Source organism: Blautia sp. 1033sp1_1033st1_G9_1033SCRN_220408, from assembly GCF_040929965.1.
GTDB classification, from domain to species: Bacteria; Bacillota; Clostridia; order Lachnospirales; family Lachnospiraceae; genus Blautia_A; species Blautia_A ammoniilytica.
This window is the reverse complement of the sequence record NZ_JBFKZO010000016.1, coordinates 1-87,235: the sequence shown is the minus strand read 5'-3', so window position 1 is coordinate 87,235 and position 87,235 is coordinate 1. Positions and strand designations below refer to the sequence as shown.

Genomic DNA, 87,235 nt, shown 5'->3' with positions numbered 1-87,235 from the left:
GTGTTCTTTTTGCTTTTATGCAATTCATCTCCCACCTGTAGAGGAAGGAGAATTCTTGCTATATATTATGTTAAAATATGATTTAACACCTTTCACCGGCTTTTTAACTGTTACTTTACATGTAAGTTTTTTCTTTCCGTATTTGGCGGTGATGACAGCTGTTCCCTTCTTTCTCGCCTTTACAACTCCGGTCTTGGAAACCGTTGCCACACTCTTTTTACTGCTTGTCCAGGTGATTTTCCTTTTGATTCCCTTTGCCTTTAACTTATAACTTTTACCTACATTCAAGGTAATGCTTTTCCTGTTCAGCGCTGCTGCCTTGGCTGAAACCGGCATGGCCAGCATACTCACCAGCATGCCAAGAAGCAGTACTATTGACATTTTTTTGAATCTCTTCATTTCTCTTTCCCCCATAATGATATACTATATTTTTTGCCTGAATCAGGCATTCATTTCTATTATAAATATTAACATTTTCAAACACAATTACCCTGCTGCATAGTATCGTAATTCGTCTTGCAGGAGGTGCCTCATGAACCAGCGGCCTGATTTTGCTGCACATCTTTGCACTCCTGCCGGAAACTATTCATCTGCATATTATTGAAAAGCTGCCTTAGCTGTATCTACAGGATGCTCCGCTTTATTGTCAATGTCTGTATCATTTCCTGAGAATATGCTTCCTGCAAAATCAAGCACTTCTGTTCCCGGCAGATTGTTGATACAGACAGCCGTTCCGTTATCAGTAAACGTATTATTTAAATAGTTTGGAGCAGAACCATAAGAAGTGCTGCTGTTAAATTTCAATGCTGTTATATTATTTGTAAAAGTACAATCCATTGCATTGACCCATGCCCCATTTTGTGCAAACGCTGCAGTATCCCATCCGTCAAAGCTGCACTGGGAAAGAAGTACCAGACAATACGCATTCAGACCGGTTCCTGAATTTCCAGCAAAATGTACGCCGGATATATCAGCATAATTTCCATTCATTCCTCTCATACTTACGGTTCCGGTAAAGGTAGTGGTGATGTCCTCTTCTGTGCTTCCATAAATCCCCCATACATGATCTCCGAAAACAATATCTCCATCATAGGTCACTGCCGGAAGATGAAGATATACTGTGGTATCTGATGGCACCTCTTCCTCAATGGAAGCCAACAGCGCCTTTAATTGATCGGTTGTTTCCATCGGGGTATCCTCGAAATAATAAGTAACTGCTTTCTGCTTTTCCAATGTAAGCTTTGTACGTAGGGAAATCGTATCTCCGTTTTCCATAGTCAGCATCCATTCAATGTCATTGGTGCCGCTGTCCGCATGAAAAAGGATATCCGATACATATGCTGCATCTGGAAAGCTTTCATTATGAGTTGGTTCCACAAACTCCATCTTCTGAGAATTTTCATAAGGCTTTGTATTTACCTGGCAGGACTTAACCTTTTGTGTAAATTCTTCCCATGCCAGCTTCCCGGTTTTCTGATCAAGAACATACAGCTGACAAGGCAGGGCACTGTCCATCCCCTCAGACAGTGTATCGGTACGCTCTCCCTGTGCATGTCCTGTCACACCATCTTCCTGGGAAAAAGTCAGCAGAACCTTATATGACTTATCTTTATCCTGATAAACGATCTGCGCGCCGCCTTCGTATTTTTGGGGCTTGTGATGCATTAAAAAAACAGTCCCCACAACTGCACTCAGAATCAGAATGGTCAGAATGATCAACGCTTTCTTCTTCCATCGTCTGGGTGGTTTTATCTCCTTTTTTTCTGCCTGAACTGCTGTACAATGCGGACAAAAGGATGCTTCATCTGGTATCAGCTGTCCGCATTTTATACACTTTTTACTCATTGATTTTCCCTCTTGTTATTTATAAAATCTCCATCAGATGAAGAATACTTTTGTATCTTTTTTCCGGACTGACCATTGTACATTTTTGTACGATCCTTCCCATTCTGCCACCAGCAAGCTTTCGTGATGGATGCTCTCCGGTAAGCATAATATTAAGCAAAATGCCCAGCGCATAAATATCTGCACGCCCATCAGATTGTGACAGACCATACTGTTCAGGTGCTGCATATCCGGTAGTGCCAAGGATCTGTGTGTCTTCCCGGTTATTGTTTTTATAGATCCTGGAAGCATCAAAATCAATGAGAACTGCTTCTTTTCCACGTATGATAATGTTCTCTGGTTTTACATCCCTGTGTACTACACCCATAGAATGGAGCACCCACAAAGCCGAACATAATTGCCTGGTGATCTGTCTTGCCTCTCTGCTTGTAAGAAGGCCTCCTTCCAGAAGTTCCCCCAGATTATCTCCCTGTACATACTCCTCCAAAAGAGCTGTCCTGCCCTCCTTCTCACCAACTTCCATAATCTGCGGCAAATTGGGACAGTATATGGCAAGAAGCCTTCGATATACCTCACTATTTCCTGAAAAATGCTTAAAAACATACAGAGTGCCACTGCTTTTGTGACGCACAAGAGAAACTTCCCGTTGTTCACTTTTTTTAAAAAATCTGATAGTATCATATTCATAATGGACTGCTTCCAGAAGATTGTCATAAAGATTCATTGTTTCCATCCCTGTCACTATGCCATGTGCATATATTTCTGTTACTATTCCATGTGCATATTGTTTTTTTTATCAATTTATTGTACATTTAAAGTTATATGTATTGTTAAAAGAATTGTAACTTATAATAAAATTATTGTAAAGGTACGGACAATGAAAAAAAGAACCACAGATCATTTGCAGCAAGAGCTTATGGATTCACCAGATCTGGCACGTTTTCTGACTAAGAATGAGAATTTATTTGTGAATAAAAGTATCGCTGAATTATTAAACCAGCTGTTTGAAAAGAAAAATATTTCAAAGGCTGCACTTGCCAAACAATCAGGAATGAGTGAGATTTATTTGCACCAGATTTTTGCAGGCCGCAGAAATCCCTCCAGGAACCGTCTTTTATGCCTGTGTTACGGTCTGGGTGCAAGCATAGAGGAAGCCCAGGAGCTGTTGAAGCTGTGCGGCATGGCTCAGCTTTATCCAAAACTGAAACGGGATGCGATCATTTATTATGGGCTGCAACATGGTCTTGGGCTTTTTGAGATCAATGATAAATTGTTTGATGAAAATGAGGAAACCTTGTTCTGATTTCATATCCTGAAATCACAGGGATGCAGGAATGAAAAGCGCAGAAGAGCGTGGCTCTTATTTGCAGTTCATTAAGATATTTTTTACATCAGGTACCTGAAGCTTTACATAAGCTCTTGAGACGATTCCGCTGGTCCTTACTGCTTCCGCTGCCATCTCATCAAATTTTTCTTCTAATACTCCTGCTTCTGAAAGAGTGGAAGGCATTGCAAGGGACCGATTGAACTGTCTGACCTTTTCAATCCCAAGCCTGGCTGCTTTTCTGTCATCAGCTTCCCCTACTCCGAATACTTCTCTTGCAAATCTTGCAAATCGAGGTGCTGTCTTATCAGACAAAACATATTCCATCCACACAAGTGTCAGTATGGCAAGCCCGACTCCATGTGTGATGTCATAATAAGCACTAAGCACATGCTCAATGGGATGAACGCTCCAGGCTCCACCTTTTCCTACAGTAAGCAGATGATTTAACCCGATTGTTGATGCCCACATCAGATTAGATCTGGCCTCATAATTTTCCGGCTCATCCATTGCTTTGCGTGCATATTTCACCACGGTTTTCATTACTGCCTCGCTGAGCACATCTGTAATATAGGCCTCATCATTTGGCTGGAAATACTGCTCCATTACGTAGGAAAGAATAATGACTGCTCCGGAATTCATTTCAGAACCGGTAGCACATATTGTAAGAACCACTGCAACAGGCAGCGCTCCTGCCACAAGACTTCTGTCCTTAACCAGATCCCAGGGCTGGCCATCATAACAGGCTGATGCTGCGATATGTTTAGATGTATCGATGGTACTTCCACCTCCCACAGCCAATATGACCTGTATCCCCTTTTCTTTGCAGATCGCAGTTCCCTTTTCCACAGAGGTAAGCTTTGGATTAGGTTCTATCCCGGGCAGTTCTGACACTTCAAAATCCTTAAGAAGCTCCCGGATCTTGTCATAAAGGCCACTCCTTTTAATGCTCCCGCCACCAATATACAAGCAAAACCTTCTTTCCGTATTTTGCCAGTTCTTCAGGCAGACACTGTATCTGATCCTTACCAAATCTGATATCTGTTGGGATATGAAATGTGAAATTATTCATTCTGATCTCCTTCTTTATCCTGCATCTATTTCTTCAAAATCACAAAACAGTTAAATCTTTGCCTTATACCGGTCATAATGTAAGGCCTGGATATCCACATCTGTTTTTCCTGTGACAATAAGCTTTGCAAGCTGTTCTCCCACTGCCGGTGCAATACCAAAACCATGGCCGTTAAAAGCACAAGCCACGTACAATCCTGGGATTTCATCCACTGTTCCAAGGGATGGGGCGCCATCTGAGGAAGCATCCATCCAGCCTGCCCAGGTCCTTACGATCTTGGCATTGGCAAGATCCGGAAATTACTTCATGATTCCACGGCAGATACAAGGTGCTGTTTTGGATGAATTTACCGGTGTTCCGTTATCCTTATTATACCTCTCCAGGCCGGAAGAACCGCCAAATACAAAGGAGACATGCTTTGTCTGATGTCCATAAAAGTCTGCCTCTGCAGTACCCCCACAGCTTCTCTTGGGACCATTCATGGATGTGATTTAATCAATTCCGTACTCTTCACAAAGCTTTTGACGGAACACAGGATCATCAAGCGCCCGCTTCAAATCTTCAATACGATTATCCTTTAGCAGGGATCTTGTAAGCTTCTGCTCGCGCTGTATCCCGGCAGACACTCCCTCTGCTCTTCCTTCTGCTCTTCCTTTTTCCTCTATGCCAAGAATCCCTTTACAAACATTCACCTTTTCTCCTTGGTAAGTCATATGGTTGAACACATCCGCAAAGACCTTTGTGTCTTCCATGTACTCTTTTGTGATGACTGAACCATGTCCCCTAATCAATTCCGTACTCTTCACAAAGCTTTTGGCGAAACGCAGGATCATCAAGTGCCCGTTTCAAATCATCAAGCCGATTATCTCTTAACAGGGATCTTGTAAGCTTCTGCTCGCGCTGTATCCCGGCAGACACTCCCTCTGCTCTTCCTTCTGCTCTTCCTTCTTCTCTTCCAGCTGCTCTTCCCTTTTCCTCTATGCCAAGTATCCCTTTACAAACATTCACCTTTTCTCCCCTGGCTTCCTTTTCTATCTTCATTCCCGTCATCTCCTCCATCACTCGAACAGCTTTTCTGTCCACAGTTGCAAATGCAGCGTTCGCTTTCACAAGCCTTTCCAGTTTTTCTGCATCTTCAGAATACTTAATGAACTGCATCACTTCCCGAAAATTAGAGGTAAAGTGCTCCAGCTCCTCTTCGCTCATTTCCCCTGGTGCAATTAGATTGATTCGATAATCCGGAACCAATGACAAAATCTTTTCATCCTGCACTACCAGCATCTCATGGAGAGACCTTGGTGCCTCCCAGTTATCTGCTCCAAAATACACCACAACGGTTATGATTGGAAGCAATCTGTCTTCCTTGTAAAAGCCTGAAAGGAACTCTGCCGGATCCGGTTTCTTCTCCTTTGGATTCTTCTTCCGCAATGCCTCTCTGTGGGAAGACTCCGCTTTCTGTACCTGTGTCGCATATTCCAGAGAATCATAAACCATGTTTTTCACTGGCATTGCGTAATGAACATTTGACTGGTTTTCCACTCCCAGGAGCAGATACACCGCATTTTCATCCTCCATCGCACACAGAATCTTGAACACATCCCGGTATTTCTGATAAGGCACCTCCGCCCCGTCAGCTCCATAAGGGATCACCACACTGGCCGTATCCAGTTCCTTTAAATTCTTAGGGTCAATGACCTTTTCTCCTTGGTAAATCATATGGTTGAACACATCCGCAAAGACCACTGTGTCTTCCATGTACTCTTTTGTGATGATATCCTTTCTTCCCATGGATTCACCACCTTCTATGATTTGTTTTTCAGAAGAGCTTATGTAAATCAAAATCTCTTATGATATATATAGGATAACATACTGTTTCCTGTTCCGAAAGAAAAATATACGGAAAATGTATGAAATCCATTTCATAAGTTTTTAATAGTATTTTTAGAAAATCCCCCATTGACAGATCAGAAATCTAGGAATGCGTACCTTTTATCTATTTCCATTTAATTGAATACATTCCTGAAACAGATGGTTTCTTCCTCACAACCTTCAGATAATAGGTCCCTGGCTCCAGGCTGTGCTCATATTTATCCCCCATCCAGTCCGTATATGTAGTATCATAACTCCACATATAGGAATCTTTTGTACGAATTCCCGGTCCTATCAGATATATCCACATTGCTCCTGTACCATACGAAGTAAAACTCAGCTTGATCTTCTTTCTCTTTGTCAGCTTCAGCTTATACCAATGCGTTTTTTTCTCATTCTGATAGAAAAAGCAAGAAACGCTTTTCCCAGCTTTTACAGGCTTCGCTCTATTTTTTGAAGTTGCAGGCTTCCGGGAACAATATTTGTAATCCAGATGAAGTTTGTATCCATCAAATCCAATATATCTGAGATAATAAGTTCCAGGCTTTACCAGAAAATAAGAATAATCCCAATAACCATGCTTATCCTCTTTTTCACTTTCACTGTAATCTTTGATATTCATGATCACTTTCTTGTCACTATTACAAAGTGCAAAGTCCCCATGCATTTTATCAGCCCAATATGATCCTGCGAAATAGTAAGAGTCTCCATAAATCTCAATCAGTGCTGTTTTGGACACTGAAAATTTATGATATACCACATAATCCTCTATATTAGAATAATCAGCCATATCTTCCCCATTGAAGAAATACTTTCCTTCTGCAATTTTCTGCATATCAACAGTTTTGTTAAATGCATATGCATGGGCTGTAAATGGCATAAAAACAAGCATTGCAAACAGTACCAGCAATGAACATCCTATTTTTTTGAAATATATTTTCATAACCCCTCACTCCATTCTGATTCCTTAAAACCGGTAAGGACAATATCACCATACACGATCACCGGAAGCACTGCGTTCGCAGCCAACAACTTCAGCTGTGCATCTTCAAACATCTCCTTTTACGGAAATTCCAATATATTAACACAGTTTTTTGCTCATACGTTCGCACTTATATTTTCCATATCTGTTTTTAGCTTATTCAACTTTTGCTCTGAATCTTCAAGAGAATCTCCTCGAACTCCGAAATAGAATTTAATTTTAGGCTCTGTTCCTGAAGGTCGTACACAACACCATGCCTGATTCTCCAACTCATAGTACATTACATTTGATTTTGGAAGATTTAACACCTGTTCTTTTCCATCCGCCAAATCTTTTCTCTTTCCTTCCAAATAATCTCTGACTGCTAGAACTTTAAAATCTCCCATTTTCTTTGGTGGCTCTTTTCGGAATCCTTCCATAATTTTACCTATCTTTTCCGCACCATCAATTCCCTTCAATGTAATTGTAGCAAGCCCTTCTCTGTAATATCCATATTTCTCATACATATCCACCATCGCATCCCACAGTGTTTTTCCCTGAGTTCTGTAATAAGCAGCAACTTCGCACAGCATCATGACAGCCACACAAGCATCCTTATCTCGTGCATAGGTTCCCGCCAGACATCCATAACTTTCTTCCAGGCCAAAAACGTAATTATAAGAACCGGTTTCCTCGAAAATACGAATCTGCTCACCAATATACTTGAATCCAGTAAGCACTTCTATAAGTGCAACATGGTATTCCTCTGCAATTGCCTTTGCCATATCTGTAGTAACAATCGTTTCTACTAACGCAGCCTTTTCCGGTAATGTTCCCATTCTTGTACGTTCTCTTAAAATATACTCAGCGATTAACATTCCGGACATATTTCCGGTAAAGCTTACATATCGTCCTGTTTTTGCGTCTTTTGCATAAACACCCAACCGATCCGCATCAGGGTCTGTAGCAAGAATAATATCTGCATCCTTTTCTTCTGCCAGAGCAAGTGCAAGTGTCCAGGCTTTCTCATCCTCTGGATTAGGATAAGCAACTGTTGGGAATGTTCCATCCGGATACTTCTGCTCTTCAACCACATAAACATGTTTGAATCCCAGTTCCTTCAATACCCGGCGTACAGGGACATTGCCAGTACCGTGAAGAGGGGTATAAACAATTTTCATATCCCCTGCGCTTTCTCTGATCATCTCCGGATGAACACTTTGTTTTTTTAATTCTTCCAAATAGAAATCATCAAAATCCGTGCCTATTACATGAAAGAATCCCTTAACCCTGGCATCATCCTCTTCCATAGTTTTTACCATGGAAAACTCTGTCACCTTTCCAATTTCTTTCATAATGTTTTTATCATGAGGCGGTGTGATCTGCGCGCCATCCTCCCAATACACCTTATATCCATTATATTCCCGTGGATTATGGCTTGCTGTGATCACAATCCCTGCAATACATCCCAATTTGCGTACTGCAAAAGAAAGTTCAGGTGTTGGCCTCAGACTTTCAAACAAATATGTATTTATTCCATTTGCATTTAAACATTTTGCTGCTTCTCTGGCAAATTCCGGAGACATGAGCCTTGAGTCATGAGCAATGGCAACCCCTTTCTCCTGTCCGTTTTGCTGAATAATATAATTCGCAAATCCCTGAGTTGCCAGACGAACAGTATATATATTCATTCGATTTGTTCCTGCACCAATAACGCCACGAAGTCCACCTGTTCCAAACTCCAACTGACGATAAAATCGATCCTGAATTTCATTTTCCTGATCTGCTATTTTCTTTAATTCATTTCTGGTACTCTCATCAAAATAACTGTCTGTACACCATTTTTTATAAAGTTCTTTGTAATCCATTTTTATTTACCTCTTTCACTCACTATCTCCAGCATGTACGAACATACAACCTACAAACTGGTCACAATACATTCACAGGCTCCCTGAATTTCTATTTTTCTTTTTCCGGCATGAATAAAAAAACTGTCCCCAGGCTTAAAATATAAGGTTTCTGATTCTGTTCCTATTTTCCCTTTGCCTTTCAGTACCACAATGGATAAAAAAGATGCTTCATTGCCTTGAATTTCGGCCTGCTCATCAGTCATATATAAAACACTTGTAAAATATTTACATTCACACAGTTTTTTCTGTTTGTAACCATTCTGCGAAGTCTCTGAAAAATGCATATTTTCTAAATCTATTTTTTCGGTTTTCGCTACATGGATTGCTTTATCTAAATGTAATTCTCGTAAATTCCCATATTTATCTCTTCGTCCATAATCATATAAACGATAGGTGCAATTAGAATTCTGCTGAATTTCACAAATCAATACCCCTGCTCCAATAGCATGAATCGTTCCGGATTTTACAAAAAAGGTATCTCCCGGTTTCACCATCACTTTGTTTAGCACTTCCGTAATGGTATTATTCAAAGCTCTTTGCCGTAATTCCTCTTGAGATACATCTCTCTTAAGCCCAAAATAAATAAAGGAATCCGGTTCACAATCCAGAATATACCACATCTCATTCTTACCATATTCATTTTCATTAAGAAGTGCAAAATCATCATCCGGATGTACCTGAACAGATAACTGATTTTTCGCATCAATAAACTTAATCAGCAATGGAAATTTTTCAAACGCATGACACTTCCATCCCAATGCTTCTTCTCCAATCAGATGAAGATATTCCTGAAAAAGCATTCCTTTATGTATGCCTGATGCCACCCGGCTCTGTCCGGCCTCATGAGCCGATAATTCCCAGCTTTCTGCAATGATCTGATAATCACATTCCTTGCCATATACATCTCGAAGTTTGGTTCCACCCCACAGATAATCTTTAAATGCAGGTTCCAAACGTATAATATTCTCACCACTATCCCGTGGAATCACAGCTTCTCCAGCCTTCTCCGTATCTTCTTCAATTACCTGGCTGCCAAAGGACACCTCCATCACAATCAGAGTCTCCGCAGAATGATTTGATAAAGTGTGATACTCTCCAGCCGGAATCAAAATGCTGCTGTAAAGAGGAAGAACCCTGGTACAATCTTTTAACTGGACAGTAGCCTCTCCCTGTACAACAGACCATTGTTCACTCCGATACAAATGTCTGTGTGTCGTCAGCGTCTTTCCAGGATAAACATATACTTTTTTTACTTTATAATTTAAAGTATAATTAAGTATTTCATATTTTCCCCAGGGTCTATAAACCGTCCTGTTCTTTTCAAAATAGCTTTTATATTCCGGATATTTTCTCATGATAGGTTTAATCATAGATGTACTGCCCGGACCTGCTATATAACACGCATCCTCTGTATTAATGACCATTATATCTTTAATATTATTCGCAACCACTAACTGACGGTCTGTCTGATTAATGATTCTTACATTTTCACAATTTTCGCAGATTGTGTTTTGTGGCTTTTCATCCCTTACATATGCAGACAAAACATCCAGGTTTCCTATATCCCACCAGTGAAAAGATGCCTTCACTACACTGACACAGTCAGATTTTTCAAAAACAGCTTTTTCCAATGAACTTTGTTCTATCGCTTTCATCAACTCCAAAGACAGAGTACTGATATTTCTGTCCATTTTAAAGGACTGTCTTATTTTTTCACATTCCGTATATACATTCGGCGCAGTTTTCTTTAATTCATTTAAAAAGTCTCCAGCACAAAATAGAAAATTCCCGCTATTCCACAGATATTCACCACTTTTGTAATATGCCTGTGCAAGCTTTGCATCTGGTTTCTCTTTAAATTCCAGTACATCATCTTGATGATTCCTGATATAGCCATATCCGGTATAGGGAAACAGAACTTCCATGCCAAATGTAACCAGTTTCCCATCCCTAGCAAGGGCACAGCCCTGCATAACTGCCTCTTTGTAATTGCTTCCCTGAATAACCTGATCTGCAGATACCACATAAACCAATTCTGAAGGATTCAGTTTCATACATACAAGAGCTGTAACAGGACAGGTTTTTCTTCCCTCTTCTTCTAAGATACACCTGTATTTCAATCCCTGAAACTCCTTCATCTGACCTTCAACAATAAAATAGTAATCTGTTGTGGTAGCAATCAAAAATTCATCACAAAAGGGAATATTCCTGGCAATCGTTTCTTGGAACAAAGAATGATTATTCTTTATTCTGATAAATTGTTTCGGATATTCCTCTCTGGATAACGGCCAGAGACTGTTCCCTTTTCCACCCGCTAATACTAGGCATTTCATTTGTTTTACTCCTCACTCCTTAACCGGTTTCTCCAATAATCCACAGTTTCTTCCAATGTACAACTTAACGGAATTTTCCTCTTCCATCCGGTACAATCAACCAGTTTTGTAACATCAGCTTCTATGATAGGTACATCCACTGGTCTCATTTTCGCAGGATCCTGTTTCACTGCAATTTTTTCGGATGAAAGTTTCAATATTGCATCCAGAATATTTTCTATAGAAACAGCTTTTCCGCTTCCTACGTTATATGTCTCGCCCTTTTTCCCATGTTTGATCAACAGGCTATATGCTTTAACAACATCACGTACATCTGTAAAATCTCTTTTTGCACTCAGATTTCCCACGTAGATTACGGGTTCTGATTTTCCTGCTTCAATTTCTGCCACTTGTTTACAAAAATCAGCTACAACAAACATCGGACTCTGGTTCGGCCCAATATGATTAAATGCCCTTACAGACATGATGTCCATATTATATGCCTGGGAGTATATTTTCCCGATTAAATTCTGGCATACCTTAGTTGCTGCATAAATGTTTCCCGGACGTACCTTATTATCTTCATCAATTGGGATCTCATCAGGCAAAACATGCCCATATTCCTCACCTGATCCGATCAGAAGAATCCTTGGCTGATAATCAAGCATTCTTACTGCATCCAGCACATTTACGCTTCCCTTTATATTCACATCAATTGTTAGTTCTGGATTCTTCCAGGACACAAAAACAGAGCTTTGTGCTGCTAAATGGAAGATATAATCTGGTCTGTAATCTTTTAATAAAGCATATATAGCCTGTTTTTCCAGTATATTCAAGTCAAACACCTCTACTCCCGGAATCTGGCACACTTCCTGTGGCATTTTTGTAACCGCAGTCTCATATCCATCTATGTCTACAAGCTGTCTTGCCAGATAATTCCCGACAAAACCTGCTCCCCCTATAATCAATGCTCTTTTCATTCTTTTCTCCACATTCGATCTGTCATAAGACAAAATACGGGCGCATAACGGACGAACACTGTTTTCACAGGTTCATCCATATAATCGCCCGGATTATTATTTATAATGCATTTACTTTTATCTCTTTTTCTACAAGTTCCAGGTCATTCTTAACCATACGCTCTACAAGTTCTGAAAAAGAAATTTCTCTTGTCCAGCCTAATTTTATCTCAGCCTTTTCCGGATTTCCCAAAAGTACATCTACTTCTGCCGGGCGGAAAAAGTTCTTATTTACTTTAACAACAACTTTACCATTTGATTTATTCTTACCTACCTCGTCAATTCCCTTTCCCTGCCATTCGATCTCGATTCCTACATGTCTGAACGCAGTCTCAACAAATTCACGCACAGTTCTTGTCTCGTTCGTTGCAATCACATAATCATCTGGTGCGTCCTGCTGAAGCATTAGCCACATTGCATTTACATAATCTTTGGAATGTCCCCAATCTCGTTTAGAGTCCATGTTTCCCAGTTCTACGTATTCCTGAACTCCTAATTTTATTCTGGCAACTGCATCTGTAATTTTTCTTGTCACAAATTCTTTTCCACGCCGTTCGCTTTCATGATTGAACAGAATACCGCTGCAAGCAAACATATTGTAGCTTTCCCTGTAGTTCTTGGTAATCCAGTGTCCATATAATTTTGCTACTCCATAAGGGCTACGTGGATAAAATGGTGTTTTTTCTGTTTGAGGCATTTCTTGTACAAGTCCGAACATTTCAGATGTAGAGGCCTGGTAAAAATGCGCTTCTGGCTTAACAATACGAATGGCTTCCAGCATATTTGTAACACCCAAAGCATCAATATTTGCAGTTGCAAGTGGCTGTTCCCAACTGGTTGCCACAAAAGACTGTGCGGCAAGATTGTAGACTTCATCTGCCTGTGAAATCCTCATAGCAGTGATCAGTGAAATAGGATCTGTCATGTCCGCATAAATAAAATGGATTTTTTCTTTGATATGCTCCACATTTCCATAATCCACTACGCTTTTTCGACGCATAATCCCATAAACTTCATATCCTTTTTCTAACAGCAGTTCTGCCAGATATGAACCATCCTGTCCTGTAATTCCGGTTATCAGTGCTTTCTTCATGTTTTTTCTCCTTCTGTGATCCTTATAAGTATTCACCTCTGTTGCATATTTTCAAATTTTCAAGTACCTTTTTCACATTTCCTACATTTTTCTTTGTGCATATTAATGTAGCATCATGTGTATCCACAATAACGGTATCCTTCATACCTACCACTGCGATCAGCTTTTTTTCTCCCTGTATAATGCAGTCCTGTGTATCAATCGTAATAATATTTCCGTCAACCACATTTCCTGCCTCATTTTTTCTCTTGATCCTTCCCACCGCCAACCAAGAGCCAACATCATCCCAGCCAAATGTTCCCGGAAGAATATAAATATTTTCCGCCTTTTCCATGATGCCATAATCAATGGAAATAGACTGCATTTCTTTATATGCCTTTTCAAGGATCCTCTCTTCATCTACAGTTCCCACGGATTTTTCAATTTTCAGAAGAGAATTGTACATTTCTGGAAGGTATTTTTGAAGATTATCCAATATAACTGATGCTTTCCATGTAAACATGCCACTGTTCCACAGATACTCCTCTGTAGCTAAATACTCCTCTGCTACCTTCAATGTTGGCTTTTCCACAAAACGATCTACCTGATAAGCTCTTCCCTGCAAACTTGCAGGATTGAATTTAATATATCCATAACCTGTTTCCGGATAATCAGGTGTAATCCCGATTGTAACCAGATTTGCACCGCTTTCCGCTAACTCAAATGCATCTTTTAAGGTTGCACGAAACATATCTGTAAATTTTATCAAATGGTCAGATGGCAGAACAGTCATAACCGCATCTCCATATTTCTGTCGGATGTATACAGCTCCAAGTCCAATACACGGTGCAGTACTCCGACCTGCCGGTTCACACAGAATATTTTGTACCGGGAGCTCCGGCAGCTGTTCTTTAACCAGTTCTTTATAATCTGTATTCGTTACAATAAAAATGTCATCAATATCAATCAAAGGCAAAATACGCTCTACCGTCAATTGAATCATTGTTTTTCCGTCATCTGTCAATGATAAAAACTGTTTGGGTAAACTTTTTCTGCTCTTCGGCCAAAAGCGTTCCCCTCGCCCTCCAGCCATAATCAATGCTGTTTTTTTCATGATCCGATATCCTTCCCTCTGAAATTAATCTATAACCAAATAGTCCTCAATAATCCGAATGGTTATTTTTTTATCACATGTTTTAACCGGATTCCTGTCAAATACACAAGTGTCTTAATGTAGCTGATAATAAATTTCATTAGCTGTCTTTTAGACTCTCCATACAATCTCTTGCTAAAGCTAATCGGCGTTTCTCCAATTTTAAGCTTTTTATTATTGAGTCTCAATTTCAACAGCACTTCCTGTAAAACATCATAGTTATTGCACTTTAAAGTTACTTTTTTCAATTGTTTTGTATCGTACATCCTATAGTCTGTAGAAATATCCTTAGCTTTAATCCCCAGGAATATCCTGAATGTTGTATTCAATATTTTTGACATTACCTGAGATGATTGGCTATCATTGGTAACGCCACCTTTAACGTAACGTGAACCAATAACCACATCACATTTATTCTGCACAAACATCTTATATATATCTACAATATATCTGGGAGGATGAGAACCATCACTGTCCATGATCAGAAATTTATCCTTGGAAGCATATTTGATACCTGTTCGGAATGCTCCACCAAAATACGGTTCTTCCTGATTAACGTACCTCACTCCGTACTGTTTACAGACTTTCGGTGTATCATCCAGTACCTTCTCTGTATCAATTACCAGAATTTCATAATCTTCCTTACATCTTTCCACATATTTCTTAATCTCGGGAAGCAGCACTTTTAAATTTTCAGCTTCCTTATATGCCAGTAAAACAACACTAATTCCCATTTTCTCTCCCTCATATACAAGCATTATTTTTAAATGCCCAGAATTTATTTAAAATAAAATTCAACGGAACGTTGATCAATAAATTAATGATCGGTGCAACCACTTTTGAAATTCCCAGATACTGTACCCATAAAATTGATAAAATCGTATTCAAAAATATACCAGTGAATGCATAAGAAGCATATGTTTTCAACAACATTCTTACCCACGACACATCTTTATCGTCTACTTCAAAAACAAACTTCTTATTCCAGTAGAAAGACCAAAGTACACTCAAAAGAAATCCAATAAACTGTGCAATCAGATAGTCATTATGCTTAAATATTCCTGCATTTTGAAATATCAACAACGAAGCAATGTATATCCCATATGACACCACGGAATTACTGACTCCCACAAGTCCAAATTTAACAAACTGCAGAAAATTCTCCCAGGTTTCTTTTTCCATTTTTATATGTAAAATCTTAACAAAAATAAAATGCAATATCTTTTCTATAAAGTTCCAAAATGAACCTAATACTTTTTCCATTTTATCTACCTGCTTGTCTTCTTTCGTAACTTAACCCACATAGAAATATAATACCAGAAAAAACATTGTTATACAATATGTAAGTGCCGTCCTTAGATATACCAATCCTCTTCCCATATACACATCCTTATAATCGTCAGCCTGTTTCATCTTTAATATATCTCTTGTCATATTAAAGAGATAACATATAATCACAGCACCAAAAGCAGACAACAGTACCTGCTGCAGATTATTAACATGTGCAATCATTTCCTTTACAGTAACGCCCTCATACTCATGGCCGGTCAATGCAGGAAGTATTCCATAATTGATCATATAATTGTCTGCATTCTTATCAAATGTATTAAATCCAACTCCCAGATATAAAAGGCTTATCCCCAACTCACAATATATTGTACTTTGTCTTTTTGTACTGATTCCAAGCCCTAATACACTGAATGGAACCATAATTGCAAGCCACTGGGGATGCCACCCTACCAAAAGCATCAGACTTCCATAACAGATCACCGGTATCAATATCACATACTTCCAAATATCCTGTTCATTCATTTTTTTATCAAAACACCATACGCAAAGAGCCACCATAATAAGAACTAAAAATGCATACATTCCCATTCCGCCATTGACTCCTGCATAAAACAGTCTCTTAGTAAATCCATAAAACGTTTCCAGCTGCTCTTTTGTGTAAGAATACCCAAAATCTCTTCCAAACAAAACACCATATATACCTGAACAAGCAATTCCTACCACCAGATATTTTATAATGTGCCAGAATCGTTTTTCCACCAGTAAGATCATAGGTATGAACATTAGTATAGGAAAACTTTTCAGCATGATGGCTACAGACATTAATACAGAAAACCACATATACTCATGTTTCAGGTATTTTCTCACAGCCCATAAAACAATAACAATGTAGAATATGTCCAGCTGGACAAACCCGACTGTAGCAAAAAGCAGAATTGGGGACGCTATATATAAATATGCCGTTCTTTTGGCCTGCGATCGGTCAAGCCCCATATCACCTGCTATTTTATACACAAGATATGCAGAATAAACCACCAGACAAATCACAAAAAAGTCAAAATATAAAACACTGAATACATCTGAAATTTCAATTCCAAAAAGACTTCTTACCAGAAAAAGTGGGAGCATACATATGGCCAATACTATATATAATCCTATATTATAATTTGCACCATTGACAATTGTTGTTTTTCCAAAATATCCCCCATCCAGCGCTTTATTTAAAACGTATGAATAAAATTCTCCTGGTTTTCCGCTCCGAATCAGATGCAGAAGATCCTCAGAGTGTTTAATGGTAATCTCCATATCTCCATACTGGGAAAAAACAAGCCATGAAGCTACGATTGCAAAAACCACAAATAAAACATCCAGTTTCTCTATACTTCTATATTCTTTCTGAAGCACACATTGGTAAAACATTAAACTCACCAGCGCGGCTATAATCAAAATGAACACCAAAAACAGACTTTTCCCGGCAGCACCATCATTTACAAAGCCCACCTGTGAAAAACACAATTTCTCTTCATCAAGTGTGCCATTAATAAATAACCAGCCACCATTCGAATCCGGTGTTTTATAAATGGCAATCCTACTTCTCTCTCCCGTCAACATACAATCTAATGTAAATGAATATTCATGTTCATTGTTCAAATTTATAATCTGAGGAAAAACAAATTCTTCATATTCATTGTCTATAAAATATTTCAAATCCTTTTCAACAGACCCAAGTTCCCTGTTTTCCGTATCATCCCTAAGAATCACTTTTACAGTTCCTTGATTAATCTGACCATAAGTACCAAATTTTATTTTTATCTTTTTCAATCTTGAAAGCTTATTCGGAAGAACCTGAGTGATCTCCATTTCAGATCCGGTTACTTCCATGGACTGCATATCCATCGAATCTGTTGATTTTTCCTCACTGCAGAGCAAATCCATTTTATCTACAACACAGGGCAGAATTTTATATACGCATATTGCAGCCAAAATTCCTAGTATTAAATAGAAAAATACATTATTTTTTAATTTTTTCATGTTCTCTCCATCACAATAAAACAGCAGCTATAAAGTCATTGCCGTTTTTTGCAAAAACAAAATTCATTTCCCTTTGTTTACATACGGACTTAATAAAAATTCACGCAATGACTCTTAGCTGCCTTTTGTTAATTTCAGTTTTTCATAGCTTCCATCAGATATGCCAGTTTTACCCGTTCCTCTTCTTTCACATAATCCTTTGATTTTTTCTTAACCAGAGGATCCCCCAGCAGAACAAATGATGTTGGTTTCTCATAGGGAATGGAATAATTATTCAGATACTGATTTATATAAAGGCTTTCTTTTATAAACGGCGCATAACTAAATCCAGCATCATGGAGCAGTTTAGTAAATTGAGATTCACAATTACCCACCACATCTATATAATTCTCATAGACAGGCATGCCTTCCCAGAACTCCCAGAACGCTTCACTGTTGACCACATTTTTCTTGTATACAGTGAAATAACTCTGTAAATGTTCCGGTATACATTCTTTATGAATGTATGTACCATCAGACAGATATGGAAATAGTGTAATTCCCCAGAAATCCACATTTTCGGATTCCATTGTTTCAAAAACATAATTCATGTCATATAGTGGAGCATAACAACTATTATTGAAAAGAACAAGTTCATCATACTCGCCAACTTTTTCTTTTCCTAATGCACACAACACATACTTCCATGCGCCAAAATCCATCCCTATATTGTCTCGTTTCATTATATCAGACGCATAGGGTTTTGCCTTGTCCAGTTCCTGTTGTGTCAGATCACAGTTTGTAACAAATACAATATCCTGCAGTATTCCTTTGTACGCTTTCAGGGTTTCTAAATCCTCGCTACTGATGATGTTTGTCTTATCATAGTGGACAAAAATTCCCAAGCGTTTCTTCCCTGGCATGTTTTTTACATGACGGAAATTATTATAGACTTTTTTGTAAGTAAAGCCTTTCTTTTCTGCAACATAAACCCATGACCTTTCGATCTGGTGAGCAATCGTAGCATTTACCTGTCCACTTTCCTGTGGAAAATCGCTTTGTCTAATACCAGCCGTAAACATTGGTAAAATAGCTTCTACCCTTGCCCAGAACATATTTCCAACTGGAAATACCGGATCCTGGGGAAGGCTTTCTGTTTCACAACCTATTCTCGTCAACAGGGCTTGAACACCTTCAAGATTTCCTCCCCATTCTGCCTGTAATTCAAGAACAGGGAATGTTTCCGGCATAATGATTCCAACCTTGGAATTCTTTTCAAAAACATTAAACAATGTCTGTAAATACTCAGATCCACCAAACAAATGCCTGAAAATGTATTTTCTCCACTCATTACCATATTCACCTGTCTTAGTTTTCTTGGAGTGAATATGACACACATAATCATATTTCTGAATAACAGGAGTCATCTGAACTATGAAAGGAGCTACATCCCGTCCTCGGTTTTCCAACACCATAACCTGGAATTTCTCACATTTGCATCTATCTCTAAGCGCTTTTTCGATAACTGCCTTTTTTTCTTCTGTGTCAGTTGATACATAACAATCAAATGCTCCTGGAATATAATTCATATTCTGAATCGTTTCTTCCAGAGTCTCCAGATAAAACATATGTGCATGCACAGCAATCTTTTTATCTAAAACCTGCACTTCTGCCTTCTCAGATTTCTCATCCAGGATACACAGATCATCATAGAATGGCAACTGATATAAAGCCTTGGAAACAGTATTAATGTTGGAATACCCATATTTTTCATCCGGCTCCAGGTATGTTCCCTCACCCCATTCATTCCATGCATTGACAAAGATGAATCTCTCCTCTTCATCAAAATCTTTTCTCGCTTTCTTAGCAATAGCTAATACCCATTTGTATAAGCTGCGAAGCGAAAATGCATAGTACGTAAACCACTCATTCTTTCGTCTTGCTGCATTATCCCAAGCTAGCATACAGCTGTGATGAATCGGAACAGAAACTTTCTTGTCTTCTTCTAATTTCTTCACCTGGTAATCTACCAGTCTCTGATAATTGAAAATAAAGGCTGCCTTTCCTTTCAGATCCAGATCTCGTACAGCAATGGAATCCAGCCACATATTATGTGGTGGGAATTCCACTTCTGCATCAATACAATCTGTAATATTAAGCAGATCCGCATTATTATTTGCAGTCTGACAGGTCCAGATCAAAATCTCTCCAATTCCTGCCTTTCTGGCACATTCTCGCCATTTTGCAAAACTCTTGTGACAATCTGGGATCTGTCCCGGATTATAAACCATGACCAACGGTTTTCCATTGATCCTGATATATCTGGAGTCATCAATATATTTCTTCATATCCAGAATAAACTGCTCGTCATCCTTATCACTATATTCCTGTGCAATCAGGATGTTCTTATTTTTCCCATCCCAGGCTCTGGTCCAATTCTCATTTGCCCAGCATAAGCAAAACGGAAGATCAATCTCCGGATGCTTCAACAGCATGTCTACCGGTTTTTCCATTAAACGCTTACCAGAAAACCAATAATAATAAAAACAGAAACCGTAAATTCCATGCTCTTTCGCCAGCTGTGCCTGTTTTGCCAATACAGAAACATTTTCCAGGCTATAATATCCAATATCCTTATGTGGCACCCTGGGTTGATAATGTCCCACAAACCTAGAATCGCCTCTTTTTACATTCGTCCATTCTGTAAAGCCTTTTCCCCACCACTCATCATTTTCAGGAAATGTATGATACTGTGGAAGATAAAAAGCCAGCATTTTTACATCAGGCTGTCCTTTGAAAACTTTATTTTCCTCATATACAGAATCATATGCACTGTATCCATCCTTATTATTGTTGGATCGGCTCTCAGTCATCAATCCTGCATCATTTGAATTTCTGGTTCTATCAATAAATCTGGCACAGGCATGACATACTTCTCTTGGCCCTTTAGTAAACAATATCTTAATAGCTTCCAGGGCACATTGAGTAAAGTATGTCTTCTGCATTAGACTATAACACACATTTCCCATATAACGAAATGGTGCTGTCAGTTTCCAACTGATAGAACTACGAATCTTTTCCAGTTCATTCTCTTTTGCAGCTGCCACCTCTCTTAATGTGGCATTCAGATTATTTAGTGAATCAATCTGATCATTTAATTTTTGTATTTCTTCCTCATAATTCTGCAGTTCATTCCGCATTTTGTTCTCCTAACTATTTCAAACCTCTCATTAACAACTATTTATATTCCCTTATTTTTTGCAACAATTGCCCATGTATTAAATTTCAGGAAGTAAAACGGATGATTGTTTTCAAATTCTTTATAGTACGTACCATATTTCAGTATTTCGTCTGGTTCATACCATTTATGCCCATTATAAATGGTTGTATCAAATCCCAATTCATTGAAAACCTCAGCCATATCTGCACTTCCCCATTTATTTCTCATTGGAAGTCCGTTCCAGTTTGTATCATGCTTTGTTTTCTTATCAAGCTCTGTCTTTTCTCCATCATAAACCTGTAAGGTTAATAAAAGCACCCCTTCTGAGGATAAGTGTTCTTTTAATTTTCCGATGATCTCTCTGGTATTTTCTGTACAGATAAACAGATCCTCCAGACAGATCAGATCCAGATCATCTGGCATGTCCTCATACAATTCTTCAGACTCTAAAGCCTTACACTTATCACTATAGTCTCCATCCATTTGATAGTAATTTTCAAATTGTGTAAAAAAGGCTGTTACTGGCCCCCAGTTAGCCGAAGTATAAATTTTCTTTTTTTCAAATAATTCTTTATGATCAGACAAAGAAGCATTTTCCAGTCCAAACACTTCTTTCAAATATAGCTTCATCATATCAGCAGTTCTGATAGACGCACCACAGCAGGAGCATACTGCTTCCGTTTTGTATGTCATTCCAGGCTCATCCCGGAACTGTGCATCACTTCCACAAATGCTGCATTTCTCTTCTGCAACGATCTGATACTTTTTATACTGGGCATTATCTCCTTTATTTTGAATGTTCCTGTATGCATTACAAACATCAAATGTGTTTCCCAGCATCAGCTGTTTGCCTTTTTCAATCCATAAAGCTCTGTTGCACAGACTTTCAATCTGGTCAATACTATGGGATACCAGCAAAACAGTTGTTCCACCTTCCATCAATTCCCGTATCCTTGCCTCACATTTCTGCTGAAACAAAAAATCTCCAACTGCCAGAATCTCATCTGCAATAAGAATATCCGGTTTTACTGCAGTAGCAATTGCGAATGCAATTCTCGCAGTCATACCTGAAGAATAATTCTTTAACGGCATATCAAGAAATGCCCATAATTCTGCAAAATCCACAATAGATTTGAACTGCTGATCAATAAATTCTTTGCTATATCCAAGCAGTGCACCATTCAGATAAATGTTTTCCCGACCAGTTAGTTCTCCGTCAAAGCCGGCACCTAACTCGATCAATGGAGCCATTTTTCCCTGTGTCGAAATCTTTCCGCTTGTAGGCTCCAAAACACCAGCGATCATTTTAAGTAATGTAGACTTTCCGCTACCATTAGTTCCAACAATGCCGAATACCTCACCTTTTTTCACTTCAAAAGATACAGAATCAACTGCCACAAAATCTTTATAAAAAAGCTGATGAGACAATGCTTTTGCAATATAATCTCTCAAACTGTCAACTTTCTCTGCAGACATATTAAAATGCATAGATACATTTTCAACTTTTATTGCACATTCTTCATTCATAAAATATCCTCATCATTAAATATATAAAATAAATCTCTTTTGTCTTTTATGGAAATAAGTAATTCCGATTCCCAGCATAACCACTCCAATTCCGGCACAGCAGGCCATCTGAGCAACAGATGGCGTTTCTCCATACAGCAGAATCGTACGCAGTGTGTTCATATAATGGAATAACGGATTTAATAACATAATTCTCTGGAATAACGGTGAAAGTGAATCTATGGAATAAAAAATAGGTGTCAGATATCCCAATAAAGTAAGAAGTATTCCGTACAGATACTGTGTATCACGCATAAACACCTGCACTGCTGCCAGCATCAATCCAACACCCAATACAAAGCAAAAATATGTCAACAATAGTGCCGGAAGATATACCACATTAATAGTCAGTGGAATCCGATAATACGCCATTACAAGTACAACCGGTATAAAGCTCAGAATAAAGTTCAGGAAAGAAAACATCGTCTTGCTCAATGGAAATATATACTTAGGCACATATATCTTTTTGATCATCTGTCCAGCACCGGTAATCGTGGTAATAGATATCTGTGTTGCTTCACTAAAAAAATTAAACATAATCTGTCCTAAAATCAGGTAGACAGAGAAATTCTCGATATTAAACCTGAATATAAAAGAAAAGACAGCTGATAATACGATCATAGAAAGCAAGGGATTCAGTATTACCCACACAACACCAAGGTAGCTTCTTCTGTATTTTACTGCAAAATCTCTTCCCACCAGCTGTTTTAAAAGGAAACTATACTGATCAAAAATATGCACACATTCCCCTACACCAGTCTTATCTCCTTTGTTGTCCTTTTTTTCTTCAAAAAGGCACAGTGCAATAAACAATATAAGAATGACAACCATAACAATTGCAAATTGAATTTTAAAATATCCATTTCGCGTTTCAATCGGATTAAAATACAACGTATTTTCTACAGAACTGCCATTCACCTGTAATTCGCAGTCTTCCTGCAAGTCTCCCATCCACAAAGTCGCAGTCTGTCCGTCTGTATTATCCACTTCTTGGATTTCAATACTTAACTTCTCACCTCGTTTAACAGATACTTTTTCTGAAAATTCCACAGTATAATCTTCATTATCCTTAAGCTTTGACACGTCTGTATCTGCCTTAGCCAGTTCATTCCCTTTTTCATCTTTGAGAACTACCGTAATATTTCCATCTTTTAAAGTGTCACCATACGTTGCAAACCTAAGGACGACACCACTCATATAATCCCCATGAACAACAAAAGACTGACGAATCGTTACCCCTTCAGACAAATTCGGCGTAATCTGTGTGGTACTTACTTTTGCATAATTCTCTGCATAATCTATGATCCGTAAATTCTTGCTACCAATCGCAAAATAAATAACGCCTAACACAATTATTGCAGCCAGACCATAATATAAAATTTTTCTCCAGATGCTATTTTGTTTCATATATACTCCCTATATTACTTGCTATTTTTTTGAACACCATTTGCAATTACACGCAAAGGTTTTGTTACCTTCCAGGAAAGCGAATTCTGTAAATCGTCTTTTTGTTTTTGCAGACTTGTATTTATATTTTTCAGATCCTCACAATAATTCTGCAGATCAACTGTGGATTTTTGTAGATCATCTACATTCTTGTGCAATGCTACATTCTGAACAGCCAACATACTGTTTCTATTCTTCAATTCATTATTACTATTCTGTAATTTCGCATTCAGACCACATAATGCTTCTATTTCCTGTTTATTTTCTTCCGACCTCAGTTCATACTGGGCAACCAGTTCTTGCAGATCTTCAATATACTTTTGTCGATGTTCCAGTTCACCCATTAATTGATCATGTACTTTTATTTTTTCTTCATCTGTAAGACTGACAAATACTGTTTTCTTATAATTCTTATAATATTTTTTCAAGTCAAAATCATATTTTTCATGAAGAAGTTTCTCTCCCCAGGGCTTATTTAAAATATTTTCGATTCTCTGAAAACCGCAAAATACATTTCCTGCATTTTTTGATTCCTTAAAAAACAATAGTGCTTTTTCACATTCCAATTCCTCTGATGTGGATGATTCCTGATTCTTAAATTGCTCCCCGAAGCATCTGATAAAATCATCATCTGAAATACTATCAAGGAAATGATTCTTTATCAATAAATGAACATTTCCAAACGCATTCTGTGACTCTCTTCCTATCCCACTAACTTTAACTTCACTTATTTCCCAACGATAGCGAATCAGCGTTTCTTCCATAATGTATATCGGAAACTTTAAACTAATGCGCATCCATAGTTCCAGATCTTCAGCTGTAACATATGGCAAACCATAATAGCATCCAATAGCATCCCACATACTTTTACGAATCACTACTGACGGATGGCAAAGGCAATTCCCTGTGTAAAAGAAATACCTAACCCACTCTTCCTGTGTCTTATTTTCCACATTTTGATATAAATTATAAATATCCTTTTCTTTTTCTTCAATATGAGCACCATTTCCATCAATCAACGATATCTTGGTAAAACAAGCTGCAACCTCCTGATGCTCGTTCATGTATGTAATCTGCTTCTCCAGCTTATCTTTTTCCCATATATCGTCTGCGTCAATCCTTGCAATATATTCTCCAGATGCATACTTAAGTCCCTGATTCAGAGCATAACTGATATGCTTTCCCCTTTTTAAATATATTTTCTTTATACGATTATCTGTATATCTTTCAATTGATGTCTTTGAATAATCTGAGGAGCCGTCATCTACAATAATCAATTCAATATTGGCATATGTCTGACCTAAGACACTGTCAATGGCTTCTTCCAGATGCTTTTCTCCATTATAATTCGGTAATAAAACGCTGACTAATCCGGCATGCATATATAATATAACCTCCTGTGTACAATTTTCATTCAGCTAATCTCTCTCTTTTATAGCTAAATCACTAACTATATGAAGCTTTTACTTTACATTCGGCCATTCCAATTCTCGCAAACACCTATAACTCTTCTTATTTTTATATACCGCTAAAATATCCACATTATTCTAGCACATACCCATATAAAAAACAAGTACAGGGTCAAAACTCAAATATTGACCAATGCAAGGAGATCTTGACAAAAAAACCGATGGTGTGCAAATTAACCATAACCTGCCCCATCGGTTCACAAATTTGTTATTATTCATTATATCCATCTTTATATTTCACAGACTTTTATCCCTTGGCTATCTTATTCAGCTTTAAAATTGACAAAGGGAAGATTATACACCGGAAGATTTGATGCATTAGTTAAATTTGCCACTATTGGTCTCATATAACTCAATAACAGCGCAGGCGCATTAGAGTTCAATAATTTCTCTACAGTATCGTCATCTAAATCCTCCCATTTAAAATCAGAAGCCACTCTAACATGCATCTGAAATGGTGCATCGTCCGCTTTTTTATTTGTTTCAAGCTCCAATTCCACATTTGCCCGATTTTCCTTTCCTATTCTTCTGACATGAACATGAAAGGAATTTTGCATAACAAATTCCGTGTCATCCGGTATAAAATTAGGATTCCTCTTAAACGCAGCTTCTTTTAGGTACGGATTGATAAACTGAAATTTGCTTTTTTTCATTTCTCACCTCTGCTTATAATCTTTTTATGCTGCTTCCAAACTGTTTATACTCATATCTGATTCATTTACAACGTCATAATTACGCTTCATTTCTTCCTCAAAAGCTCGTTTCCAGAGATACATTTCCGCTTTTTCTTTATCACATCTGATATATGTGCCTTCTTTTGGAAGATCCAGACGATCAATGTCCTTCATTTGTACGCTTTCACTTTTTTCATTTCCGCATATGTCCATAATAATCTTCCAGCCCTTTTTTCTGCTAAGAAAAACTGATGCAATGTCCATTTTCTCTTCAATCAATAAATGAAGTAAGGCTATATTACACGGAACAATAACCCAAGATTGTTCATACCGAATGTCTATGCACAAGCAAAGATATATATTTGCATACTCATCACGGCATAAAAACAAAACCGGTTCCTGTTCAAATTCATAAAATACATATTCTAAATACAGATTTCCTATTTCCGTCACATTTTCAAAGTAACTTTTCTTCATCTTTTTTCTCTACCTCTATAAAATAAAATTGAGGTGCTCCACCTTTATATACCCACCAGTCAACGTGTGTATTATCTCTTTCTTCTCTTTCAGATGTAAGCTGGCTCGGCCCACAGCTCCCTTCCGTCACACCTTTTGCAATGAATGCACGGGGATGATGACGCATAAACACATCCAACGCATATTGTGCTTCCGAATATTGCATATTACAAGAAGTCGAATACGTACCTGGTGCTTTTAAATTTAATCTTTTCTTTGGAGGAATAAGGCCTCTTTGAATTTCCTCATATGTACTGATAAAACTCTCTCTGTCAAGTATTCCATTCTTTATCACTCTGTATACGTCTTTATTGTCCTCCCTGGCATCTTCAGGCAATATTTCAGTCTCGAAATTTTCAGGAAAGCAATCCGGAAATTCTTTCATTTTTCATCTCTTTTCAATTAACACCTAACATCTCAACTCTTCCCAAAGTATTTATTCTTATAGCTTATTGGTTTCATTTTACAGCTCGGCTTATTGAATATCAACTATTTTCCTGTAATTTATAAAGATTTAACTTTTCCCGTCTGTCTTTTACAACTATTCGGCAGCAAATATCCTGTGAGACATTTTGCCTCGTAACTGTGATGGTACTAAACAGTTACATTTTTTCTCTTTCATCCTGTCCTATATTATGCTATAAATGTGTTAGACTATTTTCTTTTCATATATGATGATGTTGCTGATTGATTACATGTCTGTTTAATTACATCTTCTATACTTTAGAAAATTTGTGCCGCCGCCTGGCGGCGGAATGGAGATTTTTATGAATATTGTATACATTGCCACAGATTCTTATGTTTCCATGCTTGGGATCTCCCTGTTCTCTTTGCTTGAAAACAATAAAAGTATGGAGCAACTAAGTATATATATCTTGTCCACAGATCTTAGCCAGACTAATCAAAACGTTTTGCGACAAGTGACAAATCCGTACCACCGTCAGCTGCATTTTGTGCAGATTGGTGATTATCAGAGTGCTTTTTCTGCTGATACAGACACTTCCGGCTTTCACCCCATTGTATTAGCCAGGCTGCTTCTCACCAGATACCTTCCACAGGAAGTGCATACTGTTCTTTATCTGGACTGTGATACTATTATCCATGGGTCTCTTGATGCTATGGAGCCCGCAGATTTTTGCAGGACTGATTATGCCTTTGCAGCAGTACCGGAAGTGTATATGCCTTCTGCTCAGAAGTCCTTTATTGGACTTGCAGAAAAAGATATTTATTATAACTGCGGAGTTCTTCTTATAAATATGGACTACTGGCGCAGACAGGAGCTCTGCCAGAATTTTGTAGACTACTATACACGAATGAACGGAAAGCTGATGTATAATGATCAGGATATTCTGAATCACTGCTGCCAGGGGCATATCCTCACCTTAAGCCAAACCTATAATTTTGCCCCGGTATTATATTATTTTCCATATTATTTTATCCGTAAATATCAGCCTGCATATAAAGTTTCCAGTCGTACAACATATAAAGAAATCATCCGACATCCTTCCATTATTCATTACCTAGGTGAAGAACGCCCCTGGGTACACGGCAATTTCAGTCCATATCGGAAGGTATATGATTCCTATAAAGCGCAGACGCCATGGAAAAACACTCCTATGATCTATGGAAAAGAAAAGGTATTGTTCTGTTATCATATTCTAAACCTGATTACTGCGATATTCCCCTGGTTCCGCAGGCTTTTCACAAAATGTATAGGAATCCGTTATTATCAGTTCACAAAAAAAGATTGAGTATAAGGAGTTGTTATGAACGATCCAAAGGTACACATTTTATTATCCACATATAATGGTTCCAATTATATTCTGGAACAACTGCACAGTATTTTTCAGCAAACCTACCAGAATTTCACTCTTTTTATCCGTGATGATGGATCCTCCGATAATACCCTGGCATTGATTGACCAATATAAAGAGCAGCATCCGGAATATGCCTCCAAAATCAATATACTGCCCAACCTTTCCAACTCAAACCTGGGCTATATGGAAAGCTTCTGGACTCTTCTTCAGAAGTGTGGCAATGCTGATATCTATTCCTTCTGTGACCAGGATGATGTCTGGCTTCCTGATAAGCTTATGCAGGGTGTCAAATTTCTTACTGCACATGATAACAGCCTGCCTCTCCTTTATTTTTCCAGCTTTTATCTTTGTAATGAAGATCTTTCTCAAAGATCACCTGCACCTCAGGTTTCCCTTCCTATCGGTTTTAAAGATGTACTTTTTTATACACCCGCTTTTGGGTTTTCTATTATGATCAATGAGTGCCTGAGAAATACTGCCCTGAAGATTTCTGACCGCAGGAATCTTCCTCATGATGGATGGATGCAGAAGTTGGCCGCGGCTTTCGGCAAAATCCTATATGACCCCACCCCAACTGCCTATTATCGCCGTCACGGTCTGGCTGTGACTACTGAAAATCAAAGCACAAGATCTTTGATCAGAAACTGGATTTCTCATGATATCCTGGGAAGTTCCATGTCTGAAACCCATTATGTTATCTCCCGTTTTTATCAGGAATATGCTTCTTCTGTATCAGAAGAGAATCAAAAAATCCTGAAATTATTCGGGACAGACCAAAAAGGACTTATCATCTGGTGGAAGCGTCTTACTTATAGACCTCATCTTCGTCCAACAGCTGGCGGTCGACTTGCCCTGAAGATCTGTTTTTTCCTGAACAGATACTAAAATATTAAGAAACATTGAGCGAACAAAAACCTTCAAATCACTGTGTGAATCATTTATCACTTTCAGTAATTTGAAGGTTTTCTTGATTTCCTTTATTCTGAATGTTTTTCCCGTACTAGGACAAGTTACTTTTCATAACTCTTATATCCAATCTTATAGAACCGCATCAAAAGCTTCACCACCGGTGCAGGCCAGAACTTCCCGAACATCTCCAGTTCTTCCCTGGTCTTCTCCTGATTCTTCAAACAGGCCTTTGTAGTGGCGCCATCGTGTATCCTGTAGTAGAACAATTCTTTAGGAATATAGGTAAATCTTCCCTTTTTCCTGGCGATCTGGACAAACACATCCCAGTCCAGTGCGTAATGATAGCCAGACTGGAAAATACTTTTCCCAAGTATGGCCTTATGATAGCATACAGACGGACAGCAGATCCCGTTTCCCAGTGACTGCACTCCCAGCTTGACCCAGCACTTATCTGCCAGACCCGAAATCCGTAGGGGCAGCTTCATGATCTGCTTGATCAGAAGACTTACATCCCACCGAACCTGCTGGTGCTGGTTAATAATGCGGTAATCCGTCATGGCGATCAGCGTATCCGGATGCTTCCCCAGATACTGATCCATATATTTCAGATAATCCCGATGATAAATATCATCCTGATGGGTAATGGTCACGTATTCTGTCTCAGCCTGGTCATAGGCATAATTCCAGTCATCCTGAAGGCTGCTGGTGCCTTCTCTCACGTAATATGGCAGGTGATATTTCTCTGCCAGATCACGGATGTAGTCACTGGGTGTGGATGTACATACGATCACCCTAGACTTTACCGACTGCTGTACTACAGACCGGATGCTTTTCTCAAGATATGGGGATTGCCCATATGCACATACTGCAAATGTATGACTGATCATAAGCCTCTAACCTGCCTTTTGTCTTGATTTCTCCACCTATTTGCATTTTGTCTTCACAAAAGCAACAATGTCATCATTTTTATCCATCACATTACTATCTGCTTCTAATTCTTCAATAGATTTCCAAGCATATTTCTTACCGTCCAGTTCAAAAATATCACCTTTCATGCATTCTGGTACATCATTCAATGCAAGACTGTACAGTATATGTTTATATTGCTTATACACTTGATCACTTTCAGAATATTTACAATGGAGAGCACTGGTAACGTATGATGTTGTAACTTGCATTTTAACCAAATCACTTGCATGCTTATCTATATTTTCCTTGTTTGGATCTTCTGTTCGGTAATATGGAAATAACCAGCATTTCCATCTCTCATCATAAACCTGCAAATACTTACCCGTCGGATTTGTAATAGCCAATAGAGAAAATTCATGATATTTTTCTGACAAATGTTCTGTAACCAACTGCGTTATTTTCAATAGGTCACTTTCAGACAAATCACCGATTTTCTTTTCCATTCGCCATTCATCCATTTGAATGATCCTGTCAATTCTTGCCCATGATTCTCTTGTCAATCCAGCTTCTTGCCAATCATCAATTCTAATACTGTACGGATTTTTCTTAGCTTTACTCGTAACCATCATGGCAAGAACAGCAATGGTATTTTTATCAATGACAATCGCTGGCCTGCGTTTTGATACTTTTATCTCCTGAAATGGGAACTGAGTCCACCATACTTCACCTAAATTATATTTTCCCATCTTTTTTCTCTCCTTGTTTATAAATCTCATCCCACTGATCTTCTTGCATCCACTCATCATCTAACGCTATATCATCTGCCTTCTCAGCACTTGCATATAGTCTGTCTCTATTTAATTCAATAAAACGCTTGAAATCATTTATCTCTTTTACCATTTTCATGAATGCTCCTTTCCTATCAATGTGACAATTGATAAATTTCCATTTTCTTATCAAAACAAGGCATATAAAATAGTTCTTGGCAGGCCATCTCACAGCGATTCGATTCCATATAATTATTTCTGCTTTTCTTTCTCAGGATGGCTTTCCTGATTCTCCCTCTATCTCTCCCTCACGTTCTTCCAGCTCGCGGGTGATCTCCTCATCGTCGTTCAGGCGGCGGTTTGCGGCCTTGGAGCGAAGCGCCACTTCAGCGGACAGGATAGAGATCTTCTCCTCCAGCTGGGACACGATAAGTGATAGGGTAAAGATCTTTTCTACCAGAAGGAAAATGATGATCACAAATACCAGGTTAGAGGGTGACATAAATCCAAGATGCTTGCTCAATTCAAAGCAGATTTCCGGAAAAATAGCAAGGATAAGCAATATCGCTGCAAAAAATATCCAGAAAATGGCATCTTCCATTTTGACCTTGAACTTCCGGATCTGCCGCAGGATCCAGATCACTGTAATCAATGCTGCCACTACCAGCAGCGCCCTTAATGTAATGGTCATGGTCTACTCTCCTTTCACCTTTTCCGTACCCACTGGAACAGCAGGATCGAGAAAAGCATTTTCATCATATACCACACGGAATTTTTGAAATTCAGGTAGCTGACTCCTGCAATACGTTCAGACATGTGTACCTGCACCTCACGGATATCAACTCCACAGTTCAACAGGTATGCCAGTGTATCCGGCTCCGGGCTGTAATGCATGTTGTAACCGAAATGCTTGATCATCTTCTTATTGAACAGGCGCATGCCGGAGGTCACATCCCCGATATACTTGCCGCCTGTGGTCAGCCAGATGGCTGTTGTAATGATCTGGCTGCCGATCATACGTGAGTTGATGGGCTTACGCTCTGTCTTGAATCTGGAACCGATCACGATATCACAGCCGGTCCGCTCCATCTCATCGATCATATCTGCAATATATGCCGGATCATGCTGTCCATCTCCATCCAGCTGCAGTACATAATCATAGCCGTAATAATTGGCATAGCGCATGCCGCTTTTCACAGCTCCGGAAAGCCCGGTATTAACCGGAAGATCCATGAAATTATAGCCTCTTCGGGCACAGATCTTACGTGTATCGTCGGTGGATCCGTCATTGATCACCACATAATCATACTGGGGATAATTCCGGATCAGATTGTCCACCACTGTTTCTATACATCCTGCCTCATTGTAGGCAGGAATGATAATGAGTATTTTCATAATTCTCCTTGCTGCTTAGCTGTCTTCGTATGTCTGTATTTTTCTTCGATCTTAAGAAGCTCCCTGGCTCTCGCCTCAAAGGAATACTGCTCCCGGATCAGCGGCCACTGCTTTGCCACCTTCTCTTTGATCTCATCATAATGTGTCTCCAGCTGCATGATGCAATCATCAAACTCTTCTTTATTATTATAGTAAAGAACTGCGTCCGGAAAGATCTCCTTCAGTTCTTCACAATAATCTGAGATCACAGGCAGTCCGCAGGCCAGCGCATCAAAAATACGGTTATTTACAAACTGGTAATCCAACATATCCTTCCAATGGTCATTCAAGGTAGCCTTTGCACTGCGGTACAGATCCGGGATCTGACTGTTCTCAATGGATGTATCCTGAACCATGCCCTTATTCTGTCCCAGCATAGCCTTCCAACCGCTGCCCCAGATCTTAAGGGGAAGCTGATTCTGGGCAGACCAGATCACGCATCGTCTGGCAACGCCTCTGGAATTGCCTATAAAAATATAGTCTCCCTTAGCCTGTACTGCGCTCTGGTCATCTCCGGACTCCTCCGCCGGATAAAACAGCTCTGTATCTGTACACTGAAGAAGCGGCAGTACCGGCACTTTTACCTTTTCCTGCAAACATTTGGCATAGTAATTAGAGCTTACACATACTACGTCATATAATTCATATTCCTCCGGAGTGATCATCTCCGGATGGCTGATATTCCACATAATGTACAAACATCTGGCATTCCTTCTGTCAGGTCTGTAGAAATGACAGCCTCTAAGCACCAGCACCACATCTGCGTCTTCCTCGCAGCCCCAGTCCTCCCTGGTGTCTACCACTGTATACACGCCAAGTCTGTCCAGATAACGCTTCAGAGTCACTGCATATGCGTAATCTCCCCAGCGTACCTTTACCGGTCCTTCCGGCGCCGGGCACTTGATCACCCACAACGGCCTGCCTGCAGCTTCTGTGCGAAGCTGGGCATTACGCACCGGCCAGTCATCCCTGCGTCTGAACTCTTGCTCAATAAAAGCCTTCAGCTCTTCGATCGCTTTTGTCTGGGCAAGAGATGCTTTCTGAAGATCTCCGATCACCTTGCTCTGACGTTTATTTTCTTTTTCCATATCGCCAAGCTTCTTATCCAGGTAAGTCCTCGGCACCGGAACAATCCTTCTCAGCTTGTTCTTAATGGAAGCCCAAATCCCCATAATGCTACTCCTTTAACACTTTATAGGTCACATTATACCCAATCCGGCTCTTTAGTGCAATGCTTTTCACCTTTCAGGCCTGTGTCACCATATCAGCAGCAAAAAGTGCGGCTCCAAGTGCACCGCAAAGCTGTGCCTGTTCGCTGATCACAAGCTTTGTGCCCAGCCGTTCTTCCAGGGTTTTTACAAGGCCCTGATTCCTGGAAACACCGCCAGTCATCATATATTTTTCTTCTCCGCCTACCCGCTTTACAAGGGCTGCTGTCTTGGCAGCCACTGCCTTATTAAGGCCATGGACTATATCATCTGTTTCTTTATTCTGGGCGATCAGGGAAACCACCTCTGATTCGGCAAAAACCGTACACATACTGGAAATAGTAATGTCTTCTTTATATTGGATGCCGCAATTTCCAAGCTGATCCAGGCTCATCTCCATAGTTCTGGCCATCATCTCAAGAAAACGGCCGGTTCCGGCAGCGCATTTATCATTCATAACAAAATTCACTACATTCCCCTGCTCGTCCAGTCGGATCACCTTGCTGTCCTGTCCTCCGATATCCACCACAGTACGCACAGAAGTATCCAGGTAATGGGCTCCTCTTGCATGGCAGGTGATCTCTGTAATACTTTTATCTCCATCCTGGATGGCTGTCCGCCCATATCCGGTAGTAACCAGGGCATCAATATCTTCTCTTGTAAGCCCAGCATCCTTCAGGGCCTCCTCCAGGGCACGTTCTGCACCAATGGCAGCCCCTGCGCCGGTAGGCAGGATGATCCCGGCTACGATTTGTCTGTTTTTATCCAGGATCACCACATCTGTACTGGTGGATCCGCTGTCAATGCCTGCAAAATAACCTTTTCCCATTTTCCGTTCCTGTCCTTTCCGTTCATCCTGCACCAGGCTTTCTGCAAATGCCTCCAGTCTGGTAAGAAGCTGTCCGCTGCTCTGTATAGTATAATCCGACTCGATCTTCAACAAAGGCACTGCTGCATGCTGCTTAAGTTCTGCATATTCAAAGCTGTAAAAATCACAGAATTTTACTGTATGGTATATGATTCCTTTCAGACCCGGATCCTGGTACAGCTGTTTCCGGCCTGTATGATCCATCATACGCATACATGGCATCTGACCCAGAAGTTCTCCTGCATACCAGTCCATCAGCTTATCAAAATCCTTCTCTTTGGGAGGCTTTGCCTCTCCTACAGAACGATTATTTACACAGGAATCGTTCTCTACCGGATATGGCATGGATTTCTGTACCATTTCATATAGTTCCTTGCCCATTCTGGCACCCATAACGCTTAAATGGGCTCCTTTTTCTTTCACCGGCGGTACAAATGCCTTTGCAAATGCTTCCCTGCAAAACATCTGCAGATAATCCTGTCCTTTATATTCTGCATATGCCTTTGCCAGGCCTTTCAGCTGAAGAGCAGTCCTCTCCCGGCTGCAGCAGCCTTCCCCATGCAGCATGTCTACCATATAAAGGAAATCCAGCTTTCCCATGTCTTCCAGCACATCATAAACACTGCGGATGGTATCACAGCAGTTCACAAGAACCAGCTCCTTCACCTGTCCTTCCATAACAGCTTCCAGCACAGCTTTCCCAAAGCCGCAGATATTAGGATGGACCATCTGCTCTGCAAGTTCAAAATTCCCCGGCATTCCATTCAGATTTTCGCAGCTGGCTCCCATTGCAGCCAGCAGTTCTATTGGTGTATATTTGCACACATAATATATTTTGTTATTATTCATCATGTCCTCACTTATTATGCCTGAAGCATTTCCAGAAAAGCACCAAGTCTGGTTGCTGTCTGGCCTTCCCCTCCATGGCTTCTGTCACAACCGTCACCATCCAGGATCAATAACGGGATTCCCTGCTCCTCAAACTTCTTTTTTGCGATCCTGGACGCTCCCAGCGTGTGCTTGCAGCCCCAGTGTCCAAACCACACAGCACCATCTGCCCCTGCTCTTTTCGCATTTTTAATCCCATTTTCGATCCTGCGGGAAGCACTTCCGTTCAATGCATGGTAAACCATCCTTGCAGCCATTGCTTCATAAGGCTTCTGGGGATCAAAATCGTATTCATCAAGATCAAAGGTATGTGCCAGCTCGCAGCCTACGATCTGGGCTTTTTCCTGAAACATCAGCTCTTTTTTTACTGCATCAGACCAAAAAGGAATGGTATGCATCCAGTAGATCTTCTTTCCTTTTGCAGGGCCTGCCTGTAAAACATCCTTTAGCAGCCGAGCGGTATATCCCTCTTCCTCTTTTGTTCCAAGAAGAATGTTGTTGGTCATGCCTTCATACAGGGGCGTCACCAGATCCGTAGGAATACACCTGTCTTTTCTAAGAGACTGAAACCTGGAAATATTCTCCAGAGTGCGTCTGCTTATGCAAAGCCGCTCCTTCAGGCTGTCTTCATTAATGGGATGGCCTGTACACTTTTCTAGGAAAGCGGCCAGTTCCTCCAATTGTTCTGCCACATACTTTACATTGTCATGGCTCTGCCCAAAGGGCACATCAATGGCAAAGACCGGAACCTGATACAGATCTGCCAGATAACGGAAGGTAAGAAGGTTTGCATCACATACCAGATTGGTATAAACGATACACTTCGGCCTGGGAAGGATCCCCCGGTCTGCTGCCCCGATAAAGGTTTTATGGTAGCTGCAAAGGGTCTCGGAAATCCCCTGATCCTCTGCCTGCTGAAGGCAGGCACGCTCTGCTGCAGAGGCTGTAAGGTAGCAGGAAAAAGCTTCCACATTGTATGGGCTAAGTCCCACCTCATGAAGCAGCTCACAGGGTGTGAAAATGCTGACGACAGAACATTTTTCCGGTCTTTTTAAGGGTGCCAGCATGGTGTTCATCATCAGGTGGGCCAGATATCTGTGCGCAGGGATCAGCCTTTTATCCGGTGCAAAACGAAATTTCAGATTCTGGGCAGACCAGCCGGTTTTCAAAAGCCATCTGGCCTTTGCAGGATCCTCATTTCCAAATTTCTCTATATATTTTCCGTATGTCTCAATAATCTGCATCTTAATCTAGTCTCCAATAATCAATCTTGTCGCCAAAAAGAGGACTATTTTGGCAAATAGTCCTCCTTCGGCATTTATTCTTCTATTAATTTATAAACTCTCACAATCTCGCCAACGCTCCAGGCCTGTGCGTAACAGCCTCTGGATGCCACCGGCTTCTCCCCGTCATAAATCTCTGCCAGATGAAACAGGCAGCCTTCTGTAAGCCATCCTTCCAAAAGAGTCAGATCCTGCCGGATCTCCTCTTTTGCCGTCTCCTGGTCTTCTGCACAGGCAAGCACAGCCCTGTAATACGCTCCTAATGGGAAGGTCCACACCGTTCCCTGATGGTAGGCTCTGTCCCGCTCCGGCTGACTGCCGCCATATACCGGATGAAATGCCGGATCTGCCGGATCCAGGGTACGAAGACCAACCGGCGTATACAGTCTTTCCCGTACAGCCGCAAGCAGTCGTCTGCCTTGCTCTTTGGAAAGCATAGTATAAGGCATGGATAAGGCAAATACCTGATTGCAGCGGAACTGTTCTTCCTCTGCTGTGCCATTTACCACATCCTTCAGCCAGCCCTTGTCTTCCATCCAGAAGTTCTCCAGAAAGCTTTTCTTTACTGTGCTGGCCAGCTTCTGATAATCCCTGGCCTCCTGACCTACAAGCGATGACAACTCCTCCAGGATCTTCAGTGCATTATACCAGTATGCATTGATCTCCACCGCCTTACCATGGCGCGGCGTAGGAAGCTCATCATTAATCCGCACATCCATCCAGGTCAGCTGCTCTTTGCCCGCACCGGCCATAACCAGGCAGTCCCAGTCCATATGGATATGATAATCTGTGCCTCTGCAATACCAGTATACGATATCTGCCATCACAGGATAGGCTTCTTTAAGAAATTCCTCATCATTGGTGGCTTTATAATATTCATACACACCATTGATAAATAAAAGCGGTGCATCTACCGTATTATAAAAGGGATCTTTATCGCCTTCAGGAAATAGGTTGGGCATCAGCCCCTTCCTGCAATACATCATAAAGGTTTTCAGGATGCTTTTGCACTCCTCATACAGTCCAAGTGCCAGTGTGCACCCGGAAAGTGCGATCATGGTATCTCTTCCCCAGTCCTCAAAATATGGGAAACCTGCCAGGATCGTCTTGCCGTCTGTGGACTCTCTGTGTGCCAGGTACTGAAAAGCACTTGCTGCAAGCGTCTGTCCTGCAGTGCTTTTCAGGCCACTGTGCCGAATCAGTGCCTGTCTGTCCTCCTTAGCGTGCCGGATCCATCCGGAAATAGTATTTGCGTCGCATTCATCCACTCTCCGGTCCAGACTGTAGATCAGATAAAACTCCCTGGAATAATCGTCCATCTTAAAACAGATCTCATGATTCTGCAGGGCTGTCCCTACCGAATCACGACCATCTCTGGCATCCTGATCATAGTACAGATCCTGAGAAAATGCAATTTCTTTTTTTACAAGGGTACCATTATGCTTCTGATGAAGCACCAGGCCATTCCCTGCAATATAATTCTCTTCTACTGTAAATACCTGGTCTTTTGCAGGATTTTTACCTTTTGGAACAAAGGCCAGAAGCGGAGACACATGAAGGATCACTTCTTTTGCTATTTTCTGGGAAAGCTGATACCTGAGGGCAATGGTATTCTCCCCCTGAAGCATAAACAGCTCCTTTTTTACAGATACGTCTCCCACCTGATAATGCCAGGTAGGAAACATCTCCATCTCAAAGGCTTCCAGATAACGAAAGCCCTCCTGATTCTTTGTCCGGTTTACATATTCCTGGGAGAAAAGCCCGGTATTTTTCCCCTGGATCTCCAGATATTCCTCTACATTGGAGATCAGACGTGCCCGCTTATTAGGCGCCTTCTCTGCTGCCATAAACAGTGCATGGTCATTCCTTGCTGTATCTCCGATCACAGTCAGGGAAGAATAACCACCCAGTCCATTAGTCAAAAGAAAACATCGTTCCTGGCCTCTTCTGAAATCCTGCCAGTGAAACCTGCACAGACTTACTTTCATAGCTTACCTCATCAGATCAGCCTTTAACAGCTCCTGAAAGTCCATCCGAATAATACCTTTGCATGAATACAAACAGGATCGCGATCGGAATGGAGATGCATACTGCACCTGCTGCAAAGCTAGTGTACCATTTATCAATATACTCTTTCTCAAGCATCTTCCACAAACCAACGGATACTGTATAGTATTTGGCATTTGCACGGCAGATTACCTTTGCAAAGATGAAATCCAGCCATGGATTCAGGAAAGAAGTAAGAACCGTATATACAATAATCGGTTTACTTAATGGTATGGTTACTTTTGTAAATACCTGGAATCTGGTAGCGCCATCAAGGTATGCCGCCTCATCCAGTGCCTTGGGAATGGTATCAAAGAATCCCTTGGCGATCAGAAATTCTATACCTGCGCCACCACTGTATACCAGGATCAGTGCCACACGGATCATGGCGCCGTCTGTCAGGTTCAGAACCTTCAGAATATAATATACGGCAACCATGGACATGAATGCAGGGAACAATTTCAGGATCATTGCCACATTCATATATGGTTTACGCATTTTGAAACGAAGTCTTGAAGTACAGTATGCCATGGAAAGTACAAAGAAAGTGGAAATCAGGCATACGAAGCAGGCAATAATAAATGTGTTTTTAAACATCTGTGGGAAATCAAGGTTCTGTGTATCCGTAAACAGCCGCGCATAGTTGTGAAGGGTATATCCTTTCGGGAAAAATGTGGTAACATAGGATCCCTTCTGAGAGCTGAAGCTAAGCAGTACGATCCACAGGATCGGGATAACCCAGATCACCGCCAGGACAGCCAGCAATACATGTACGATCGTATCGGAAATAGTCCCTTTTCTCCGCATAGATCCTGTCTTTTTTTCGTTCATTATTGGAATCCCTCCTCATTCTTGTAAGAACCGCTGTTTCTGTATGTAACAAGTGATACGATAGCCAGAATCACGAATGTAAGGATACCTACAACTGCGCCTACATTGAAATACTGCTGATCAACGGTCAGCTTGTACAGCCATGTTACCAGAAGATCGGTCTTACCTGCTGTATAGCCTACCGGAACCGGTTCGCCCTTGGTCAGAAGGAAGATCACGTTAAAGTTGTTGATGTTTCCGGTAAAGGTTGTAATAAGGTATGGGGTTGTAACAAACAGCATGTATGGAAGGGTGATCTTAAAGAAGATGGTAACGGAATTGGCTCCATCCACTTTTGCAGCCTCATACAGGTCATTTGGAATATTCTGAAGGATACCAGTTACCTGCATCATGGTAAATGGAATACCGATCCACAGGTTGACAATAATAACCGTCACTCTTGCCCATGTAGGATCAGACAGAAACGGCAGCGGGCTGTTGATGATCCCTGCATTCTGCAGCATAACATTGATCAGGCCGCTCTCTCTTAACATACTTCTCATAAGAAGTAAGGATACGAACTGGGGAACTGCTGCGGAAAGCATGAAGCAGAATCTCCAGAAGCCTTTGATCCTTGTAGTTCTTCTGTTGATAATGATTGCCAGCAGCATTCCAAGGATATAGTTCAAGAATGTTGCGAACACTGCCCATACCAGAGTCCATCCAAGCACTGACCAGAAGGTCTTGCCAATGGTGTTCCCCATGCCAAGCACGGTAGCAAAATTCTTCAGCCCTACCCAGTTAAACAGGGTCAGATGGTCTCCTACCTTACTGTAGCTGGTAAAAGCCATACAAATCATAAATACAAGAGGCAGGATAGTAAATACAAGAATGCCGGTAATCGGCGGTGTAAGAAGTGTCCAGTGCAGCTTCTGATCAAACAGTTTTTTGAAATCCTCACGGAAGCTGTTCACATGTTTGCCTTCTTTTGTGCGGCACTCTGCCTCATAGGCGCTCTTCATATTTGCCCGCCAGGTCACGATGAACAGACCGGTCAAAAACACGGTAGCAACGCCATAAAGGAGAAACAGGAGCGTCATGTCTCCTGCTGTGTATTCGTAGATACCTTTTGCTTCATTCCACACCTCTTCCTGTGCATTTCCGCCCAGTGTAATGAAGTGTTCCAGATTTGTGATACCGCTTGTCACCATGAACCAGATATATGCTGCTTCCATGGCAAGGAACAGCAGTCCCTTAATCACCTGCTTATGAGCAATGTTCCCGAATCCCATAATGATCATGGAAAGTTTTGTGGCTGCATTTCCTTTGGTAATGGCCTTACTCACCTTGTAAGGTTCATCAAATTGTTTTGCTTTCTTTTTCCAGATTGCCATACTTTTCCCTCTTCTTTTTTCATCACTAAGGGCATTGCCTCAATATCTATGTGGCAATGCCCTCAGGTCATTTCAGTTTAAAAGTTTAATTATTCAACTGCGGAGGTGTTCATGCTTGTGTTGAAATTCTCTGTCATTTCAGCAGCATTGTCATGAGTAACTTCTCCGTTTACAAGGGATTTACCAAAGTTCTCTGCCGGTGTCCAGTAGTTATTCATAGCTGTTACGAATGGCTGAATAATAGATGTTGTATTGAATGTATCATTCTGTGCTGTTACAAGAGCGTCGCTGCTGATTGCTTCGTCTGCAAGGAGCTCTGTGTTGCAAGGAATCACACTTCTCATCTCATAGTGAGCTTTCTGTGCATCTGCGCTTCCAAGGTAGCTTGCAAGAGCTACAGCAACCTGTGGGTATTCGCAGTTCGGGTTTACACCGATTGCTTTGGATCCTGCAAAGGATTTCAGCTGTTTCTCTTCTCCGTTGATAGTAACGGTTGGAAGAGCTGTTACGCCAAAGTTGTCGCCAAGTGCTTCTTTTACTGCTGCTGCATCCCAGGATCCTGAGAAGACTGCATTGATAGAACCATCACGAAGACCGGAAAGGCCAGATCCATCAGCATCGTTTGTGAAGTTTGGATTAGCAACAAGGTCTACCAGATAATCTGTAACCTGTGTTCCTTTATCGCCGGAGAAGTCAACACCAGCAGCTTCATCTGTTCCGTCCTCACCAAACAGTGTACATCCGTTTGCTACATAGAAGGAAGCAATGTACCAGGAATCTGTAAGTTTGAAGGAAACCTTTCCTTTTTCAAGCATTGTATCAAGGCTCTTCACATCATCATCGCTGAATACGGATTTATCATAGTACATAAACCATGTATTTGTTGTGAAAGGAACACCATATACTGCACCGTCAATGGATACAGAATCAACGATCTCCTGTGAGTTTGTCTCTTTAATAGCTGCCTCTGTGTCACCACCAAGTCTGGAAATTGCGTTAGAAGAAACCAGATCCGGCAGATTGTCGTTTGCAAACATATAAACATCTGCAGCGCCTTCAACGTCCTGTGTTACGGTGGCTTTTGCTTCGCCCTCCGGGCAAACGCCATACTCAAAGGTCAGATCCCAGTTCGGATGAGCTTCATTGAACTGATCGCACATTGTCTGAAGCCACTGTCCGTTCTCCTCTGCCTGATCCTCTGAAGGTCCCCATACAGTAAGGGTGGCTGTGATCGCTTCCTCATCGGAATTTGCCTCTTCTGCAGCTACCATATTCAGGCTTCCTGCTGTCATCATTCCTACTGTCATAGCAGCAGTCAACATAACTGATACAACTTTTTTCTTCATACTTAAATATCCTCCTTATTATCTTACATATCCATGTCTGGATTGCTTCCTTTGATGGTGTTATTATAACAAGAAGAAACTTTGTGTGAATATATGAAAAATCCAAGAATCATATAAATATTCGAGGTTTTTAGAATTGGATTTTATGCAATTAGCCATGTTTACACCAGTTATCTCCAATGTTAAAATACAAAATAGCACATTTATTGAATGGATTATCGAGAGGATTTTTCTTATGGAAATGGAAAGCGACATACTTGAAGTATGTGTGGATTCCACAGAATCTGCCCTGGCAGCCCAGGAGGGTGGTGCATCCAGGCTGGAGCTTTGTGGTAATCTTGTGATTGGCGGAACCTCACCCAGTCCCTGTCTTTTTCAGGAAGTACAGGCGGCTGTGGAGCTTCCTGTCCACATACTGATCCGTCCCAGATATGGGGACTTCTGTTATACAGAGCATGAATTTCATATCATGCTAAAAGAGATCGAGATGTTCCAAGACCTTGGCGCCCAGGGGGTTGTGATCGGTGTGCTATGTCCGGACGGTACTCTGGATCTGACACGCATGAAGCAGCTGATCCAGGCCGCCGGAGATATGTGTGTTACCCTGCACCGGGCCTTTGATCTTTGTGCAGATCCTTTTGCTGCTATGGAACAGGCAAAAGAGCTTGGCATACATACTATCCTGACCTCTGGTCAACAGAATAACTGCTGCCAGGGCAAAGAACTGCTTCGCCAGCTGGTGAGCCATGAAGAGGGCCGTATCAGCATCATGGCAGGCGGTGGGATCAATCCTCAGACTTTAAAAGAGCTTTTACCTTACATCGGTGCCCATGCCTGGCATATGTCCGGTAAGGCCCTTTTTCAAAGTCCTATGACTTACCGTAAAAAAGAGATTTCCATGGGTGCCGCATCCCTGGATGAATTTCAGATCCTGCGTACCAGTGCATCTCAGATTCGTCAGGTCAAAGAAATCCTGACTCATCATAAGGAGGCTTATCATGTTTCTTGAAAACAACCGTTCCAGAATCGAAAAACAATTTGAAACTTTTTGCCAGAAGCTTCCTGGCATTGCAGCTCACATAAGCAAAAGAATGGATGCACTGAATCCGGATGTGATTCTTGCGCTGAAATACCTTTATGTATGTATGCCCTATAGCGATGCAGGCAATTATTCTTTTGATACCTTTCTGGATTTTGCCTGGCAGGGGATTTATCTTTGGAAAAACTCTCCATATAGGTCTCAGCTTTCCGAAGAGCTGTATCTGAATTATGTTCTTTTTCACAGGGTCAACGAGGAAGAGATCAAGCCTTGCCGTACCCTTTTCTGGGAAAAGATCAACAAACGGATCCAGGGTCTTTCCATGAAAGAGGCTATCCTCGAAATCAACCATTGGTGCTGTCAGGAAGCCATGTACCAGTCCACTGACTGCCGCACCAGCTCTGCACTGGATGTTTACCGTCATGGTTTTGGCAGATGTGGGGAAGAGTCTGTATTTGCAGTAAATGTACTGCGAAGTGCAGGGATTCCTGCCAGACAAGTGTATGTGCCCAGATGGTCCCACTGCGATGACAACCACGCCTGGGTGGAGGTATGGTGTGACGGTGACTGGCATTATCTTGGTGCCTGTGAACCGGAGGCAGACCTGGATCGGGGCTGGTTTACCAATGCAGCTTCAAGAGCCATGATGATCCGTTCCCGCTGGTTTGACAAGATTCCGCCAGAGAATGAGGATGTGATCGGTATGGATGATGTGAATCTGATGCTGAACCAGCTTCCCAGATATGCCCACACCAAACGGATCACCATCCATATAACAGATCTGGACGGATGTTCTGTCCCAGATGCGGATGTCCGTGCTGAGATCCTTAATTATTCCCAGTTTACCCCTGTTGCCAGGCTTCGTACAGATGCCAATGGCTGTGTTTCTTTTGTTACAGGCTTTGGCAGTCTGCATATCTGTGCCGTTTATGGAGAGACCTATGGTGAATGCCTGATCAACACCAGAGAGGACGACCATTTTGAGTGCATGCTGGGAGAGGGCTTTCTTGAAGACGAATGGGAAGACTTTAATATGACCGCCCCGGATGACACGGTAGGAAACCTGGAACCATTTCCCGCAGATCTGGAAAAAGCAAATAATGACCGGGTTGCTGCCGAATCTGCCAAATGCAGACATAAAGCAGCCAAGTTCCAGCCTTTATGGCGCAACTGTCTTTTTGGCCACGAGCTGAAGGTAATGGAAGAACTGATGTCTGTCCTTTCCGAAAAAGACCAGAAGGATGTTTATCCTGAGATTCTGGACGAGCACTACCGAGAGGCCTCTGTGTACGGCGAAATGTTCCCCAGAGATTTCTTTCTTCATTATATATGGAATCCCAGGATTGATGATGAGATCCTGACCAAATGGCGTAGAAGCATTTTGGGCTATTTTTCACAGGAGCAACAGGATCAGTTCCGCAGCAAACCTTTCCTGATCTGGCAGTGGATTGAAGATAACATTCAGGAAAATGACCAGCAGGAAAGAAGAACTGTTTATACAACCCCGGCTGCTGCCCTACGCCTGAAAATTGCAGGAAGCCGATCCCGTGCCATTCTTTTTGTAGCAATTGCCCGTACTCTTGGAATTCCTGCAAGACTGAATCCTGAGGATGGTGCCATGGAGTACTGGGAAAACAAAGGTTTTGCACAGATCCATGAAAGCCGCAGGAAGGATGCCCGTCTTGTTATTACCGGTGAAGAGCAGTATGACTGGACCTATTCCAGGAACTGGGCCCTTGCAAAGGCTGACAAAAACGGCTATCTTTTTTTCCAACTGGAGGATATTCCCTGGCAGAAGACAGGTATCACACTGGATGTAGAACCTGGCTATTATCGGGTGATCACTTCCAACCGGCTGCCTTCCGGTACTATTTTCGCCAGCCGCTATGATTTTCATGTAGCGAAAGGTGAAACTCACAGGATTAGCCTTCGTCACAGAAATATCCATCCGGATCAGATGATGAACCCTCATCCGATTCCAGATTTTAATTTAAGGGATCAGGCTGGCAATACGGATACCATTTCCCGGATCACCGATGGTACGCGAAGGATCCTGTTCTGGTTAGATCCTGGCAAAGAGCCAACCCAGCATATTTTAAATGAACTTATGGAAATGGAAGATGATTTTTCAGCTATCCAGAACCAGCTGATATTTATTCTGGAGAATGAAGAAGCTGCCATGGAATCTGTATTTCGTCAATGTTTGCAGGTCTTCCCTAAGGCTGGTGTTTATTTTGCTTCTTTCGGAAAAGAAAAGGAAATGACTGCCAGAAAGATGTATACAGATTCTGACAGACTGCCTCTGATGGTGATCACAGACGGGGCACTCACCGGATGTTTTGCATCCGCAGGATATTCTGTAGGCATGGCAGATATGCTGTTGAAGATTTTCAGGTTGTAGTTTTAAGCAAACAAGCAGACCGGTAAGAAAGTTATTACATATGTCATTTATTCCGGTGGGATTACTGACGTAAAATCCGAATTGGACTGCGGATTATACACTTATCGGATACAGCCAATTTATCTAAAAGATAAAAATGCAGATGACATATTCCAAAAACTAATACAAAAACAGAGCAATAACGAAAAATTCACCGAAAATGATTACGTTGCTCTTTCTCTTTCTCCATTGATGTCTGGGAATATGAGCCGTAAAGAAATGTTCAAAACAGCAATAAATCTAACAAAACCGAGTAATGAACTTATAGCAGAAAAAACAAGAGCTATACTATATGCTCTGGCAGATAAGTTTTTGGATAAGTCAGATTTAGATGAGATCAGGGAGGTAATGCGAATGACCAGACTGGGACAGATGCTAATGGACGATGGCATGGAAATTAAAGAACTGGAAAACATCAAAAAGTTAATGAAAAACACGAACTGGACTATCGAACAAACAATGGATATGCTTGAAATTCCGGAAGAAAAAAGAGATAAGTACCGTAAAACAATAGTGCAGAACAATTAACAACATTCGACCGCCCCATTGACATTTTATACAGTTCAATGGGGCGGTCTGATGTTTACATATGTGTTTTCGTATCTTTATCCTTTTAGGCGCTCACTCTTTATGCGTCCGATCTGGAATAGGAATTCCGCATCTGGCTGCTCAGCTCAAACAATACTTTATCCAAGGTATCTGCTGTCTCCCGCTTTAACATATCTGCGATCTGCTGATTTCCCTCTTTCTTAAGTTCCATCTGTCTCTTCGTATCGGTTTCTTTTGCAAGCAGACGGTCATATTTGCAGATCAATTCATGACCTTTGGCCATTACCTTTTCCTGATAACGCTCAATATGGAATACTGATTTTTTGTAGGAAGCATCTGCCATAGCTGCGATCAGACGGCTGGACCAGTAGAAATTATCTGTAGAAACCTGACCTGTGGTATTGGAAAGGTATTCCGGTGTTTCCTCAATATCTGCGTAAAATGGCACAAGTACATTAAATGCATTGGAAGCAAAAGCCACCCATTCCAATGTATTATGGGATTTCTCCATGCCCGGGCGCATCTGGATCACAGACAGAAAATCGTTCCGATTAATGCCAATAGAACGGTACGCTCCCTTCATAGAAGGATCTCCATAAGCACCGTATGGGTCATATGGTGTTCCCTGAAAATGAGAGGAAAGTACATACTTCACATCCTCTACTGTCACCTTTTTCTCAGGAACCAGACACCAGGGAATGTCATCCGATGCAGGTGTATAGTCCGCATCTGCTCCATCCCATTTATATGTATGGGGATTCAGATAACGCTCCATGATCCAGGCTCTTGGTGTATTGTATACATGGTCAGCGTCATCATGGCTGCCAAAAGCATCTCTTGGGTTCAGCACTCCGTCCCAGGACAGATCAAGATGGTTCTCATTTATAAATTCCCTCATATCAGAAGAACACATATATTCCTTCTCAGTGGAAAGAGCGTCCTCAAGATCAAACTGATCCAGGCCTAGCTGATTCGGCATAACTACATACACATCATCCGGCACACGGCGCGCGATCCAGTGATGACCACCAATGGTCTCCAGCCACCAGATCTCGTCCTGATCCTGGAATGCGATTCCGTTCATCTCATAGGTGCCATACTTCTCCAAAAGGCTTCCCAGACGTTTCACCCCTTCTCTGGCGCTGCGAATATAAGGAAGTACAATATAAACCAGGTCTTCTTCTCCCAGCCCTCCCGGGATTTCAGGTGTATCCTCACCTGCCGGCTGATAGGTCACCAACGGGTCAGCGCCAAGAACGCGAGGATTGGAGGTGATCGTTTCTGTAGCTGTCATACCTACGCCAGCTTCATTCACGCCGCTTGCAGCCCAGATCCCCACTCCTTTTACTGCGTTTGGCATAGCTGTGTATCTCATGGGATCAGATGGCAGCTCTACTTCCACATGAGAAAGCTCTGATCTGTATTTCACAGGCTGATCCTCTGGATGGATCACCACAAATTTCTTTGGTGTAAAATGTCCGGAGCCTGAATCGTCATTCCTGGCGATCATAGTGGATCCGTCATAAGATGCTTTTTTCCCAACTAATATAGTCGTACAACCCATTATAATTTCTCCTTTTCCTTAAAATTAAAAGTGTATCCACATTTTTGCACAAAGATAAAGAGGATATCCACATTCTTCTGCAAATTTCTGAATATCTGCCTGCATGAGGCATTCTCCTTATCCTGCCAGGTGCAGTACCTGGATCAGTAAAATCCAGCCAAGTCCATAATAAGTAACAACAGCCACAAGGTCGTTCACCGTAGTGATAAGCGGTCCTGAAGCAACTGCAGGGTCAATATTGATCTTCTTAAAGAACAGCGGAATGCATGTACCTACTGCACTGGAGATCAACATTGCCAACAGCAATGCCACGCCGATACATCCGGAAACTGCATAGGAAAACAGCAGGGTTTTCCCTTTAAAGAGGTAAATATAAAGCCCGATCACAGCAAAGGACAATATACCAAGAAGACCGCCGTTACATAAACCGATCTTCATCTCTTTAAATACCAGCTCCACCTTCTGCTTGCCAGTCAGGGACTCATCCATCAGTACGCGGATGGTAACAGCCAGTGACTGGGTACCAACATTACCGGCCATGTCCAGGATCAGTGACTGAAAGGCCATAATAATAGGCAGCTGGGTAACTACATGCTCAAATACTCCAACCACAGAAGATACTACCATGCCCAGGCCCAGAAGAACGATCAGCCAGGGCATACGTTTCTTCATACTTTCCTTAAGCGGCTCCTTCAGGTCCTCCTCTGCAGTCAAGCCGGCGAACATGGCGTAATCTTCACCCATCTCATCATCTACCAGATCAATGATATTGGCAGATGTGATCACACCCAGAAGCCGGTTGTCATTATCCAGTACAGGAACGGAATCCTCGGAATAATCCTTCAGTTTTTCGATACAATCATCAATATCCTCTTCAGCATACACATATGGATAAGAAGTGACCACCAGCTCCTCAAGTGCCCGATCCTGCCTGGCAATGATCAGATCCTTCAGGTCAATGGCTCCGTAAAACTTCTGCTGCTCTGTTACCACAAACAATGTAGAAATATTGTCATTCTTGGCCGCCTGCTCTACCAGGCTGCTCATTGCCTGTTTCACAGTCAGATTCTCACGGATAATGATACAGTTGGTGGTCATCTTGCTTCCGATCTCATCATCATCAAAAGAAGCGATCACTTCAATATCATGACGTACTTCATCATCCATCAAATCCAGAAGAAGACGTTTTTTCGCCTTATCGATCTTGTGCAGCACTTCCACAAGGGCATCTGTCTCCATCCTTGAAAGGATCGCAGCCCCTTTCTTCACGTCTATTTCTTTCAGGTATTCTGCTGCATTATCTGAATCTGTATACTCAAAAATATCTGACAGCATATCCATGTCCAGGATACGATACAGCTTACATCTTTCCTGTACGGTCAACTCCGGCATAACCTCTGCCAGGTCATTCGCATGATAATCTTCCAGCCTGCTGCACATAACAGCAGGGGATGTATTGCTTCTGATAATTTTCAGGATCTCTCCGGTATAATCCTGCGTTCTTTTTTCCATCCTCTTTCCTCCATTTCCGGCAAAGGGGTAGGGCATCCCCTTCCTTAGCCATTTTCTGCTGTAAATGGACACCAAAATAAAGCAGATCTGTCTTCCGCTTCTAAAATGTGATGTTTAAGAATACCACTGGCATTCTTGCTGCGAAATGTGTGTCATCTCACATCGGATATAATTTATCTTCAGGGATTCATAGGATAAGAAAAAAGAATTGATAGAATTAAAACAGAACAGAAGAACAGTGCTGCTTCAAGGGTATCAAATTTTCCCATCCTATGCTACTACTTCGCCCATGAGAATCACAACTGTCCACTCTGTTCACCTGCCTTTTTTTCTGAAATAAGAATGTCTGACATTATATGTAAAAAATCCACATCATTAATATCATTCCATTACACAAGACATTCTATACGCTTTTTTCACAAAAAGCAATAATAAATTTCGTCTTACTTCATAAATAGCCGGGCATCAATAAATACCCACAAAAGATAAATCATTGATTCTTTTTCAAAAATCTCCACAACGTAGACCTGCTGATTCCTAACCGATCTGACGCAGCGCTTTTATTCCCCTGTTCTTCTTCAAGGACCTTGCATACAATATCATAATTAATTTTATCCAATGTTTGATTAAGATCTAAATTAATATTTGCATCCTCCGCCTTTTCACTCACTGTAGCAATAATATTTTCCTTTTTTAAAACAGTTTGAACTTCGTCAACATTAAGCATACTGCTTTGGCTTACTGTAACCAATTCTTCCATCACCCGTTGAAATTGCGTATAATTATGCGGCCATTCATAGTCCTCCAGCAACCGTAAAGCATCCGTTTCGATTCCTATCAATGGTTTCGTCAGCCGTATATTCATATAATTCAGATACTTATTTGCAAGCAAACTTATCTGATTTCTGCGAAAGCATAATGGTGCAACAAATAAACATACACAACATAAAGCTTCGAGAATGTTTTTTCCTGTTTCCGTCACAGAGCCCTGTTTATTACAAACACCGGAAAAAATAACCCGATTTCTTTTGCAAACATTCATCTCTAAAAGATTAGCAATAAGCTGACATCGCTGAATCACTGACAGTACATCTATATTTTTAAAATAAATTGTACATCCATCCTGCGCCATTGGAGAATTGTGATGATCCATAAGATAATCCCATGCTTTATTATTCAGCATATATGAATCAATCACAACAAGGGGACGATTATTCCATCGACTCTGTAAATACACATATTTGCAAATTTGTTCCTTACAGGTTCCATCTTCTCCATAAATCAGCAATGGTTGATCACTTTTATTGACCAGCTCAACCTCCTGATAAATATCAGGATCCATTCCAACCACGCCATAAATACTGTCATTAAACTCTTTTTGTGCTTCTTCCTGGCCTAAATAACGAATTCCACGGCGAATATCAGGCAATGATACCTTATTCTCCGTAAAATAATATACGGTGTATTCTTTCTGGGTAATATACTCCTTTGTTAAATGTATAGAATATCTGATATTACTGATCTGCTTTATAATGTGACAATCATCTCCGCTGAACTGGCGATTTCTTTCTTCTCTTAAATAAGTAATTATAGGCTCATTGTTATTTTCCAGGGTTGAGAGAAAAATTTCTCCATTTTCATCAAAAACAACTGTATGATTCATATGTTTCCAGATAAGATTCCGTAAAAAACGATTTTCTTCTCTTAGGTTTTGATGCGTATAATACAATTGACGCGCCCGCATGAAGGCTGCCTCAACACATTCTTTCCCTGCTTGTATAAGCACTGCATTCAAGCCAAGCTTTAAAGCTGTGGTATAAGCAATCATATCTCCAATAACCATATGATCCCCTGTAGATGGGACTGTCTTTAAAAGATTTTCAACCTCACTCTTATCGTTAATGGATAACGTATTAATCTGGGTTTTCATAAGCTGGCAAATCGTATCAACATTGCTGATGATATTAGGGAATCCTATGACAGTGCAAGTTTCAGAGACATTTCCGCCAACTCGCATGGCACGTAATACATCGAGGGGAGATGTTTCAATCTCAATCACTGGGATATCCAACTGACTTTTAAGCATAGACGCAGTACCACCACGCGAAATAATAATATCATAATCATTATAGAAATTATGACGTGCAAGAAGAAGCCCCTGTCCAAGATTTCCAACAAAAGCATTACACTCAATATCATCAAACAGCTTTGCAGTTTCAAGCAAAAGTAAACGCATGCCTTCATAAGGTGCAATAGCAAGTATACGTATTTTTCTCATATCTCTCCTTATTCAAAATCCGCAAGATAACCCTCTTCATCAAAATCCCAGAAATATGGATCACTGATTATTTGAACATTTAGATTGTCACGAATATCCGGAATCAGGCTTGTGGAAATTTCCAATTCACTTAATGACAATGTGTCACGAATCCTGGCTACCCGTGCTTTTTTAAAATCTATTTTCGTACAGGTACGTATCGCAACTCTGATTGCTTCATAATCATTATTCTGATACATCGGTATTTTCCCGCCATCAATCATGGTATTGGTTGTAAGATTTACCCATGTGCTTTCCCAATCAACAGAATTAAGACACTTTCGTGTTGTTATATCAGCAAGGCCTAATCCGCAGGCATTATGATGACTCTGCTCTGTAAGTCCTCGGATCATAAGACGTTTTGTATGAAAATCGTCTTTGAAATACGGCATGAACCCACGTCCTGTCACATTTGGATCAGCACCCTCACCGGAAATATTTTTACCGATTCTATCTACAATAAGAAGGTCTATGTTATCGAAAAGCATTCTTGGAAATCTTCTTCTTGCAATTTGAAGAAGCTCTTTATCTCCTTCTATAATTTTCTCCTTAGGATATACTTCAATTTCTGATATTTCATCATAAGCATTTTGCACGACTCCAACGCCAAACAGCACCGGAAGTTTACTAAGAAAAACTTCTGCTGTCATTGGAATTCTCTTTGCAAAAGTATCAAATCCCTGTGCATGAAACATGGAACAACCTTTATGCTTGGCTAAGCCAATCGCCATCATTTTAAGTAACCCACTTTCATGCTCGCCTTTAAAATCTGTATGAACTTTAACTTTGTTATACAAAACAATCCCGTCAGCTTCAGCCGCATATTTATCACAATATACAGGTGTTCCAACAGCATCATTAATAGAGCCAATCTGAACAACCTCCATACTTGCAAGAATCGGTACGCCCATTGCCTCTTCCGTTATTCCGTAACCATTTATAATTTCAAGATTTCCTTCTACAGTACCACCGCCATGGCTTCCCATAGCCGGCACAATAAATGGCTTCGCTCCCCATTCCTTCAACTTGTCGCAAATAGTACGAACAATTTCCGCATTATGAGGTATACCGCGACTGCCAACCGTTATCGCAATTCTTTTTCCTTTAGCATTTGCAGCCATTTTAGATTGTTCCAGCTTTTGCTGTAAATGTGAAGTAATGTCTTCTATTTTGTCATCCTCAAATTTTTGTCTGATCCTTACCATCTGAGGCATCGGTACTGAATCTATACCTTGAATCGGAAAACTGATTTCTGGAAAATTAATATTTTTCATAGCTGATCTCCCCTTAATTTAAAAAGAAGATCTTCTCCAACATTGTACTTGTGTAAAAGAAGATCTTCTTTAATAGTTTATATTACTCTACTATTGCATATGCTCGACATGGCGAACCGCCACAACCCAACAATTTTAAAGGTACTGCATGAAGTTCCACTTCTTTATATTCAAGCACTTCATCAGGAAATGTTAATTCCTCTAACAACCATACCTCATTGGAAAGTAAGATTTCGTGACAGGGTCTTCCGGTACCCTCATACCATCCGCCCATACTCATTCCATCAATACCAACACCTTTAACACCTTTGTCCAGAAGCCATTTAGCGCCTTCGCCGGAAAGATATGGCCAATCATTATAATATTCTTTACTGAATCCACGTTTCTTATACCACCCAGTGCAAAGCAGGACAATCTTGCCTTCTGTGATCAGATCTTCATATGGAAGAAGATCCTTGACTCCGATGGCATGGCAGCCGGATACACCTGTCAGATTAACAATTACAGCCTTCCCTATAAATTTATCCAGAGGAATCTGATCAATTGTTTTCATATCTGGGAAGAAATGGAACGGCGCATCCAAATGAGTAGCTGTATGGGTATTCATTCTGATAATTTCTGAAGTATACCCTTCCACACCAACAACAGTTTCATGAGTAACCGTTGTTTCTTTGTATGTTGGCCAACCTGGGCATGAACTGTAAACAGGCTGTGTTAAATCAAAAATTTTCATTCTATCACCTTCTATTATTCAGCTTTGGATTCTGGGAATACGTTCTCTTCCAGCTGTTTAGTCACATCATCATCTTTGCAATTTTCTGCTGTTACCAGAAGTGTAGGAACATCGATTTCCTCTTCCGGATTCTCTCCATTAAAGATCTGCTGTGCAGTCTGAACTGCATATTTTCCCATAAGTGCAGGCTGCTGAATTGCTGCTGCAAGGAGTTCTCCATTCTCAATGCTTGTTACTGTCTCAGGTGTTCCATCGAATCCACAAACGATAACAGAATCTCCTTTATCTGCGTTCTGCACTGCCTTAACTGTACCTAAGGTCGGCTCATCCATATGAGTAAAGATAACTGCAAGATCGTCATATGTTGTCAAAAGATCAGAAGCAATTCCTTCAGCCTCAGCACGCGTAAATTGGCTCATCTGCTTGTAATCTGCAAGTTCTACATCAAATTCCTCCAGTGCGGCATTAAAGCCCTCATATCTTGCCTTAATATTATTTCTAGCCATGGATCCTGTGATCTGTGCAGCTCTTCCAGTAATATTATTGTCTTTCATATACTGAAGAACATACTCTCCTAATTCCTGAGAACCATCTGCATTCGGAGTAACAATCAGAGTTTCATAAGTTCCGGAATCTGTTCCGATATCAGCAATAACAACCGGGATCTCAGCTTCTTCTGCAAGTGACAAAACAGCCGGGCAGGATGAGCTATCGGTTGGTGAAATGATAATCAAATCAGCACCTTTAGAGATTGCATCCTGAGCGTTCTGTAACTGTGTTTCACTGCTGTTTTTAGAATCATAAACCTGAACTGTTGCATCCATTTCTGAATCAATTACTTCATTCTCGATACCGTTTGCAAGATATCTCCAGAATGGAAGATCCAAGCCAGGGGTAAGATATGCAATCTGCTTTGTGCCTTCCGCAGCCTCATCCGCATTTGCGCATACCGGCATAGACATTACCATAACACCACAACATAATACCGCTACCAATCTTTTCTTCATTTTTGTTTCCTCCTTAAATTATATTTTTTCTTATTTATTTCTTTTGCTGGCTAAGCTTTCAGCCAGTACAGCTACAATAATTACAACTCCTGTTACAGAGCCCTGCCAGAATGGATTGATTCCAAGCAGATTTAAAGCATTTCTTAAAAAGCAATACAGTAATACACCAATAAATGTTCCCGGAAGTATTCCTTTTCCTCCAGCCATACTTACACCGCCAATAACTGCTGCGGCAATGGAATCCATCTCCAGCCCGGATCCTGTAGTCGGATCCACAGCCATTAATCGAATCATATTGACCATAGCAGCAAGACCACACATTAAACCTGAAATAATATAGCATAACATTGTATACCAATTAACATTTATACCAGATAACCGTGTAGCCTCTTTGTTGGAGCCGATCGCATAAGTAAATCGTCCAACCTTAGTGCTTGACATAATCCATGTCATTAAGATATACAGAACAATCATAAAAATAATATATACACGAATATCCAGTATTTTATAGTTTCCTACAGTGCCAAGCGCAGGCGGAAAGCCTGAAGCTGAATTTCCATCAGAGCAAACATAGGTTAATGAATTACAAATTACCTGTGTACCCAATGTTGCGATAAACGCCGCGATTCTAAGATATCCAACCAAAAAGCCATTAATAAAGCCTACCAGAACAGAAACTCCCAAAATAATCAATATTCCCACAAAGAGGTTCTGTGTCCTGGACATGTACATTCCGCCAAGCATTCCACTCAGACCTATAATCATTCCAACGGAAAGATCAATTCCACCGGATACAATAACAAATGTTTGTCCAATTGCCAGAATGGCGGTTACTGACATCTGTGATAACACACTAAGCACATTCGATTTGGTGTTAAAAGAAGGTGAGGCAAAGCTCATTATGATATAAAACACCAAGAATACAATTAACATAGATAATTCTGAACGGTATGTCTTAAAAAAACGTGCCCTCTTCTCATTTTTCATTTTCGTTTCCTCCTATGGTTGCCAGTTTTGTAATCCTTTGTTCTGATACCTCTGTATGATCCAATTCTCCGGCCAGTTGTCCATCTCGCATAACTAAAATCCGATCACACATGCCTATTACTTCCGGTTGCTCCGATGAAACCATCAATACAGTTACACCTTCATCTGACAACCGATTGAGAATCGCATATATTTCCGATTTAGATGAGATATCAATTCCACGGGTAGGTTCATCAATAATCAGAATCTGTGGATTCATAAGCATCCATTTTCCAAGAAGAACTTTCTGCTGATTTCCACCGCTCAGGCTGTCACAATTATCATGATGGCTTCCCATTTTAATGTTTAGTTCTTCCTTCATTTTTGCAGCATTATCTACGCTTTTTCTTTTATTTATAATGACGCTTTTTTGTATACTCTGAAGCACCAGCGAGATATTGTCTGAAATGCTTTCATCCAGAATCAGTCCATCGTATTTTCTATCTTCAGGAACAAAACCCACACCTGCCAGAATTGCGTTTTTTACTGTCAGGTTTTTAAGTTCTTCACCGTGAATTAAAACTCTTCCTGCTTTCTTCTTATCAATACCGAAAATACATCTGACAAATTCTGTTCTCCCAGCGCCAACAACACCTGTCAGCCCCACAATCTCGCCTTTCCGCAATTTCAGGCTTACATCCTTAACCCGTCCGTTAAAATCAGATATATGTTCTGCCTCAAGCACGATCTCATTTTCTTTACAAGCTCCAAATGTCCTGGAACCATACAAGTTCTTAATCTCACGGCCAACCATTGATTTAACCAGATCATTTTCTGTAAGATCTTTTATATTTGCACCATTAAGAATTTCTTTTCCATCACGAAATACTGTAACTCGATCGGCAATTTCAAAAATTTCTTCGATTTTATGAGAGACAATAATAAAACCGATATTTTTCTCAGCCTTCAATTGACGTACAATAACAAATAACTGCTCTACCTCATTCGGTGATAGTGCTGCAGTTGGTTCATCAAGTATAATAACTTTTGAATCTGCATCTACAGCTTTAAGAATTTCCAGTACCTGCATTTGTGCAATGGATAAATTTTTCACCTTTTCATAAATGTCCAGATTTGCTCCAAGATCAAATAATCCAAGCAGCTCTTTTGCATGCGAGTACATTTTACGTTTGTTTAATAAAAAGCCATTGTAATATTCTTCATTTCCAATAATTAGATTCTCTGCAACCGATAAATCCGGCAGAAGATTAAATTCCTGTAAAACGATAGAAATACCTTTAGATTTTGCAGCTTTAGGATTTTCAACTGTTATTTTCTCGTTTTCAAAAAATAAATCTCCTCCATCTGGCTGATGAATACCTGCAAATATCTTTCCCAGAGTAGATTTACCTGCCCCATTTTCTCCCATTAAGGCATGAACCTCTCCGGCCTTTAAGCAAAAAGACACGCCGCTTAAAGCCTGAGTTCCGCCGAAACGCTTGGAAATATTCTCCGCAACCAATATTCCGTCTTTTTGACTTCCCATATTTAACACTCACCTCCGCAATATCTAAATTGATTACTGAGTTCTGTGATTTGCTAATGTAATTGCATAATCAATGGCATTTGTAAGACTAAGCTCATTAGCTGTTCCTGATCCAGCATGTCCAAATCCTGTTCCATGATCAACACTGGCACGAATAATAGGAAGTCCTAATGTAACATTTACACCAGCAACTGCATCCCAATGTTTCTCTTTTTTGTTATATACAAATCCTTTAACCTTTAACGGGATATGACCCTGATCATGATACATAACCACAACTATGTCATACCATCCTCCAATTGCTTTTGAAAAAACAGTATCCGGCGGTGTTGGTTTGCCTTCCGGAATATAGATTCCCTCGCTCATGGCCTGATCTATAGCTGGCTGGATCTCTTCTATTTCCTCTGTTCCAAACATTCCGTTTTCACCACAATGTGGATTTAATCCGGCAACACCAATTTTAGGTTTTTCAATACCCAGAGCCTTACATCCATCATTTGCGATTCGAATGCATTCAAGAACACGGTCTTTTTTTACCCTATCGCACGCCTCACGCAGAGAAACATGGGTTGAAACATGTACCACTCTTAACTCCTCGTGTGCCAGCATCATGGTATATTTATCTGTTCCTGTATATTCTGCATAGATTTCCGTATGGCCTGAATAATGATGGCCTGCCATATTAATTGCTTCTTTAGACAGTGCATTAGTAACTGTAGCGTCAACTTCTTTAGCCATTGCTAATTCAATTACTTTTTTTACATACTGGAAAGATGCTTCACCACCAATTTTGCTTGCTCCAATTCCAAATGGCTCTGGCTTGTCCATGTCAAGAGAATCAGGAATAGAATCTGCTGGAACCAGCCCAAGATCTAACAGATCAATCGTTCCATATTCATATAATGCATCTTCAACCTTTTGAATCGGATGTAATTTCAAATCTGTTCCCCTTAATTTTTTTGATACTTGAAGCGCATATTCCATACTAGTCAGATCGCCTACTACCAAAGGTCTGCATCTATCATACAATTGGGGATCACTCATAGCCTGTACTGTTATTTCCGGACCATTTCCAAAAGGATCACCCATCGTTATTCCTATTATCGGCTTATTGAACATACTATTTTCTCCTCTCATTTTCTTTATTCCTCCATAACACTATAGGAAGAATTATGTATAATATTTGTAAGGTTCAACAACAAATCATCTTCTCCGAAACCACCAGACTTTGAAATCAAATTATACGTTTGACAGTTGTAATTAAATTGTGAAAGAACCACTCCTGGAATAAGTTCACAAATTGGGATTATGGTACTTTGATTAATACAATCCATAAAAGACATTAACGTATCTCCGCCTGTTACTAAAATTGTACTTGTTATTCCCAAACTTATAAGTTCCTTCAAAATATTTCCCATAACATTCGCAATATAATGTCGTGCGTCTAATAAAGAAATTTTATATTTCTCCATATATTGCGAAGTTCTTTCTTCATCCTTTACTCCGCATTCAATAATCATGTTTTGATGAACCTGAAATTCTGTTTTCCATTTCTGAATTTGCAACCCACCTTTTTTACTTTTTATCCATGATGGTTGAAGCTTTTGTTCAGGCGAAAGTGCCACCCGGTAAAATCCATTTTCCGATGCTTTATCCAACTGACGAATGGTAACACTGTTTATGCTTCCACATATTACCAGTAATTTATCAACAAAAAACGGTAACATTTCATCATGGTTCTTTATTTCTAAAAGCTGAAAAAGGATTCCTGCAAAACCTGCACAGCCTGCCACAAAGTGAAGTTGATCCTTCTCTTTTAAGATCTTCCCAAGATTCTGCATGTCTTCCTGAGTTTGGCTATCATATACATAGATTCCTTTTTTTACATAATCCAATTGGTCATTTCCCTGTAAAACAGGAATATCGCTTTGTTCTGCAATAATCTCATTTATGGAAGATTTTTTTACTGGTTCAAATGGATCCTTTCCAAATACGCTTTCAGCTACCGGCACCTTATTGATATAATGAATACCATTTACAGTTGTACGCCCCATCTGAGGAAAGGCCGGAATATAATGAATACTATGCGATCCAGTTGCTTTCCAGAATGCAGTCAATTCGCTTCCGATATTTCCCCGCATGCCAGAATCGTTCTTTTTGTAAATATATGAAATTTTAAGCTGTAAAGCTAATTCTACAATGCTATAGACAATGTTATAAGCGTCCTTTGGATCCAAATGCCTGCTTTCTGTATCTACAATCAATACTTGAAGATCCTCAAGGAATACTTTTCGAAGTTTTTGCATATCCCCCTTATACACAAACACCATTGATTTTTGTGCCCGGAATTGCACTCCTGTGTCTAATGCACCGGTAAAGTCATCTGCAATTACAAGTAATTTAACCATTTCATTTTCACCACCAAACTGTTTTGATTTGCAACGCTTTCTTTCAAAATATTATTGAGCAATTGCTTCAAAATATGTTTATTACCGATTTACATATACCAGGTTATCAGTAATTGGTTAAAACTACTAATATATTCTCATCTATTTGCATTTATTTAAGCATTTTTATCTCTTTGGTTCAATTCTACAGAATGTTGTTTTGTGTATTATTTTGAAACACTTCGTAAAAAAAGTGTAATAGAATGGAATTTTGAAATACGACCAGTTAAGTAGAAAAAGAGTCAGATTATCTTTTTTTAATGGACTAACAGTCTTAAATTGATTATACTCAAACTATAAGGTGTCAGGGTTAAAAGTCCCAGACTCTGAGTCTTTTAATATTTTATGAATACTTGATTTTGGAGGTTTTTACAATGAATACAGCTAATTTTGAGCCTGTGATCCGCAAATGTACCCCAGAAGATCTGGATAAGATCATGAAGCTGCAGGAGCATATCTGCCAGACTATGGAAGATACCCGCCTTTTTGTTTCCACCAGCCGGGAAGAAAACAGAGATTATCTTATCTATCCCAATACCATCCTGGGAGTATTTGACGGAGAAAAGCTGATTGCCTATGGTTCCCTTGTTTTTCCAAATGATTCACCGGAGAATATTGGCTGGGATCTTGACTGGTCCAGAGAAAAAATATTTCACTGTCTTACACTGGACACCATCGTGGTAGATCCTGATTACAGGGGCCACGGTCTGCAACGGACCCTGATCCGCAGCTGCGTTGCCTATGCACTGGAATTAATGCCGGATGCCACTGTTCTGACTACCGTATCTCCGTTTAATAAATTCAGCCTTCACAATGTACAGGCAGAGGGCTTCCAGATCCTGAAGCGTAAGGAAAAATATGGCGGTTATGACCGCTACATTCTTGGATATACCAAGGCTCCGGACAAAGAATTCCCTGCCTTTGAGCCAGGTCCGGATGCAGTGATCCTGCCCATGGAAAATATTTTACAGAATCCGGAGCTTCCCACAGGCTGTGAGTCTGTAGCGCTGACCATGGTGCTGAATTACTATGGACAGAAGCTTTCCAAAACCACCATTGCAGATGAGTATCTGATCCGCGATCCGGGGAATTTTGTAACTGCCTATAAAGGAGATCCTTACCAGATTTCCGGTGATGGTATTTATGCACCAGGACTTACCCAAACAGCTGCCAGGTATCTGCAGGCAAATCACTGTCCTCAAACAGCAACAGACCTGACCGGCACTGAATTTACAAAGCTTTATCAGTACCTGGACAAGTCTGCACCTGTAATCGTATATAATTCTGTTTACCTGAAAACACCGATAGATGTAGCTTCCTATACACTCTCCGGAAAAACCTGGCATTTTTACCATAATGAACACTGCGTGGTTCTTTGCGGATATGATCCTGCAGGGCACATGGTCCTGATCAACGATTCCCTGTCCGGCCTTGTGTGGCGCAGTGAAGAAGCGTTCGCCAGGATCTACGACCAGCTTGGCAAAATGGCCGTGCTGATCCGTTAGGGAAGGTCAGCTGGGGGATTGACTCCCAGCTGATATAACCATTTCCTTGGTGTTTTCTACCTCATAGGAAGCAAAGCCTTTTTCCTCTGACTCGATCTCACCGGTCTGATTGTCATATGGGTCAATGGGCATAAAATCTTTTTTAACAGCAAAATCCTGCTGAAAAGCATTATTTGCCACCATCCGGTAGGTCTCCAGATTTCCGAAATAGAATCTGCGCCGCTGTTCATCCCCAGAGGCGTAAGCGGAACCTCCAAAGGATGGGTCTGCATAAAGCCATCCATAAGGCTCTACGTAGAACATTGCCCAGTCATGTGGCCCTACATATGCCGGATTTGCATAAAGACCGGACTGCCACTTGGCAGGTATGCCGCAGATCCTGCAAAGCGTAATAAATAAAAGTGCCTGTACACCGCAGTCGCCCCTAAGGTTTCTTGCACAATACTGGGGAATATCCGTGATCAGTGAATACTCTTTCATGTAAGAATATTGTACCTTTGTGGTAATGTAATCATAGATCCTTCTGGCAATTTCCAGAGGATCTTTTTCTTCCCCTGCGATCTCCCTGGCAAGGGAAGTAAGATAAGGGCTGAACCGGATATGAGGATATTGTTCCTTCAGATATTTCTCCATTCCTTCTGGCACACTGCTTTTCTTTACCTCATCAGACCACAGATCCACATATTTTGCAGTTACTGTATATTTATACTCCACAAAGAATGTACGGTTTTCCTGAAGCTGATCCTGGAAACAGATAGATCTGTACAGGGAATCCGGCTTATCAATGCTTACATTCCCCTGTGTATGATCCAGGATCTGAACATCTGAAATCTGATATGCTTCTGCCGGAATCGGAAGATGCACCTTTACCTTCATTCCAGGCTTAAACTGTTCATCCTTTAAACGGATCGTAGCACGGATGCGGAAGCTTTCCTTTGCCTCCCCCTGTTCACGGATCTGCTGAACCTTCTGAAGCAGCAGCTTTTTATCCTCCGAAATCTTTTCATAAATCCCTGCACGTTCCCGGATATCATCATCTTTGTCCATAATATTCCGCATAAGATTGTGGATATAATGCTTTTCTCCATTGATATAGATCCATTCTGCCAGGTTTTTCGATTCCATTTTCCTGATATCCTCTTCAGAAAAATCCGGAAGCTTTTCCTTAAAAAGGCGGATCACATCTGCCTTTGTATACGGAAATTGCTTTGGCAGTTCTTCCAGAATAAATTTTTCATAGCGAAGCCTTGTTTTTAATTCTTCCCCAATTGGCTGCTCCAGCCAGCGATCTGCTGCTTCCTTTGCTTTTTCCAGATCTCCGAAATCCTTATATTTCAAAACATCCTCCGGCAGCTCCAGTGCCAGAGATTTCAATTCTTCTCCTGAAAACCTTCTCATACAAATACACTCCCACATCCTGTTATTTTCTGTGCCAGGTCTTCCCTGTAATCTTCATCCTCTTCCCGCAGACTGTTGATGGTTACATAAGGTGTTTTCACATAGCCTGTGGAATGGATGTACTTTCCATTGCCAAGATAAAGGGCCACATGTCCCGGAAAAAAGATCAGATCTCCTGTTTTCAGATCCTCCTGTTTCACCGGAGACACTGGAAATTCTTCACGAATTGACGCATCCCTGTAGATCAGAAGTCCACTGTTCAGATAACTCATAAAAGTAAGTCCGGAACAGTCGATTCCCTGAGAAGATTTCCCGCCCCAGCGATACTGGGTGCCCATGTATTCCAGTGCGCTTTCCTTTATCCTCTCACGGAAGGTCTCTTCTTCTACTGCAAGTCTTTGTCTCATTGCGTGAAAATAGCCTTTTCCTTCTGTATTTTTCTCTGACAGATAGCCATCATCCTCTTTTCTTTCACGAAGATTCACGGTATGGATGAAACCTTCCCGGCCTGCCCCACTTCGTACCTTACTCCAGCCTGGAACAACTTCTTTTTCCAGAAGCTCTACGATACAGCTTTTCAATAAAAGCTCCAGCGGAAGTCCCTGCACCTTTGGTGCATCCAGAAGATCTGCTTCTGAGATCCCCAGCCTGAAAAACCGATCTTTATCCTGTCGTTTTTCCAGTTCGTCTTCTGTGATGGGTTTTATTTCTTCTTCTTTTACATAACCGGAATATCCATAATGGGTTTCTATCTTCAGATACTGCTTTCCAGGAAGCTTTTCTAATACCTTCACAGCCCATCCGGAGAAAATCTCATCTTCGATTCCGCTTAAGTTTTCTCCATTTTCATTTTCAGCCTCTGCCCTAAGATAAGCATGCTCTGCAGTCACAATTGCAAGATACTCTTTCATGTTTCAGATCCTTTCTATTTCAGATCTTTTCTGTTTTAGATATTTTCTGTTTTAGATATTTTTTTAGATTTTTTCTGTTTCAGATCCTTTCAAACTTTACCGGAACTTTGGTGATCCCGATCCCATAATCTTCACTTAATAAGATCTTTGGTCCCTGATATACCGGTCCTCCTTCATAAGGATCCACTTTACATAATGACGGGCCATCCAGGTCTGCCATAGTTACACAGGAACGTGCAGCAGCCAGATGTACTCCTGCGCTGACGGAAACCTTGCTTTCCAGCATGCATCCGATCATACATTTAATGCCGAATCGGTCGGCTGCGTCACAGATCTTCACTGCCTCATGGATACCGCCTGTTTTCATCAGCTTGATGTTTACCAGGTCTGCCCCATGCTCTTCCATCACACGCACACCGTCCTCATAGGAAAATACGCTTTCATCTGCAAGAATCGGGGTCTGTACATGAGCGGTTACATACTGCATCCCTTTAAAATCATGATAGGATACCGGCTGCTCCACCAATTCGATCCCCAGACCTGCGTCCTCCATAGCTGTAATGGTAGAAACTGCTTCTTCCCTGGTCCAGCCCTGGTTGGCATCCACGCGGATCACCACGTCTTTCCCCACTGCCTTGCGGATCTCACGGATACGCTCCACATCCTTCTCACCGCCTTTTCCTACTTTGACCTTCAGGATACGGAAGCCTTCCCCAACTGCTTTTACGCTGTCCCTTACCATTTCATCTGTATCATTTACGCTGATGGTAATATCTGTTTCCAGTTCTGTTTTTACCGCAGAAGGGTCTTTTTCCCCAAGAAGCCTGAAAAGCGGCTTTTTCTGGAGCTTTGCATAAAGATCATAAAGCGCAATGTCCACAGCTGCCTTTGCAGTAGTATTTTTTGCAAGACACTTTTCCATTTTTGCCATAATAGACGGAAGGTCGTCCAGATCCATCCCTGTAATGGAAGGGGCAATATAATAACGGATGGCTGCCTCTATGGACTCTTTCGTGTCTCCGGTGATCACGGCTGTAGGCGGTGCTTCCCCGTAGCCTTCTGTCCCATCCTCTGCTGTTACCTTTACGATCAGATCATTCACACTGTTTACTGTACGGAGGGCTGTCTTAAATGGGGTAACAAGTGGAATTTCAATGTACCCGATTGCGATTTCTTTCAGTTTCATAATCTTATTTACTCCTTAAAAAAGGCTGCCGCCTCTGGTTTTCCCGAAATCATGCCGGATTCCCTAAGACGACAGCCCTTATTTTCTGTCAGCAGTATACCAGCCGCCTTTGGCTTTTTACCTGCATCATTTTATTAAAGTGCTTTGAGGTAAGTAAATACAAAGTTACCACAACTGTATACAAGGCCTTCATAATTTGTGTCATCAAACAGATAAGAACTCATAGAATGAAGGATTACGCTTACAGGCAGATCTCTTGCCAGGATCTCATCACATTCCTTGTAGCCTTCCCACTGCTCTTCCTCTGTGGCAGCACTGGTAGCCTTTAAGAAAGCTGCGTCATACTCATCTCCCTGATAGAAGGAGTTAGAATTTGCAGTTGCATACATGGAGTCATACATATTTGACAGATCCTTGTAATCCATAAACCATCCATAATAAGCCAGGTCGTAGTCACCAGCGTTTCTTGCTGCGGAAAAGTTCTCAACCTTCTCTACTGTAATGGAATCAATACCCAGAACCTCTTTCCAGTCATTAACGATTGCTTCTGCGATCTCTTTACGGCTGTCGTTGTTTACAATGTAGGTAAGAGCCGGGAAGCCTTTGCCATCCTCATATCCAGCCTCTGCAAGAAGCTGTTTTGCTGTCTCACAGTTCTCCTCATATGCTTCTACATCTTCCCAAGGATCACAGTAATCTACAAAATCTGTACCATCAGCGTTCTCATAACCTCTGCAGGCAAGTGTTACACCAATCTCATCATTCAGTCCACGGATATTCATGATCCTCTCTCTGTCGATGGTCAGAGACAAAGCTTTACGAACATTTACATCCTTCAGAACATCATTTCCTTTGTCGCCAAGGTTGAACATTACACAGTAGTTGTTATTTCCTTCTGCATAAACCAGTCCGTTGCCTTCCATACGAGGCTTCTCCTCATCCGGACACATATCAGAATATACATAATCACCACTCTCAAAAGAAGCAAGTGCAGAGCTTTCCTCTGTAATCAGTTCCCAGTTGATAGTGCCAACCTGGATCTGGTCTGCATCATAATAGTCATCACGAAGCTTCATAACAACTTCTGACTCATGTGTCCAGCTTTCCATTTCATAAGGTCCGTTATAAACTGCTTTATCCGGATCTGTTGCATAAGCATCTCCGTATTCTTCCACATAATCCTGTCTTGCCGGATAAGTAGGTGGGAATGCAAGAACAGAAGGAAGATATGAGCACGCATGTTTCAGATGAAGTACCAGAGTCTTGTCATCGGTTGCTTCATAGCTGTCCACAATATCAGAAATCATGGTACAGTAGTCGCCGCCCTGTGCTGCCAGATTGTCAAATCCGAAAACAAAATCATTTGCAGTTACAGCCTGTCCGTCAGACCAGGTGATATCATCTCTCAATGTAAAGGTCCATGTGAGATTATCATCGCTCTGCTCTACAGAAGCTGCCTGTCCAAGAGCAATCTCTCCATTAGCATCTAGCTTGTAAAGACCTTCATAAAGATGTCTCAATGCTGAAATTCCATTCAGGAATCCACTGGTAGCTGTATTCAGCTGCATGGAATCTTCTCCACCACCGGTAACGGAAATCTCGATCTTATCCCCATCTGCCCATACATTCATGGGGATAGTGGTTGCTGCAAGACCTGCAATCGTAAGCGCTGAAACTAATTTTGTGAGCTTTTTCATAATTATTCCTCCTTTTGATAGGTTTTTCATATCAGCGTCAGGCTAAAGGCCTCTCCCTGACATCTTTATATATACTCCGCAAGCGGAAACATATATCAATTTTTTCAAAATGATCTGATATTAGGACCCCTAGGACAGAAGCTCTGATGTTATATTATTTCTTCATCTTCGGATCCAGTGCATCCCTTAATCCATCACCGAACAGGTTAAAGGAAAGGATGATCAAACTGATCAGAACCGCAGGGAAAATAACACGGTATGGATATGTGGTGATACCATTTAATGCTTCAGAAGTAAGGGAACCAAGGCTGGCCATCGGTGCGGAAACACCAATTCCCAAGTAGCTTAAGAATGCCTCAGTAAAAATCGCCGATGGAATCTGAAGCATAACAGTAGCGATCAGCTGGCCAATACAGTTGGGAAGAAGATGCTCTTTGATCATGGTTGCTTTTCCGCATCCAAGAGCTTCCGCTGCTGTAACAAAGTCCAGTGTCTTCAGCTGAAGGATCTGGCCGCGGACGATCCTGGCCATACCAACCCAGTACAAACATCCGTATACAATGAATATGGCGATCAGACCGGAACCGATCTTCTGCAATCCGTGAAACATAGGTACCGTATCAATCAATGACTGTAACGGCTCACTGATCACCATTTTGATAACAACGATCAGCAGGACCTCAGGTACAGAGTAAATGATATCTACGATACGCATCATTACGATATCCACCTTACCGCCAACCAGTCCGGAAATTGCTCCGTAAATACTTCCCACGATCATAACGATCACAGCTGATACAAGACCCACCACCATGGAAATCCTGGTACCGATCATACAACGTACCAGAATGTCACGGCCAAGACGGTCCGTACCAAAGGGATGCTTCAGACAGGGCCAAAGTGCTTCATCGCCTCTTACCTGCTGGTCATAGGCGTAAGGAGAAAGAATGGGACCTATAAATGCAAAAATAAACATGATCACGATCACAACGAGGGCTGCAATGGCAATCTTGTTGGACTTCAAACGAATCCAGCTGGCCTTCCAGTAACCAATCTCCTCCGTATCAAGAGATTCCTCTTTAAAATAGTTTTCATCCAGGGGAGCAAAGTCTTCCGGTGAAATTTTGTTTTGTATGCTTAAAATGTTCTTCATGGCGTCTTCCTTTAATTAATCCAACTTTATTCTTGGGTCTACGATCTTGTACAGGATATCACAGATCAGGTTCATAAATACGATCAGTGCTGAGTAGAAGATGGTCACACCCATGATCATGGTGTAATCCCTGCGGCTGATGGAGCTGACAAAATATCTTCCAAGCCCAGGAACACTGAATACGCTCTCTGCAACAAAACCACCGGTAAGAATGGATGCAGTAAGAGGTCCCAGGTATGTGATAACAGGAATCAGGGAATTCTTCAATGCGTGGACAAATACAACCACAAATTCAGACATTCCCTTCGCCCTCTCTGTGCGAAGGTAATCCTGGTTCATAACCTCCAGAATACTAGCCCTTGTCAGACGGGTCAGATACGAAGTAGGATAAATGGCAAGTGTGACCATAGGCATGATCCATCCGCCTGGCTTATTGTAGCTCACCGGAAGCACCTTAAAGCTTACTGCCAGAAAAATCATCAGCGCAGAAGCAATTACATACCCCGGCATGGAAATACCAATGGACGAGAATACACGGATCACCGCATCCGGCCATTTATCTTTACAAAGGCCTGCGATACATCCAAGAATGATCCCGCATACAATTGCAAGGATCAACGCCCTTACACCAAGTCCCATGGATACTGCAAAGGACTGGAAAATAATATCCTTTACTGCACGGCCTTTCTGAAGCACGTAGCTGGTACCCATATCTCCCTTAAGAAGATTGGTCAGGTACTTTCCATACTGTACATACACCGGCTGATCCAGTCCGTATTTTGCAATCAGGATCGCCCTGTTCTCTTCAGAAGCCTTTTCAGACATAAACGGGTCTCCAGGCATCAGATTCATTAAAAAATAAGTAATGGTAATAATCGCGAAGATACTGACGAATGCCAGCAGCACTCGCTTAACAATATATCTTGAAGTCTGCATTTTGATTCTCCTTGTTATGCATTATGGCATGCTGCAAAATGTCCGGGTGCCACTTCCCGAAGGGGAGGCATACTCTCACGGCAGGCCTGATACGCTTTGGGGCATCTGGTCCTGAACGGACAGCCTGACGGAGGATTCAAGGGGCTTGGCACCTCTCCTTCCAGTCGTATCCTTTTCCTTGTTGCGGATAAATCCGGATCTGCGATAGGAATTGCAGACAACAGCATCTCTGTATACGGGTGGAGCGGATTACGGTAAAGTTCTGCACTGTCAGCCAATTCTACAAGATGACCAAGATACATAACTCCGATCCTGGTGCTGATATGTTTCACAACAGCCAGGTCATGTGCAATAAAAAGATATGTAAGGTTTTTGGTTTCCTGAAGTTCTTCCAGCATATTGATGATCTGCGCCTGAATAGACACATCCAAAGCAGATACCGGCTCGTCACAGATAATAAATCCCGGGTTTACTGCAAGTGCTCTCGCAATCCCGATACGCTGTCTCTGGCCACCGGAAAACTCATGTGGAAAACGGTTATAAAACTCTGCATTCAGTCCTACCAGCTTCATCAGCTCCAGCACACGCTCACGGCGTTCATTCTTGCTGCTGCAAAGTTTCTGCAGATCCATTGCCTCACCAATAATATCGGATACCGTCTTCCTCGGATCCAAAGATGCATACGGATCCTGAAATACGATCTGCATCTTTTTGCGGTATTCCTTCATGTCTTTACCGATAATGGATTCATTTTCATAGATGATATCTCCGGAGGTAGGCTCTTCCAGACGGAGCACTGTCCTTCCAAGAGTGGTCTTGCCACATCCGCTTTCCCCTACGATCCCAAGGGTCTCACCCTTGCGTACAAAAAAGCTTACATCATCTACAGCCTTTAAATCTGTCTTTTTTACAAATCCGGTACGCACCGGATAATATTTCTTAAGATTTTTTACCTGAAGGAGGATCTCTCCTTTTTGAATTTCATTGTTTCCCATACTCTTGTCCATCCTATCCTTTATGCATCCTGCAATGCTTTTTTAATGGTCTGCCAGCAGGATACCACATGTGTGTCATCCAGCTCATACTGGGGCGGCTCTTCCTTGACACAGATCTGCATAGCGCAGCTGCATCTGGGTGCAAACGCACAGCCTGGCTTCACACAGCTCATATCCGGCGGATTTCCCTTGATAGGCTTCAGCTTTTCGTTTACATCACTGTCCAGCTTAGGCACAGAGGCCAGAAGCCCCTCAGTATACGGATGGCATCTCTGATAAAAGATCTGACGGCTGGTACCTTCCTCCACGATCTTCCCTGCGTACATAACAATGATCTTGTCACAGATCTCAGATACCACTCCAAGGTCATGAGTGATAAAGATGATCGCCATACCCAGTTTATCCTTCAGTTCCTTTAAAAGCTCAACGATCTGGGCCTGAATGGTAACATCCAAAGCTGTGGTAGGCTCATCTGCGATCAGAAGCTCAGGATCACAGGAAAGTGCCATAGCGATCATCACACGCTGCCGCATACCGCCTGAAAACTCATATGGATACTGCTTCAGTCTTCGCTCCGGCTGATTGATCCCTACCAGCTCCAGCAGATGGATCATCCTGAGTCTGCGGCCGTTACCGTCCAGATCTGTATGCTTTTTCAAAGATTCATTCAATTGATATTCAACAGTAAACAGCGGATCCAGGGAAGTCATAGGATCCTGGAAAATCATGGCGATCTTATTGCCCCTCAGTTCCTGCAATTCCTTCTTGGACATTTTCAGAATGTCCTTTCCATGAAAAAGGATCTCCCCTTGCTTCACTTTTCCTGTATCCGGGGTCAGCCTTAAAATACCGTGGCTGGAAACAGACTTGCCGCTTCCGGACTCGCCAACGATTCCTAACACCTCACCCTTATGTAATGTATAACTGATACCACGTACTGCCTGGATCTCTCCTGTCTTATTGTAAAAGGAAATCGACAGATCCTTCATTTCCAACAGTACATCCTGTTTTTCTTCCATATTACCTCTCCCATCCACATATACAAAACAGACGCAGACTGACGCACTGGATCAGACCCCTGCGTCTGTAAGCTTCTTTCGTTCTTCTTCATTTACTTTCTTGCTATTGTAATGCCAAACACATTCCTGTGTCAAGGTTAAATTCTCATATAATGAAGTTTTAACGTATTAAATTGCCATTTTTCTATACCATTTTTCAAATGTACACTGCTTGTCACTCTGCTCACCCCATGCTATGATAAACAAAACTAATACATTGTTTCGTAAATAACTATTAGTATTGGGAAAGGAGGAAAATCATGTACAGCAGCAAAAAGACAAAATTTTTGAATATCCTGTGTGTTATACTTGCCTTATCCCCCGGTCTGATACGCCTTACCAGGCATCATTTTCCCAATGTATCAAGCAACTCCCTGATCTGTGTTCTTTACATTACTGCTGTGCTGATCTGGCTGACCCAGCTGCGGCTCCGCCTGCTGCGCAAAGAAGAACGCCGCTATCTGGTTTTTGCAGCTTTGCTGATCGTTTTCCTGATGGTTATCCGTACAACAAAATATATATTTATCCCGGAAAATACTCCTGCAGCTCGATATATCTGGTATCTTTACTATTTTCCCCAGACCTATGTGGTACTTTTTATGTTTTTTGCTGTGTTATATACCGGAAAGCCTTACGGCTGTTCCATTTCTCCCAAATGGAAGCTGCTGCACATCCCTGCACTTCTCATCGTTCTGGGTATCCTTACCAATGATCTGCACCAGCTGGCATTCCGTTTTTCCGGCAGCATTTCCCATTGGGTGGAAGATGAGCCTTATTCATACGGACCTTTTTATATTGCTTCCCTGATCTGGCCGGCAGTTATGTTCGGAGCAATTCTGATTCTTTCTTTTGTGCATTGTATTTCTATGGATTGCCGTAGAAATATATGGATGCCTTGTATCCCTCTGGCTGCTGCCCTGGTTTACCTGATCCTGTTTCTTAAGGATCCTTATTCTCCCCTGCAGCGGCTTTTCAAAACAACGGATATGATCACCTTCCTGTTTCCTGCCTTTATGGAGGCTTTAATACAGGCAGGACTTTTTCCATCCAATGATCAGTATTCCCTTATGTGGAAAGTTTCTGATCTAGGCGCCGGGATCATGGATATGCAGGGTAAGATCTGCTATCAGTCAGAGAAAAGCCTTCCAGTTACAGAAACACAGGTTCTTGCCGCCTTGTCCTCCCCTGTTACCCTTGCAGACAGCAATATGGTCCTGAACAGCCATCAGATCCATGGCGGCTATGGTTACTGGCTGACAGATCTTTCCCAGATCCAGCAGATCAACAAAGCTCTGGCTGACCTGGGCGATGTTATGGCGGAACAAAATTCCATTCTGGAAGGCGAGAACCGGCTGGCGGAGAAGAAAGCCTCCATCCAACAGCAAAATCAGCTGTACGACCGGATTTCCCAGGATGTTTCCCACCAGCTTTTTATGCTGCATACGATTCTGGCAGATCTTCCGGAAAATGAATATGCTTTTGAAAATAAAATGAAATATGCCTCCGTTTTAATGGTTTACATAAAGCGAAGAGCAAATCTTCTGCTCCTTATCAATCAACAGGACTGGATACCCGGAAAAGAACTTTCTCTTTCCCTTGCTGAATCTCTGGAATATGTCCGGCTATCCCACATAACGGCCTATGGCACTTATCAGGATGAGTTTTCTATACCTGGTGTGTATGCTCTTGCCATATACCAGCTTTTCCAGCAAGTTCTGGAAGCCTGCCTTCCAGATACACAGGCCCTGATGCTCCAACTGACCATTGCGGAAACGATTCATTTTTATATGGAAATAAGTTGCCCGGAAAACATATTCCCTCTGCTTCCTGCCGCAAAGCAAATCCAGGCTTTAGGCGGAACTGTGAAAACAGAATCCGATCCGGATACCCTGCTCCTTACTGTGACCTTTAATGCCAGGGATTTTAAGGGAGGTGATACCACATGAGCCATTATGCACAGCTTTCATCTTCTTTTCATGCCTTTATGGGACTTTGCAGCATCCTTTTAATGGCCCTTGCTGTCTTTTTTATGATAACCAGCCTGCTCCACGGATTTTCCCGAAAAAGTCAGTGGATCGGAGGTATTTTATGCTGTCTTTGCATCCTGTTCATGCAAGGCCTTTGCGATCTGGGCCGTGACGGTTCCCAGAAGCTTTCTCCAACCTTTTTGGCACAGCTTACCGGTTCTCTGCCCTGGATCGCAGTTCCCGGACTATTGAGCATTTTAGCGTTATTTGAGGGATTATTTGGCTGCTCTTTGTACAGACAACAGAAAAAACGCCTTAATCCAGGTACCATCAAAGAAAGCTTTGACGCCCTTCCGGATGGAGTCTGTTTTGCACGGCAAAGTGGTGTTCCTCTCCTTATCAATACACGTATGGAACAGCTTTGCAGTCAGCTTCTGGGGACAAGGCTTCAAAATACCAATTTTTTCTGGCATTCTCTGCAGGTTCAGGAGTACAATAAGAAAATCCACAACATTTCCACAGGAACAACGGTTACTCTTCAGTTTCCTGATGGTACGGTCTGGGATTTCCGCCGCAGGGAATTGTCCCTGAAAAAAGACAGTATATGGCAGTTCTCTGCCTGTAATGTGACACAGCAATATCTTTTAAATCAGAAGCTGAAACAACAAAATGACCAGTTGAATCAGGTAAATGAGCACCTGCGGCTTTTCAGTTATGAAGTAGAAAAAGTTACCCGGGAAAAAGAAAATCTGGCCGCCAGAGTAAAGCTGCATGATGAAATCGGAAGAGCGCTTCTGTCTTTCCGCATTTATCTGGAGCAGCCTGGCGACAAACGCAGCAGACAACAGCTTGTGCCTTTGTGGGAATATATTGTCTCTGCCATGGAGCAGGGCATCTCCCCTGAAAGCACTGACAGCCTGGACAAGGTTCTCACTGCTGCCCAAACTCTTGGAATCCACGTGGAAGGATGTTCTAAGCTGCCTCTTTCTCACAGCAAAGGTTCTGAACTGCTTCTTGCGGCCTTGAAAGAGTGTATAAACAATACTGCCAGGCATGCCCATGGAACCCATGTATATCTTCAAATTAGTGAAACACCTGACAGGATTTGTGCCAGCTTTACCAACGACGGAACCCCTCCTTCCGGAAAAATCGTGGAAAAGGGCGGCCTTAAAAATCTGCGGGCAGCTATTGCAAAAGCACATGGCAGTATGGAAATATCCAGCGCCCCGGCCTTTGTATTATATATAGAAATTCCAAAAGGAGAATCTTAATTGCGAAAAATAAATGTGATCATTGTAGATGACCAATATATGGCAAGACAGCTTTTTGAGCTGTACATAAAAAGCAGTGGCCGGTATCAGCTGGCCGGTACCGCCAGTTCCGGTCAGCAGGCTCTGTCCCTTGTACAGGCTGTTTCTGCAGACCTGATCCTGATGGATATCCTGATGCCTGATGGGGAAAACGGTCTGGAAACAGCAGCCAGGATCAAAGCTATCCGTCCCTGGATCCGGATCATTGCTGTTACCTCTATGGCAGAAGCCTCCTGGCTGAAACGTGCCAGGGAAATCGGAATCGAAAGCTTCTGGTACAAAGAGTCTTCTAAAGAAACGATTTTAGAGGTAATGGACTGTACCATGAACGGCGATTCTGTATATCCGGATCAGCCGCCCAAGGTAAAGCTGGGGCTCTCCAGCAATACAGAATTTACTCAGAGGGAACTGGAAGTGCTCCGCCTGATGACCCGAGGTATGTCCAATTCTTCCATTGCCGGTGAGCTGGGCATTTCCGAGAACACTGTCAAATCCCATATCCAGCACATGCTTGATAAAACCGGCTATAAAAACAGGACTGAACTGGCCATTGAAGCCCGGATCCGCGGAATCGTGGTAAGTATTCCCTGATTTATCACCGTTCTCCATTCACTGTAATCCTAGTTTTGTTTTTCCTTATCATCCTTTCAGGTGATGTTATTTTTCTCTGAAGTTATATAATTATATAGAGGAGATTCTGTCCTGTCATATGATACACAGAACAGGAAATAACATTTTTCAGGAGGTATGAATATGAAAAAGACAAACCGACAAACCGCAAAGCTTCTTTCGCTGGTAATGGCCATACTGGCGGTGCTTTGCATCATCTCCGTTCCGGTTAAGGCCCAGGATTATAATCATTCATTTATCATTACCGGACCAGACACTTACCGGATTGCCTTTGGGGAAGATTACAGGGGCAAAGAATCAGTCACCACCATTCGTAACCAGACCACTATTCCCATGCGTCTGGATATCCAGCGATCCGTTGCCCGCACAAAAGTAGTCACCCCTCCAAAATTAAAACAATTTGAATGGATCGAAAATTCACTTACTAATACTTCCTCCGGCTTTGTGATCCTGGAACCAGGGGAAACCATATCTATGACTTTTATCTTCCGTTCGGACTATTCATCCGGCTCTTCCTGTATGCTTACAGCCACCCGTTCCAATATTTCTGACATCGGCGGCAAAGCTTTTGTCCAGGCGCAGCCAATCCCTGTGGAAGGCTCCATTTCAGGTGCATTAATGGATTATGGTCTTAATCCCGACGAAAATGCCAGATATTTTTCTCTTTCCCTGGCAACCAAGCGTTACGTAAATCTGGAACTGATCAGTAATAACAAAAACCAGGTGACCGCATGGTTTTACTCCAAGAATAATTCCACCTCCCATATGGCAAAACTGGAATCCGATGCATCCGCTGACCATTTCTCCGGTATACTGGATGCGGGAGATTATGTGCTGAAGCTTGCCTACACACGAAGACAAAGCACCCCGGCCAGAACAGAAGTCTTCACTTTGAACATTAGCGGAAGAGAATATATCCAGGCTACAGGTGTGACTCTCACCTGCTCCTCTTCCAACCCTTCCTTCGATTCCAGAATTAAGAAAAAGGCAAAGACCTTTACCATTACTGCCACCACCGTGCCCGCCAACAGCGATGACAAGATGTCCTGTATTCTTGCAGACGGCAACATTCCTGGCAGTGATTACCTGATCAGCGGCAATGTAGAAGGACAGAATCAGGCAACATTCACCATCACTTACGGTATTGCATCCTGGGCTCATTATACTTATGGTTATACACGGCTTTCAGTAAAAACAGAGGCTGGTGTTCTTTCCAACAATGTGGACATCATCGGAAAAGCAGCTGCACCGGTGGTCAGTGATGTAACCAGCTATTATAATAAGATCCTCTTTAACAAATGTCAGATTGGAGACAGCATGTATCCTTCTGCTTCCCAGCCGGTAAAAGTTTATATGAAATCCGGAAAGAAATGGGTATTAAAAGCCACAGTAAAAAATGGCAGGCCTTTCCAGATCAAGAAATTAAAGCCAAACACCAAGTACCAATTCAAGTTTGTTTCTGCCTGCAAGGGACCTGACGGCTCGCTGATCAATGGTTCTTCAACTGTGAAAACCTATCGGACAGGGCGAAAAGTCAAGCCGGCTATCCGTTCCATTTCCGTCAGCAATGTAAAGGTTACCTATAACTCCAGATTTGAGAAGTACATGGGGAAATGGACATGGCGTAAATATTACACCACCCGCTTCACTGTGAATGTGCAGCTGAAGAAGCAGCTTCCCGGTACACAAGGCTTATATATAGATGGCGTCAAATGCAAAGGAAAAGGGACTAGCTTTAAAGTAAACCTTTCTTATTCAGGCAATCACAGAGGACGCAAAACACCGATTAATGTTATACCATATTCCAATACCAGCCGGGACAAGGGACTGGGCATAAATGCAAAAACAAAAGTTATCATTCGTTAAACCATGATATACAGTATAAGGCGGCTGCACCTGGCAGCCGCCTCTCTTGATCACATCAATTAATCTGTGCACACACTCAAAAAGCGAATGCAGTTTTATCCTGCATCCGCTCTTTTTTCATGTTGATTCCCGAATTATCAATTCCGTATCAAGTATAAGAGACTTCATCTCTTCCTGTGGTTCTTCCAGCAGTTCCAGAAGCATTTCACAGGCTGTATAGCCCATCTGGAATTTGGGCTGATTCACAGTTGTAATAGAAGGTGTTGTCATAGAAGATAACTCGATATTATCAAATCCGACTACCAGAATGTCCCGCGGTACATGCAGATGAAAACGCTTTGCCGCACGGATCACTGCTGCCGCAAAAATATCTGATATTGTAAAAAAAGCATTTGGCCGGCTGTCAGAATTCAACAGTCTGCATATGGCTGCATATGCCATCTCATAGCTTACTTCCGGCAGCTGCACGATCCACTGCTTCGGAATCATCACCTCTGCTTTCTGAAGCGCATTCATAAATCCTTCCTGACGCCTCCTGGCATATTTAAAATTTCCCGGTCCATTGATCAGGGCAATCTTACTTCCGCCATTTGACAGAAGATATTCCGTTGCAATTTCTGCTGCTTTAGTGTCATCAATACTAACATATGGATAATCTGCGTGTTCATTGTATTCACAGCATTGTACCAGAGGTGCGATCGTCCGTATCTGATTCAGGGCCTCTTCTGATATACGGTTTAGAAGAATTACACCTGCAGCATCCACTCTTCGCAAAAGATTACAGAAATCCAGCATATTTCCTTTATTCAGATGTGATTCATGAATCAATAAATGACAACCATGTGCCTTTGCAGATACTCGTGCTCCCCGAATGATTTCCTGATAAAATGCATTTTCGATTCCCGGAATATTCAGAACGACCAATGGTTGTGTTTCCTTTGAAACAGTGACCGTATTTTCCATCTGACATCCCAGTGAACGCATGGCCTCTTCTACCCGGCGGATCGTCGGCTCTTTCACCAGTTCCCTGTGATTCAGGACTCTTGACACTGTTGCCGGTGAAACCTGTGCTTTCTCAGCAATTAATGAAACGGTTATCTTCTTCATGCTTTCTCTCTTTTTCAAGTTTTATGTTTTTATTTTATCCTGCGTTTTATTCAGCCTTTTTTAATTTCTGTTTGATCTGCGGTCCTATGATCTGTACCATAATAACCAGCAGTAAGATAATTCCCTTGATCGCATTATTAATAAGAGAGTCCATCTTAAGGGACACGATGATCTTATCAATGATCGTATAGGACATTGCACCGAACAGAATTCCAAGGCATTTTCCTTTACCACCGGACATGCTGATCCCACCAAGTACTGCTGCTGCGATCGCATACATTTCATAGCTGTTTCCTGTTGTTGCCGGGTCAGCAGAAGCATTCATCGCAATCCAGAGAAAAGCACCAATTCCAACAAGTGCACCTGCGATCACAAATACGGAAATTTTCACAGCAGCGGTATTGATTCCCGCCATCTGCGCACCTTTCATATTACTTCCTACTGCATATACTTTTTTACCGTATTTTGTACTTGTTGTAATATATACAAAAACAAGGGTCATGATAATAAGTATCAGTCCAACGATTGGAATCGTAGATACTTTTCCGTTACCGAAATTGTAAAGAGTCTGATAAGAAGACTGGCTGTTTGCCATTTTGTAAACGGAACTTCCTCCACCGATCAAAGCTTTGTCCACATGCTGGCAGAAATACTGTGCAAAAGAACGATAAATCAGCATTGTTGCAAGTGTAACGATAAATGCGGGCATCTGAATCCATCCTACCATCACGCCATTGATCAAACCGCAGAAGGCACCAAACAGAACCGCAAATAAAAATGTGAGGATAATGCTGTTTGTTATGTTAAAGATTATAACAGAAAATCCACCATCAAGAGCCAGCATAGAACCTACGGAAAGATCAATCTCACCAGTGATACAGATCAGTCCCATGCCCAGTCCAATGATACCGATTACTGCGGAATGACGAAATACATTCATCATACCGCTCCAGGTCAGTCCGTTTGTTGTCAGTGCATATACGATAAAAATTGCCACAAAAACAATGATATAACTATTTTCTCCCAGAAATCCTACAATACGTCCAGGAACTGTTGTATTCTTTTTACTCATTTTATTTTCCCTCCTCTGTCTGTGCCGCATTTGTTGAATACATCATAACGGTCATCTCATCAATTTCCTGATGTTCCAGGATCTTAATGATCTCGCCGTTATAAAACACTGCACAGTAATCGGCAACTTTCTGGATCTCTGGTATTTCCAGTGTATTGATCAGAATTGTTTTTCCCTGTTTAGCAAGTTCCAGGATCAATTTGTAGATTTCTGCTTTTGCTCCTACGTCAATTCCCTGTGTAGGGTTGTCTAGAAGAAGAATTTCTGCATCTGTATTCAGCCAGCGCGCAAGAAATACTTTCTGCTGATTTCCACCACTCAGGGAGGTGATCGGATCTTCCCAGGAATTTGCCTTAATGTTCAACATCTCCTTATATTTCTTGTATCTTTCGACTTCTTTCTTTTTTGAGATGGCTGGTTTCCATGCGGAAAGGGTATGCTCTGACAGATACATATTTTCCAGGATACTCATATCCGGAATCACAGAATTTTCCTTCCTGTTTGATGCCAGCATCGCAATTCCATCAGTCATGGCCGTATGAATAGAATGATCCCTCATAACTTTGCCCATCGCACGCATCTGGCCGCTGTATGCTCTTGTTACACCGAACATACACTGCATCAGTTCACTGCTTCCGGCACCCTGAAGACCAGTCAGTCCAACGATGCTGCCTTTTTTCACTGCCAGATTGATATTGCGAAAACCTTCTCCACTGAAATTCTTCAGCTCCAGGATCATGTCTCCAAGGGGTCTTTTTTCATAAACATCCTGATCTGAGTATTTCTCACCAACCATCATACGTGTCACAGCTTCTGGTGTGGTATCTTTTATATTTCCGGTGCCTACAAATTCTCCGTTTCGGAATACGGTATATCGGTCTGACAGGCGGAAAATCTCCGGCATTTTATGTGAAATAAAGATAAAGGAAGTTCCCTTTTTCTTCAAATTATTGACAATGTCAAACAGATGTGCCACCTCATCATTATTTAATGATGTTGTAGGCTCATCCAAAATCAGAAGTTTTGCTTTAAAAAACAGAGCTTTTGATATTTCAAGCAGCTGTTTCTGGCTTGTTTTTAATTTAGAAACCTGCTGTGTAGGATCAATATCCACTCCCAGTTCCTGAAACAGTCTCTCTGCCTCCTGAATCATTTTTTTCTTATCCAGGCGGCCCAGTTTATTTGTGTATTCTTTCTGAAGGAATATATTTTCATAAACTTTTAAATCGTTAAACAAATTTAATTCCTGATGTACAAAAGCAATTCCCATATTCTCAGACTGCTTGATCGTAATATTTTTTAATTTATTTCCATCAAATTCGATTTCACCTTTATCGCGAGGAAATACACCCGTCAAAACGTTCATAAGCGTTGACTTTCCCGCACCATTTTCGCCAAGAAGTGCATGCACTTCCCCTTTTTCTACTGTAAGCTGTACATTTTTCAGTACCGGAACCCCACTGAAGGACTTACAGATGTTACTCATCTGCAGCAAACTCATAATTCTCGCCTCCTCGCCCGATCTGTCGGGCTTTCTGATACACTGCTCTGATACACATTCACTTAATTATCTGACAGAAGGGAACTTTGCAGTTCCCTTCGTCATTTCTGTCTTATTTAAAAAGATTATATCATGAAAATATTTGATTTAGAAAGAAGGATAATCTTTTACGTTGTCCTTATTTACGATTTCACAGGCAATTACGTGATCCTGCTCTACATCTTTTCCATCCAGATAATCAACCATATCCTGGATTGCTGTCTGGATCATTGCCGGGCTGTAAGTTACAGATACAATACCGCCAAACTGATCTGCGATATCTGTGAAGGATTCTCCACGAAGTACTGCATAAAGTTCATCCAGTCCGCCGCAGCCTGTCAGATATGGTGTATTTCCAAGGAATTTTTCTTTTGTTGCATCGTCAATTCCACCACCCTGAAGAGCTTCAAGGATACCCATTGCAAGTTCATCATCTTCTGCATAGAACCATTTGATGTCTGCATTTGATGCATCACCCAGCAGAGATTCAAAAGAGGTTTTTGTATCAGAACGGCTCCAGTTCATAGCGCCTGAATATGTGATGGATTTAAGATCATCTTCTGACCATTTTGCATCGTCTGCGATTGTTTTTCCATCATATTCCAGTTCTCCTGTAAGGTATTTTGTAAATCCACTGTCACGGAGAGTTGTTACAGAAGAAGTATCTCCTTCGTATACATAAACTGCATCACCAGGTTTCAGTCCCTGCTCTGTATAGTAAGCTGCACATGCTGCACCGATACCTTCGTTGTCACCTTTTACATTGGATACTGCACTGTCAGCTACACCATCGATGATACGGTCAAATGCTACATATGGGATCTCAGCGTCAACCAGCTGCTGGATTGCAGACTGAACAGTGTCATCGATTGGCTGAATAACAACGGCGATATTGTCTTCACCAGCTGCGATGATATCTTCAATGTTGACGATCTGTTCTGCCGCATCTGCAGATGTGATCAGTTCTGCACTGTAAGTTCCGGCATCATTTACTTCTTCGATTTTTTCTTTTGCGAATGTTGCTACGGAACCAGTCCAGCCATGATCTTCCGGAGCTGTCAGTACATAAACGTGTGTAGCATCTCCTTCTCCGTCCGCAAATACAGGAGTAACTATACTGCCCATTGTCATAGCTGCGATAAGCGTGCAAACTACTGTTTTCTTCATAATTCATTTCCTCCTTTTGGAATATGTTTGTTTTTAATAAGCGGTTTTCCCCCGCATTATTTCAGCTTTTAACATTTTAATAAATCAGATCGTCTTTTCAGATCACAAACTGTCTCATATATCTCAGAGAAAGTTTCAGGCTGTCCAGAACTCGTTCTTCAGAACCTTCAAAAGATTTATCTTCGATTTCAATGCAGGTATATCCTTCAAATCCAATGTCTGTCAATGCGGATACATATTTACCCCAATCCACATCTCCCAGTCCCGGAAGCTTCGGCTTCATATATTGAAGCGGATATGCCATTGTTCCACACTCTTTCAGTTTCTCTTTAAAAAGTTTTATGTCTTTGTAATGTACATGGAAAATTTTATCCTTAAACTCATAAAGCGGCTGAATGTAATCAATCATCTGCCATACAAAATGAGATGGATCATAATTGATTCCGATATAATCACTGTCAAGAATATCAAAAACTTTTCTCCAGATTACCGGTGTGGTCATCAGGTTCTGTCCACCTGGCCACTGATCTCCGTCAAAGAGCATGGGACAGTTTTCAATCGCAATACGTACTTTCTTTTCTTCTGCGTAACGCACGATTGGAATCCAGATTTCTTTTACCAGTTCCAGATTTTCTTCTACTGTCTTTGTCTGGTCTCTTCCAATAAAGGTTGTAACAAGGTTAATTCCAAGTTTTTTGCTTGCATCAATCACTTTATATAAGTGTTCTATGTTGGCAGCTCTTTTTTCAAGATTACCATCCATGGTATTCGGATAAAATGCCAGAGAAGAAATCTCTACATTTTTCTCTTTGCAATAAGAAAGGATTTCTTCTGCTTCTTTATCTCCCAGATTTGCCACATCAATGTGGCTGACTCCTGCATATCTGCGCTCTGCTTTGGCTTTTGGCCAGCAGGCAACTTCCACACATTCATAGCCAATCTCTGAAACTGTATCGATCATTTTTTTGAAATCATAATCTTCCAGAATTGCACTGACTAACCCTATCTTCACTCTAATTCCTCCTCATCTACGCGAACGCTTCTTCCAAGTTCGCTTGATTTCAGATTTCCGAAAATTACTTTCATTGCACTGAGTACACTTTTTCCCGGAACAGCAGGTTCTGTGTCATTTTCCACAGATTCTACAAATGAATCAATGATTCCTGATTTTGTCTGATTATCATTTGTCTGGATCTGGTCGATATCATAGAACACTTTTCCGCCGTCTTTACGGATCAGTTCGATACAGTATTTGGGATCATGATAAATCTTAAGCATTCCTTCTGTTCCATAGATAATCGTGGAATTGTCTTCCTCTCCATAATACGTCCAGCTGGCTGTCATCGTTCCGATGATTCCGCTTTTCATTTTGTAAATACAGATGGCATTATCATCTACACCGATCAGGTTTCCATTACTGTCTTTCTTATCCAGTGTCATCACTTTTGCAGTTGTTTCTTCTACTGTATCATTAAGCAGATACTGGATCAGATCTGTCTTATGGACTCCAAGGTCGGCCATTGCTCCCATTACAGCTCTCTTCTTATCAAAGAACCAGTTCTGTGGGCCGGCATCTATACTCCATGTTTCCGGGCCGCCATGTCCATAGGTTGTTCTGAAAGTAAGAACGTTTCCGATATCTCCACGCTGGATGAGTTTTCGTGCTTCTGCATGAGCCTTTGCAAATCTCTGATTCTGACCGATCATAAGTTTTTTGCCCATCTGCTCTGCTGTATCCACCATCATTTGACAGTCTTTTAATTTTGTTGCCATCGGTTTTTCACAAAGTACATGTTTTCCTGCTTTTAATGCTGCAATCGTAATTTCGGCATGAACATGATTTGCTGCACATACACTGACTGCATCAATTTCCGGATCAGCCAGCATATCCTCAATGCTTTCATAAGACCTGCAGCCGTATTTTTCAGCAAGATCCTTTGCCCGCTGCTGATTCAGATCATAAAGGCCGGTCAGTTTTGCATTCGGATTATCCAGATATTCCGGAATATGACGAACCTGTGCAATCTTTCCACAGCCTATAATTCCGATTTTTACCATCTCATTACCTCCTTTATAATTTCATATGTTTTTCATTTTTTCAGTGTTTATTTCATTTTTCATCTAAAACATATCATTTTTCAGAAATACGGTCAACATTTTTGTGCTATACGTGTGTTTTTTCTATATTTTGCACCTTTTCATTATATATTTTTGACATTTATCACTATATTTTCTTATCCGTTTCTGAAATCTTTTCATTTTTTTCATTTCAGACAACGTAAAAAAAGGGGATGTGGGTTAATACAAAATTCCCACATCCTCTTCTTTATTCTTGTTCCCAATATAACTGGATCTGTTCCCGGTTCATCCCTTCCCCGATCACAATGATCACTGCCTGGCCAGCTGAAACCGGCTGCACTGTGATCTCTCCATGAGTGGCATTTACTTCCAGCCACCCGTCCCCTTCTTTTACAAAGCCTTTGATCCTGGAAACCTGACCACAGCCAGAATCATTTAATATTTTCTCTGCTGCCCCGGCAAGTCTTTCTCCCGGAATCTCCATATTCATAAAATAAAGAGTGTCAAATCCCTGTTTTTCATCAAAATACTGCTTTTCATAGGCTTCTGTCCGGTAACCGCAACCAAGAAGCATATCAAAATCCCTGTCCGTCAAAGTATCCCAGTCTTTGCACAGCACTTCATCCTGGAATCTGCGGCTACATTTTACCTGTTCCAGCGCCCGGTTCAGGTGATTGATCGCCGCATCTGCCTGTTCTTCTGAATATTTCTGGCATTTACTTAAGACCACACATCCTGCCTCAGCTGCTTCCGATGCCAGCAGATATTCTCCCTGGCCATCCAGTTTTTCCGGAAGCCCAGCATCAACAATCGTGATCACGTTGCCGATCTCATACCATTTATCCAACGGTTCCTCATACAATGCGTCAAAAAATTCATCCACGTCAAAGATCCCGGAGGGCTCGATCAGTACCCGGTCATAACCGCACATCCCCATTGCAATCAGCTTTGTTTTGAATCGTCTTCTGTGAGTTTCCCGATCACAGCCACCTGCGATCATTTCCAATTCGCAGTGCTCCCCTTCCAGATCGTGCAGAAGCATCATATCCACATTCACTGCTCCGTGGTCATTCTCCAGTATTCCAATATTCATGCCTTTTTCAATCAGATACTCCGCATATTTTTTCATAAATGTGGTTTTCCCGGAGCCAAGAAAACCCGTGATCAGATCTACCTTTATCATCCTGTCATTCTCCTGTGCAGCACTTTTCTGATACAAACTATTCACAAGTCTGTCTTTCTGCATTTATCCCATTTATCGTATTTCTGCTCGATGCCTTTGAGCTTATTGTTTTTTTAGTCTGTATACTTCCCCCACACGTATTGCTTTCGCATCCGTGCCATGACCGATCATCCATGTTCTTGCTACCGGCAATAACTCCGAAATAAAAGGTTTCAAAAGAGGATACATCAGCTGTCCCTGGCTTTCCATACGTGTAAACGTGCCAAGCAGGATCCCTCTGACTTTTTCAAAAGCCCCCAGCTGCTGCAGCTGACTTAGATAGGTAAGCATCTGTCCTTCCTGTCCGCCCAATGCTTCCAGAAGCAGGATCTTGCCTTCCAGATCCGGAAAATAAGGTGTTCCTGCCAGTTTCAGAAAGCATCGAATATTGCCGCCTGCGACTATGCCTTCCATGGTCTCCCCCTGCAGAAATTCATAGGGAAACTGAAAGAGTGTATCTTCCTGTCCACATAAAGCTGCCTGCAGTTCCTTCTGCTGGCGTTCCCCCTGATCATAAACCAGATTCCTCACCTGATAAAGAACTGAGGATCTGCCTGTCTTTGTATAGATTGCATTCAGTACCGTGGTAAGATCACTGTATCCCCAGAAACACTTATCGCTTTCCTGAATCTGTGCATAATCCAGATACGGAAGGATTCCATTGGCCAGATCTCCGCCTGAAACATCAAAAATCTGACGGATTTCTTCATCCCTGTAAAATTCCATAAGTGCATCTGCCCGTTGCCTGGCAGTCCCGCTCCACACATGCTCCTGTGCATAAAGATATGGGGAATATACCGGTTCCAAACCCATACCTTTCAGTACCAACTCCAGTGCTTGAAGATCTTTCTGGCTGCTCTTTTGCAAACCATTCGAGCAGCACACAATTCCTGCTTTTTCCATGATCAAAACCCAAATTCCTGATAGTCTTCCGGAAGGAATCTGTGATAAATAAAATGGCAGCCTTCATCCTTAAAACAGTAATAATATGGGTCATCCTCTTTATCCAGAAAACGGATCAGATAATCAAATTCATCACTATCCATCTTTGTGAACTCTACCTTCGCCCAGTATTTATCAAAAAGTTCCCGAATCCGTTCAATAGTACAGTCATGATCCGGAATCAGCTGGATCAGTGCCTTAATAAATTCATCCGGCTGGGTGTGCTCATGTACATACACGCTTCCTTCCTCCGGTATATGGAAACAGAATCTGTCATTTTTATGAGACACCGTCACCTCACCTAACTTCCCCTTTATGGACTCCGGCATTTCTTTCAACCGATCTGCCATCTCCTCTTCGCTGTCCTGTGTACTGAAAAAATGATTCAATGAAGACAGCGGGTAATACAGCTGTATTTTTTCTTTCTGGTAACCCAGCTTTGCCTGCTCTTCCTTGATCACATCGATTAAGCTACGTTCCAGCTTCTGAAATCCCTGATCCATCTTGATTCTCCTCTCGTATAAAGCCACTTATGCTGCATTGGCAGTATGATTCCAAGCCACAAAAATAACCGCCCTGTCCTGAGAAAACTTGGCGGTCATTTTTGATCACTTTTAAGCTTAGGGCTAACCGTCAATCGGTAGCACCCTTTCTATAATCAGAATATCATCTAACCGCAACTATGTCAAACATCTATTCCATTGTCAAGTTACCACATTTTCAATTTCGTCGTCAACTATTTTAATTTAGTCATTTGACTAAATTGAAATTACAAATGACATAATTGAATTTTCTTCACTTTATTTCACCGGGCGGAAACCTCGTCCATCTTTCAGCTGATATAGCAAAAGTGCCATGCAGGTCGCCAACTTACCTGCATGACACTCGTCCTTTTAAAAAATTAAAACTATATTTGAGACTTTTTATTTGAGACAAAACTTATAACTTTTTATTTTATGATTTTATCCTTTTATGCATAATTAAATCCGGGATATTTATTTCTTAGTGCTGCGGCTCTCGTACCAGGCCAGCCAGCCTCCTACGCCGATTGCCGCCACGATCATGATCCCTACAAAAACATCTACCATGGACGTATTCCTCCGTTTTTACTATGAAATAGGTGATGTACCAGTTGATGGCATGTTTTCGGGGAATCAGCCTTTGCTCCCATCCTGATGCTGTATGTATTGGATGATCACGCTGCGCCTGTCTGTGCAGTAACTGCGTTCCATCCTGCGAGCTTTGGAGCAATAACTAATATACACGGCTGCTAATACTGCCAGAAGCGCCGCTGCTATCAGACGAATGCTGTAACGCACACCCTGACGTACTGCTGACCCTATACGCATCATGTTCATCAAACGTACAGGAGCACCTTCTTCAGTATAATACTCTTCTGGTGCTGTCTTTACCGGAGAAACAATTGTGCTGGACGGAGGATTGCCAGCCATGGATCGAGGACTCTTCTCATGCAGCCGTCTGATCTGAAAATTCGCATAAGAAAGTGCGGAATCTGTCTCATGTTTCTGAATACACATCCCTGATAATAATACGATCATGATCATGCAGATGCAGATAAAATGTCTTACGATCCTGTTTCTTTCCATAAAAAAAACGGGACTGTCGCACTAGCAAATATTTTTTGCTGGGCGGCAGCCTTGCTTTATGCCCAAATGGGGGCGAAATCGGTTGT

General features: G+C 41.5%; 75 protein-coding genes and 1 pseudogene. 11 read left to right on the top strand and 65 right to left on the bottom strand.

Features of this window, described 5'->3' with window-relative positions; genetic code table 11:
• Positions 1 to 24: 24 nt before the first annotated feature.
• From AB5916_RS12135 to AB5916_RS12125, 3 genes are all read right to left on the bottom strand, one after another.
• Positions 25 to 381, bottom strand: a complete 357-nt coding sequence (locus AB5916_RS12135) for an Ig domain-containing protein (RefSeq protein ID WP_368191102.1) — start codon at positions 379 to 381, stop codon at positions 25 to 27.
• A gap of 216 nt (positions 382 to 597) precedes the next feature.
• Positions 598 to 1,845, bottom strand: coding sequence for a zinc ribbon domain-containing protein (locus AB5916_RS12130; RefSeq protein WP_368191099.1), 1,248 nt, complete (start codon positions 1,843 to 1,845; stop codon positions 598 to 600).
• Between the two features lie 19 nt (positions 1,846 to 1,864).
• A complete protein-coding gene (locus AB5916_RS12125; RefSeq protein WP_368191098.1) occupies positions 1,865 to 2,578 on the bottom strand; it encodes a serine/threonine protein kinase in 714 nt (237 codons plus the stop codon).
• Positions 2,579 to 2,722: 144 nt separating this feature from the next.
• On the opposite strand from AB5916_RS12125, the gene AB5916_RS12120 reads away from it, so the two are divergent.
• The gene (locus AB5916_RS12120; RefSeq protein WP_368191097.1) at positions 2,723 to 3,148 is read left to right on the top strand and encodes a helix-turn-helix domain-containing protein; all 426 of its coding nucleotides are present in this window, start codon (positions 2,723 to 2,725) and stop codon (positions 3,146 to 3,148) included.
• 57 nt (positions 3,149 to 3,205) lie between these two features.
• Here the strand turns inward: AB5916_RS12120 and AB5916_RS12115 are convergent, their stop codons facing one another.
• The 22 genes and pseudogenes from AB5916_RS12115 to AB5916_RS12010 form a co-directional block, all read right to left on the bottom strand.
• A complete protein-coding gene (locus AB5916_RS12115; protein WP_368191094.1) occupies positions 3,206 to 4,138 on the bottom strand; it encodes an iron-containing alcohol dehydrogenase in 933 nt (310 codons plus the stop codon).
• Positions 4,113 to 4,241, bottom strand: coding sequence for a hypothetical protein (locus AB5916_RS12110; protein WP_368191092.1), 129 nt, complete (start codon positions 4,239 to 4,241; stop codon positions 4,113 to 4,115). Before AB5916_RS12110 ends, AB5916_RS12115 begins: the two co-directional genes overlap by 26 nt.
• A gap of 50 nt (positions 4,242 to 4,291) precedes the next feature.
• Positions 4,292 to 4,528 (bottom strand): annotated as a pseudogene (locus tag AB5916_RS12105) (NAD(P)/FAD-dependent oxidoreductase); the annotation flags it as partial.
• A 12-nt stretch (positions 4,529 to 4,540) separates the two neighbouring features.
• Complete coding sequence (locus AB5916_RS12100; protein WP_368191090.1) at positions 4,541 to 4,723, bottom strand: hypothetical protein; 183 nt, start codon at positions 4,721 to 4,723, stop codon at positions 4,541 to 4,543.
• 9 nt (positions 4,724 to 4,732) lie between these two features.
• The gene (locus AB5916_RS12095) at positions 4,733 to 5,047 is read right to left on the bottom strand and encodes a hypothetical protein (protein ID WP_368191089.1); all 315 of its coding nucleotides are present in this window, start codon (positions 5,045 to 5,047) and stop codon (positions 4,733 to 4,735) included.
• Positions 5,025 to 6,029: an Rpn family recombination-promoting nuclease/putative transposase gene (locus AB5916_RS12090; RefSeq protein WP_368191087.1), complete on the bottom strand. Its 1,005-nt coding sequence runs from the start codon at positions 6,027 to 6,029 to the stop codon at positions 5,025 to 5,027. Before AB5916_RS12090 ends, AB5916_RS12095 begins: the two co-directional genes overlap by 23 nt.
• A 205-nt stretch (positions 6,030 to 6,234) precedes the next feature.
• A complete protein-coding gene (locus AB5916_RS12085) occupies positions 6,235 to 7,053 on the bottom strand; it encodes a hypothetical protein (protein ID WP_368191086.1) in 819 nt (272 codons plus the stop codon).
• A gap of 155 nt (positions 7,054 to 7,208) precedes the next feature.
• Positions 7,209 to 8,939 carry a phospho-sugar mutase gene (locus AB5916_RS12080; RefSeq protein ID WP_368191084.1) on the bottom strand — a complete coding sequence of 577 codons (1,731 nt, stop codon included), beginning with the start codon at positions 8,937 to 8,939 and terminating at the stop codon, positions 7,209 to 7,211.
• A 50-nt stretch (positions 8,940 to 8,989) separates the two neighbouring features.
• Positions 8,990 to 11,314, bottom strand: coding sequence for a type I phosphomannose isomerase catalytic subunit (locus AB5916_RS12075; protein ID WP_368191082.1), 2,325 nt, complete (start codon positions 11,312 to 11,314; stop codon positions 8,990 to 8,992).
• 5 nt (positions 11,315 to 11,319) lie between these two features.
• A complete protein-coding gene (locus AB5916_RS12070) occupies positions 11,320 to 12,273 on the bottom strand; it encodes a GDP-mannose 4,6-dehydratase (RefSeq protein ID WP_368191080.1) in 954 nt (317 codons plus the stop codon).
• A gap of 100 nt (positions 12,274 to 12,373) precedes the next feature.
• Positions 12,374 to 13,405 (bottom strand): GDP-mannose 4,6-dehydratase, encoded by a 1,032-nt coding sequence (gene gmd / locus AB5916_RS12065; RefSeq protein ID WP_368191078.1) that lies wholly within the window; start codon positions 13,403 to 13,405, stop codon positions 12,374 to 12,376.
• 22 nt (positions 13,406 to 13,427) lie between these two features.
• Positions 13,428 to 14,498 carry a mannose-1-phosphate guanylyltransferase gene (locus AB5916_RS12060; RefSeq protein WP_368191076.1) on the bottom strand — a complete coding sequence of 357 codons (1,071 nt, stop codon included), beginning with the start codon at positions 14,496 to 14,498 and terminating at the stop codon, positions 13,428 to 13,430.
• Between the two features lie 62 nt (positions 14,499 to 14,560).
• Positions 14,561 to 15,271, bottom strand: a complete 711-nt coding sequence (locus AB5916_RS12055; protein WP_368191074.1) for a glycosyltransferase — start codon at positions 15,269 to 15,271, stop codon at positions 14,561 to 14,563.
• 10 nt (positions 15,272 to 15,281) lie between these two features.
• Positions 15,282 to 15,800, bottom strand: a complete 519-nt coding sequence (locus AB5916_RS12050) for a GtrA family protein (protein WP_368191073.1) — start codon at positions 15,798 to 15,800, stop codon at positions 15,282 to 15,284.
• 30 nt (positions 15,801 to 15,830) lie between these two features.
• Positions 15,831 to 17,858: a glycosyltransferase 87 family protein gene (locus AB5916_RS12045; RefSeq protein WP_368191071.1), complete on the bottom strand. Its 2,028-nt coding sequence runs from the start codon at positions 17,856 to 17,858 to the stop codon at positions 15,831 to 15,833.
• A 134-nt stretch (positions 17,859 to 17,992) separates the two neighbouring features.
• Positions 17,993 to 21,037, bottom strand: a complete 3,045-nt coding sequence (locus tag AB5916_RS12040) for a glycoside hydrolase family 99-like domain-containing protein (protein WP_368191069.1) — start codon at positions 21,035 to 21,037, stop codon at positions 17,993 to 17,995.
• Positions 21,038 to 21,078: 41 nt separating this feature from the next.
• Positions 21,079 to 22,584, bottom strand: coding sequence for an ABC transporter ATP-binding protein (locus tag AB5916_RS12035; RefSeq protein WP_368191068.1), 1,506 nt, complete (start codon positions 22,582 to 22,584; stop codon positions 21,079 to 21,081).
• Positions 22,585 to 22,599: 15 nt separating this feature from the next.
• Entirely contained in the window at positions 22,600 to 24,030 is a 1,431-nt protein-coding gene (locus tag AB5916_RS12030) for an ABC transporter permease (protein WP_368191067.1), read from the bottom strand.
• 14 nt (positions 24,031 to 24,044) lie between these two features.
• Positions 24,045 to 25,451, bottom strand: coding sequence for a glycosyltransferase (locus tag AB5916_RS12025; RefSeq protein WP_368191065.1), 1,407 nt, complete (start codon positions 25,449 to 25,451; stop codon positions 24,045 to 24,047).
• 350 nt (positions 25,452 to 25,801) lie between these two features.
• Complete coding sequence (locus AB5916_RS12020) at positions 25,802 to 26,191, bottom strand: protein-export chaperone SecB (protein WP_368191063.1); 390 nt, start codon at positions 26,189 to 26,191, stop codon at positions 25,802 to 25,804.
• 24 nt (positions 26,192 to 26,215) lie between these two features.
• Entirely contained in the window at positions 26,216 to 26,689 is a 474-nt protein-coding gene (locus AB5916_RS12015) for a DUF6575 domain-containing protein (protein WP_368191060.1), read from the bottom strand.
• Positions 26,670 to 27,113 (bottom strand): hypothetical protein, encoded by a 444-nt coding sequence (locus tag AB5916_RS12010; protein WP_368191059.1) that lies wholly within the window; start codon positions 27,111 to 27,113, stop codon positions 26,670 to 26,672. Before AB5916_RS12010 ends, AB5916_RS12015 begins: the two co-directional genes overlap by 20 nt.
• Before the next feature lie 382 nt (positions 27,114 to 27,495).
• Between AB5916_RS12010 and AB5916_RS12005 the strand changes: the two genes are divergently transcribed.
• Both AB5916_RS12005 and AB5916_RS12000 read left to right on the top strand, forming a co-directional pair.
• Complete coding sequence (locus AB5916_RS12005; RefSeq protein ID WP_368191057.1) at positions 27,496 to 28,479, top strand: glycosyltransferase family 8 protein; 984 nt, start codon at positions 27,496 to 27,498, stop codon at positions 28,477 to 28,479.
• A gap of 15 nt (positions 28,480 to 28,494) precedes the next feature.
• Complete coding sequence (locus tag AB5916_RS12000; RefSeq protein ID WP_368191055.1) at positions 28,495 to 29,430, top strand: glycosyltransferase; 936 nt, start codon at positions 28,495 to 28,497, stop codon at positions 29,428 to 29,430.
• A gap of 125 nt (positions 29,431 to 29,555) precedes the next feature.
• Here the strand turns inward: AB5916_RS12000 and AB5916_RS11995 are convergent, their stop codons facing one another.
• The 12 genes from AB5916_RS11995 to AB5916_RS11940 all read right to left on the bottom strand — a co-directional run bounded on the left by AB5916_RS11995 (position 29,556) and on the right by AB5916_RS11940 (position 42,407).
• Positions 29,556 to 30,341, bottom strand: coding sequence for a glycosyltransferase (locus AB5916_RS11995; RefSeq protein WP_368191053.1), 786 nt, complete (start codon positions 30,339 to 30,341; stop codon positions 29,556 to 29,558).
• Between the two features lie 36 nt (positions 30,342 to 30,377).
• Positions 30,378 to 31,109 carry a type II toxin-antitoxin system PemK/MazF family toxin gene (locus tag AB5916_RS11990; protein ID WP_368191052.1) on the bottom strand — a complete coding sequence of 244 codons (732 nt, stop codon included), beginning with the start codon at positions 31,107 to 31,109 and terminating at the stop codon, positions 30,378 to 30,380.
• A complete protein-coding gene (locus tag AB5916_RS11985; RefSeq protein WP_173727103.1) occupies positions 31,096 to 31,269 on the bottom strand; it encodes a hypothetical protein in 174 nt (57 codons plus the stop codon). Before AB5916_RS11985 ends, AB5916_RS11990 begins: the two co-directional genes overlap by 14 nt.
• Positions 31,270 to 31,401: 132 nt before the next feature.
• A complete protein-coding gene (locus AB5916_RS11980; RefSeq protein WP_368191051.1) occupies positions 31,402 to 31,821 on the bottom strand; it encodes a DUF2304 domain-containing protein in 420 nt (139 codons plus the stop codon).
• Positions 31,822 to 31,835: 14 nt separating this feature from the next.
• Positions 31,836 to 32,528, bottom strand: coding sequence for a glycosyltransferase family 2 protein (locus AB5916_RS11975; protein ID WP_368191110.1), 693 nt, complete (start codon positions 32,526 to 32,528; stop codon positions 31,836 to 31,838).
• Entirely contained in the window at positions 32,522 to 33,736 is a 1,215-nt protein-coding gene (locus AB5916_RS11970) for a glycosyltransferase (RefSeq protein WP_368191049.1), read from the bottom strand. The genes AB5916_RS11975 and AB5916_RS11970 overlap by 7 nt, the downstream gene beginning before the upstream one ends.
• A 73-nt stretch (positions 33,737 to 33,809) precedes the next feature.
• Complete coding sequence (locus AB5916_RS11965) at positions 33,810 to 35,492, bottom strand: acyl-CoA dehydratase activase (protein ID WP_368191047.1); 1,683 nt, start codon at positions 35,490 to 35,492, stop codon at positions 33,810 to 33,812.
• 11 nt (positions 35,493 to 35,503) lie between these two features.
• A complete protein-coding gene (locus AB5916_RS11960; RefSeq protein WP_368191046.1) occupies positions 35,504 to 36,772 on the bottom strand; it encodes a 2-hydroxyacyl-CoA dehydratase subunit D in 1,269 nt (422 codons plus the stop codon).
• Between the two features lie 74 nt (positions 36,773 to 36,846).
• Positions 36,847 to 38,799, bottom strand: a complete 1,953-nt coding sequence (locus tag AB5916_RS11955) for an amylo-alpha-1,6-glucosidase (RefSeq protein WP_368191044.1) — start codon at positions 38,797 to 38,799, stop codon at positions 36,847 to 36,849.
• Positions 38,800 to 38,815: 16 nt separating this feature from the next.
• A complete protein-coding gene (locus AB5916_RS11950) occupies positions 38,816 to 39,688 on the bottom strand; it encodes a sugar ABC transporter permease (RefSeq protein ID WP_158420807.1) in 873 nt (290 codons plus the stop codon).
• On the bottom strand, positions 39,688 to 41,061 hold the full coding sequence (locus tag AB5916_RS11945; RefSeq protein WP_368191042.1) for a carbohydrate ABC transporter permease: 1,374 nt from the start codon (positions 41,059 to 41,061) through the stop codon (positions 39,688 to 39,690). Before AB5916_RS11945 ends, AB5916_RS11950 begins: the two co-directional genes overlap by 1 nt.
• An 89-nt stretch (positions 41,062 to 41,150) precedes the next feature.
• A complete protein-coding gene (locus AB5916_RS11940) occupies positions 41,151 to 42,407 on the bottom strand; it encodes an extracellular solute-binding protein (protein WP_368191041.1) in 1,257 nt (418 codons plus the stop codon).
• A gap of 235 nt (positions 42,408 to 42,642) precedes the next feature.
• Here AB5916_RS11940 and AB5916_RS11935 point away from each other — a divergent pair, with 235 nt between their 5' ends.
• From AB5916_RS11935 to AB5916_RS11925, 3 genes are all read left to right on the top strand, one after another.
• Complete coding sequence (locus tag AB5916_RS11935; protein ID WP_368191038.1) at positions 42,643 to 43,416, top strand: copper homeostasis protein CutC; 774 nt, start codon at positions 42,643 to 42,645, stop codon at positions 43,414 to 43,416.
• Positions 43,406 to 45,847, top strand: coding sequence for a transglutaminase domain-containing protein (locus AB5916_RS11930; protein WP_368191037.1), 2,442 nt, complete (start codon positions 43,406 to 43,408; stop codon positions 45,845 to 45,847). Before AB5916_RS11935 ends, AB5916_RS11930 begins: the two co-directional genes overlap by 11 nt.
• Positions 45,848 to 45,928: 81 nt before the next feature.
• Positions 45,929 to 46,414 (top strand): hypothetical protein, encoded by a 486-nt coding sequence (locus AB5916_RS11925; RefSeq protein WP_368191033.1) that lies wholly within the window; start codon positions 45,929 to 45,931, stop codon positions 46,412 to 46,414.
• Between the two features lie 100 nt (positions 46,415 to 46,514).
• On the opposite strand, the gene AB5916_RS11920 is transcribed toward AB5916_RS11925, so the two are convergent.
• The 10 genes from AB5916_RS11920 to AB5916_RS11875 all read right to left on the bottom strand — a co-directional run bounded on the left by AB5916_RS11920 (position 46,515) and on the right by AB5916_RS11875 (position 59,762).
• Entirely contained in the window at positions 46,515 to 47,999 is a 1,485-nt protein-coding gene (locus tag AB5916_RS11920) for a C69 family dipeptidase (RefSeq protein ID WP_158420818.1), read from the bottom strand.
• Between the two features lie 117 nt (positions 48,000 to 48,116).
• Entirely contained in the window at positions 48,117 to 49,511 is a 1,395-nt protein-coding gene (gene mgtE, locus AB5916_RS11915) for a magnesium transporter (RefSeq protein ID WP_368191031.1), read from the bottom strand.
• Positions 49,512 to 50,001: 490 nt separating this feature from the next.
• Positions 50,002 to 51,789 carry a PrpR N-terminal domain-containing protein gene (locus AB5916_RS11910; RefSeq protein ID WP_368191029.1) on the bottom strand — a complete coding sequence of 596 codons (1,788 nt, stop codon included), beginning with the start codon at positions 51,787 to 51,789 and terminating at the stop codon, positions 50,002 to 50,004.
• A gap of 8 nt (positions 51,790 to 51,797) precedes the next feature.
• A complete protein-coding gene (locus AB5916_RS11905) occupies positions 51,798 to 53,102 on the bottom strand; it encodes a lactate racemase domain-containing protein (RefSeq protein ID WP_368191027.1) in 1,305 nt (434 codons plus the stop codon).
• 82 nt (positions 53,103 to 53,184) lie between these two features.
• A complete protein-coding gene (locus tag AB5916_RS11900) occupies positions 53,185 to 53,835 on the bottom strand; it encodes a cyclase family protein (RefSeq protein ID WP_368191025.1) in 651 nt (216 codons plus the stop codon).
• A gap of 14 nt (positions 53,836 to 53,849) precedes the next feature.
• Positions 53,850 to 54,842, bottom strand: a complete 993-nt coding sequence (locus tag AB5916_RS11895; protein ID WP_368191024.1) for a substrate-binding domain-containing protein — start codon at positions 54,840 to 54,842, stop codon at positions 53,850 to 53,852.
• Between the two features lie 30 nt (positions 54,843 to 54,872).
• A complete protein-coding gene (locus tag AB5916_RS11890) occupies positions 54,873 to 55,829 on the bottom strand; it encodes an ABC transporter permease (protein ID WP_368191022.1) in 957 nt (318 codons plus the stop codon).
• Positions 55,819 to 57,354, bottom strand: a complete 1,536-nt coding sequence (locus AB5916_RS11885) for a sugar ABC transporter ATP-binding protein (protein ID WP_368191020.1) — start codon at positions 57,352 to 57,354, stop codon at positions 55,819 to 55,821. The genes AB5916_RS11890 and AB5916_RS11885 overlap by 11 nt, the downstream gene beginning before the upstream one ends.
• A gap of 33 nt (positions 57,355 to 57,387) precedes the next feature.
• Complete coding sequence (gene pdxA / locus AB5916_RS11880) at positions 57,388 to 58,473, bottom strand: 4-hydroxythreonine-4-phosphate dehydrogenase PdxA (protein WP_368191108.1); 1,086 nt, start codon at positions 58,471 to 58,473, stop codon at positions 57,388 to 57,390.
• Between the two features lie 23 nt (positions 58,474 to 58,496).
• Positions 58,497 to 59,762, bottom strand: a complete 1,266-nt coding sequence (locus AB5916_RS11875; RefSeq protein WP_368191018.1) for a four-carbon acid sugar kinase family protein — start codon at positions 59,760 to 59,762, stop codon at positions 58,497 to 58,499.
• Between the two features lie 413 nt (positions 59,763 to 60,175).
• Here AB5916_RS11875 and AB5916_RS11870 point away from each other — a divergent pair, with 413 nt between their 5' ends.
• Positions 60,176 to 61,306: a GNAT family N-acetyltransferase gene (locus AB5916_RS11870; RefSeq protein ID WP_368191016.1), complete on the top strand. Its 1,131-nt coding sequence runs from the start codon at positions 60,176 to 60,178 to the stop codon at positions 61,304 to 61,306.
• A 6-nt stretch (positions 61,307 to 61,312) separates the two neighbouring features.
• On the opposite strand, the gene AB5916_RS11865 is transcribed toward AB5916_RS11870, so the two are convergent.
• The 8 genes from AB5916_RS11865 to AB5916_RS11830 all read right to left on the bottom strand — a co-directional run bounded on the left by AB5916_RS11865 (position 61,313) and on the right by AB5916_RS11830 (position 70,601).
• A complete protein-coding gene (locus AB5916_RS11865; protein ID WP_368191013.1) occupies positions 61,313 to 62,704 on the bottom strand; it encodes a transglutaminase-like domain-containing protein in 1,392 nt (463 codons plus the stop codon).
• Entirely contained in the window at positions 62,701 to 63,615 is a 915-nt protein-coding gene (locus AB5916_RS11860; protein WP_368191010.1) for a C40 family peptidase, read from the bottom strand. Before AB5916_RS11860 ends, AB5916_RS11865 begins: the two co-directional genes overlap by 4 nt.
• A 79-nt stretch (positions 63,616 to 63,694) precedes the next feature.
• Positions 63,695 to 64,801: a dipeptide epimerase gene (locus tag AB5916_RS11855; RefSeq protein ID WP_173728919.1), complete on the bottom strand. Its 1,107-nt coding sequence runs from the start codon at positions 64,799 to 64,801 to the stop codon at positions 63,695 to 63,697.
• Positions 64,802 to 64,935: 134 nt separating this feature from the next.
• Entirely contained in the window at positions 64,936 to 66,498 is a 1,563-nt protein-coding gene (locus AB5916_RS11850; protein WP_368191008.1) for a peptide ABC transporter substrate-binding protein, read from the bottom strand.
• Between the two features lie 154 nt (positions 66,499 to 66,652).
• Positions 66,653 to 67,651: an ABC transporter permease gene (locus AB5916_RS11845; RefSeq protein WP_368191005.1), complete on the bottom strand. Its 999-nt coding sequence runs from the start codon at positions 67,649 to 67,651 to the stop codon at positions 66,653 to 66,655.
• Between the two features lie 15 nt (positions 67,652 to 67,666).
• Positions 67,667 to 68,587 carry an ABC transporter permease gene (locus AB5916_RS11840; RefSeq protein ID WP_158420826.1) on the bottom strand — a complete coding sequence of 307 codons (921 nt, stop codon included), beginning with the start codon at positions 68,585 to 68,587 and terminating at the stop codon, positions 67,667 to 67,669.
• A gap of 14 nt (positions 68,588 to 68,601) precedes the next feature.
• Entirely contained in the window at positions 68,602 to 69,582 is a 981-nt protein-coding gene (locus AB5916_RS11835; protein WP_158420827.1) for an ABC transporter ATP-binding protein, read from the bottom strand.
• 20 nt (positions 69,583 to 69,602) lie between these two features.
• Positions 69,603 to 70,601, bottom strand: coding sequence for an ABC transporter ATP-binding protein (locus tag AB5916_RS11830; RefSeq protein WP_158420828.1), 999 nt, complete (start codon positions 70,599 to 70,601; stop codon positions 69,603 to 69,605).
• A 299-nt stretch (positions 70,602 to 70,900) separates the two neighbouring features.
• On the opposite strand from AB5916_RS11830, the gene AB5916_RS11825 reads away from it, so the two are divergent.
• The 4 genes from AB5916_RS11825 to AB5916_RS11810 all read left to right on the top strand — a co-directional run bounded on the left by AB5916_RS11825 (position 70,901) and on the right by AB5916_RS11810 (position 76,413).
• Complete coding sequence (locus tag AB5916_RS11825; RefSeq protein ID WP_368191003.1) at positions 70,901 to 72,586, top strand: histidine kinase N-terminal 7TM domain-containing protein; 1,686 nt, start codon at positions 70,901 to 70,903, stop codon at positions 72,584 to 72,586.
• Positions 72,583 to 73,878: a sensor histidine kinase gene (locus AB5916_RS11820; RefSeq protein WP_368191002.1), complete on the top strand. Its 1,296-nt coding sequence runs from the start codon at positions 72,583 to 72,585 to the stop codon at positions 73,876 to 73,878. Before AB5916_RS11825 ends, AB5916_RS11820 begins: the two co-directional genes overlap by 4 nt.
• On the top strand, positions 73,879 to 74,508 hold the full coding sequence (locus AB5916_RS11815; RefSeq protein WP_158420831.1) for a response regulator transcription factor: 630 nt from the start codon (positions 73,879 to 73,881) through the stop codon (positions 74,506 to 74,508).
• A 162-nt stretch (positions 74,509 to 74,670) separates the two neighbouring features.
• Entirely contained in the window at positions 74,671 to 76,413 is a 1,743-nt protein-coding gene (locus AB5916_RS11810) for a hypothetical protein (protein WP_368191000.1), read from the top strand.
• Between the two features lie 117 nt (positions 76,414 to 76,530).
• On the opposite strand, the gene AB5916_RS11805 is transcribed toward AB5916_RS11810, so the two are convergent.
• The 10 genes from AB5916_RS11805 to AB5916_RS11760 all read right to left on the bottom strand — a co-directional run bounded on the left by AB5916_RS11805 (position 76,531) and on the right by AB5916_RS11760 (position 87,149).
• The gene (locus tag AB5916_RS11805) at positions 76,531 to 77,520 is read right to left on the bottom strand and encodes a LacI family DNA-binding transcriptional regulator (RefSeq protein WP_173726855.1); all 990 of its coding nucleotides are present in this window, start codon (positions 77,518 to 77,520) and stop codon (positions 76,531 to 76,533) included.
• A gap of 46 nt (positions 77,521 to 77,566) precedes the next feature.
• Complete coding sequence (locus AB5916_RS11800) at positions 77,567 to 78,592, bottom strand: ABC transporter permease (protein WP_158420834.1); 1,026 nt, start codon at positions 78,590 to 78,592, stop codon at positions 77,567 to 77,569.
• A gap of 1 nt (position 78,593) precedes the next feature.
• Entirely contained in the window at positions 78,594 to 80,093 is a 1,500-nt protein-coding gene (locus tag AB5916_RS11795) for a sugar ABC transporter ATP-binding protein (protein WP_158420835.1), read from the bottom strand.
• A gap of 147 nt (positions 80,094 to 80,240) precedes the next feature.
• Complete coding sequence (locus tag AB5916_RS11790; RefSeq protein ID WP_368190997.1) at positions 80,241 to 81,299, bottom strand: substrate-binding domain-containing protein; 1,059 nt, start codon at positions 81,297 to 81,299, stop codon at positions 80,241 to 80,243.
• 97 nt (positions 81,300 to 81,396) lie between these two features.
• Positions 81,397 to 82,311 (bottom strand): sugar phosphate isomerase/epimerase, encoded by a 915-nt coding sequence (locus AB5916_RS11785; RefSeq protein ID WP_158420837.1) that lies wholly within the window; start codon positions 82,309 to 82,311, stop codon positions 81,397 to 81,399.
• Positions 82,308 to 83,357, bottom strand: coding sequence for a Gfo/Idh/MocA family protein (locus AB5916_RS11780; protein ID WP_368190995.1), 1,050 nt, complete (start codon positions 83,355 to 83,357; stop codon positions 82,308 to 82,310). The genes AB5916_RS11785 and AB5916_RS11780 overlap by 4 nt, the downstream gene beginning before the upstream one ends.
• Positions 83,358 to 83,625: 268 nt before the next feature.
• Complete coding sequence (locus AB5916_RS11775; RefSeq protein WP_368191107.1) at positions 83,626 to 84,561, bottom strand: GTP-binding protein; 936 nt, start codon at positions 84,559 to 84,561, stop codon at positions 83,626 to 83,628.
• 102 nt (positions 84,562 to 84,663) lie between these two features.
• Positions 84,664 to 85,503, bottom strand: coding sequence for an LD-carboxypeptidase (locus AB5916_RS11770; protein WP_368191104.1), 840 nt, complete (start codon positions 85,501 to 85,503; stop codon positions 84,664 to 84,666).
• Positions 85,504 to 85,505: 2 nt separating this feature from the next.
• Positions 85,506 to 86,045, bottom strand: a complete 540-nt coding sequence (locus AB5916_RS11765; protein WP_368190992.1) for a DUF3877 family protein — start codon at positions 86,043 to 86,045, stop codon at positions 85,506 to 85,508.
• Between the two features lie 651 nt (positions 86,046 to 86,696).
• The gene (locus AB5916_RS11760) at positions 86,697 to 87,149 is read right to left on the bottom strand and encodes a hypothetical protein (RefSeq protein ID WP_173726840.1); all 453 of its coding nucleotides are present in this window, start codon (positions 87,147 to 87,149) and stop codon (positions 86,697 to 86,699) included.
• Positions 87,150 to 87,235 lie beyond the last annotated feature (86 nt).

Bases quoted from the DNA above. Each gene is read 5' to 3' on its own strand.
- AB5916_RS12080 (WP_368191084.1), bottom strand. From the start codon at position 8,939: ATGGATTACAAAGAACTTTATAAAAAATGGTGTACAGACAGTTATTTT.
- AB5916_RS12045 (WP_368191071.1), bottom strand. From the start codon at position 17,858: ATGAAAAAATTAAAAAATAATGTATTTTTCTATTTAATACTAGGAATT.
- AB5916_RS11895 (WP_368191024.1), bottom strand. From the start codon at position 54,842: ATGAAGAAAAGATTGGTAGCGGTATTATGTTGTGGTGTTATGGTAATG.
- AB5916_RS11955 (WP_368191044.1), bottom strand. From the start codon at position 38,799: ATGAAAGTAAGTCTGTGCAGGTTTCACTGGCAGGATTTCAGAAGAGGC.
- AB5916_RS11905 (WP_368191027.1), bottom strand. From the start codon at position 53,102: ATGAAAAATATTAATTTTCCAGAAATCAGTTTTCCGATTCAAGGTATA.
- AB5916_RS11760 (WP_173726840.1), bottom strand. From the start codon at position 87,149: ATGGAAAGAAACAGGATCGTAAGACATTTTATCTGCATCTGCATGATC.
- AB5916_RS11825 (WP_368191003.1), top strand. From the start codon at position 70,901: ATGTACAGCAGCAAAAAGACAAAATTTTTGAATATCCTGTGTGTTATA.
- AB5916_RS11970 (WP_368191049.1), bottom strand. From the start codon at position 33,736: ATGGGGATTTGGGCTTCCATTAAGAACAAGCTGAGAAGGATTGTTCCG.
- AB5916_RS12025 (WP_368191065.1), bottom strand. From the start codon at position 25,451: ATGCATGCCGGATTAGTCAGCGTTTTATTACCGAATTATAATGGAGAA.
- AB5916_RS12010 (WP_368191059.1), bottom strand. From the start codon at position 27,113: ATGAAAGAATTTCCGGATTGCTTTCCTGAAAATTTCGAGACTGAAATA.
- AB5916_RS12120 (WP_368191097.1), top strand. From the start codon at position 2,723: ATGAAAAAAAGAACCACAGATCATTTGCAGCAAGAGCTTATGGATTCA.
- AB5916_RS12015 (WP_368191060.1), bottom strand. From the start codon at position 26,689: ATGAAGAAAAGTTACTTTGAAAATGTGACGGAAATAGGAAATCTGTAT.
- AB5916_RS12050 (WP_368191073.1), bottom strand. From the start codon at position 15,800: ATGGAAAAAGTATTAGGTTCATTTTGGAACTTTATAGAAAAGATATTG.
- AB5916_RS11810 (WP_368191000.1), top strand. From the start codon at position 74,671: ATGAAAAAGACAAACCGACAAACCGCAAAGCTTCTTTCGCTGGTAATG.
- AB5916_RS12100 (WP_368191090.1), bottom strand. From the start codon at position 4,723: ATGAATGGTCCCAAGAGAAGCTGTGGGGGTACTGCAGAGGCAGACTTT.
- AB5916_RS11950 (WP_158420807.1), bottom strand. From the start codon at position 39,688: ATGAACGAAAAAAAGACAGGATCTATGCGGAGAAAAGGGACTATTTCC.
- AB5916_RS12055 (WP_368191074.1), bottom strand. From the start codon at position 15,271: ATGGGAATTAGTGTTGTTTTACTGGCATATAAGGAAGCTGAAAATTTA.
- AB5916_RS11980 (WP_368191051.1), bottom strand. From the start codon at position 31,821: ATGACCATTACATTAAGGGCGCTGCTGGTAGTGGCAGCATTGATTACA.
- mgtE (WP_368191031.1), bottom strand. From the start codon at position 49,511: ATGGAAAAAAGAACGCAGGATTATACCGGAGAGATCCTGAAAATTATC.
- AB5916_RS11965 (WP_368191047.1), bottom strand. From the start codon at position 35,492: ATGATGAATAATAACAAAATATATTATGTGTGCAAATATACACCAATA.
- AB5916_RS12070 (WP_368191080.1), bottom strand. From the start codon at position 12,273: ATGAAAAGAGCATTGATTATAGGGGGAGCAGGTTTTGTCGGGAATTAT.
- AB5916_RS11850 (WP_368191008.1), bottom strand. From the start codon at position 66,498: ATGAAAAAGCTCACAAAATTAGTTTCAGCGCTTACGATTGCAGGTCTT.
- AB5916_RS11840 (WP_158420826.1), bottom strand. From the start codon at position 68,587: ATGCAGACTTCAAGATATATTGTTAAGCGAGTGCTGCTGGCATTCGTC.
- AB5916_RS11845 (WP_368191005.1), bottom strand. From the start codon at position 67,651: ATGAAGAACATTTTAAGCATACAAAACAAAATTTCACCGGAAGACTTT.
- AB5916_RS11920 (WP_158420818.1), bottom strand. From the start codon at position 47,999: ATGGGTTGTACGACTATATTAGTTGGGAAAAAAGCATCTTATGACGGA.
- AB5916_RS11870 (WP_368191016.1), top strand. From the start codon at position 60,176: ATGAATACAGCTAATTTTGAGCCTGTGATCCGCAAATGTACCCCAGAA.
- AB5916_RS11805 (WP_173726855.1), bottom strand. From the start codon at position 77,520: ATGAAGAAGATAACCGTTTCATTAATTGCTGAGAAAGCACAGGTTTCA.
- AB5916_RS11990 (WP_368191052.1), bottom strand. From the start codon at position 31,109: ATGGGAAAATATAATTTAGGTGAAGTATGGTGGACTCAGTTCCCATTT.
- AB5916_RS12030 (WP_368191067.1), bottom strand. From the start codon at position 24,030: ATGAAACAAAATAGCATCTGGAGAAAAATTTTATATTATGGTCTGGCT.
- AB5916_RS11945 (WP_368191042.1), bottom strand. From the start codon at position 41,061: ATGGCAATCTGGAAAAAGAAAGCAAAACAATTTGATGAACCTTACAAG.
- AB5916_RS11995 (WP_368191053.1), bottom strand. From the start codon at position 30,341: ATGATCAGTCATACATTTGCAGTATGTGCATATGGGCAATCCCCATAT.
- AB5916_RS11930 (WP_368191037.1), top strand. From the start codon at position 43,406: ATGTTTCTTGAAAACAACCGTTCCAGAATCGAAAAACAATTTGAAACT.
- AB5916_RS11780 (WP_368190995.1), bottom strand. From the start codon at position 83,357: ATGGTAAAAATCGGAATTATAGGCTGTGGAAAGATTGCACAGGTTCGT.
- AB5916_RS11940 (WP_368191041.1), bottom strand. From the start codon at position 42,407: ATGAAGAAAAAAGTTGTATCAGTTATGTTGACTGCTGCTATGACAGTA.
- AB5916_RS12020 (WP_368191063.1), bottom strand. From the start codon at position 26,191: ATGAAAAAAAGCAAATTTCAGTTTATCAATCCGTACCTAAAAGAAGCT.
- AB5916_RS12005 (WP_368191057.1), top strand. From the start codon at position 27,496: ATGAATATTGTATACATTGCCACAGATTCTTATGTTTCCATGCTTGGG.
- AB5916_RS11790 (WP_368190997.1), bottom strand. From the start codon at position 81,299: ATGAAGAAAACAGTAGTTTGCACGCTTATCGCAGCTATGACAATGGGC.
- AB5916_RS12035 (WP_368191068.1), bottom strand. From the start codon at position 22,584: ATGAATGAAGAATGTGCAATAAAAGTTGAAAATGTATCTATGCATTTT.
- AB5916_RS11765 (WP_368190992.1), bottom strand. From the start codon at position 86,045: ATGGATCAGGGATTTCAGAAGCTGGAACGTAGCTTAATCGATGTGATC.
- AB5916_RS11885 (WP_368191020.1), bottom strand. From the start codon at position 57,354: ATGGGAAGTCAAAAAGACGGAATATTGGTTGCGGAGAATATTTCCAAG.
- AB5916_RS11795 (WP_158420835.1), bottom strand. From the start codon at position 80,093: ATGAGTTTGCTGCAGATGAGTAACATCTGTAAGTCCTTCAGTGGGGTT.
- AB5916_RS11775 (WP_368191107.1), bottom strand. From the start codon at position 84,561: ATGATAAAGGTAGATCTGATCACGGGTTTTCTTGGCTCCGGGAAAACC.
- AB5916_RS11770 (WP_368191104.1), bottom strand. From the start codon at position 85,503: ATGGAAAAAGCAGGAATTGTGTGCTGCTCGAATGGTTTGCAAAAGAGC.
- gmd (WP_368191078.1), bottom strand. From the start codon at position 13,405: ATGAAGAAAGCACTGATAACCGGAATTACAGGACAGGATGGTTCATAT.
- AB5916_RS12110 (WP_368191092.1), bottom strand. From the start codon at position 4,241: ATGAATAATTTCACATTTCATATCCCAACAGATATCAGATTTGGTAAG.
- AB5916_RS12135 (WP_368191102.1), bottom strand. From the start codon at position 381: ATGTCAATAGTACTGCTTCTTGGCATGCTGGTGAGTATGCTGGCCATG.
- AB5916_RS12060 (WP_368191076.1), bottom strand. From the start codon at position 14,498: ATGAAAAAAACAGCATTGATTATGGCTGGAGGGCGAGGGGAACGCTTT.
- AB5916_RS11830 (WP_158420828.1), bottom strand. From the start codon at position 70,601: ATGGAAGAAAAACAGGATGTACTGTTGGAAATGAAGGATCTGTCGATT.
- AB5916_RS11890 (WP_368191022.1), bottom strand. From the start codon at position 55,829: ATGAAAAATGAGAAGAGGGCACGTTTTTTTAAGACATACCGTTCAGAA.
- AB5916_RS11935 (WP_368191038.1), top strand. From the start codon at position 42,643: ATGGAAATGGAAAGCGACATACTTGAAGTATGTGTGGATTCCACAGAA.
- AB5916_RS12040 (WP_368191069.1), bottom strand. From the start codon at position 21,037: ATGCGGAATGAACTGCAGAATTATGAGGAAGAAATACAAAAATTAAAT.
- AB5916_RS12130 (WP_368191099.1), bottom strand. From the start codon at position 1,845: ATGAGTAAAAAGTGTATAAAATGCGGACAGCTGATACCAGATGAAGCA.
- AB5916_RS11835 (WP_158420827.1), bottom strand. From the start codon at position 69,582: ATGGGAAACAATGAAATTCAAAAAGGAGAGATCCTCCTTCAGGTAAAA.
- AB5916_RS11865 (WP_368191013.1), bottom strand. From the start codon at position 62,704: ATGAGAAGGTTTTCAGGAGAAGAATTGAAATCTCTGGCACTGGAGCTG.
- AB5916_RS11855 (WP_173728919.1), bottom strand. From the start codon at position 64,801: ATGAAACTGAAAGAAATCGCAATCGGGTACATTGAAATTCCACTTGTT.
- AB5916_RS11910 (WP_368191029.1), bottom strand. From the start codon at position 51,789: ATGAGAAAAATACGTATACTTGCTATTGCACCTTATGAAGGCATGCGT.
- AB5916_RS11875 (WP_368191018.1), bottom strand. From the start codon at position 59,762: ATGGTTAAATTACTTGTAATTGCAGATGACTTTACCGGTGCATTAGAC.
- AB5916_RS11860 (WP_368191010.1), bottom strand. From the start codon at position 63,615: ATGAAAGAGTATCTTGCAATTGTGACTGCAGAGCATGCTTATCTTAGG.
- AB5916_RS11960 (WP_368191046.1), bottom strand. From the start codon at position 36,772: ATGCAGATTATTGAGACATACGGAAAATATATAGAGAAATTTGGAAAT.
- AB5916_RS12000 (WP_368191055.1), top strand. From the start codon at position 28,495: ATGAACGATCCAAAGGTACACATTTTATTATCCACATATAATGGTTCC.
- AB5916_RS11900 (WP_368191025.1), bottom strand. From the start codon at position 53,835: ATGAAAATTTTTGATTTAACACAGCCTGTTTACAGTTCATGCCCAGGT.
- AB5916_RS12085 (WP_368191086.1), bottom strand. From the start codon at position 7,053: ATGAAAATATATTTCAAAAAAATAGGATGTTCATTGCTGGTACTGTTT.
- AB5916_RS12125 (WP_368191098.1), bottom strand. From the start codon at position 2,578: ATGGAAACAATGAATCTTTATGACAATCTTCTGGAAGCAGTCCATTAT.
- pdxA (WP_368191108.1), bottom strand. From the start codon at position 58,473: ATGTTCAATAAGCCGATAATAGGAATAACGATGGGTGATCCTTTTGGA.
- AB5916_RS12090 (WP_368191087.1), bottom strand. From the start codon at position 6,029: ATGGGAAGAAAGGATATCATCACAAAAGAGTACATGGAAGACACAGTG.
- AB5916_RS11800 (WP_158420834.1), bottom strand. From the start codon at position 78,592: ATGAGTAAAAAGAATACAACAGTTCCTGGACGTATTGTAGGATTTCTG.
- AB5916_RS11985 (WP_173727103.1), bottom strand. From the start codon at position 31,269: ATGAAAATGGTAAAAGAGATAAATGATTTCAAGCGTTTTATTGAATTA.
- AB5916_RS11820 (WP_368191002.1), top strand. From the start codon at position 72,583: ATGAGCCATTATGCACAGCTTTCATCTTCTTTTCATGCCTTTATGGGA.
- AB5916_RS12075 (WP_368191082.1), bottom strand. From the start codon at position 11,314: ATGAAATGCCTAGTATTAGCGGGTGGAAAAGGGAACAGTCTCTGGCCG.